Here is a 113,966-nt window from a genome sequence, read left to right as displayed (position 1 = left end):
CCCGCTCTCGATCCGAACGCCTTCGCGTTACACGACATCCAGCGCTTTCCCGTCTGCGTGTTCCGCGCCGAACACGCGACGCCGGGCTACGCGCTCCGCTGGGAACGCGAGATCGACACGCTGATGCGCCACGGCGAACCGTTTGTCGTCGTCTACGTCGAACTCGCTACCGACGAATCGCAGGACGACCGCAAGCACCGCGCGATCTGGCTCAAGCAGAACAAGGCCGAGCTGGGCGCCGTATGCAAGGCGCTCATCAGCGTCGAACCCGATCCCGAACGGCGCGCGGAAGTGGCCGAGCACGGCGAGGTCGCCGTCAAGGCATTCGGGATTCCGCATCATGCGGTGGCGTCGTTCGAGCAGGCCGTGTCGCTTGCCGAGCGGCTCACGCGGCCGCACCCGGGCAGCGACGCAGCGCAGGCCGGCCGGCCGGCATGACCCGGCCCGCGCTGCATCCGCCACCGACACGACGAGGGCCGGCATGCGCTACCCATCCCTGACGATCGCGAGCTCGCACACGCTCGCGTCCTGTCCGTCGCGCCGCCCCGATCCGGGCGAGATCCTGTTGTGGCGGTTGCGCGGCGAATGGCAGCTCCTCTCCAGCGAGCAAGGCCATCTGTGCCTGTCGAAGTCGGAACTGCGGCGCGCCAGGACGCATCCCAATCGCGCGCACGGCCGCCGGTTCGCGATCAGCCGATCGGCCCTGCGCATGATCCTCGGCACGCTGGCCGGCCGCGCGGCCGACGCACTGACGTTGATCGAGCGCGACGCCAGCCATCTCGCGATCGCGGACTGCGATCTGCTGGACGGGCTCGACGTCGTGGTCGGCCACGCCGGCATCTGGATCGTCATCGCGATCGCCGCCGGCCCGCTCGGGCTGGGCATCGCGCAGACCGGCACCCTCGCCGATCCGGCGTTCCGCGACCGGCTTCGGCTGGACAGCCTCTCGAACGCATGCGGAGCCGGGCACGGCGCCACGCCCGCGTCGCTGGCGCCGGCCGCGGGGCCGTTCCGTGCGGTCGAGACGCCGCATGCGGGCAACTGGCATCTGCTGGACATCCCGCTTTCCGGCGCGGCCTGCGCGGCTACCATTGCCGCGCGCCAGATCGACCGGATCCACGCGGTCGGCTGGCGCGGCGAGCGGGATCACTGGCTGGCCGACCGGGACCGGCACCTGCAGGCCACGGCGGCGCGCGGCGCGTCAGCCTGCGTCACGACCGGTTAGGCGTCACCGCCCGCACGTAGCACGTAGCACGCAGCACGCAGCACGCAGCACGCAGCACGCAACACATTGCCCGCCGCGGCGCTTCCCGCCCCCGGAATCGCCGAAGGGAGCCGTTCATGGGAGCACGCAAAGGTTGCCGGCCATGGGAGCGCCCGGACCGGCATCCACCCCGCTCGCGCATCGCTCCCGTCTTTCTCCCTCCATCGAACCTCCATCTTTCCGTACAAAAACCTCCATCGGGCGCACGCACACTGCGTTCCGACAATGCGGGCCGTTGGGAGCCTGCGTCCGATGGAGTCCACATGAAGAATCAGAAACGAGCCTGCACCAGCGCCGTGTGCGCGCTGGTGGCGGCGATGCTGGCGGGCTGCGGGCCCACCGAACAGCAGGCCGCCGCGCCGGCCATCCCGGTTGCGGCGATGACCGTGGCCGCCACGCCGCTCGACGTGAGCGAAGACCTGCCTGGCCGCGTCGCGGCCGTGCGGATCGCCGAAATCCGGCCGCAGGTCAGCGGCATCGTGCAGCGCCGCCTGTTCGAGCAAGGCACCGAAGTCCGCGCCGGCCAGCCGCTGTTCCAGATCAATCCGGCGCCGTTCAAGGCCGACATGGATACGGCAGCGGCGGCTCTGCAACGCGCGGAAGCCGCGCTCGCACGGGCCAAGGTGCAGACCACGCGACTGAAGCCGCTGGTCGAAGCCGACGCGATCAGCCGGCAGGTCTACGACGATTCGGTATCGCAGCGCGACCAGGCCGCCGCCGACGTCGCGCAGGCCCGCGCGACGCTCGCACGACGCCAGCTCGACCTGAAGTTCGCGACCGTCGAAGCGCCGATCGCGGGCCGCATCGACCAGGCCCTCGTGACCGAGGGTGCGCTGGTCGCCAGCAGCGACAGCCAGCCGATGGCTCGCATCCAGCAGATCGACCAGGTCTACGTGGACGTGCGCCAGCCGGCCGCGTCGCTCGAATCGCTGCGCGGCGCGCTCGCGGCAAAGCCCGACACCGCGGGCAACGGCCTGCCGGTCGACGTGCTGCGCGACGACGATACGCGCTACGACGTGAAGGGCCGCATGCTGTTCTCGGGCGTCAACGTCGATCCGGGCACCGGCGACGTGCTGCTGCGCGTGCTGGTCGACAACCCGAAGCGCGAGCTGCTGCCGGGCATGTACGTGCGCGCCCGCGTTCCGCGCGCGCACTACGCGAACGCGCTGATGGTGCCGCAACAGGCCGTCGTGCGTGCCGGCGGCAAGCCGCAGGTCTGGGTGCTCGACGCGAAGGGCGCGGCGCACCTGAAGGCCGTCGAAGTCGGCGAGCTGACGAACCGCAGCTACCGCATCAAGTCGGGCCTGCAGACCGGCCAGAAGGTCGTCGTCGAAGGCATGGAACGCCTGGTCGACGGCGCGCCGGCCGCCGCGACCGACTGGAAGTCGCCTGACGCGGCCGCCACCGCGTCCGCGCACTGAGCCACGAGGAGCATCCAGTCATGGCTGAATTCTTTATCCGCCGCCCGGTGTTTGCCTGGGTGATCGCGCTCTTCATCATCCTGACCGGGTTGATCGCGATCCCCCAACTGCCGGTCGCGCGCTACCCGTCGGTCGCGCCGCCGTCCGTCACGATCACCGCGAACTACCCGGGCGCCACGCCGCAGACGATGAACGACGGCGTGCTGAGCCTCATCGAGCGCGAGCTGTCCGGCGTCAAGAACCTGCTGTACTTCGAATCGTCGGCCGATACGTCCGGCTCGGCGCAGATCACCGTGACCTTCAAGCCCGGCACCGATCCGGCGCTGGCGCAGGTCGACGTGCAGAACAAGATCAAGTCGGTCGAGCCGCGCCTGCCCGCGGCCGTGCGCCAGAACGGGCTGATCGTCGAATCCGCGTCGTCCGGCTTCCTGATGATCGTCAGCCTGCGCTCCGACAACGGCCGCTTCGACGAAGGCGCGCTCGCCGACTACATGGCGCGCAGCGTGTCCGAGGAGCTGCGGCGCGTCGACGGCGTCGGGCGCGTGCTGCAGTTCGGCTCCGAACGCGCGATGCGCATCTGGGTCGATCCGCAGAAGCTGATCAATTTCGGGCTGTCGATGAGCGACCTGACGACCGCGATCGGCCAGCAGAACGTGCAGATCGCGCCGGGCAGCCTCGGTGCGTTGCCCGCGCTGAAGGGCCAGCGCGTGACCGTGCCGCTCACCGCGCAGGGCCAGCTCACGACGCCGGAAGAGTTCGCGAAGGTCGTGCTGCGTGCGAACGCGGACGGCTCGAAGGTCGTGCTCGGCGACGTCGCGCGCGTCGAACTCGGCTCGCAGAACTACACGTTCGTGAGCCGCGAGAACAACAAGCCGGCCACCCTCGTCGGCGTGCAGCTCGCACCGGGCGCCAACGCGGTGAAGACCGCGGACGCGATCCGCACTCGCATGGCCGAACTGAGCAAGTCGATGCCGTCGGGCATGACCTACTCGATCCCGCTCGACACGTCGCCGTTCGTGAAGATCTCGATCGAGAAGGTGCTGCACACGCTGCTCGAAGCGATGGTGCTGGTGTTCCTGGTGATGTACCTGTTCCTGCAGAACGTGCGCTATACGCTGATCCCGGCCATCGTCGCGCCGGTCGCGATGCTCGGCACGTTCACGGTGATGCTGCTGACGGGTTTCTCGATCAACGTGCTGACCATGTTCGGCATGGTGCTCGCGATCGGCATCATCGTCGACGATGCGATCGTGGTCGTCGAGAACGTCGAGCGCCTGATGGCCGAGGAAGGACTGTCGCCGAAGGACGCGACGTCGAAGGCGATGAAGGAAATCACCGGTGCGATCGTCGGCGTCACGCTGGTGCTGACCGCGGTGTTCCTGCCGATGGCGATGGCAAGCGGCTCGGTCGGCGTGATCTACAAGCAGTTCACGATGTCGATGGCCGTGTCGATCCTGTTCTCGGCGCTGCTCGCGCTGACGCTCACGCCGGCCCTGTGCGCGACGATGCTCAAGCCGCTCGAACCGGGCCACCACGAGAAGCGCGGCTTCTTCGGCTGGTTCAACCGCCGCTTCGATCGCCTGACGAAATGGTACGAAACGCGCGTCGGCCGCCTGGTTGGCCGCACGGGTCGCGTGATGCTCGTGTTCGTCGCGATTTCGGGCGCGCTGGTGTTCGGCTTCCGCAGCCTGCCGTCGTCGTTCCTGCCGGACGAGGACCAGGGCTACTTCATCACCAGCTTTCTGCTGCCCGGAGACGCTACCGCCGAGCGTACGCATGACGTGGTCAAAACGCTGGAGAAGCATCTTGCTTCGCGTCCGGCAATCCGGTCGAGCATTTCCGTGATCGGCTACGGCTTCTCGGGCCAGGGCCCGAACGCGGCGATCAACTGGTCCGTGATGAAGGACTGGAAGGACCGCGGCGACTCGTCGACGCTCGAGGAAGGCATGCTGGCCCAGCAGGCGATGGCCGGTGTGACCGAAGGCACGGTGATGAGCCTGCTGCCGCCGGCGATCGACGAACTCGGCAACAGCTCGGGCTTCTCGATGCGCCTGGAAGACCGCGCCAACCAGGGCACGGCGGCGCTCAAGGCGGCTGAAGCGAAGCTGCTCGAACTCGCCGCGCAAAGCAAGGTCGTGACCGGCGTGTACCCGGACAGCCTGCCGGCCGGCACGAGCATCCGGCTCGAGATCGACCGCGCGAAGGCGCAGGCGCTCGGCGTCTCGTTCACGACGATCAGCGACACGTTGTCGACCGCGATGGGTTCGACCTACGTGAACGACTTCCCGAACGCGGGCCGCATGCAGCAGGTGATCATCCAGGCCGATGCGCCGGCGCGCATGCAGATCGACAAGGTGATGAAGCTGTACATGCGCAACGCGGCCGGCGGCATGGTGCCGCTGTCCGAGGTGGTTCGCCCGGTGTGGACCGAGACGCCGCTGCAGATGGTGCGCTTCAAGGGTTATCCGTCCGCACGGATCTCGGGCACGGCCGCCCCCGGCCAGTCGAGCGGCGCCGCGATGGCCGAGATGGAGCGTCTGGCCGCGCAACTGCCCCCGGGCTTCGCGGTCGAGTGGACCGGTCAGTCGCTGCAGGAACGCCAGTCGGCATCGCAGGCGCCGATGCTGATGGCGCTGTCGATGATCGTGGTGTTCCTGGTGCTCGCCGCGCTGTACGAAAGCTGGTCGATCCCGCTGTCGGTGATGCTGGTGGTGCCGCTCGGCCTGATCGGCGCGATCGGTGCGGTCCTGCTGCGCGGCCTGCCCAACGACGTGTTCTTCAAGGTCGGGATGATCACCGTGATCGGCCTGTCCGCCAAGAACGCGATCCTGATCGTCGAGTTCGCGAAGCAGTTGCGCGAGGAAGGCAAGGGGCTCGTCGAAGCAGCCGTGCAGGCTTCGAAACTGCGCCTGCGCCCGATCCTGATGACCTCGCTCGCGTTCGGCCTCGGCGTCGTGCCGCTGATGATCGCGACCGGCGCCAGCGCCGAGACGCAGCACGCGATCGGCACCGGCGTGTTCGGCGGCATGGTGACCGCCACCGTCCTGGCCATCTTCTTCGTGCCGGTTTTCTTCGTGTTCGTGATGAGCATCCAGGAACGCATCGCGGCCTGGCAGGCATCCCGCAAGAAGCCCGCCACCGTGACTCACGAACAACAAGGTTGACGCCATGCGATTGCTCATTCTTACCGCGGCCGTTTCCGCCGCGCTCGCGCTGTCGGCATGCTCGATGGCGCCGAAGCTGGTCAAGCCCGAGATGCCGGTGCCGACCGCCTATACGACCGCTGCCGCGGCCGACCAGCATGCGAACGCGGCCGATCTCGGCTGGCGCACGATGTTCGGCGACCGTCGCCTGCAGCGCCTGATCGAGCTCGCGCTCGAGAACAACCGCGACCTGCGCCTGGCCGCGCTGAACGTGCAGGCCGCCGAAGCGCAGTACGGCATCCAGCGTTCCGCGCGCCTGCCGTCGATCGGCGCCGGCGCGAGCTTCACGCGCCAGCGCACGCCGGCCGATTCGCAGTCGAACCCGCCGGTGTTCGAGACGACGCAGAACCAGTACGGCGTGAACGTCGGCGTGAGCGCGTTCGAGATCGACCTGTTCGGCCGCGTGAAGTCGCTGTCCGACGCGGCGTTCGCGCGTTACCTCGCGACCGATCACGGCCGCCGCGCGGTGCAGATCGCGCTCGTCGGCTCCGTGGCCAACGCGTATTTCGCCGAGCGGCTCGCGCAGGAACAGCGCGCACTGTCCGAGCGCACGCTGAACGACTGGCGCCAGTCGCTCGATCTCGCGCGCCGGCTCAAGCTCGCGGACCAGGCGAGCGGCGTCGACATCGCGCAGGCCGAAGGCCAGGTCGCGAGCGCCAGCGCCGATCTCGAAGCGCGTTCGCGCGCCGTCGAGCAGGCGGGCAATGCGCTGCGGCTGCTTGTCGGCACCGACCTGCCGAAGGACCTGCCCGACCCGCTGTCGCTGGAACGCCAGCCGGTGATGACGCAACTGCCGGCCGGCCTGCCGTCGGAGTTGCTGTACCGCCGGCCCGACCTCCAGCAGGCCGAGCAGAACCTCGTCGCCGCCAACGCGGACATCGGCGCGGCGCGCGCGGCGTTCTTCCCGCGCCTGTCGCTGACTTCGTCGATCGGCTTCCTGAGCCCGGGGCTGGGCAGCCTGTTCGCCGGCGGCCAGAATGTGTGGAGCTTCGCGCCGCAGGTCACGCTGCCGATCTTCCAGGGCGGCCGGCTGCGCTCCGAGCTGGACCTCGCGGAAGTGCGCAAGTCCAGCGCGGTCGTCGAGTACGAACGCGCGATCCAGACCGCGTTCCGCGAAGTGGCCGACGGCCTCGCCGGGCGCGAGACGTTCAGCCGCCAGATCGATGCGCAAAACCGCGTGGTCAGGAGCGCCGAGCGCCGCACCGATCTCGTGAACCTGCGCTATCGCGCCGGCATCGAGGATCGGCTGGAACTGCTCGACTCGCAGCGGCAACTGTACGCCGCGCGCCAGTCGCTGCTGGATCTGCGCAGCGCCGAACTGGGCAACGCGGTCGCGCTCTACAAGGCGCTCGGCGGCGGCCTGGTCGACACCGACGTCCTGCCCGCCAGCAGCGTGGCGGCACCCTGAGCCCCGGCGTCGCCGCCGCTGCGCGCGCGCGACGACCGAAAGCACGGCCGGTGCCGGCGGCGCAGGTGTCGCGCCGCCGACCCGCCGACAGGCCACGTTCACTTCCGGTGAAACCCATGAACCCTTTGATACTGATCGCCGAAGACGATCCCGAAATCGCCGAGATCCTCGACGCCTATCTCGCGCACGACGGTTTCCGCACCTATCGCGTCGACCACGGCCAGGCCGTGCTCGACGTGCAGCCGGTGCTGAAACCCGACCTGATCCTGCTCGACGTCAGGATGCCGAAGAAAGACGGCTGGGAAGTGCTGGTCGAACTGCGTCGCCGGGGCGATACGCCGATCGTCATCATCACGGCGCTCGACCGCGAAATCGATCGCCTGCAGGGGCTGCGCTTCGGCGCGGACGACTACATCACGAAGCCGTTCAATCCGGCCGAGGTGGTCGCACGCATCCGGGCGATCCTGCGCCGCTTCGAAACGGCCACGTCGGGGCGCTTCATCAAGGTCGGCAACCTTGAAATCGATACGCAAAGCTATCTGACCACGGTCCGCACGGACACCGGGGAAACCATCGTCTCGCTGACGCTGACCGAATTCCGGCTGCTCGCGCACCTGGCCGGCTCGCCGACCCGCGTGTTCACGCGCGGCGAACTGATCGATGCGTGCCTCGCCGACGTCGATGCGCTCGAACGCACCGTCGACAGCCATATCAGCCGGCTGCGCAAGAAACTCGAAGGCGCCGGCGCGTCCGGAACGCCGGAAGTGATGCGCGGCATCGGCTACCGGCTGCGCAGCAGCCGATGAATGCGCGTCGCGACGCGCGGCCGCGCGTCGCGCGGGTATTCGGCCTGCTGACGGCCGCCGTCGCGCTGACGATCGCGGCTGGCGGGTTCGTCGTCTACGGGCTGGTCGCGATCGTCTCGTCCGCCGTGAACGACCACACGCTCGCCGCCGTGATCCGCGAGACGCCGGACTACCTGGTGCTCGCGGCGCTGCTGCTCGCGGGACTGGTTCGGGCGCTCGTCGATCTCGCCGGACTGGTGCGCGGCACCCGGACCTCGCGGTAACGGTTCTCGGCCGGTCTGGTCTCGCCGGGCCGTCGATCGCTTGCCGGATGCGTTCATGCGTCCGGCATGAATCGTCTTTCGCGACGTTTCGCGACGGATTGACTCACGTCACTTTCCTCCGGATTCCGGGCTTGCACCCGCTCCGTGCAGCGCATATACATTGGATTGCGCCCGGACGTTTCACCCGATTCGCACCGTCGCATCGATTCGGCATCCGCATCATGCCGCCGCATCGTTTCATGAAGCCAGCCTCACGATTCCCGTATCACGTTGTTCGACGCATTATCCCGCGCGGCGTTTTGATTTACGAAACGATCCGCAGCGGATATCGACGGCGACGCCATACCGCGATCCCCGCGAAGCCGATCCGCACGCAAGCATCGGCTTCGCGGCTGCCTGCGCATCATCACGATTCACGGATTCCGTGTACGACCTCGCCGGTCGACCTGATGTTCCTTTTTAAAACAATCGCGATCAATGCAATAAAAACTGAAAAGGATCGGACCATGTTCCATCGAAACCAGCTCGGATGTGCGTGCTGCAGCCCGCATTTGCTGGCAGGCGCTCTCGGCCAGAGCGAGACCGAATGGCAGGACCTGCTCAAGGAATTGAGCCAGCTCGAAGCGCCCGGCGCGCCCGAGGCCGTCATCTTTCACGGCGGGCTGATCTACCCGGACCCGGAGGATTGCAACACGCGCGTCGAAGCGCTCGGTATCGCCGACCACAAGGTCGTCGCCACGGGTACGCTCGACGAGGTGCGCCAGCGCATTCCCCACGCGCGCGAGCAGGCGCTCGATTCGGGCCATACCTTGCTGCCCGGCCTGATCGAACCGCACGCGCATCTGCTGCCCAGCGCCGTGTTCCTCACCGAGCCGTGGCACGCACTGTCGCCGTTCGTCGAACAGAAACTGGATCCTGCCTACAGTGCCGAGGCCATCGGGGAGAAGCTCAGGAAATTGGCCGACAAAGCGCTGCCCAATGGAAAAAATGGCGAAAAGTGGGTGTGCGGCAGCGGCGTCGACCCGTCGCTGATGGTCAAGTGGGTGGATATCGACCGCGAATGGCTGGACCAGATCAGCACGGACGTATGCCTGTTCCTGATCAATGCCTCCGGGCATCTCGGCTATGCCAACGGCGCCGCGTTGAAGGCCGCCGGCCTCGAGGCCAGTTTCCCCAAGGGCGTGCTGACCGAATCGCAGGTCACGCTGATGACGAACACCGTCCCGCGCCCGACGCCGATCGCGTTGCTGTCCGCCTTGCGGAAGGTGATGTCGAATGCGAACGAGCGCGGCATCACCACCCTGTTCGACGCCGGCGTGGGAATGGGGCTGGGGTTCTATGAAGTGGTCCTGTTGCAGGCGCTGGCGAGCACGCCGTGGATGACGGTGCGCATGGGTGGCGCGTTGTTCGGCAACAACGACCTCGCGCCGCTGTGGCTCAACCAGTTCAAGCCGCAACTGAACAGCCCGCCCGAATCGCTGTTCACCATCCGCGCGATGAAGCTGATCGCCGATGGTTCCAACCAGGGCCTGACCGGCCTGCAAAGCGCGCCGTACAAGTGCTGCGCCGAGCACAGCGTGCCCGGCGTCGGGCCGAACGGCCTGTTCAATTTCACGCCGATCGATTCGCTCGCGCAGATCATGCAGCAGGTGGATGCGGCGGGCTGGCCGATCCTGGTCCATGCGAACGGCGACGAGGGGATCGCCAACGTACTGGCCGCCTACCAGCTGGTGCTGAGCAAGGTTCCCGAGCCCGCTTCGTCCGCGCCCGCGCCGGATGCGCAACCGGAACCGTTGCGCCATCGGCTCGAGCATGCGTCGCTGCTCGACGACGACGATCTGCGCACCATGAAGCGGCTGGGCATCTCGCCCAGTTTCCTGATCGGCCACGTGGGCTACTGGGGGCGCGCGTTCCGGAACACCATTCTCGGCGCAGACCGCGCGCAGAAGCTCGACCGATGCAAGTCGGCGCTGCGCGAGGGCCTGCGCGTGAGCCTGCACAGCGATCACTTCGTCTCGCCGCTGGGGCCGTTGCGTTATATGGACCAGGCCATGTGGCGGGCGATGGAAGCCGACCCGGAACTCGCGACGCTCAACGCGGCCGAGTGCCTGAGCGCGCCCGAGGCGCTGCGCGCGGTGACCATCGACGCGGCGTGGCAATGCCACCTCGACGATCAGGTCGGTTCCCTGAAGGAGGGAAAGCAGGCCGACCTCGTGATCCTGGAGCGCGATCCGCTGCAGGTCGTACCCGGCAATCCTTATCAGTTGCGCGATATCAGCGTGCGGCAGACATGGGTCAGCGGGCGCAAGGTTCACGACGTCACCTGGAAAAAGGAACACCAGTAAGCGGTCGCGCGATGTGCGCGACCCGACGCGAAGCGGCACGGCTATCACTTCCACCAGGACCAGGAGAAACACGATGACCTTCAGGATTCTCAGTTGCGACGGCGGCGGCATTCGCGGGTTGATCACCGCGCTGCTCATCCAGGACCTCGACAAGCGAAGCGGGATCGTCGCGAAAGCGGACGGCTTCGCCGGCACGTCCACGGGCGGCCTGATCGCCCTGGGGCTCGCGCGTGGCGCGCCCATTGCGGAGATCGTCGACATCTACCGCACGCAGGGCGCGACGATCTTCAAGAAAAACGGCGTGTGGCTGGAACAGCAGCAAGCGTTCGAGCAGGGCGCCGTGCAGGCCGGGCCCGGCCTGCGCGCGTGCGAGTATGTCAACACCGGGGTTCAGCAGATCGCTAACAAGTTGCTCGGCACTGCCACGCTGACCGACCTGTCCCGCTTCGTCGCGATCAACTCGGCGCGCCTGTGGGATCCGTCCACGAAAAGCTGGACGCCCTGCACGTTCTCCAACGGCGCCAGGAACCCGTACCGGAACATCCGCCTGTCCGACGCCGCGCTTGCGACGTCGGCCGCGCCGACCTATTTCCCGCCCTACGAAATCGCCGGCCTCGGCTACTTCGCCGACGGCGGCGTGTTCGCGAACAACCCGTCGGTGGCCGCCATTGCCGAAGCACTGGGCAACGGGCTCGCGGGCAGCCTGAACGACGTGCGCCTGCTGTCGCTCGGCACCGGAACGAGCCCGCAGGGCATTCCGCCCGATGCGGTCGGCAATCCGTTGAACTGGGGCGTCTCGACGTGGCTGTGGCCGTTCGCGAGCGGGAACGTGCCGGCCGCGGCGTTGCTCGGGCTGACGATGGACACCACGGCTGCGATCGCCGCGAACCAGGCCGAACAGATACTGGGCGGCGGCTATCAGCGCGGCAATTTCCTGCTCGGACAACCGATCGGCCTGGACGAGTGGGAGAAGGTGCCGGAGATGGAGCAGGAAACCCGCGCGTACATCAATTCCGCCGCGTGGCAGCGCGTGTGCGAATGGGTGGAGACTCACTGGCGCTGATCGCGCGCCGACCGCCGGCCGTCGCTTGCCACCGGCGACGGCCGGCCTCGCCGCTGCCCGGGCGGCCCGACGCACGCGTCGCCGCATGTGTCGCCGCATCCCGGGGCGCCGTCAACGGCGTGCGGCCGGACACGGCCGCCACGTACGCGTGCACGGGTAGCCGGCCATGGGAGCCGGCCGCGCCGAAACCGCGCGCTACGCGCGCCGCCGGTAAGTGCCCGGCGTGCTCCCCGTCCAGTGCCGGAACGCGCGATGGAACGCGCTCGGATCGTCGAAGCCGATGTCCGCGCCGATCGCCGCGATCGTGTCGGGCGTATCGGTGAGCCGCTGGATCGCGATGTCGCGCCGCAACTCGTCCTTCAGCACCTGGAACGTCGTGCCTTCGGCGGCCAGGTGGCGGCTCAGCGTGCGCACCGAGCAATGCAGGTGCTCGGCCGCCTGGTCGATCACGGGCAGGTCGGGCAACGCGGCCGACAGGTATTGCCGCACGCGGTGGCACACGAGCTGTTCGCTGAACGATTCGAAGATCCAGTCGCCGGGTGCGCGCGCGAGGAACTTGCGCAGGTTGCGCTTGCTCTGCCGGATCGGCGCTTCGAGATAATCCGCGCTGAAGCGCATCAGCGTGCGTTCGCAATCGAACTGCACGGCGCCGGTGAAGAAGTACAGGTGGTCGACCGCGTGGCGCGGCCGCGGGCACGCGAACTCGATCTGCAGCAGCGGGATCTTCTGCCCGATCAGCCAGGAGCACACGCCGTGCACGAGCTTGAGCATCAGTTCCTGGCCGAGCGCGCCGATCGGGCCGATGGCGTCGTTCGGGCGCAGCAGCACCTGCGCGACGAGACCGTCGCGCCTCGATTCGACGAAGAAATCGTCGAGCAGGATATGGAAGAACTGCCCGAAACGGTGCAGCGCCGTCTCGAGGTTGCGCGCGTCGAGCAGGCTCAGGCACAGGTACTTCAGCGTGCCGCCGCGCAGCGGGCGCGAGAAGATGCCGGGCATCTCGTCGTCGAGATCGATCGCGAGCGTGCGGTACAGCGTCGAGAACTGCTCCTCCGTCACGCGCGCATGCGGCTCGCCGAGCAGCTCGATCGGAATGCCGGCCCCGCGCAGGTAGCGTTCGACCACGTCGCGCTGCACGCCCGCGCTCGCGAGAAAGCCGTTGACGAGCGAGATCGGCACCGTCGCGCTCGGCGACGGCAGCGCACGCCCGGGCCGGGCGGAAGGTGAATCTGAACCGGTCATCGCGTCCCCGTCGATCGAACCGCTCGCATTGTACTTGAGCGGCCCGCGCGGAGCCTTCGGGGCCGGCCGCGCCGCGCGGGCCGCGCGGCGCGGGGCGGCCATCAGTCGGTGCGGCTGAGTTCGCGGCGCAGGATCTTGCCGACGGTCGACTTCGGCAGCCGGTCGACGAAGCGGATCAGCTTCGGCACCTTGTAGCCCGCGAGGCTCTCGCGGCAGTGCGCGACGAGTTGCGCCTCCGTCACATACGCGTCCTGCGCCAGCACCACGAACAGCTTGACGGCCTCGCCCGTGCGCGCGTCCGGCACGCCGATGCACGCGCATTCGGCCACGCCCGGCACGGCGGTCGCGACGGCTTCCACCTCGTTCGGGTACACGTTGAAGCCCGACACGATGATCATGTCCTTCTTGCGGTCGACGATCCGCAGGAAACCGGCTTCGTCGAACACGCCCACGTCGCCGGTGCGGAAGTAGCCGTCGGCCGTGAACGCGGCCGCGTTCGCGTCCGGCTTCTGCCAGTAGCCGTGCATCACCTGCGGCCCCTTCACGCAGATCTCGCCCGCGCCGCCGATCGCCACCTCGTTGTCCTGCTCGTCGAGCAGCTTCACGTCGGTCGACGGCACCGGCAGGCCCGTGGTGCCGGTGAAAGCGTCGATCGACTGCGGATTGAACGACACGACCGGCGACGTCTCCGACAGCCCGTAGCCTTCGCGGATGAAGCTGCCGGTCACCGCCTTCCAGCGCGCCGAGATCACGTCGATCACCGCCGCGCCGCCGCCGGCCGACAGCTTCAGCCGCGACCAGTCGACTTCCGGCAGGCGCGGATGGCCGGCGAGCCCCGCGTACAGCGTGTTCACGCCGACGAACACCGTCGGCCGCGCGGCCTTCAGCACGTCGATGAAGCCGTCCATGTCGCGCGGGTTCGCGACGAGCCAGTTCTGCGCGCCGATCGCGAAGTAGGACAGGAAGTTCACCGTCAGCGCGAAGATGTGATACAGCGGGATCGCCGTGACGACCACCTCCTCGCCCGGCCGCCGCGCGCCCGGCACGATCGCGGAGAACTGCTCGATGTTCGCGACGAGGTTGCGGTGCGACAGCGCCGCGCCCTTCGACAGGCCGGTCGTGCCGCCCGTGTACTGCAGCAGCAGCAGGTCCGCGCCGTCCAGCGCGACCGGTTCGCACGCGAGCGACGCGCCGGCGGCGAGGGCTTCCGCGAGCGGGATCGACCCGGGCGGCAGCGCGTCGCACGCGCCGGCCGGCGCATCGACCACGCCGAGATCGCCGCGCCCCACGCTCAGCACGGTACGCACGCGGGTGCCGCCGACCACCTCGGCGAACGTGCCCATCGACCCGCCGCACACCACGGCGACTTCGACGCCCGCGTCGTTGAGCTGATGCTCGAGCTCGCGCGCGGTGTAGTGCGGGTTCACGTTGACCTGGATGGCGCCGAGCTTCGCGACGGCGACGAACGCGACCGGAAACGCAAGCACGTTGGGCAGCATCACGGCCACGCGATCGCCCTTGCGCACGCCCACGACCTGCTGCAGGTACGCGGCCAGCGCGCCCGACAGGCGGTCGACGTCGGCATAGGTGAGCGTGCGGCCGTACGCATGAAATGCCGGACGATCGGCGAAGCGGTGCATCGCGTCGTCCAGCAGCGCGGTTACGGAAGGATGGCGATCGGGGTCGATCTCGGCGGGGATCGAGCCGTACGACCCGGTCCAGTGTCTCTGTGTCATGTCTCACTCCTCGGGGGACGGCACGCCAGCCGCGCGCCGTTCGCACGGCGGTCTGCACGCCCGGGGGCGCGGACCGTCGCCTGACCGGTGACTATCGCCCGCGCGGCGCGCGTTGCAAATGATCCCGGTGGCCGAAAAGATGATCGAAACGGACAGGCGCGTACACACTTGTCCAGACAACTTCGCCCGCCGGCGCGGCGCGCGCATATTCCCCGGCGCGAATTGCTAAGCTGAAAGCAGCGTGGCGCGGCCCCGCGCCGTTCTTCATAATCGACGATCGTCATTGATTCGCCATCACGATGCAGCCGCTTGCCCTGGCCCCCGCCGACAGCTTCTCGTCCGTCCGCTTCCTGCTGACCGACATGGACGAGACCCTGACCCATCGCGGCCGTCTGGCCGCGCCAACCTACGCGGCGCTCGAACGCCTGCAGGCGCGCGGCATCCGCGTGATTCCCGTGACCGCCGCGCCGGCGGGCTGGTGCGACCAGATGGCGCGCATGTGGCCGGTCGACGGCGTGATCGCGGAGAACGGCGGGCTGTTTCTCCGGCGCAGCCCCGACGGGCACGGCGTCGAACGCCGCTACTGGCATGCGGACGATGCGCGCGCGGATGCGCACGACGCACTCCGGCGCATCGCGCGGCAGGTCGCGACGGCCGTGCCCGCCGCACGCCACGCGGACGACCAGGACTTCAGGCTGACGTCGCTCGCGTACGCCCGCACCGGCGGCGAGCAGGACGACCGGATCCGCGACGCGCTGCGCGAGGCCGGCGCGGACGCCACCATCAACAACCTGTGGATCATCGGCTGGGTCGGCGGGTACGACAAGCTGTCGATGTCGTTGCGCGTGCTGTCCGACGCGTTCGGCATCGACGCCGACGCCGCGACCGGATGCGTGGCCTATTCCGGCGATTCCACGAACGACGCGCCGATGTTCGGCTACTTCACGCACACGGCCGGCATGAGCACCGTGGTCGACTATCTGCGGCATCTGCCGGTCCCGCCGCGCTGGATCACGCAAGGCCCGGGCGGCAGCGGATTCGTCGAGTTCGCCGACGCGATCCTGCGCGCGCGCGACGACGCTCGCGGCTGACGCACGCGCGGATCGCGTATCGTCCTGCCCGCACGGGCAACGGCCGGAACCGGGCGATTCCGGCCGCCGGCCGCGCCGGACGATGCCCGCTCGCCTATCAGGGTGAACCCCATGGCGCACGGAACCGTTCCCGCGCAGAATTGCGTGCCGTAAACGATATCGATTCGGACGCAGGACTCTCCCATGCCGCGCAGTGCGCTCTTGAACCCGACGGCCGCCCGCGCAGCCCGCCTGCCGGACGCGTGGTCCGCCCACGCATTGCGCGAGGAACGCTTCACGCCGGCCAAGCTCGCCGTGCTGCTCGACGTGGCGACGCAGGCCGGCCTCGATCCGGTCGCGGTGCTCGACGGCACCGGCCTCACGCCGGCCGCCGTCGCGGACCCGTTCACGCTCACGTCACCGCTGCAGTTCCTGACGGCCGCGCGCAACGCGGTCGGCCGGTACGACGGCGCCGATCTCGGCGTGCGCGTCGGCCACCGGCTGCACGCGTCGAGCTACGGGATGTACGGCTACGCGATGCTGTGCTCGGAGTCGCTCGCGCAGGCGTTCGATTCCGCCGTCAAATATCACCGGCTCGCGAACGGCATGCTCGCGATCCGGTGGGTCGAACAGGGCGACACCGCATCGTGGCTGTTTCCGGACCGGCACGAGGTCGGGCTGCCCGATCTCGACGTGCCGCTGTACCGGTTCCTGGTCGACATGCAGTTCGCGCTGCACGTGACGATCATCAAGGACGTGATGGGTGCGTGGTGCGTGCCTGCGCGCGCGCAGTTCGCGCAACCGCAGCCGGCGCACGCGGCCATGCTGGCCGCCGCGCTCGAATGCCCAATCGCGTTCGACCAGCCGCATCACGTGCTCAGCTATCCGGCCGCGTGGCTCGCGCGCGCGCCGCAGCTCGCGAACCCGATCACCGCCGCGCAGGTGTCGTCGCATTGCGCGAGCCTGCTCGACGCATTGCGCAGCCAGAGCGGCGTCACGCGGCGCGTGTATCAGGAGCTCACGCGCACGCCCGGGCAGTTTCCGGATATCGACGCGATCGCGGCGATCCTGTGCATCACGTCGCGCACGCTGCGCCGCAAGCTCGAAGCCGAAGGCACGTCGTACAGCGAACTGCTGACGAGCGTGCGCAAGGCGCTCGCGATCGACTACCTCACCACGACCACGCTCGGCACCGAGGACATCGCGCTGACGCTCGGCTTCAGCGACGCGGTGGGCTTTCGCCACGCGTTCAAGCGCTGGACCGGCATGACGCCGAGCGAGGTGCGGCGCAAGCACGGCGGGTAGCGGTCCGCACTGGCCGCACGGGCCGACCGCAAACGGCCGCACCGCCCCGTGCGCGGCTACGCGAGCAGATACTCGCGCGCCAGCGTGCGCGCGCGATGCAGGCGGCTTTTCGCGGCGGCGGGCGACACGCCGGTGCGCGCCGCGATCTCCGCAATCGTCAGCGCCTCGAAATCGCGCATCAGCAGGATGTCGCGATAGTCCTGCGGCAGCGACTCCAGCGCGTCGACCAGCTCGCGCCGCAACGCGTCCGTATCGCGACTTGCCAGCCACCGGTCGACCGCCTCCTCGTCGTACGGATCGTAGTGCAGCGCCTTGCGGCCGAGCCGGCGGCATTCGCGGCGCACGACGCTGAACAGCCAGCCCGAGAAGGCCGCGAGCGTGCGCACCGAGGCGACCTTGCGCGACACGATCAGCAGCGCTTCCTGCACCGCGTCGTCGACATCGGAAATGAAGCAGTTGCGCTGCGCGTAGCGGCGCGCATCGGGCTGGCACAGGCGCAGCAGCCGTTCGAGCGCGCGCGGGTCGCCCGTGCGGGCGGCCTCGATCGCGCTCAGCCGTTGCTCGTCGGTCGGCATGTCAGCCCTTCGACTTGAGCGACTTGTCGAGACGGCGGCCGACCATCGCGCAGGCCGGACAGAAGCCGACCAGCCCCGACACGACGAGCCCCGCGGCCAGCACGGCCACGACGACGCCGGCAATGCCCTTGATCGACACCAGCGCCAGCACGGCGACGACCATGCCGATCGCGATCCGCACCGCGCGTTCCCGGCCGGGAACATTCTTCACATAAAACATCGGGAGCCTCTTCAGGTTGTCGAGAGAAGTCCTCTCGCCCGCCAAGAGGGCCGCACGCGGCCATCCGGTTCGCGCCCCATTAAATATTTCCCGCGCCGCGCGGTTCAGCGCGCGCCGTCGCCGCCCGCCGGCGCCACGACCGGCAGCGCGAACTCGAACACCGCGCCGCGCCCCGCCCGGTCGACCAGCCGGATACGGCTGCCGTTGAGCGCCAGCATCCGGTGCACGATCAGCAATCCGAGCCCGCCGCTCGTCACCGCGGCGCCGCTCATCGGCCGCTGCGGGCGCTGGAACAGCCCTTCGCGCCGCGCCGCCGGGATGCCCTCCCCGGTATCCGACACCGTCACGACCACGTAGCCGCCGCGCGGCTCCAGCGCGATCTCGACCTCGCCGTGCGCGGGCGTGTGCCGCAGCGCGTTGTCGAGCAGGTTGGTCAGCACGCGCTCGATCATCCCGAGATCGGCCGACACGACCGGCACGCGCGGCGGGATCCGCGCATGCAGCACGACCTCCCGCGCCTGCGCGGTCAGCTCGAATTTCTGGAACACGTCCTGCACGAGATCGACCAGCGAGAACGGCTCGCGCTCGGCCTGCACGCCGCCCGATTCGAGCCGTGCAAGCTCGAACAGCGCCTGCGCGAGCCGGCCGACCTTCGCGCTCTGCGCGAGCGCGATCGACAGGTAGCGCCGCCGTTCGTCCTCGGCGAGCGTGTCGGACTTCAGCGACAGCGTTTCCAGATAGCCGTGCAGCGACGTGAGCGGCGTGCGCAGGTCGTGCGAGATGTTCGTGATCAGCTCGCGCCGCTGCTGGTCCTGGCGCGTCAGCGCGCGCCACTGGTCGCCGATCCGGTCGGCCATCTGCGCGAACGCGGATTCGAGCACCACGATATCGTCGCCGCGCCGGCCGGGCGGCGAGCGCGGCACCGGCGGCTGCGTGTCGGGCGCGCCGTTCGCGTCGAAGCGGCGCATCGCGTCCGTCAGACGGCGCAGCGGGCGCGTGATGAAGCTGAACGCGGTGAGGCCCGCGAGCAGGCCGAGCAATGCGACGAGCGCCATCGACCACAGCGTCGTGCGCAACACGTTGCCGGCGTCGACGCGCGCGGCCAGCCGGTCGTGCGCCTCGCCGAGCAGCACCACGTAGATGTAGCCCGAGGGCGGCTGCCCCGCGCGTTGCAGCGGCGCCGCGCTGAACACCTTGCGCGCGTCGGGGCTGCGCGGATCGTCGCCGAGGATCGGCAGCGGCTCGCCCGCGATGAATCGCTGCACCGGCGCGAGATCGACGCGCTCGCGCTTCACGTGGCCGGGCGGCGCATCGTCGCCCCGGATGCGCCCCGCGTTGTCGAGCAGGTACACCTCGACGCTCGGGTTGACGCCCATCAACTGGCCGAACAGCGTGCGCACGGCATCCGGGCGCAGCCCGTTCGCGTCGGTCAGCGGCGTGCCGTGCGTGACGCTGTTGACGATGTTCGCCGCCAGGTCGCGCGACAGCCCCTGCACGACCTCCTGCTCGCGCATGCCGTTCGCGCGGATCTGCAGCCACGCGGACGCGCCGGAGCACGCGAGCAGCAGGATCGAGAACACCAGCGACAGCCGCTGGGTGAGGGTGAGCTTCATCATGCGTCCCGCTGGCCCGGCGCGGCGAGCTTGTAGCCGCGCCCCCACACGGTGAGGATCCGCACGGGCTCGGCCGGATCGGCCTCGATCTTGGCGCGCAGCCGGTTGATGTGGGTGTTGACCGTGTGTTCGTAGCCTTCGTGCCGGTAGCCCCACACCGCGTTGAGCAGGTCCATCCGCGAGAACACCTTGCCCGGATGGCGCGCGAAGAAATACAGCAGGTCGAATTCGCGCGGCGTGAGGTCGATGCGCGCGCCGTCCACGCTCGCCTCGCGCGCGATCGGGTCGATCGCCAGCCCCGCGACGTCGAGCGTGCCCGCGTCGATCCGCGAATCACGGGCGAGCGCGTCGACGCGCCGCAGCAGCGCCTTCACGCGCGCGACGAGTTCGAGCACCGAGAACGGCTTCGCCAGGTAGTCGTCGGCGCCGAGTTCGAGACCGAGGATCCGGTGCACCTCGCTCGAGCGCGCGCTCGTGATGATGATCGGCGTGTAGCGCGTCATCGCGCGCGCGCGCCGGCAGATCTCGAGGCCGTCGACGCCCGGCAGCATCAGGTCGAGGATCAGCGCATCCCAGCCGCCCTGTTCGAGCAGGCGCAGCCCTTCCGCGCCATCCGCGCTGTGCACGACCTCGTAGCGCTCGTCGCGCAGGTGCAGGCTCAGCACGTCGGCGATGTCGGCGTCGTCCTCGACGATCAGGATGCGTTTCGGTTGGTCCATGGCGGTGGGCGGCGGCACGGCGGTGCCGATGCGCAATGACGGTTCGGGCCGGCCCCGGGCCGGCTGGCCGGGTTCGCCGGGGCGAATCGCGGCAACGGGCCGCGTTGCTGCCATTGTGCAGAATTTTGCGGCGGCAAGGGGTCACGATTCATTTAACTTTGACTCGCGGCCGTGCCGTGGGCCAATGCAGGCAAGGCCGCGCGATCCGGCCCGGGAGGCAGAACCGGCGTCACCCCGCCCGGACACCGGACCGACGCCAAAAGAGTGCTCGACGACGGACACTCGCTCCCCGATACGGCGCTACGATTACGCCGCGCCCGGTTCGCGGTCCGGGAAGGGAATGCAACGCACCCCGGTTCAAGACCGGACCGCTGAATCGGCCCATATCGATCCCCCACCGGAATCTGCATGCAAGACTGTTACATCCTGTTCAGGCCGCGAAACCCGGCGTCCCTGCCGAACACGCGCGATTGCGTCGCACGCCTCGCCGACATGCAACGACGCGGCGCGCTCGACGAGGCCGACGTCGAGTCGTGCTTCACCCCGGCGCAACGCGCGTATTTCCGCAAGCTGACCGCGGAGGAGATGAAGCGGTACAACGCACTCTGGTTCGCCACGCCGCTGCCGCAACGCCACTCGGCGGACATGCCGCAGCCTCCGTGGGACTTCGGTTCGTTCGTGGACGCGCTGGCAAACGGAGAATACGAGATCGGGGGCGTCACCGGCGATGACGCACATCCCGCCCTCTCGTTCCATCCATTCGCGTATCCGTATGGCGGAACGGGAAGTCTGGTCGCGCTGATCGAATGCCTTGGAAACGAAATCGTCGGCATGGACGACGGCACCGGGTTGTCCCCCTACCGGCCGGTTCCCCGCTGGAACCCCGATACCGGCAACACGTAACCGCGCGACGCGGACCTCACACGCTCACGCCGCCAACGACTCGCGCCGCAATGCGGGCAGTTCCAGGTTCGCGCGGAAATCGTCGCCCGGATAATCCGTGTCGAGCAGATTGCGCCGGCGCAACTCCGGCAGCAACCCGTTGAGCAGCAGATCCTCCTGGTCCGGCTGGCCGAGCCCGTGCAGCGACAGCACGTCGACGAGCCCCGCGCGATAGCGCGTTTCGATCGCATCGGCGAGCTGTTCGGGCGTGCCCGCAACGAACCAGTGGCCGGTCTCCTGCGCGCGGACGATCAGCTCGCGCAGCGTCAGCCGCTGCCGCGCATAGCCGACGAAGATCGCGACACGGCCGCGCCGGCGATGCACGCTGTCGATCGCCGGCAGCAGCGATCCCGGCAACGGCTGGTCGAGCGGCAGGTCGCGCAGGTCGACGCCGCCGCCGAGCATGTCGGCCAGCTTCAGCCGGCCCTGCTCGTAGTCGATGTGTTCGTGCTTGTCGCGCAGCCGCCGAGCGACGTCGGCGTCGGATTCGCCGATCACCGAATGGAACGAGTTCATCACGAACGGCAGCCGCCCGGCGCGGCCGAACGCCGCCGCCTGCCGGTGCAGTTCGGCGACGAACGCGCGCGCGTCGTCGAGCGTCGGCTGCGACGTGTAGACCACTTCCGCGAACCGCGCGCCGAGCGTCACGCCGCTCGCCGACTGTCCCGCCTGGAACTGCACGGGGCGCCGTTGCGGCGAAGGCGGCACGTTCAGCGGCCCCTGCACCTGGAAGTGCGCGCCGTGGTAGCCGATCGCCCCGAGCTTGAGCGGATCGACCGACACGCCGCCGCTCGCCGTGCGCCGTGCGGCGCCGGGATCGTTCGCGTCGAACAGCGCGTTGACGACCTCGACGAATTCGGCGGCCCGCGCATAGCGCTGCTCCGGGTCGGGCAGCGCGGCGTCGCCGAAGTTTTCCTCGCCGACCGACGACGTCACCGCGTTCCATGCGGCGCGACCGCCGCTCACGTGATCGAGCGTGCCGATCAGCCGCGCGAGGTTGTACGGGTGGTGATAGGTCGTCGACACCGTCGCGACGAGCCCGATCGCCGAAGTCGCCTGACTCAGCGCGGCCAGCGCGACGATCGGCTCCTGGCTGCCGGTGCTGCCGGCGAGCCCGGCCGGATCGGCCTGCAGCAGGTCGGCCGTGAACAGGCCGGTGATCTTCTCGGCTTCCGCCTTGCGCGCGAGCGCCGCCGCGCGACGGACGCCTTGCGCGGCATCCGCGTCGCCCGGCGCATACAGCACGCTCGCCGCGCCGACGAGCGTCTTCAGCCGCCTGCGGGCGCCGCTCATGATGCGGCTCCCGCAAGGGCCGCGTGTCGGTCGATTGAAGCGTTTCGCTGATTCATCCGTGCTCCTGATGTTTCCGGTCGGTCGCCGCGCGCCGGCAGACGGTCGCGCGCCGGGCGTCCGGCAAGGTCCATGCGCACGCCGCGGTGCGCGCAGCCACCCACGATAACGCGGGGCCCCCTATGGGCCGGAACGAATATTTTCGGCTTTCGATATTCTTCTTGATTGTTTGACCGTGCGAACGGCGACGCAAAATAATCCGGCATGCCTAACCTGTTGATCGTGCCGCGGCGACCTGCGCCGATCGCCTCCTCATGACGTCCGACGCCCCTCATTCCGCTGCCGCACTGTCCGCCCTCCCGTTCCGTCTGAGCGTGCTCGACAAGAGCCCCGTCGCACCGGGCGAAACCGCCGCCGACGCACTCGCGCGCAGCGTGTCGCTCGCGCGCTTCGCCGACGACGCGGGCTATCACCGCTACTGGCTCGCCGAGCATCACAACACGGCCGCGCTCGCCTGCCCGTCGCCGGAAATCCTGATCGCGCACGTGCTCGCTCGGACGCGGCGGATCCGCGTCGGATCGGGCGGCGTGATGCTGCAGCACTACAGCCCGTACAAGATCGCCGAGAACTTCAACCTGCTCGCGACGCTCGCGCCCGATCGCGTCGATCTCGGCATCGGCAAGGCGCCGGGCGGGCTGCCGCTGTCGACGCAGGCGCTGCAGGCCGGCTACGATCCGGCGCGGCGCGCGTCGTTCGCCGCACTCGCGGCCGAATTGAAGCGCCATCTGCAGGGCGACGGCGCGCCGCCGGACGATGCGGGACACGACGCCGCCACGCTGCACGCGACACCGCTGCCGCCCGCTGCCGCGCAACCGTTCCTGCTCGGCGCGAGCGCCGACAGCGCCGCGCTGGCCGCGCAGCTCGGCTGGGCATTCGTCTACGCCGCCCACCTCAACGCCGCCACCGCGGATCTGGAACGGGCGCTCGACGCGTATCGCCGTGCGTCCGGCGGCCGCGCACCGCTGCTCGCCGTCTCCGTGATCGTCGCCGCCACGCGCGACGCGGCCGCGCGGCTCGCGAGCGGCCATCAGGGCTTTCGCGTGCAGGTGGGCGATGCGTCGGCGGTCAACGTCGGCAGCCTCGAACAGGCGCACGCCTACATCCGCCAGGCGGGCAACGGCCCGCACCGCATCGATGCGCGCGAGACGCGGATCGTGCACGGCACGCGCGACGACGTGCTGCGCGAACTCGACGCGCTGCATCGCCGCTACGACATCGCGGAATTCGTCGTCGACACGCCGCTCGCCGACGCCGCGCCGCGGATTGCGTCGTTGCGGCTGCTGGCCGGCTCACCGGCCGGCGACGTCAGCCGCGCGGCCGGCGAAGCGGAACCGACGCCACGCGCGAGCGACGTCGCGCGTCAACCCGACCTCGAAGGCGCCGCGCGATGACCGATGCGATCCGCGTTGCCGGCGCCGACGACGTGCCGGCCCTTTATGCGTTGCTGCAGGACGCGTATGCGCCGCTCGAGCAGCAGGGCGTGCTCTTCACGATCACGCGCTCGCCGATCGAGCGCGTCGCGCAGACCGTCGCGCGCGAGACGACCTTCGTGCTGGAACGCACGGACGCCGACGGCCGCGCGGCGCTCGCGGCGACGCTCACCGTGCGGTTCCCGTGGGTGTCCGGCGAACGTCATCGCACGCCGTATCCGTTCCTGCACTGGTTCGCTGTCGCGCCCGCGTTCAAGCGGCTGGGGCTCGGCCAGGCGCTGATCGACCACGTCGAATCGCGGTTCCTGACGGAGCAGGTCAAGGCGCCCGCGACCTATCTCGCGACCGCGACCCGCCATCCGTGGCTGCAGCCGTATTACGAGAAGCGCGGCTACGTCGCGTTCGACCGCTCGACGAACGCGCTCGGCACGCCGCTCGTGTGGCTGCGGAAAATCCTGATCCCCGCGCTCTACCCCGATCCGCCGGCGGCCGATGCCGCCCCGGACGGCGAACGCGTCGCCGCCGGCGCGTGACGCGCGCCGCCTCCCGGCCCGTTCCCGAACCCGGTCGCCATACCGTATTCCACCCGCTACGCCTCTCGTGAAGGACTGCCCCGCATGACATTCGCTTCTCCGGATTTCGCTCGCCGCGCGTCGCGCCGCACGGCTTCGGCCACGCTGCTGATCGCGCTCGCGCTGCCGCCCGCGGCATTCGCGCAGACCACGCCCGTCGCGGGCGGCACGCTGACGTGGGGCGTCGAATCCGAGCCGCGCACGCTGAATCCGCAATTGAACGGCCAGGACAAGGTCGAACTGCTGCTGCGCAACGTCTACGAGAGCCTGCTCGCGCGGCGGCCCGACGGCAGCTTCGTGCCGTGGCTCGCGACCGGCTACAAGGTGTCCGCCGACGGCAGGACCTACACGTTCACGCTGCGCGACGGCGTGAAGTTCAGCGACGGCGCGCCGCTCGACGCGCAGGCCGTCGCGCGCAATTTCCTGAACGCGCGCAACCCGGCGTACTCGGGCGGCAGCCAGCTCGCCGCGCAGATCCTGCACGTCGCGGACGTGAGGACGCCGGACGCGCGCACCGTCGTGATCACGCTCGACGCGCCGTACACGCCGTTCCTGACGTTCGCCGGGCGCTTCGCGCTGCTGTCGCCGAACGCGTTCGACCGGCCCGGCGTGAAAGCCGGCGGCCCCGACATCGCCGGCACCGGCCCGTTCATCCTGCGCCGCTACGTGAAGGGTCAGGAAATCGAGTTCGCGAAGAACCCCGACTATCGCTGGGCGCCGCCGACGGCCGGCCATCAGGGCCCCGCGTATCTCGACCGGATCGTCTACCGGTTCCTGCCGGAATCGTCGGTGCGCACCGGCGCGCTGCTGTCCGGCCAGGTCGACGTGATCGAGGGCGTATCCGGCAACGACGCCGCGCTGATTCGAGGAAACCCCGACTTCACGTACCAGCACGCGCTGAACACCGGCACACCGTACTCGCTGTTCCTGAACGTCGCCTACGGCCCGACCCAGGACGTGAAGGTGCGCCGCGCGCTGCTCGAAGGGCTCGACGCCACCGGCATCGTGCAGTCGATCTATCGCGGCGAGCGCACGCGCGCGTGGGGGATCACGTCGCCGATCGATCCGCTCTACGACGCGCGCATCGAGAAGACCTACGGCAACAACCCGAAGCTCGCCAACCAGCTGCTCGACGAAGCCGGCTGGAGCGCGCGCGACGGCGGCGGCTACCGCACGAAAAACGGCGAACGCCTGACGATCGCGGTGATCCAGGCGCAGGCGACGGTGCGCGACCAGCGCGACGTGCTGCTGCAGGCGCTGCAGGCCCAGGCGCGGCAGCGGCTCGGCGTCGACCTGAAGATCCAGTACGTCGACGACGGCACGTATGCCGAGGCGCGCAAGAGCGGCAAGTTCGGCTCGATCGCGAATTCGAACACGCCGCCGGACGGCATCGACATCGAAGGCCACTACCTGCCGGTCGATCGCGGCGGCGCGCTGAACTACAGCCGCGCGGCGGCGCCGGAACTGACGCGCTGGCTGCAGGCGGCCGCGCGCACGCAGAGCGCGGCCGAGCGCAAGAAGCTGTACGGCGAGCTGCAGCACTTCGCGATCAACGAGCAGGCGTACGCGGTGCCGCTGTACGAGCCGGAGGACCAGATCGCCGCCGCGAAGGCGGTCCAGGGCCTGCGCTTCCGCCCGTTCGCGCAGATGCCCGAGAACCCGTACGACGTGTGGGTGAAGAAGTAAGCAACGCCGGGGTCGCCGCGCGCGACACCGGCAGGAGAAACCGATCATGAACCATCCGGGCGCCGTTCCCGTTCCCGCTTCCGTCCAGGACGCCGCGCAGCCGGCGCCGGCATCGCCCGCGGCGTGGCGCCGCGTGCTGCGCTCGCCGGTCGCGACGCGGCTTGCGACCGGCGCGCTCGTGCTGTGGGCCGCGGTCACGCTGTCGTTCGCGGCCGTGCATCTCGCGCCCGGCGACATCGTGAGCATCCTGATCGGCGAGCAGTTGAGCACGCCGCAGATCGAGGCCGCGATCCGTCGGGAATGGGGGCTCGACGAGCCGCTTCCGCTGCAGTACCTGCATTACCTGTGGCGGGTGCTGCACGGCGACTTCGGCCGCTCGTACATCCTCAACACCGACGTCGCGCCGCTCGTGCTCGGCCAGCTGTGGCCGACGCTGAAACTGACCGGCGCGGCGCTGGTCGTGACGCTCGTGTTCGCGGTCGGCCTCGCGGTGCTGACGGCCGGGCGCCGCTGGGCCGGGCGCGCGGCATCCGGCGTCGAGCTGCTGCTCGCGTCGACGCCGTCGTTCTGGCTCGGGATCATGCTGCTGTTCGTGTTCAGCTTCACGCTGAAGCTGTTCCCGGTGGCCGGCGATCGCGGCTTCGCGTCGCTCGTGCTGCCGGCGCTGTCGCTCGGGCTCGCGCAGGGCGCGGTGATCGGCCGCGTGCTGCGCCAGGGCATCGAGCGCGCGCTCGACGAGCCGTATGCGCTGACGGTGCGCTCGTGGGGCATCGGCGGGCTCGCGCTGCGCGTGCGTCACGCGCTGCGCCATGCGGCCCTGCCGGCCGTCACGCTCGCCGGCTGGCTCGTCGGCGGCCTGCTGAGCGGCGCGGTGATCACCGAGCAGGTGTTCGGCCGGCCCGGCCTCGGCAAGATCACCGTCGACGCGGTGCTGTCGAAGGACATGCCGGTGATCCTCGCGATCGCGATCCTGTCGGCCGCGATCTACGTCGCGCTCAGCACCGCCGTCGACCTGCTCTACCTGCTCATCGATCCGCGCCTGCGCGAACGCCGCGCGCGGCATTGAACCGGAGAAACCGATGTCCACGCCCCTCGACCTGTCGTGGCGCCCGCGCGCGCCGCTCGACGCGGCCGCCTGGCTGCGCCGCCATCCCGGCCTCGCGCTCGCGGCCCTATACCTGCTGCTCAACGCAATCGCGATCGTCGCGCCCGGCTGGCTCACGCACCACGACCCGCTGGCCGCCGATCCGCTGGCCGCGCAGCTCGGCAGCAGCGCCGAGCACTGGCTCGGCACCGACGCGCTCGGCCGCGACATCTTCGCGCGGGTCGTCTACGGCGCCCGCTATTCGCTGTCGATCAGCGCGGCGTCGATCGCGATCGCGACGCTGTTCGGCACCGCGCTCGGGCTGTGCGCGGGCCTCGCGCGCGGCTGGCTCGACGAACTGGTGACGCGCTTTCTCGACGTGGTGTCCGCGTTCCCCGACCTGCTGCTCGCGCTGATGCTGATCGCGTTTACCGGCCCGGGCGCGGTGAATCTCGTGTTCGCGCTCGGCATCGCGTCGGTGCCGCGCTTCGCCCGCGTGGTGCGCGCGCAGACCTTCGTCGTGGCCGGCTCCGGCTACGTCGAGCAGGCGCGCACGCTCGGCCTCGCGCCCGCGGTGCTGGTGTGGCGCCACGTGCTGCCGCACGCGATCGCGCAGGTGCCGGTGCTCGCGACCGTCGGGCTCGGCACCGCGATCATCGGCACCTCGGGCCTGAGCTTCCTCGGGATGGGGCCGCAGCCACCGGCCGCCGAATGGGGGTTGATGCTCGCCGAAGGCCGCAACTACCTGTACCACGCATGGTGGATCGCGGTCTGGCCCGGCCTCGCGATCACCGCGGCCGTCGTCGCCGTGAATGCGCTCGGCGGCTACTGGCAGGCCCGCTTCGAACGCCGGGAGACGACATGACCGCCCGCGCACCGGCGTCGCACGCCGCCCCCATCGCCCCCATCGTCCACGTCAAACGCCTGACGATCGGCTTCCGCGGCCCGCACGGCACGCGGCCCGTCGTCGGGCCGCTCGACCTCGCCGTCCATGCCGGCGAATGCGTCGCGCTCGTCGGCGAGTCGGGCTCCGGCAAGTCGGTCACCGCGCGCAGCCTCGTCGGGCTGAACGGTCCGCACGCCGTCGTCGACGCCGACCGCCTCGACATCGCCGGCGCCGATGCGCGCCGCCATCGCGAACGCGACTGGCGCGCCGTTCGCGGCCGCCGGATCGGCTACGTGCTGCAGGACGCGCTCGTGTCGCTCGATCCGCTGTGGCGCGTGCGCGACCTCGTCGCCGAAGCGCTGCACGATACGCGGCGGCGCGACCTGCACGCGCGCAGCGCCGACCTGCTGCGCGCGGTCGGCATCGACGAGCCCGAGCGGCGCCTGCCGCAGTATCCGCACCAGTTGTCGGGCGGCCTGCGGCAACGCGTGCTGATCGGCACCGCGCTCGCCGGCGGCGCGTCGCTGCTGATCGCCGACGAGCCCACCACCGCGCTCGACATGACCGTGCAGCGGCAGATCCTGTCGCTGCTGCGCGCGCGCCGCGAGGCCGGCGACGCGCTGCTGCTGATCAGCCACGATCTCGCGGTCGTCGCCGAACTCGCCGATCGCGTGCTCGTCATGCGGGCCGGCCAGGTCGTCGAGCAAGGGCCGGCGCGCGACGTGCTGACCGCGCCCGCGCATCCGTACACGCGCCAGTTGCTCGCCGCGATTCCGACCCCCGCGTCGCGCGGGTTCCGGCTCGCGGCGGACCCGCCGGCCGACGCCGCGGCCGCCCGCATCCCGCTGCCGCCCAAGCGGATCGCGTCCGGCGCGCCGGTGCTCGCCGTCGATGGCGTGACGAAACGCTACGGCGGCCACGATGCGCCGGCCGCGGTCGACGGCGTGTCGTTCGCGCTGGCGCGCGGCGAGACGCTCGGCATCGTCGGCGAATCCGGTTCCGGGAAATCGACGGTTGCGCGGATCGTGCTCGGCCTGATCGAGCCGGACAGCGGCACGGTCGCGCTCGACGGTGCGCCGTGGAGCGGCGTGCCCGAAGCCGTGCGGCGCGCCCGTCGCGCACGGCTGCAACTGATCGCGCAGGATCCCTACAGTTCGTTCGATCCGCGCTATTCGGTCGGCCAGATCATCGGCGAGAGCCTCGATGCGGTCGGCGTTCACGGCGACGCGCGCCGCCGCCGCGTGCTGCAATTGCTCGACGAGGTGCGGCTCGGCGCGGGCTGCATCGACCGCTATCCGCGCGAACTGTCCGGCGGCCAGCGGCAGCGCGTCGCGATTGCGCGCGCGTTCGCGCCGAATCCGGCGCTGCTCGTCGCCGACGAGCCCGTCAGCGCGCTCGACGTGTCGATCCAGGCGCAGGTGCTCGACCTGCTCGCCGACCTGCAGGCCGAGCACGGCACCGCGATGCTGTTCATTTCGCACGATCTCGGCGTCGTGCATCACGTCGCCGACCGGATTCTCGTGATGCGCCGCGGGCGCGTGGTCGAGAGCGGCCCGGTCGGCGCAGTGTTCGACGCGCCGTCGCATCCGTACACCGCGTCGCTGCTCGACGCATTGCCCACGCTGCCCGCCGCGCGCCCGCCGTCCGCGCGCGCCGCGCTCGCGTGATTCCTCTTCGCCCCCGTTCCCGCCCGCCATGCCCTCATCGACTTCCGCAACGCCCCGTCAGATCCATCTCGGCGCCATCATCCAGGGCGCGTCCGGCAACATGTCCGCGTGGCGGCACCCGGACGCGGTCGCCGACGCCAGCATCAACGTGAACTTCGTGCGCGCGCTCGCGCGGCAGGCCGAGGCCGCGAAATTCGACCTGCTGTTCGTCGCCGACGGCCTGCACATCAACGCCAAATCGATCCCGCATTTCCTGAACCGCTTCGAGCCGCTGACGCTGCTGTCGGCGCTCGCGCTCGTCACCGAACGGATCGGGCTGGTCGGCACGCTGTCGACGTCGTACAGCGATCCGTTCACCGTCGCGCGGCAGTTCTCGAGTCTCGATCACCTGAGCGACGGGCGCGCCGGCTGGAACGTCGTCACGTCGCCGCTCGAAGGCTCCGCGAGGAATTTCTCGCGCGAGTGCCATCCGGAGCACGCGCTGCGCTACCGGATCGCGTCGGAGTTCCTGGGCGTGACGAAGGGGCTGTGGGACTCGTGGGAAGACGACGCGTTCGTGCGCGACAAGGCCAGCGGCGTGTTCTTCGATCCGGACAAGCTGCATGCGCTCGATCACGTCGGCGAGTTCTTCTCGGTCGCCGGGCCGTTGAACATCGGGCGCTCGCGGCAGGGGCGCCCGATCCTGTTCCAGGCCGGCGCGTCCGACGACGGCAAGGCCGTCGCGGCCGAGCATGCCGATGCGATCTACACGCGCCAGGAGACGATCCCGCTCGCGCAGGCGTTCTATGCGGACGTGCAGCAGCGGCTCGCGGCGCACGGCCGCGCACCGGGGAGCCTGAAGATCTTCCAGGGCACGAGCGTGATCGTCGCGGCGTCGGCCGCCGACGCGGAGGCGCAATACCAGGACACCGCGCGGCTCGTGACGATCGACAACGCGCTCGACTATCTCGGCCGCTACTTCGACCATCACGACTTCTCGCAATACGCGCTCGACGCGCCGTTCCCCGATCTCGGCGAACTTGGCGGCAACCAGTTCCGCAGCACCACCGACACGATCAAGCGCGATGCGGCCGAGCGCGGTCTCACGCTGCGCGAGGTCGCGCTCGAGGCGGCCACGCCGCGCCCCGCTTTCGCCGGCACGCCCGAGCAGGTGGCCGACGGGCTGCAGGCATGGGTCGAGGCACGCGCCACCGACGGCTTCATCGTGCGCGGCGGCACGCCCACCGCCTTCACCGAATTCGCGGCGCAGGTCGTGCCGATCCTGCAGGAGCGCGGGGTGTACCGGCGCGATTACGAAGGTGCGACGCTGCGCGAACATCTCGGGATCGCGTACCCGGCCAATCGGTACGCTCAGGCATCCTGAGCGATTGTCGCGTGGTCTGTCGGTCGCGTGGTCTGTCGGTCGCGTGGTCTGTCGGTCGCGTGGTCTGTCGGTCGCGTGGTCTGTCGGTCGCGTGGTCTGTCGGTCGCGTGGTCTGTCGGTCGCGTGGTCTGTCGGTCGCGTGGTCTGTCGGTCGCGTGGTCTGTCGGTCGCGTGGTCGTGCCGCCGTCACGCATGCCAGCCGCGCGGCCGGCCTCTCTCCTGCCGGCCGCGCCGGCCAGCGGCAACGGCCGTCATCGCCGCCGGCGCCCCGCGTCGCGCCCGCCCGGCGCGGGCCGCCCATGCCGTCACCACGCGTCGAACACGTCGCGCGCGATCCCGAAGCCCGTGCTCATCCCGGCCCCGCTCGTGACCACGACGACGCGCGTGCCGTCGTCCGGCGCCTCGATCACGCAATCGGCATCGGCCGCGGACGGATAGCTGCCGGTCCAGCGTTCGACGATGTCCGGGTCCGGCACGTCGAGCGTCTCCTGCAGCAGGCGCAGGATCTGCGCGTCGATCGCCTCGGTCGCGAACGGCGGCGGCGCGGCGCCGTATTCGTGCGAGTCGCCCACCACGAGACTGCCGTCGGCGCTCCGCACCGCGATCAGGTGGATGCCGTAGCCGAGGCAGACAGGCTCCTCCGCCTGCAGGCGCGCGCGCAACGCGGCAGCCTCCGGCAGCGCCGCGAAGCCCTGGTAGCGCACCAGGCTCAGGTCGCTCATCACCGCGGCGCGCAGCGCCAGCGGGCGGCGCGGCCGCACGCGCAGCATCTGCAACTGGCACAGCCGCACCTCGTGCCGCGCGAACCAGTCGCCGTACAGATGACGGCTGTCGGCATTGCCGCAGACGACCACGCGCTCCGCATGCAGCACGCCGCGCGAGGTGCGCACGGACGGCGTGCGCACCTCGTGCACCAGCTCGCCGTAGCGAAACCGCACGCCGTGGCGCTCGGCCAGCCACGACGCCAGCAACCCGATCGCGGTACGCGGCTCGATGCGCAGCTCGTGCGGGCTGTGCAGCACGCCCTGCGCGCCGTCCAGCCGCAGCGCCGGCGCCACGGCGGCGGCCTCGCCGGGCGTCATCACCCGGCAGCCGTCCGCCATGCCGGTCTGCATGAACGCCTCGACCAGCGCCATCGCCTCGGGGCGGCGCGCGACGAGGTGCAGCCCTTCGTGAAGCACGCCGATGCCGGCCTGCGGCGCGACGTCCGCCCAGACCTCGCGGCTCGCCCGCGCGCGCCGCCAGCTGTGCCCGGCCCGCTGCCCGGTAACGGTGACGAAGCCGAAATTGCGGATCGACGCGCCCACGCACGCGGCATCCCGCTCGATCACGCAGACACGCAGCCCGCGGAGCGCCGCCGTATAGGCATGCGCGAGGCCGACGATACCCGCGCCGACGACGATCACGTCGTAGGCGTCCGCCGTTGGGATGGCATTCACGATTGCAGTTTCCTTCTGTCGAATAGGCGCGCGCCGCCTCATGCGGCCGGATGGCCCGGGACGGCGCGAACGAGCCGGCTTCGGGCGCGCCCGTTCCCGCGCCGTTGCGCCACACCGCACTATCGCGACGCGCCGTGACATCCGCGTGAAAAACCACAAAACAGCATGAATTGGCATATTTTGCCATTCCGGTACGCGGCGACAGCGCGCATCGATTCGCAGGCGGGCGCGCCTACGCCGGGAGCGCCGTCACGATACGGACGATCTACCGGACGCCATCGGTCGCACGCAAGAGAACGCCCGCAGCCGGCCCCGCGACGTCGGCCGGCGAACGATCCGGCGCGAGGTCATGCCGCCCCGGCGGCACGGGCCGCAGCGCTCGCATGCGCAACCAGTTCGGCATGAATCCGCTCGACGTCGTCGCGCGTGCACAGCGCGGTGCCGGGATGCTCGACCGACGCGGCCGACGCCGCCAGTGCATAGCGGCACGCATCGTCGAGCGGCACGCCGCGCGCGAGCGCCCAGACCATCCCGCCGACGAAGCTGTCGCCGGCGCCCACCGTGCTGGCGACCGCCGCCGGCCTGCCGGGCAGGCGCAGCGCGCGCTCGCGCGTCACGACCCAGGCGCCGCGCGCGCCGAGCGTCAACGCGACGATGTCCGCGCGCCCTTGCGCGACAAGTTCGGCCGCCTTCCGGCACGCCGATGCTTCGTCGAGCGGCTCGCCGGCCAGCGCGCTCAGTTCGTCGAGGCTGGGCTTCACGAGATGGACGCCGGCGTCGAGCGCGGCGCGCAGCGCCGGGCCCGACGCATCGACGACCACCCGGCTGCCGTTCGCCGCCGCCGCCCGCGCGAGCGTCGCATACAGGTCGTCCGGCGCGCCCGGCGGCAGGCTGCCGCTCAGCACGAGATAGCGCGGCGCGGGTTGCAGGCGCGCGATGCGGGCGGCGCAGTCGCGCCATTCGCGTTCCGTGACCGACGGCCCCGGCATCAGGAAACGGTACTCGCGCCCCGTCGCGGTCTCGGTCACGCAGACGTTCTCGCGCGTCTCGCCGGCGATCCGGATCCGCACGGCGGGCACGCGTTCGGCTTCGAGCAGCAACGCCAGCACGTCGCCGGTCGGCCCGCCCGCGAGGTACAACGCGACGCAGTCGCCTCCGAGCCGGTGGACGGTTCGGGCGACGTTGATCCCGCCGCCGCCGGGATCGCGCCGTGGCCGCGCGCAGCGCAGCTTGTGCGTGTCGACGAGATGCGCGACCGACGTCGCGACGTCAACGGCCGGATTCAATGTGACGGTAACGATATCGGTCATGGTGCGTGGTCGATGGGCAGTGAGATGCGCGGCCGGCGCGGCGAACGCCCGCGTGGCCGTTTCCGGCAACCGGTATGGGCCGGCACTGGCTCCACCTTACGTGCGACGGTTCGTACGGCGTTGACGACCGTCAAGCCATGCCGCGACCGCGCCGGATCGCGCTCGCTCCGTGACGCGGGCAGGCTTGCTCCCGCAGCCGAGCATCCGCCATCGTCGAACGTCGCCATGGGCGAGCAGCCGCCGTGCGCCGCCCTGTTCGCCGAACACCCTGCGTACGCGGGCGAAGCGTCCCGCGCGGCCGTCGTCCGTCGCGCCGACAGTACGCGGCCCGCGCGCGGCCAGCCCGCTGCCGCTCGCCGAGCCGGCAGAGCGGCGCGCCGCGTCCGAGCTTACGTTCCTTCGAAACCTGCAGTGCGGCGCGATCGTCACCGGCCGCCTCCCCTCGCACGCCGGCGCGGCGACGGGCGGCACGACGATCAACGGCTTCCTTCACCCGCTCGCGAGCGCGGCCGACGACACGACACAACCGCGCAACGGCGACGCCCGCATCGGCCGCCGACCGACACGATCGCCGGCACGTTCAAGCCGACGCGTCGCTCGTCGTCTCGGCGGTGTCCCGCACCGGCCCGGAGGGGCCGCCCGCCGCGTCCGGCGCGGCTACGAGCGCCGCCAGCCGGTCGTGATCGATCGACTCGTGCTGCAGCAGGCACTGCGCGATCCGGTCGAGCGCGTCGCGATGCTCGCCGAGCGTCGCCGCCACCCGCCCGTGCGCCGCCTCGAGCAGCGCGCGCACCTCTTCGTCGATCAACCGGGCCGTGTGTTCGCTGCAGCGGCCGTCGCCCGGCGTCCATACGCCGGGCGAACCGCCCCGTGCCGACGGGTCGTCGAGCGTCGCCAGGCCCAGCTTCGCGCTCATCCCGTACTGCATGACCATGTGCCGCGCCAGCGCGGTCGCACGCTCCAGGTCGTTCTGCGCACCGGTCGACACGTCGCCGAACGCGATCTCCTCGGCCACCCGCCCGCCGAGCAGGACGTCGAGCCGGTCGAGCAGCTCGCTTTTGCGCAGCACGTAGCGATCCTCGGTCGGCACCTGCTGCGTATAGCCGAGCGCGGCGATCCCGCGCGGGATGATCGACACCTTCTTCACCGGATCGCAGTGCACGCGGCTTTGCGCGACGAGCGCGTGCCCCGCTTCGTGATACGCGATGGTGCGCTTTTCCTCTTCGTTCATCACGCGGCTCTTGCGCTCCATGCCCGTCATCGCGCGGTCGATCGCCTCGTCGAAGTCGGCCATGCCGATCGCCGCCTTGCCGAGTTCGGCCGCATGCAGCGCCGCTTCGTTGACGACGTTCGCGAGATCCGCGCCGACGAAGCCCGGCGTGCGCTGCGCCAGCTCGCCGAGATCGACGTCGTCCGCGAGCTTCACGCGCTTCACGTGCACGCCGAGGATCTGCCGGCGGCCGTTCACGTCGGGCCGGTCGATCGCGATGTGGCGGTCGAACCGCCCGGGGCGGAGCAGCGCGGGATCGAGGATTTCCGGCCGGTTGGTCGCGGCCACGATGATCACGCCCGAGTTGGCCTGGAAGCCGTCCATCTCGACGAGCAGCTGGTTGAGCGTCTGCTCGCGCTCGTCGTTGCCGGACATCAGGCCGACGCCGCGCGCCTTGCCGAGCGCGTCGAGTTCGTCGATGAACACGATGCACGGCGCCTTCTGCTGCGCCTGCTCGAACAGGTCGCGCACGCGCGCCGCACCGACGCCGACGAACATCTCGACGAACGCCGAGCCGCTGATCGAGAAGAACGGCACGGCGGCCTCGCCGGCCACCGCGCGCGCGAGCAGCGTCTTGCCGGTGCCCGGCGCGCCGACGATCAGCACGCCTTTCGGAATCTTGCCGCCCAGCCGCTGATACCGTTCGGGATTGCGCAGGAACGCGACGATCTGCTGCAACTCGGCCTTCGCCTCGTCGATACCCGCGATGTCGTCGAACGTGATGCCGGTTTCCTGCTGCACGTACACGCGGGCCTGACTCTTCCCCATGCTGCCGGGATCCCGGATGCCGCCCGGCCGGCGCATCATGAAGCTCCAGAACAGCACCATGACGACCAGCGGCAGCCCCCACGCCAGCAGCGCGCCGGGCCAGCCCGAATCCGGCGCACCGCGATAGCGGATGCCGGCGGCCGCGAGCGCCGCGACGAGTCGATCGTCGGCCACCCGGTTGGTCGTGAAGCGCCACGGCGGCCCCGCCTTCTTCACGGCCGCCGCGTCGGCGGCCGGCAGCAGCGCGCCGGCTTCGGGCATGCGCAGCGCGCCCGAGATCGACGCCTGGCCGATGTCCAGATCGTCGACGAGCCGCGCGTCGACCAGCCGGTGAAAATCGCTGTACGAGATCGTGGTCGTCGCCGGCTGGGCCATCAGCCACTGATACGCGACCAGAACGGCGAACGCGAGCGGGATCAGCAGCCCCGCGTAGTCGAACGGTTTCTTCATGGCATCCGGCGCACGACGGGCCGCTCAGGCGACGGTCAGCCGGTCGACGACCTCGCGCACGCCCCTGACCGACGCGGCCGCGCCGCACGCCGCGCGCCGCTCCGCGAGCGACGCGACCGTGCCCGTGAGCGTGACGACGCCGTCGTCGGCGTCGATCGAGATCCCCGCGGATTCGCGCTGCGCGCGCCGCGCGAGCGCTTCGGCAATCCGGGTGCCGACGTCGGGCACCGTCCGGTCGGCCCGCACCTGGATGCGATTCGCGACGCCGACGACGCCGATCATCCGGCTCACCATCGCTTCCGCCGCCCGGCTCTGGAACGCATGCTCCACTTCGCCGTCGAGCGTCACGCAGCCGTGATCGACCTCGACGCGAATCCGGTGGTCGCGCAGCGCCTCCTGCCAGCCGAGCGCGAACGTGATCGCGATCGCCAGCTCCAGATCCGCGCAGGCGCTCTCCGGCGGCGTGACGGTCAGTTCCATCACCAGCGCGCGCGCATCCTCGACATGCAGCGCCGCCTTCTGCGCCTCGAGCTTCTGGGCCCAGCTGTCGACCGTGCCGCGCAACGTCACGATCCGGTCGCGTACGTCGACATCGATCCGGCGCGCATCGATCGCCGGATTCCAGAACAGCGCCTGCTCGACATCCTGCTTGAGTGCCGCATCGGATTTCATGTCTCGGTCTCCCGTCTGCCGCATGCCGGTCGCCGGGCGGGCGATCGGCGTCTGGCCGCACCGGATCCAGCATCGCGCACCGCGACGCCGGCGGCTTGACGAGGATCAACCAACCGCATGCCGGCGGCCGCGGCAGCGGCCGCCGGGCGAGTGGCGAGTGGCGAGTGGCGAGTGGCGAGTGGCGAGTGGCGGGTGGCGGGTGGCGGGTGGCGGATGGCGGATGGCGGATGGCACGTGGCACGTGCCACGTGGCGAACGACGGCCGAATGCCCGGGTGAATGCAAATCGATCGCGCAGCAGGGCTGCGACGCGATCGCGACCCGGGCACCACACGGCCCGCGACGCCCCTCCCGCACCACCTCGTCGCAAGCGCCGCGCCCCGGTAAACCTTCATGAACCGCCGATCTGTCAACCGAAGCACCGCTCGAAACGCAATCCCGCCGAGGTGATTCAGATCAAGGGTCGGCGCTGCAATCGTCGGATATAAGTGAACCCCGAAGCGGCGACGTCACGAGGCGGCGCCACCCTGCGTTCCCGTATTCGCCGAGGCCTTCCATGCGCGCCATCGCGCTTTCCGCAGTCTTCCGCTCCGCAGCCGTCCGGTCCGTGCGCCTCGTTGCGCTCGCAACGAGTCTCGGCGTGCTGTCCGGATGCCTGTCGCTCGCGCCGCGCGACGACCGTCCCGCCGCGCCGATTCCCGCCGTCTTTCCCGATCCGTCGGCCGGCGCGGCGCCCGCCGACGCACAGGTGCCCGCGTGGCAGGACTACTTCGTCGATGCGCGTCTGCGGGCGCTGATCGCGCAGGCGCTGGCCAACAATCGCGACCTGCGCGCCGCCGTCGCGCGCGTCGGGCAGGCCCGCGCGGTCTACGGCATCCGCAGCGCGGATCAGTGGCCGACGATCGGCGCGGGCGCGGCCTATGCGCGATTTCGCGCACCGGGCGGCTTCCTGACGCCGACGCCATTCATCGGCCAGGTCTACGACGTCCAGCTGGCCGAAACGCAATGGGAAATCGATTTCTGGGGCCGCGTGCGCAACCTGAAGGACGCGGCGCTGCAACGCTATCTCGCGAGCGACGCCGCGCGGCGCGCCACGACCTTGAGCGTGATCACCGCGGTCGCGGACGCGTACCTGACCCTGTGCGAGTACGACGAGCGCATCGCGCTGACCCGCGCGACGATCGACACGCGGCGCGAGTCGCTGCGGATCTTCCGGCTTCGCCACGCGGCCGGCGCGATTTCGCGCCTCGACCTGACGCAGGCGGACATCCTGCTGCAGCAGGCGGAAGCGCTCGGCGCCCAGCTGCAACAGGCGCGCGCGGCGGCGGCCGACGCGCTGGCCCTGCTGGTCGGCGCGCCGCCGGATCTGGCCGGCGCGCCGCTCGCGCTCGACGACGGCGCCGTCGCACCGTCGCTCGCCCCCGGCCTGCCGTCGTCGCTGCTCGTCCACCGGCCGGACGTGATCGCGGCCGAGCACGAGCTGCAGGCGACGCGCGCGAACATCGGCGCGGCACGCGCCGCGTTCTTTCCGCGCATCGCGTTGACGAGCTCGATCGGCTCGGGCAGCAGCGCGCTGCACGACCTGCTGACGTCGGGCACCGGCGTCTGGTCGGTCATCCCGAACGTGACGCTGCCGCTGATCGACGGCGGCCGCAACCGCTCGAACCTCGCGCTGGCGCACGCGCAGCGCGACGAAGCGCTCGCGCAATACGAACGGACGGTGCAGCGCGCGTTTCGCGACGTGTCCGACGCGCTCGCGTCGCGCTACTGGCTGGCCGACGAGGTGCGCATCGAGCACGCCACGCTGGTCTCGCAGGCCGAACGGGCGCGCCTCGCAAAGCTGCGCTACGACAGCGGCGCGACCCGCTTCCTCGAGGTGCTCGACGCGCAGCGGGACCTGATGAACGCGGAACAGCAATGGGTGATGACGCGCCGGGCGCTGCTGTCGAGCCGCGTCGCGCTGTACGGCGCGCTCGGCGGCGCCACGCACGAACGCAACGATGCTGTCACGCCACCGACCAACGATTCGACGAATCCGGATTCCACACGATGAACATCCAAAAGCGCCCTCTTCTGATCGGGGCCGGCGTCGCCGTGCTCGCGATCGGCATCATGTTTTACGGGTGGACGCGCTGGCGCGACGGGCAGGCCGATGCCGGCCTGGCGAGCGGCAACGGCCGCATCGAGGCGACCGAGATCGATGTGGCGACCAAGCTGCCGGGGCGCGTCACCGCGATGCTCGTCGACGAAGGCGACTTCGTGAAGGCCGGCCAGCCGCTCGCGCGCATGGACATCGTCGTCCTGCAGGCGCAACTCGACGAGGCCCGCGCCCGGGAGCAACAGGCCGTGAACACGGCGGCGAGCATCGACGCGCAGGTCGCGCAGCGGCGCAGCGACAAGGCGGCGGCCGAGGCCGTCGTCGTCCAGCGGGAAAGCGAACTGGACGCGGCGACGCGGCGGCTCGCGCGCTCCGAGACGCTGTCCCGCGACGGCGCGTCGTCGCTGCAGGAACTCGACGACGATCGCGCGCGGGCCGGCAGCCTGCGGGCCACCGTGAACGCGGCGCGCGCACAGGTGGACGCCGCCCAGGCCGCGATCGACGCGACCCGGGCCCAGCTCGTCGCGGCGCATTCTGCAGTGACAGCCGCGCAGGCGACGGTCGCACGCGTGCAGGCCGACATTTCGGACAGCGATCTGACCTCGCCGCGCGACGGGCGCGTCCAGTATCGCGTGGCCGAATCGGGCGAGGTGCTGCCGGCCGGCGGCAAGGTGCTCAACGTGGTCGACCTGTCGGACGTCTACATGACCTTCTTCCTGCCCGAGACGGTGGTGGGCCGCGTGCCGCTCGGCGCCGACGTGCGGATCGTGCTCGACGCCGCGCCGGAATACGTGATTCCGGCCCGCGTGTCGTATGTATCGAGCACCGCGCAGTTCACGCCGAAGACGGTCGAGACGGCCACCGAACGGCAGAAGCTGATGTTCCGGGTGAAGGCGCGCATCGACCGCGATCTGCTGCAGCGCCATCTGAAGCTCGTCAAGACGGGGCTGCCGGGTGTCGCGTGGCTGAAGGTCGACCCGCAAGCCGCCTGGCCGGATCGCCTCGCGATCAAGGTGCCTCAATGAAATCGGCGCTCCCCGCCGATACCGGCGCAGGCTCGACCGAAGCGCCGCCGGCGCCGCCGGACCCCGCGCCGGTCGCGCGGCTGTCCGGCGTCTCGCTGCGCTACGGCGACACATGTGCGCTCGACGACGTGACGCTCGACATCCCGGCCGGCCGCATGATCGGGCTGATCGGGCCGGACGGCGTCGGCAAGTCGAGCCTGCTCGCGCTGGTGTCCGGCGCCCGCGCGATCCAGCAGGGGCAGGTCCGGACCCTCGGCGGCGACCTGTCGTCGCGCCGCCATCGCGCGCAGGTCTGCCGGCGCATCGCCTACATGCCGCAAGGCCTCGGCCGGAACCTGTACGCCACGCTGTCCGTCGAGGAGAACCTGCAGTTCTTCGCGAGGCTGTTCGGCCACGACGCGGCGGAGCGGCGCCGCCGGATCGACGCGCTCACGCGCAGCACCGGCCTGCGGCCGTTCCTGGACCGCCCCGCCGGCAAGCTGTCCGGCGGCATGAAGCAGAAGCTCGGCCTGTGCTGCGCGCTGATCCACGACCCGGACCTGCTGATCCTCGACGAACCGACGACCGGCGTCGATCCGCTGTCGCGCGCGCAGTTCTGGGAGCTGATCGCGCGCATTCGCGCCGCGCGGCCGGCGATGAGCGTGCTGGTCGCGACCGCCTACATGGACGAGGCGCGGCGCTTCGACCGGCTGATCGCGATGGATGCCGGCCGGGTGCTGGCCACCGGCAGCCCCGACGAGCTGCTGGCCCGCACCGGGTGCGCCACGCTCGAGGACGCGTTCGTCGCGCTGCTCCCGGACGAGCAGCGGCGCGGGCACCAGCCGATCCGGATCGCGCCGTTTCAGCCCGACGACGCCGCCGGCTACGCGATCGAGGCCGACGGGCTGACGATGCGGTTCGGCGATTTCGTCGCGGTCGATCACGTGAGCCTGCGGATCCGGCGCGGCGAGATCTTCGGCTTCCTCGGCTCCAACGGCTGCGGCAAGTCGACCACGATGAAGATGCTCACGGGCCTGCTGCCCGCGTCCGAGGGCACGGCCACGCTGTTCGGGCGGCCGGTCGCCGCGGACGATATCGACACGCGCCGGCGGGTCGGCTACATGTCGCAAGGGTTCTCGCTGTACGGCGAGCTGACCGTGCGGCAGAACCTCGTGCTGCATGCGCGCCTGTTCGGCGTGCCGGAGGCGGACGTGCCGGCGCGGGTCGCCGAGATGGTCGAGCGCTTCGGGCTGGCCGGCGCGCTCGACGCGCTGCCCGAGCGCCTGCCGCTCGGCATGCGGCAGCGGCTGTCGCTCGCGGTGGCGATGGTGCACAAGCCCGAGCTGCTGATCCTCGACGAGCCGACGTCCGGCGTCGATCCGGTCGCACGGGACGATTTCTGGCGGCTGATGATCGAGCTTGCGCGGCACGATCGCGTCACGATCTTCATTTCGACGCACTTCATGAACGAAGCCGAGCGCTGCGACCGCATCTCGCTGATGCACGCGGGCCGCGTGCTCGCCAGCGCCGCACCGGCAGAACTCGTCCGCACGCGCGGCGCCGGCACGCTCGAAGAGGCGTTCATCGCGTACCTGACCGATGCGCAGCGCGCGGACAGCGTCCCGACGGACGCCGACGACGACGCGGGCTGGCTCGCCGCGCCGCCTGCCGACGCAACGAGCGCCGAACCGGGCGCCGAAGCCGGCACGGACGGCGGCGCCGGCCGCGCCGGCCCGTGGTTCAGCGCGGCGCGGGCGGGCAGCTACCTGTGGCGCGAAGTGCTGGAGCTGCGCCGCGACCGGCTGCGCGCGACGCTCGCGCTGTTCGGATCGCTGGTCCTGATGTGCGTCATCAGCATCGGCATCAGTCTCGACGTCGACAACCTGACGTTCGCGGTGCTCGACCGGGACCAGTCGATCCTGAGCCAGGACTATGCGCAGAATCTCGCCGGCTCCCGCTACTTCGTGCCGCGCGCGCCGCTTGCGGACGAGCGCGACATCGACCGGCGCATGCGCAACGGCCAGTTGTCGCTCGCGATCGAGATTCCGCCCGGGTTCGCCCGCGACGTCGCGCACGGCCGGCGCGTCGAGATCGGCGCGTGGGTCGACGGCGCGATGCCGATGCGCGCCGAGACGATCCGCGGCTACGTCGCCGGCATGCACGAGAACTGGCTGCGCGACCAGGCGAAGCGCCGGCTCGGCGCGTCGCTCGCCCCGGCGGTCGAGATCGCCGTGCGCTATCGCTACAACCCCGACGTCAGGAGCCTGCCCGCGATGATTCCGGCCATCATGCCGATGCTGCTGCTGATGCTGCCCGCGATGCTGACGGCGCTCGCCGTGGTCCGCGAACGCGAGCTGGGGTCGATCGTCAACCTGTACGTGACGCCCGTCACGCGGGCCGAATTCCTGCTCGGCAAGCAGGCGCCCTACGTGATGCTGGCCATGTTGAACTTCCTGCTGATGGTCGTGCTGGCGGACGTCGCGTTCGGCGTGCGGATCAAGGGCAGCTTCATGACGCTCGCGGCCGCCGTGCTGATTTTCAACGTGGTGGCCACCGGCATCGGGCTGTTCGCGTCGACCTTCACGCGCAGCCAGATCGCCGCGATCTTCATGACGATCGTCGGCACGCTGATACCCGTCGTGCAGTTCTCGGGGCTGCTCACGCCGCTGTCGTCGCTGGAAGGCGCCGGCAAGTGGGTCGGCACGGTCTATCCGGCCACCTACATGCTCGCGATCAGCCGCGGGGTGTTCAACAAGGCGCTCGGCTTCGGCGACCTGTCGTCGCAGTTCTGGCCGCTGCTCGCGGCGGCGCCGGTCATCCTGGTCATGACCGGCATCCTGCTGCGCAAACAGGAGCGCTGACCATGTCGCGCCTGCTCGTCATTTTCCGGCTCGGGGTCAAGGAACTCTGGAGCCTCGCGCGCGACCCGATCCTGCTCGCGCTCATCGTCTACACGTTCAGCGCGTCGATCTACGTCGCCGCCACCGCGCGCCCGGAGACGCTGCACAAGGTGCCGATCGCGCTCGTCGACGAGGACGCCTCGCCGCTGTCCGCGCGGATCGCCGCGGCGTTCTTCCCGCCGCAGTTCGCGCCGCCCCCGCTGGTCGACGCGCGCGCGGCCGATCGCGGCCTCGACAACGGCGACTACACGTTCTCGCTCGACATTCCGCCGGATTTCCAGCGCGACGTGCTCGCCGGCCGCCCTGCGACGATCCAGCTCAACGTCGACGCGACCCGCATGACCCAGGCGTTTACCGGCGCGGGATACGTCCAGCAGATCGTGTCGGGCGAGATCGACGCGTTCGTGCGGCGCTATCGCGGCGCGTCGTTGCCTCCGGTCGATCTGGCGCTGCGGATGCGCTTCAACCCGAATCTCGACGAAGTGTGGTTCGGCGCGCTGATGGAGCTGATCAACAACGTGACGATGCTGTCGATGATCCTCACCGGGGCCGCGCTGATCCGCGAGCGCGAGCACGGCACGATCGAGCATCTGCTGGTGATGCCGGTGACCGCCGCGGAAATCATGCTCGCGAAGGTGTGGTCGATGGGGCTGGTCGTCACGGTGGCGGCCGTCGCGTCGCTGACGCTGGTCGTGAACGGCGCGCTGCACGTTCCGATTCCGGGGTCGATCCCGCTGTTCGTCGCCGGGATGGCGCTGCACCTGTTCGCGACGACGTCGATGGGCATCTTTCTCGCGACGCTCGTGCGCAGCATGCCGCAGTTCGGCATGCTGCTGGTGCTCGTGCTGCTGCCGCTGCAGTTGCTGTCGGGCGGGCTCACGCCGCGCGAAAGCATGCCGCTGGCCGTCCAGGACATCATGCTGGCCGCGCCGACCACGCATTTCGTCGAGCTGGCGCAACGCATCCTGTATCGGGGCGCGGGCCTCGACGCGGTCTGGATGCAGTTCGCGGTGCTGTTCGCGATCGGATGCGCGCTGTTCGCGCTGTCGCTGATGCGGTTCCGGAAGACGATCGGCCAGATGGCGTAATCGTCCGATCGCCCGCGCGGCGCGCGGGTTCGTCCGTCGATGCGGAGTCCGTCGACGCGGATCGAGCGCGCCGGGGATCGGCACGCGACGCACTGGCGCTCGCGCAGGCCGGCTGCGACGCGGGAAGCGAAGGCTACGGGCCGCTTCCGGTCGCCGACAGTCAATACGGCCAGGCCGGCCCTGGCGTGGCTGCCGGCGGTCGCGCGGCGGCTGCGGCTGCGGCTGCGGCTGCGGGAAGCGTCGCGTTCTACGTCGTGTTCGTCGCACCCGGCGGCGGCTGGAGCGACGCCGGCTGAAACGCCTGCGCGGGCGCTCAGCCCGTTCCGGCAGGCGTCACGATGCCGGGCTGCTGCCACGGCGGCAGCTCAGCCCAGCCGAGCGGGCCGTAGACGGTGCCGCCGGCGGCCTCGATCGTCTCGACGAATTCGGTGAGCGTCGCGCCGGCCGGCACGGCCAGCTTCATCGCGTCGACGAATTCCTCGCTGCGCAGCCACGGCACCGCGCCGCCGTTGATCTGCTCGACGCTCCACGCGTGCCCGTGGCGCCCGGCTTCGGGCGTCAGCAGGCGCGGCGCGTCGAACGCCACGCGCAGCAGCTGCGCGCGCGAATCGCTGTAAGGGGGTTGCGCGGCGTCCTGGTAAGGCGCGTCGGCCCAGCGTTCGCCGCATTGCAGGTCGAGCGGCAGACAGGTGAACCACGCCCAGGGCCGGCGGACGAAGCACAGCCGGTAGCCGGTCCGCGCGCCGTCCAGGTTGGCGATCAACGTCATGATGAGTCCGCTCCGAAAGCGTCGTGATCCCGCCGCGCGTTGCGTACGCGGCATGCGCGGACAGCGGGGTCACGACATCGCATTCGCGCATGCAATCACTATCATGCCACCGCCCGGCCCGGACGTTGACCGGCGTCAAGCCGGCGCGGCGACGCGCCACGACGCGAACCGCGCCCTTCCTGCCGCCGAATCCGGCAATTCCTGATTTCCATCAACCGTTCCGGGTTCGTCCGCGCTGTAATCGATTCACTGCTCCCCTTGCCGGCGAGGCGATCCATGAAACTGACCTTTCTCGGCGCGACCGAAACCGTGACCGGCTCGAAGTACCTGATCGAGCACGGCAACCGGCGCGTGCTGGTCGACTGCGGCCTGTTCCAGGGCACGAAGAACCTGCGGCTGCGCAACTGGCGCCCGCTGCCGCTCGCGCCCGGCACGCTCGACGCGGTCGTGCTCACGCACGCGCACATCGACCACACCGGCTATCTTCCGGTGCTGGCGCGCGACGGGTTTCGCGGGCCGGTGTACTGCACGACGGCCACGGCCGAACTCTGCGACATCATGCTGCGCGACAGCGCGCGGCTGCAGGAGGAGGAAGCCGAGTTCGCGAACCGCCACGGCTATTCGAAGCATCATCCGGCGCAACCGCTCTACACGCTGGACGACGCGCAGCGCGCGCTGCACCTGCTGACGCCCGTCGCCTTCGACGAGTGCACCGCGCTGGGCGGCGACCTGGCGTTCCGCCTGCTGCCGGCCGGGCACATCCTCGGCGCGGCGAGCGTCGTGGTGCACTGGGATCACAAGGTGCTCGCGTTCTCGGGCGATCTCGGCCGCTATCGCGACCCGATCATGCAGCCGCCGCTGCCGCCCGCGCATGCGGACTACCTGGTCGTCGAATCGACGTACGGCGACCGGCTGCATCCGGATTCGGACCCCGAAAGCGAACTGGCCGCGCTGTTCGACAAGACCTTCGCGCGCGGCGGTGTCGTCGTGATGCCGTGCTTCACCGTCGGCCGCGCGCAGGAAATCCTGCACTACATCGCACGCCTGAAGGCGTCCGGCCGGATGGCGCGCGTCCCGGTGTTCGTCGACAGCCCGATGGCGACCGACGTGACCGAGATCTATCGCCACCATCTCCTCGAACACCGGCTGACCCTGTCCGAAGCGAACGCGCTCGGCCAGGCGGCGACGATGATCCGGTCGGTCGAGCAGTCGAAGGCGATCGCCGACCATCGCGGCCCGATGGTCATCATCGCCGGCAGCGGGATGGCGACGGGCGGCCGCGTGCTGCACCACCTGAGCCGCTACGCGCCCGACGCACGCAACACGATCGCGCTGGTCGGCTACCAGGCGGCCGGCACGCGCGGCGCGGCACTGGCCGCGCACGAGCCGACGCTGAAGATTCACGGCGAGTACGTGCGCGTGCGCGCGCAGGTCGAATCGATCGCGGCACTCTCCGCGCATGCCGACTACGAGGAGATTCTCCGCTGGCTCGGCACGATGCAGCGCGCGCCCGTGCGGACCTTCGTCACGCACGGCGAACCGGCGGCGGCCGATGCGTTGCGGCGGCGCATCGCGGAGCGGCTGCACTGGCCGTGCGAGGTGCCGGAGTACGCGCAGTGCGTCGATCTCGACGCGATCGACTCCGGCGGCACGCAGGCCCCTGCCGTGCTTTCATCCTGACGACAACGCACACCCGGCGCGGCGGGAACCGGACATCGCACGCGGTTCCCGCCATACGCCATACGCCATACGCCATACGCCATACGCCGTCAGCCGACTTCGATGATGACCTTCAGCGCATGGGTCTGCGCCGCGCGGCTGAACGTGTCGTACGCACGCTCGACGTCGCCGAGCGAGAACCGGTGCGTGATCAGGTGGTTCGGATCGAGACGCCCGGCGCTCACGGTCTTCAGCAGCATCGGCGTGCTGACCGTGTCGACCAGCCGCGTCGTGATCGAGATGTTGCGATCCCACAGCTTCTCGAGGTGCAGGTCGGCCTTGACGCCGTGCACGCCGACGTTCGCGACCACGCCGCCCGGCGCCACGAGCGACGTGCACATCTCGAACGTCGCCGGAATGCCGACCGCCTCGATCGCGCAATCCACGCCGACGCCGTCGGTCAGCTTCATCACTTCCGCCACCGGCTCGCCGCTGCGCCCGTCGAGGCAGTCGGTCGCGCCGAAGCGCCGCGCCACGTCCAGCCGGTTGCTGTCCGGATCGATCATGATGATCCGCGCGGGCGAGTAGAACTGCGCGGTCAGCAACGCCGCCAGCCCGATCGGGCCCGCGCCGACGATCGCGACCGAGCAGCCCGGCTGCACCTTGCCGTTCAGCACGCCGCATTCGAACCCGGTCGGCAGGATGTCGGACAGCATCACGAGCGCGTCCTCGTCCGCGCCCGGCGGAATCCGGTAGAGGCTCGTCTGCGCATGCGGGATGCGGACATACTCGGCCTGCGTGCCGTCGATCTTGTTCCCGAGGATCCAGCCGCCCGTCGTGCAGTGCGAGTACAGGCCGCGGCGGCAATATTCGCAGCGGCCGCACGACGAGATGCAGGAAATCAGCACGTGATCGCCCGGCTTCAGCGCGTCGACCGCCGCGCCGACCTGGTCGACGACCCCGACGCCCTCGTGGCCGAGAATGCGGCCGGGTTCGCAGGTCGGCACATCCCCCTTGAGGATGTGCAGGTCGGTGCCGCAGATCGTCGTGCGCGTCACGCGGACGATCGCGTCGGTGGGCGACTGCAGTTCGGGCCGGGGCCGTTCCTCGAGCGCCTTGTGCCCGGGGCCGTGGTAGACGAGTGCTTTCATCGTGATTGCTCCATCGAAAAGGTGATGCGTTCGTTCATCGGGACCGGCGCATGCCGGCCGGCGTCGCCGCGCATTCGCGGGCGGGCGGCAGTGCCGCGTTGAGCGCCCGCGCGCGGCAACCGGCGGGGCCGGCGCGTGCAGCCGGATGCTCCGGCGGCACGCGCCCGTTTAGGTTTCGAGCACATACGTGCCGGGCGCGGCGGCGAGTCCGGCGGCCGGCGTGCGGGCCGGCACGTCGCCCGACGAGCGGGCGTGCAGCCAGTCGCGCCAGCACGTCCACCACGATCCGTCGACCACCGGCGTGTCGCGCACGAAATCGTGCGGACTGCGATACGGCGCGCCGGCTTCGCGGGTCGCGCAGCGGTAGTGGCGTCCCGCATGACCGGGCTCCGACACGATGCCCGCGTTGTGGCCGCCCGCCGTCAGCACGAAGGTCAATGCGTGATGCGTCAGCAGGTGCAGCTTGTAGACGGAGCGCCACGGCGACACGTGGTCGCGCTCGGTGCCGACCGCGAAGGTCGGCACGTCGAGATCCGACAACGCGACCGGCCGCCCGTCGACGCAGTAGCGGCCGGCGGCGAGATCGTTGTCGAGGAACAGCTGCGTCAGGTATTCGGTATGCATGCGATACGGCATGCGCGTGGTGTCCGCATTCCACGACATCAGGTCGTTCGGCTTGGTGCGCTTGCCGAGCAGGTATTCGCTCATCATCCGCGACCAGATCAGGTCGCGCGCGTTCAGCAGCTCGAACGCGGCCGACATCTGCGCGCCATCCAGGTAGCCCTGCCGCCACATCAGCGCATCGAGCGCGGACAGTTCGCTCGCGTCGATGAACAGGCCCAGCTCGCCGGGTTCGCTGAAATCGGTCTCGGCCGCCAGCAACGTGACGGATCGCAGTGCTTCGTGTTGCCGCCCGTCGCGCGCGAGCGCCGCCGCGCCGATCGCCAGCAGCGTGCCGCCGAGGCAGTAGCCGGTCGCGTGGACGGGCTCGCCGCAGATCGACCGGACGGCGTCGAGCGCGGCCAGGCAGCCGTCGCGCAGATAGTCGTCGAGCCCGAGATCGCGCGCCTCCCCGCCGGGGTTGCGCCACGACACGGCAAACACGGTATGGCCGGACTCGACCAGGAAGCGGATCAGCGAATGATGCGGCTGCAGATCGAGGATGTAGTACTTCATGATCCACGACGGCACGATCAGGATCGGCTCGCGCGCCACGCGGGGCGTCGCCGGGTCGTACTGCAGCAGCTCGCACAGCGCGTTGCGCCACACGACCCGGCCCGGCGTGATCGCCACGTCGCGCCCCGGCAGATACGCCCGGGCGTCGCGCTTACGCGTGCCGCACGCGCGATCGATCAGCGCGTTCGCGTCGTCGAGCCAGTGCCGGGCGCCGGCCGCGAGATTCGCGCCGCCGCTGCGCAGCGTCGCGTCGAGCGCGACCGGATTGGTCGCCAGGAAATTGCCGGGCGAGCAGGCGTCGAGCCATTGACGCGCGGCGAAGCCGACCAGCGCCTCATGGTGCCGCTCGACGCCCGGCACGCCGCGCGTCGCATCGCGCCACCAGCGCTGGATCGACAGGAAGCCGTCGCGATACGCGCGAAACGGCCAGCCGGCCCACTCGGGCGCGGCGAAACGCGGATCGGCGTCGCCGGCATGCACGGCCAGCCCGTCGGCGTCCGCATCGATCGCCGCGCCGGCGTCCGCCGTCGCCGTCGCCGTCGCCGTCGCTGTCGCTGTCGTCACCATCGTCGGCGCTGCTGTCAGCCAGGCCTGCATCGCCAGCTCGAAGCACTTGCCCGGCGCCACGGCCAGATGCGCGCCCCAGTCGAGCACGGCCAGCGCCAGCGACGCGGGCGACAGCCCGAAGGTCAGCGCCGCGACGTTCGCATGCGTCGCGCGGTTCCACTGCTCGGCCGGCGACAGCGCGCCCGCCGGGCCTTCGGCCCGACCCGGCGCCTGCCCGTCCCGATTCGGCGGCGGCCCCGATTCGCGCGGGAGCGGCGTGCGGATGACGGCGGCTTTCATCGCATGTACATGCCGCCGTTGACGTCGAATTCCGCGCCGGTCGCGAACGCGCCCGCATCGGAACACAGGAACGCGACGAGCGCGGCGATTTCGTCCGGTTCGCCGAGACGCCCGGCCGGAATCTGCGGCAGGATCTTCGTGTCGAGCACGTCCTGCGGCACCGATTCGAGCATCGCGGTGGCCAGGTAGCCCGGCGCCACCGTGTTGACGGTGATGCGGTGCCGCGCGAGTTCGAGCGCCAGCGCCTTCGTGAAGCCGTGGATGCCGGCCTTCGCGGCCGCGTAGTTCGCCTGCCCGTACGCGCCCCGCTCACCGTTCACGGAGCCGACGTTCACGATCCGCCCGAAGCCGGCGTCGATCATGCCGGGCACGAACGGCTTCGTCATGTTGAACATGCTGTCGAGATTGGTGCGCAGCACCGCATCCCACATGCCCTTGGTCATCTTCACGAAGGTGGCGTCGCGCGTGATGCCGGCATTGTTGACGAGCACGTCGACGCGGCCGAACTCGGCCAGCACGCGCGCCGCGCAGTGCTGGCACGAATCGTAGTCGGCGACGTCGACCTCGTACGCATGAAACGTGCGGCCCGCCTCGCGTTCGCGCGTGAGCCAGGTTGCGACGTGGTCGTTGCGTTCGGTGTGCGACACCGCCACCTTCATGCCGGCCTCGTGCAGGCGGCGGCTGATCGCGGCGCCGAGGCCGCCCATCCCGCCCGTGACGAACGCGACGCGCTCAGCGGACATGATCGTGCTCCTGCGCGGCTCCGCCGCCGCCGAGACGCCGCACGGCGGCAGCCCCGTCGCGCGCGTCGGCGGCTTCGGCGATGCCGAGCTCGAACGCGGCCATCCAGTCCCGCCACGGCATGCTCGCCTCGTTGACCACGGCCAGCCGCCCGAGATCGGGCAGCCAGTCGGTCTGGCCGCGCGACAGCGCGGCGGCGCCGTAGTCGCGCAGCCATGTGCGCCATGCGCCGGCCCGCTCGAACTGCCCGCGCATGCACAGCTCGACGGCGTCCTGCCAGATCGCGACGCTGGCGATCGCGTAGTCGCGCCACACCTGGCTCGCCGCATCGCCGAAGGCCGTCCACTCCTGCGTGTCCGCGAGCGCCTGCTGCAGCCGGTGCACCGCGTCGCGATCCCGTTCGATGCGCCGCCCGGCCAGGGCATGCCATTCATGCCGCCAGTCGCGCTCCAGCGCGGCCATGCGCAACGCGAGATCGCAGCCTGCGCGGCAGGCGTCGTTCGGCGTCGTCAACGCGTGGGGGCTCATCGTCTTCCCTCCTTCGATCCGGTCCATGGGTTCGCATCCGACTTGCGCCGCCTGCCCGGCATCGGCATCGCGACCGCTTCACTGTGCGGCCGCGGCGCGCGGCGCCCGTTGATCTGAGTCAAGCGCGCGGACAGCCCGCTTCGTAGACTGGATTGCACCGGCGGATCTCCCGTCGATGGAGCGATTCCGATGAGCTACAAGAGCATGGTCGTCCACCTCGATACGAGTACCCGTGCGCATGCGCGCCTCGAGTTCGCACTGCGTCTCGCCCGTCACTTCGGCGCACACCTGACCGGGCTGTTCGCGGTCTACACGCCCGAACCCCATTCGTTCTACGTGATGGCCGGTTCCGCCGATTATTTCCGCGCGCATCGGGAGCAGCGCGACGAACGGCTCGCCGCGCTGGAGCGCCTGTTCCATGCGGAAGCGGCCCGCGCGAAGGTGCCGGCCGCGTGGGTCCGCGCGGACGAGCGCGCCAATCTGGCCGTGCCGCGCGCCGCGCGCCTGGCCGACCTCGTGATCGCCGGCCAGAGCGACCCGAACGATCCCGAGACCTTCATCGACGACCAGTTTCCGGAGAACCTCGTGCTGACCGCGGGGCGCCCGGTGCTGTTCGTCCCGTACACCGGCACCTTCCCGTCGGTCGGCGAACGGGTGATGGTCGCGTGGGACGGCAGCCGCGAAGCCGCCCGCGCCGCGCACGACGCGATCCCCTTTCTCGCGCATGCGAAGCGCACGACGGTCGTCGCCGTGGTCGACGGCGCGTCGGAAGCGGCGGCCACGCGCATTCCGGCCGCCGACGCCGCGTTGATGCTGGCGCGCCACGCGCCCGACGTGAACGTGCTCGACATCGACGCCGGCGCGGGCGCGCCGGTCGGCGACACGCTGCTGTCGCGCGCCTACGAAACGGGGTCGGACCTGCTCGTGATGGGCGCCTACGGCCACTCGCGCTGGCGCGAGCTGGCGATGGGCGGCGCCACGCGCACGGTGCTCGCGTCGATGACGCTGCCGGTGCTGATGTCGCACTGAACGCGCCGCCTGCGCCCGCGCATTGCGCCGCGCGGGGCGGTGCACGTTTCGCGGCGCCGGCGGTCGACGGCGATGTCGCGATGTCGCGATGTCGCGATGTCGCGATGTCGCGATGTCGCGATGTCGCGATGTCGCGATGCCGCGATGCCGCGATGCCGCGATGCCGCGATGCGGCGCGCGTGCCGCGCGGCCGCCGCGGCGCTTGATCCAGGCTTGATCCAGATCAGCGCGATCGACCCGCGCGCGCCGATGATGGGTGCATCGACATCCGTACAGGGGAAACGCCATGTACTCGAACATTCTGGTGGCGCTCGACGGCAGCGACACGTCGTCCCGCGCCCTCGATGCCGCGCTGACGCTCGCGTCCGAGACGGGTGCGCGGCTGACGCCCGTCTACGTCGTCGACTTCCTCGTGCCGGCCTACGACACGTACGGCTACGACCCGTCGATCCTGATCGACGCGTTTCGCGAGGAAGGGCTGCGCGTGACCGACGACGCCGCGCGACGCATGAAGGCGCGCGACGTGGCCGGCACGCCGCAGATTGTCGACGTCGCGCCGGCGGGCGAGGACGTCCCGCACCGGATCGTCGGCCTGGCCGACGAGCTCAAGGCCGACCTGATCGTGATGGGCACGCACGGCCGGCGCGGTTTTCAGCGCCTGTTCCTCGGCAGCGTGGCCGAGCGCGTGCTGCGCCTGTCCCCGCGCCCGGTGCTGATGATTCCGGCGAACTGCCCGGCGGCGCACCCTGCCGAAACGGCCGCCGCCTCGACCGAAAAGGAGCCGTCATGAGCTACAAGACCCTGCTCGTCCACCTCGACGACAGCGAACGCTGCGCGACGCGCGTCGACCTCGCCCTCGAACTCGCGGCGCGCTGGAACGCGCACCTGATCGGTCTCTACGTGGTCTGCCAGGACCTCTTCGAGCCGTTGCGGCGGCCCGACGAGCCGCTGAAGCTGGCCGTCTACGAGCGCCTGTGCGACCAGCGCTGCAAGGACGCGGAAACGCGCTTCCTGACGGCCGCCGAACGCGCGGGGCGCAGCGTCGAGTGGCAGGCGCCGGCGGGCAACGCGACCGACGCCGCGATCCTGCATGCGCGACATGCGGACCTGCTGATCCTGGGCCAGGAAGATCCCGACGACCGGATGACCTATGTGGCGCGCCATTTCATCGAGGACGTCGTGATGGCCAGCGGCCGCCCGGCGATCGTCGTGCCGTATGCCGGCGACGTGCGCACGTTCGGCGAGAACGTGCTGATCGGCTGGGACGGCGGACGCGAAGCCGCGCGCGTGGTGGCCGATGCGCTGCCGCTGCTCGCGCGGGCGCGCTTCGTCAACGTCGAGACGGTCGTGCGCGGGCAGCCCGATCCGGACAGGACGCCGGCGGGCGTCGACGTGGCCGCGTATCTCGAACGGCACGGCGTGCGCGCGTCGTTCTCGGCGACGCCACGCGAGCGGGCGGTCGGCGTGGGCGCGACGCTGCTGAACCGGGCGACCGACCTGCATGCGGACCTGCTCGTGATGGGCCTGTACAGTCACACCCGCGCGCACGAACGCGTGCTGGGCGGCGCGACGCGCACGATCCTCGAGACGATGACGGTGCCGGTCCTGCTGTCTCACTGACACCCGGCGAACGCAACCGGGGCGGCCGCCCACAGCCGCCTCGTGCATCACCGCGCCGCTGCGCCGGCGCCGGTCCCCTCCCGCACGACCGGCGCCGGCCGATCCGCGGTGCGCTGTCCGCCAGCAATTCGGCCACGCTGCCTGACAGCGCGCAGCGCATGCCGCGGCGGCCATGCGCCTCCATCGCGATCAGGTCCACCCCGCACGCGGCGGCGTGCGCGCGCCGGTCGATACAGCCGCTGCCGACGTCCGACGGCGCGCCGCCCCTCCGCATCGGTCCCGATTGGCGAGCGCCGGCAACGGGCGCACCATCTCCTTCCCGTTGGGGCGCCGGATACCGTGCCGATCCCGCCCCGACGACGACGGACATCGTCCGGTCATCGGCGGCGGCCATCATGACGGCCGCCGATCGCCGGACAATGGCGGGCGCCCGTCCGCGAACAGGTTCGACGAAGGCCGCCGCGTGGGCCGCGCCACGCGATCCGGCGAAGGACGCATTGCCATGATCCGGGTACTCATCGCCGACGACCACACCCTCGTCAGGGACGGCCTGCGGCACATCCTGCAGAACGCCAGCGGCTTCGAGGTCGCCGGCGAAGCGTGCGACAGCGCTTCCACGCTCGCGCTCGCGCGCGACGCCGCGGCGAACGTGCTGGTGCTCGACCTGTCGATGCCGGGCCGCAACGGTATCGAACTCATCAGACAGATCAAGGACGAGAAACCGGCCTTGCAGATCCTCGTGCTGACGATGCACGCCGAGCAGCAATACGCGGTGCGCGCGTTCCGCGCCGGCGCGTCCGGCTACATGACCAAGGAAAGCGCCAGCGCCGAGCTGGTCGCGGCGCTGACCAGGATCGCGGCCGGCGGCGTCTACGTCAGCCTGACGATGGCCGAGCAGTTCGCGCAGAGTCTCAACGAGCCGACCGATCTGCTGCCGCACCAGCGCCTGTCCGACCGCGAGTTCGACGTGTTCCGGCGCGTCACCGCCGGCGAGTCGATTTCCGGAATCGCCCAGGCGCTCGGCGTCAGCGTCAAGACCGTCAGCACGTACAAGACGCGGATACTCGAGAAGATGCAGTTGCCGAACGACACGGCGCTCGTGCGCTATGCGATGCGTCACACGCTGTTCGACGACCCCGACGCGGGTTGAGCGCGTCAAACCGCCGCACCCTTGTAGGAATTGCCCTACACGCCTTCCCGATCACTTACCGCATCTTCAAGCTCCGCTGATTTCAATCGCGCGGCCGCCCGTCCATACTCACCATCAAGCAAAACGAACGCGCGCCTCCCGGAGCAGCCCGGCGATGCCGTCCAGTCACGACGGCATCGCCGTTGCGCCGCCCCCATGCGGCGCCGACCAGACGAGGGCGGCGACCTCCCTCCCGCCTGTACGGCGGCCAGCGCAACCGTGCCCATGCCATGCGCGGCCACCACCCAACGGAGCAGATCATGCCGAGCCATGCCGATGTCCCGACGAACGTGCCGTTACGCCCCTTCATTCCGCTGCATCCGGTCCAGCGAACCGACCAGCCGAAGCGCACGTCGTCGCGCTGCTCGTCCTGCACGCTGCGCACCGTCTGCATGCCCCAGGAACTGACGCCCGCCGATTTCGCGCGGGTCGACGCGATGATCTGCACGACGCGCCACGTCAGGCGCGGCGAAACGCTGTTTCGCGCGGGCGACGCCTTCAGCAGCATCTATGCGGTGCGCACCGGATCGTTCAAGACCGTCGTGATGCATCGCGACGGCGACGAGCAGATCACCGGCTTCCAGATCGTCGGCGAATCGCTCGGCCTCGACGGCGTGCACGACGGCCGCCACAACGGCGACGCGATCGCGCTCGAGGACAGCACGGTGTGCATCATTCCGTTCGGCCAGCTCGAGCAGCTGTGCCGCGAGGTGCGGTCGATGCAGCATCACGTGTACCAGATGATGGGCGGCGAGATCGTCCGCGAATCGGCGCTGATGCTGCTGCTCGGCACGATGAGCGCCGAGCAGCGCGTGGCCGCGTTCCTGCTGAACCTGTCCGCCCGCTTCAAGGCGCGCGGCTACTCCGCCGCCGAATTCGTGCTGCGGATGACGCGCGACGAGATCGGCGAGTATCTCGGGATGAAGCTCGAGACGGTCAGCCGCATGCTGTCGAAGTTCCAGCACAACGGCCTCGTCGCCGCGCAAGGCAAGCAGATCCGCATCGTCGATCCGGAAGGCCTCGCACGGATCTGATCCGGCGGCGAGCGGGCGCACGGCTCAGCCGCGCATGCCCAGCACCGCCGCCCCCGACACCCGCCCCGCGCGCAGATCGTCGAGCGCGCGGTTCGCGTCGGCCAGCGCGTAGCGCACGGCCTCGACCCGCAACGGCATCGCATCGGCGATCCGCATGAATCCGGCGGCATCCGCGCGCGTCAGGTTGGCCACCGACGCGATGCGGCGTTCGCCCCACAGCCACGCATACGGGAAGCCGGGGATGTCGCTCATGTGGATGCCGCCGCATACGACGATCCCGCCCTTGTCGAGCGCGCGCAGCGCGGCCGGCACGAGCGCGCCCACCGGCGCGAAGATCAGCGCGGCGTCGAGCGGCTCCGGCGGCGCCTCGTCGCTGCCGCCGGCCCAGGCCGCGCCCAGCGACCGCGCGAGCTGCTGCGCGACGGTATCGCCGGGCTTCGTCAGCGCGAACACCTTGCGCCCCTCGCGATGCGCGACCTGCGCGACGAGATGAGCCGCCGCGCCGAAGCCGTAGATGCCGACGCGGCGCGCATCGCCGGCCATGCGCAGGGTCCGGTAGCCGATCAGGCCGGCGCACAGCAGCGGCGCGGCCTCGAGGTCGCCGTAGCGCCGCGGCAGGTGCACGCAATACCGGTGGTCGGCGACGGTGCATTCGGCATAGCCGCCGTCGATCGTATAACCGGTGAATCCCGGGCGGTCGCAGAGATTTTCGCGGCCGGACGCGCAATACGCGCACTCGCCGCACGTCGAGCCGAGCCACGGCACGCCCACCCGGTCGCCGACGGAAAAACCCGTCACGCCCGCGCCGAGCGCGCGCACGGTGCCGACGATTTCGTGCCCCGGGATCAGCGGCAGCTTCGGATGCGCAAGCTCGCCGTCGACGACGTGGAGATCGGTCCGGCAGACGCCGCATGCGTGCACGTCGATCAGCAACTGTCCCGCCGCCGGCAACGGGTCCGGCACATGCGCCTCGCGCAAATGCGGCGTCGTGCCGTCAAACGTCATCGCAAGCATGCCCGCCTCCCCGCGCGATCGCGCGCTTCGCATTCAAGGCTAGTCGCCCGCAGCAGCGCATGCACGGCCCGATGACGCGCGCTTGACGTGGGTCAACGGCCGCCGGCCGGTTGCTGACACGATGAAATGGCGCAATGCCGCCGCCGCGGCGACCTGGAGATGCCCGCATGATATCCGTTCCCCCTCTTGCCGCAAGCACCCGCCCCGACGCCCACCTGAGGTCGCTGCTGGCCTGCGCGATACTGGCCCCGTCCAGCCACAATTCGCAGCCGTGGCGATTCATCGTCGACGGGCCGACGATCGCGGTCTGCGCGGACCGCGCGCGCGCGTTGCCGGTGGTCGATCCGTTCGACCGCGAGCTGATCATCAGCTGCGGCGCGGCGCTGCTCAACCTGCGCGTCGCACTCGCGCACGCCGGGCTCGCGCACACGATCAACACCTATCCTTCCGACGTCGATCCCGATCTCCTCGCGCTGGTGCGGGTATGCGACGACGGCTATGCCGACCCGGCCCTCGGTGCGCTGTTCGAGGCCATTACGGAGCGCGTCACGACCCGCGCGCCGTTCGAATCGACCGCCGTGCCGGACGAGATCCAGCGCGAACTGATCGCGGCCGGCGTCGCGGAAGGCGCCGAAGTCGCGTGCATCGACTCGGTCGCGCATCGCGCGCGGGTCGCCGAGCTGGTTGCGCAAGCCGATCAGCAGCAATTCGCGGACCCGCGCTTCCGGCGCGAGCTGGCGAGCTGGATCGATCCGCGCCGGCACGTCGACGGCATGCCGGCGTTCGCGGCCGGCGTGCCGGCGTTGCTGGACTTCGCGGCCCCCGTCGTGACGATGGCGGTACGGACATTCGATCTCGGCAACGGGCTGGCCGCGCTGCATCACCAGCTCGTCGGCGCCTCCCCGCTGATCGTCTGCATCTCGACCGCGCGCGACGATCGCGACGCATGGCTCGCCGCCGGGCAGGCGCTGGAGCGCATCCTGCTCGTCGCGGCGCGCGCGGGCCATACGGCGTCGTACCTGAACCAGCCGATCGAGACGGCCGAACTGCGCGCCCACCTGCGCCGCACGCTCGGGCTGCACGGCGAGCCGCAATTGCTGCTGCGGGTCGGACGCGGCCCGCATACGCCGCATTCGCCGCGCCGCCCGCTCGACGAGGTCGTCTCCTGATTGCACCCGGCGACCCGATGCCCCACCCGATCCGGACAAGGAAACACATGAAACGCCTGCGTTGCCTCGCCTTCTGCCTGATCGCCGCGACGGCCGGCCCGGCCGCCGCGCAGACCGCCGCGCCCGAGCCGACCGACCTCGTCAACGCGCAGCACTGCATGTTCTGCCATACGTCCGACCAGGCATTCCTCGGGCCGTCGTTCCACGAGATCGCACAGCGGTATCGCGGCGATCCGGCGGCCGCCGCGGAACTGGAACGCAAGCTGCGCGTGGGCGGCCGCGCGCACTGGGGCGACACGCCCATGCCGTCGGCCGAGGATCGCGGCGGCCCGCTGTCCGCCGACGATGCGCACCAACTCGTGCAATGGGTGTTGAGCCAGTAGCCGGCTCGCGGCCCCGCGGCTCCACGGCTCTCATGTCGACCGTCGTCAAACGCGCCCCCGCCGCGACGCCTGCGAACGCACGCGGCAAGCGCACGCGTTCGCGGCCCGATGCGATCGTCGGCGACGACGTCGCCCGACGCCGCTCACGCCGGACGCTCGCCGGCAGCGCAAACCGCACGCACGACGACGACGATGCCATGCTGCTGCAGCGCGCGGGCATGCGCGGCATCCGGCTGCAACTCGACTACTGGAAAGCCGAGGAGCGCCTGCAGAGCGAGCGCATCGGCCATGCCGTCGTGATCTACGGCAGTACGCGCATCGTCGCCCCCACGGTCGCGCACGCGCGGCTGGACGAAGCGAACCGGCTGCTCGCGGCGCACCCGCACGACGCCGGCCGGCGGCGCGCCGTCGCAGAGGCGAGCCGGCTCGTCGAACTCAGCGCGTATTACCGCGTCGCACGCGCATTCGGCCGCATCGTCGCCCACGCCGACCGGTGCACGCGCGCCGCGCGGCTCGCCATCGTCACCGGCGGCGGCCCCGGCATCATGGAGGCCGCCAACCGCGGCGCCTACGAGCGCGGTGCGCCGAGCATCGGCTTCAACATCGAGTTGCCGCGCGAACAGGCGCCGAATCCGTATCTCACGCCCGGCCTGCGCTTCCGGTTTCACTATTTCGCGATCCGCAAGCTGCACCTGCTCGAGCGTGCGAAGGCGGCTGTATTCTTCCCCGGCGGCTACGGCACGTTCGACGAGCTGTTCGAAGTCCTGACGCTGCTGCAGACGCGCAAGATCGCGCCGCTGCCGGTCATCCTCGTCGGCGAGGCGTACTGGCGCCGCGCGATCGACCTGGCTTTCCTCGCGGACGAAGGGATGATCGACCGTCGCGACCTCGACCTGTTCACGTACTGCGAATCCGCGCCCGACATCTGGCGCGCGATCGGCTGCTGGTATGCGCAGCGGCGGCGGCGCGCGACGCGACCGGTGCGACGCCGCGCCGCGCCGGCGACGCGTGCCGTGTAGGAATCCGCCGACGCCCAGCGCACGATTCCTACCGCAGCTTCGGGGCTTGCCGATTGAATCGCGCCGGCGCGGCCACGATACTGGAGACACGGATCACGGCTGCGCGGTATCCGGATTCAGGACCCACAGGAGAGTCGCCATGTCCCACGCTACCCATCTTTCCGATTCGCTCGATCAGGCCAACCAGCCCGACGCCCCCGCGCTCGACACGCTGGCGCTCGTCGCCCTCGCGCGCGATGCCGGCATGCTCGTGATCCTCGACGGACAGATCGGCCGCGAGCGGTACGAAAGCGTGACGGGATCGATCGCCACGCTGGCCCGCTTCGCGCAGGCGCTGCAGCAGTCGGCGCTCAAGGCCGCGTGAAGGCGTGAACGGTCGCGCCGCCGTGAGTGACGAGCGGCACCGTGCCGCCGCCGCGACGCGACAACGACCGCGCCCCGGCATCAGGCCATGAACGTGTTCGATTGCCTCATCCCGATCCGGGTCGTCCCGGCGCGCGGCCCGTCGAGCGCGGCTGCGCGCCCGGTATCGGGCGTACGGCCTGGCGCAAACGCGCGCTCGCCCGTACCGTCCGGCGATACGCGCGTCATGCGGCTCCTGCCACGGTAGCCGCCCGTTTCGATGGCGGCCTTCCCGATCGCCATCGCCCCATCCGTCCGCATCGCGTACCTCGCCTGATCGCCGCGTCGTTTGACGCCTGCGTAGACGCCCGCGTTTCCACGCGGACGCCTCATCCGGCCGCGCCCCGCCGGCGTTACTCGACCACCAGGTCGTCGACGACGGCGCGCACGCCGCGCGCCGACCACGCGGCCCCGCGCACGGCCTTGCGCTCGGCGAACGAGCCGACCTTGCCGGTCAGCCGCACGGTGCCGTCGCGCACCTCCACGCCGATGTGTTTCGCCTCGCGCTCGGCATGGCGCAGGATCGCGCGCCTGATGCTGCCGCCGATGTCGGCCGAGTCGACCGCTCCCCGCACGGCGATATGGTCGGTCACGCCGGTCACGCTGCGCATCTGCGAGATCGTCCGCACGGCCAGATGGCTCTGGTAGGCCCACTCGACCCTGCCGGACAACGTGATCCAGCCGTGCTCGACCTGCACCTTGACGGCCTCGTCGTGCAGTCCGACCGTCCAGTGCAGCACCGAGCGCACCGCGTTCGCGATGTCCTCGTCGGTGCGGACATCGTCGTTCGGCAGATGCACGGTCAGGTCGACGACGAGCGCCCTGACGCCGCCCACGCGGTTCGCCGCGCGCTCGATCGCCAGTTTCTCCGCATAGCTCGGCGGGTGCCCCGACAGCGTCACGATCCGGTCGGCCACCTCGACACCGATTCGTGTCGCGTCGATCGCCGGGTCGGACGCCAGTTCGTCCTGCACGTCCTGCTTCAACTGCCTGTCGGTTTTCATCGCCTGCACTCCCGTGAGCCGCGGCGTGCCTGTCAGCCGCACCCTTCCAGATTTGCACACGCGCGGCCGGGAATCGCTGACGCAGGTCAACGGACGCGTCACGTCGCGCGTCGCGGCCTGCCGGTGCGTCGCCTGACGAAGGCCGGGCCGCCTTGTCGTGAAATCGCCAATGCGCGACGCGCCACACATGCCATGCGCCGCGCCGCGCCGCGCCGCAAAGACTCGCACGACGGAACGCCAACGGCGCGCGGATCGCGCCGCGCGCCGGATGCTTCGTCAGGGCGACCCGCGCCGCCCGATCAGCCGATCGTCAGCTTCTTCTGCCCGACCGGCGCCTTCTTCGGCAGCGTCAGCGTCAGCACGCCGTCCTGATATTTTGCCGTTGCCTTGGCGTCGTCGATCTCGCCCGCCAGCGAAAACGAGCGGCTGATCGCGCCGCTGTAGCGCTCGCGCCGGATCACGCGCTCGCCTTCCTTCTGTTCGCTGTCACGCTCGATCCTCGCGTTGATCGATACGGTTCCGCCCGTCACCTGGACGTCGATGTCGTCCCGGGCAACGCCGGGCAGTTCCGCGTCGACCTTGTAGGCGTCGTCGCTTTCCGTCACGTCGATCTTCATCGACGCGAGATCCGGCTGGTCCGTCGTCGCCATCCCGCGCAGCGGCCTGAACAGCCCCTGAAACAGGTCGGAAACGGGATCTATCGAAAACGGATCGTAACGCGTGAGATGGCTCATGGTTCGCACTCCTCGTACGGTTGACCTGCGGCCGGCGCTTTCGTCCCGCCAGCGCGGCGCCGCGACGAAGACCGGGTCGGCGCGACACCGCATGCCGCGCAACGGACGAACGATCATCAGGATTCCAGCGTAATGGCCCGCGCTCGCAGGTGCTTGACGCGCGTCAACACAACGGACGCTCACGCGCAGAACCGGAAATAGCCGCTGTGCAGCATGATCGGCCGTCCGTCCATCTCCTCGAGCAGGCAGCGTGCCGCGCGCTCGATCGCGGGGCGATGGCGCGCGAAGGCATTCACCAGATCCTGTTCGCGCGGCGACGCCGCCCGGAAGTGATCCTCGAGCGCCGCCGCGGTGATCGCGCAGCGCACGAGACGGCCTTCGACCAGCGCCGGAAAACTCAGCGCCGGATCGAGGCTGCAATACGTCGGATGTTCGGCCGGGAAAGAGATCTGCATGATGATCACCAGAACAGGTCGTACAAGGGCTGGCGCCGGCTTGAGGGCGTTGCGCGCCGTGTGCGATGCGTACGCTCGCCGCGCCGCCGCCCGCCGGCGCGTGCAACACGCTAGGCGACGGCCGCCGCCGGTGCGGCTTCGCTGCCGCGCACGAGCAGGACCGGGCGGCTCGACGCGCGCAGGAATCGTTCGGCGACGCTGCCGAGGAACAGCCGCCGGACCCCGCGGCGCCCGTGCGTACCGATCACGGCCAGATCGATCGACCGGTCGTCGACGTAGCGCTGCAGTCTCTCGGCGACATTCTGGCCGATCTCGGTCTCGACGAGTTCCGTCTCGCCGTTGACGCCCGCGTGCGCGATGGTCCGTTCCACGTCTCGCAGCACCGACGCACCGTCGCGCCGGATCTCGTCGAGCATCGCGTCCGGGTCCATGCGTCCGCCGTAGGTGATCAGCAGGGACTTGTCGACGACGAACACGGCGAACAGGCGGGCGCCATACGATCGCGCCACCTTCAGGCCTTCGTCGAGCGCCAGTTTCGATGACGGACTCCCATCCACGGCAACCATGATGTTCGTGTACATACCGACCTCGCTGGATGAACCGACGCGCCGGCGGCGTTCGGCCTGGCTTTCATCATCGGCGTTCGCCGCAGGCGGGCGTTGATGGAGGTCAACGGTTCGCCAGCGCGGCAAAACCGGAACACGCGACGCCGATCTACCGGGGAGCGGCCGGCGCGGCCGGCAAGCGCGACGGGTTCACGTACGGCCCAAAGCCCTGCTCGATGTCGAGGATCTTCGTCGCGCATGCATCGTATTGCCAGCCCGGGCCGCCATCGCTGTCGTACATGCCCTTGCACATCGCCTTGAGCCGGATCGTCGAGGCGCCGTCGCCCGACGCCGTGCGGGATGCCCACAGATAGACTTCGCCGGCCAGCAGCGGGGGCGCCGTCTCGATCGTGTCCGCGTCGGCGCGCGTGATCCGGGTCGACGAATGTGCTTCGACATAGCGGCGCGCCAGACGCCACGCACGATCGCATTCGGCGGCGGTCCCGCACGACAGCGTCGCGGCCTGACGCGCCGCGAGCAATTGCGTTTCCGTCGACCGGAAGGCGGCGTCATACGCAGCACCGGCACACGCACCCAACGCAAGCAGCACGCCGACCGCCAACACCCGTCGTTTCATCGCCAATGCCTCGCACCCTTCGCGTACCGCTCGCTAGCGAGCGGCATGATCGCCCGCGACGTCGTTCCGGTCGCGTCGCGGCAAACATGCCGCATGGCGCGCGCCGCAGGTCGCACGCGCTGGAATCGACTGTATTGCCGTCACCGGGAATCCGGTTGACCTGCATCAAGCGTCCGCCGCCACGCGACGGACCGGGCGAAACGGGAGGCTGCGGCGGCCGGGCTGCGACAAGCCGCCCGGTCGCCCGGGATCGACGCGCTTGATGCGCGTCAAGCCCCGATCGGCTCCAGTCGGCTGCAATAGGGTTCGTCGGACAAGTCGCGCGAGGCCCGACGGCCCGATCCCGCGACATCGAGCAGACGGGAACCTGCCGTTCCCGTTCGCCCCCAACCCGCGGGCGCCGCGACAGGTACGCGCGCGCCGCATCGATCCGTTCACCATGCCCCGAGCACCCCGCCAGTCGTTCACGCCGAGTCGCGGCACCGCGCGACGAACCGCCACGCAACTCGATCGCGCATTGCGCCGGCCCGCCACCTATCCGCACCCCGCCGGCCGGATCGAACGGATCGAAACCCACCTGTCCGTCGTGTATCTGGCGGGGCGTTACGCGTACAAGCGCATCAAGCCCGTTCGCTTCGCGTTCGTCGATCTCGTGCGACCCGCGCAGCGACGCCGCTGCGCACTCGCGGAGTACACGCTCAACCGGCCGCTCGCCGGCCCGCTGTATCTCGACGTCTGGCCGCTCGTCGCGCGCGGCCGGCGCAGCGCATTCGGCCCATCCGTGCGGACCGGCGCGCACCGGCATCGCCAGGTGGCGGCGGGCGAGTACGTGGTGCGCATGCGCCGGTTCGATGCGCAGGCGATGTTGTCGGTTCGCAGCGCGTCGCACGATGCGGGGCTCGCGGATGCGGACGCGCTCGCCCGGACGCTGGCCCGCCATCATCTGCACGCGCCGCGCCATGCGCCTCGCGGCCACCCGGGCAGCGCGGCGAGCGTCGCGGCCCAATGCCTGGCGTTGCGCGACACGCTCGACGTCGCGGTGCCCGACGAAGCCGCGTTGCGCCGCTGGTACGAAGCCGAGCTGGCCCGTATCGCGCCGCGGCTCGCCGACCGGCACGCGAACGGCTTCGTGCGCGCATGCCACGGGGACCTGCATCTCGAGAACATCGTCCGCTGGCGGAACCGGATCCTGATGTTCGACTGCATCGAGTTCGACGATGCGCTGCGCTGGATCGACGTGGCCAGCGATCTCGCATTCGCCTGGATGGATTTCGCCGCGCGCGGGCGGGCCGATTGCGCGCACCGCCTGCTGTCCGGCTGGCTCGCCCGCACCGGCGACCATGCGGCACTGGGCGTGCTGCCGTGCTACTTCGTCTATCGCGCGCTGGTGCGTGCGCTGACCGCGCGGCTGCGCGGCGACGAGGCGGCGCGCAGCCGCTATCTGCGGATGGCGTCCGACATGGCCGCGCAGCGGCGCCATGCGCAGCCGATGCTGCTGCTGTGCCACGGGATGTCCGGCTCGGGCAAATCGGCCGCCAGCCGTGCGCTGGCGGAACGGCTCGGCGCCATCCGGCTGTCCAGCGACGACGAACGCAAGCGCTTCGCCGGCGCGCCGGCGGAGGCCCGGCTGTCCCCGGCCGCCTATTCGGACACGGCGATCGACGCCGTCTACGCAAGACTGCTTTCGCAGGCCGGCACGGTACTCGCCGGCGGCTACACCGCGATCGTCGATGCGACGTTCCTGCTCCGGCGCAACCGGACCGCCTTCCTCTCGCTCGCCGCGCGGCTCGGCGTGCGCGTCGCGATTCTCGATTTCACCGCGAGCCGGGCGACGCTCGTCTCGCGTGTCGCGGCCCGGGCCGCGCGCGGGCGCGACGCCTCCGATGCCGACACGGCCGTGCTGGCACGACAGCTCGACCATGCCGAACCGCTGACCGGGCCCGAGGCCGCCCTCGCGATCCGCTTCGAAACCGAGTGCGAGGTCGCGGCTTACGACAGCCGCGCGTTCTGGGCGCCGTTGCTTGACGCGCCGCGCATCTTGACGCCGCGCTGACGCGCGTCGCGCGGCAGGCAGCGCATGCGCGCCGCAACGGAAACCGGAGCGTCCCGGCTCATCCGCGCTGCTTCTCCTCGAAATACGACTGGCGCGCCGTCGCCAGGCGCAGCTCGTCGAGCAGCGTCGCGACGGCGTGAAGCAGATCGTCGAGCGAGACGATCCCGACCAGTTCGCCGCCGTCGCCGACGACGGGCAGCCGACGGACGCCGTACTGGCGCATCCGCTTCGCGAGCAGCCAGATATCGTCGTCGACGTTCGCGACCGCGACGGGTTCCGACATGATGTCGCCGACGAACAGCGCGCCGGCCGGTGCGTCGGGGCTGACCACGGCCAGCACGATGTCCCGGTCGGTCAGCATGCCAACCGGCTCGCATCGTCCTTCCCGGTCACGGACGACCACCAGGTCGCCGACGTGCGCGTCGCGCATCATGGCGGCCGCCTCGACGACGGTCGTCCGTGCGGAACACATCGCGACATCGCGGGTACAGAGCAGCGCGGCATTCATGTTCATTCTCCCGGCCGGAGCGACACGGCGCGTCGACGCGCGACGCGGTCCGTCCGCGTCGTCGCGAGTGCCTGTTCGCTTCCGGTGCAGATCACGGAAAATCCGGCGCGCCGCCGGAGATCGGGCCGATCAGCGCGCGGCGCCATACGACGTCACGCGCGACGCCGCGGCCGTGGCGACCCGGCGTGCGGTCGTGACGCGGTGCCGCCGTCGCGACCGGGGCGATCGCACTCGGCGAGGCGCAACACGATCTGGCACCCGTCGTCCGACAGGCGGGCGCGGGCCTCTGCAAGCGGCGCGGCATCCAGCCGAACGAGGCCGCGATCGATGAGACAGCGAAGGTCGGCGGGGTCGCCCTGCTGGCGTCGCGGCTCGCTCGCGAGCACCATCAGCATCGCGATCTCGTGGGGACTCAGCAACCGATCGCCGCCGGCGTCGACCGGCGGCTTCGGGCGGGGTGCGGCGGACGGCAGGTTCGACGCCCGCTCTTCGGAACGGGCAACGTTCCGGTAATACGGCGTGTCCGTGAACAGGGAAAGCATGATGGCATCCGTATCATGAACGTGAAGACGCAAACGGCACGGAACATGCCGGCTCCGATCGCAACCGGCATGCATGAACAGCCATCTTCGCGCTTGCGGGACAATCCACCTTGACGCAGGTCATCAAGCGCGTGCAGGCGCTCGAAAGTGCCGCCGGTTCGTCTAATGAAAATCCGCGGCGTGTGTCGGTATGTGCACTTGTCTGTGACACGCCCTGTCGATCCGGCCGCATTTGCGCCGGCCGGATCGATGCATCGCCGCCCGGTTCCCGTGGTCATGTCGGGCGAGCCTTGCATGTGCGGCATTTTGTCCATTCAATGCCGGACTCCGAACCATTTTCAGGTCATACGCATGACCGCGCGCCGCCAGCGCGACATGCCGAACGAAACGAGAAACATGCCCCCTTGCCGCTCACTCGAACCGGCAGGCCGCGCGCGGCAGCGCCGAGAGCGTGTCGCTCGACAGTTTCAGAATCCCGTCGAAATTGGCCTGATTGTCCGCCGGACAGAAATCGGCGAGCGTCATGCCGTCCGGACGCGCGTACTCGACGTTGAACACGGGCTTGTTCAGCGCGATGAAGCTCGCGTATCCGCCGCACTCGTGGAACCTGTTGCATTGCTCGTTGAGCGCCCAGTCGGCCACGGCCGCCATCGCGGCCGCGATGCCCGAGCCATTCTTGAGGCCCATCGACATCCCGCGATCGTGCGCGGCGGCAATCAGCGCCGTGTTGTACCGCAGCTGATCGTCGCGCGTCAGCGGAAAACCCGTCTCCTGACGATAGCTGTCGTCGAGATCCGGCTCGATCCCCTCGCAGCCTTTTTTCTTCGCCTGGTCGAGGCGCGCCAGCATCAGGGGCATCAGGATCGTCGTCTGCCGAATATCCAGCCAGCGCTCATAATCCTCGTATCCTTCGACCGGATTGCCGAGCACGCTGTCCGGAAACTTGCCGGCATCGCCGCGGGTGTCCTCGCGTCCGCCGACCTCCATGTAGCACACGACGTAGATGCCCTTCGTCTTCAGACGCTTGATCGTGTCGGCATCGGTCAGCTCCATGTCGACGTCGTACATCTTGCGGGGATTGTTCACGCCGTCCAGCACTTTCTCGTTGATCGTGTTGCCGTCGATCTGCCATTGCCAGCTCGTGCCGGGCACGAGCGGCTTCCACGCCGCGGCCTGCGACGCGCTCTCCGCGGCCTCCGCGACGGAAGTGCCGGACAAGGACGAGCCGGAGTCACCCCCGCATGCCGCAAGCAGCAGCATCAGCACGAATGAACCGAACGATCTTGCAGACATGGCGGGTCCTTTGCCTCTTGGCGGCTTGTCAGGATGCGGGGATGCGAGGGAGCCTCGTGCGGCGGACGGCAGGCAACGCATCCGCCGGCACCGCGGCGATGCGCGAAGCACGTCCGGATGGTAGGCGGGCGCGTCGGATTCGACTGTTCCGTTTTGTCGATTTTTGTTAGCGCGGCGGGCCGCGCTTACCGTTCGCGGATCGAGAAATCGGGCGCCCCTTCATGCGGCAAAAAACCGGACATTCAGTGCATGAAGGGGCGCAACGGCCGAAGCGTCAGACGCCCGTGGCCGCGCTCGATGGAACGGCGGCCACGGGGCGCGCAAGACGCTGACGGATGTGTGCCGATCCGCGGCGATCAGGCCGCGTCGCCCGAGGGCGGGAGAACCTGGCCGATATCGATGCGATTCCCGTCGGGGTCCGCCAGCACGAAACACCTGAGCCCGAAGTCGGCATCGCGCAGCGTCTTGATGATCCGGACATTGCAGGCCACGCAGTGCTCGTAGAGGACGGTTGCATCGTCAACCATCAGGTGCGCGACGTTATTGACCGACGCCTTGTGGTTCTTGTTCTGCGACAGATGCAGTTCGGCGTGGTCCTTCTTCAGGATCACGAACCCGACGGGATTCCCGTTCTCGAACACCGTGTTGAAACCCAGTACATCGCGGTAGAACGCAAGGCTTCGGCTGATGTCCCGCACTCCGATACCGGGTGCGAGTCGTCCGAAGCTGACGCCATGCGGCGAAGACAAAGCGGTTTCCATATCGACACTCCATCGAATGAGCCAGAGGCAGCCCGCAAGGCGGTGCTTATCGACAGCGTGCGTGGTCTCTCGTCAAGCGGAGCGGTGTCCGCATGGTAGGCGGCGCGCAGCATGGCTGCGGCGCGCTCGAAACGATATCAGAAAGTCGCGGCGAGCCCAAGCATGCCCCGCCGCGATGCCGCGACATCCGGATCCCGACCGGATCGGCAACCGCCGCGAAACTGGCTGCGCCGGTCTTTCACTTCCGTCCGGATGCGCGACGGATACCTTGCGCCCGCCTTCCCGTGTTCAAAGCGGTTGCCGAACGGATGCGAAGCCGGCAACCCGGCCCGTCAGCCGCGTGCCGCGAACGCATCGACGCCCGTCGATGCCGCCGACCACGCCCACAACCGCGCCGCTTCACCGGGATCGATCGCGTACGGCCGCACGCCGGCTTCCTCGTCGCCGTGCGCGATCGCCGCGACATCGCAATCCTCGCAGTAGACGCCGCCGAGACCCGCGAGGCGAGCCGACGTTGCCGCCCACACCTGGGTTGCCGCGCCCTGCGCAGGTGTCTTGAACGTCGGATCGATCGGCACGCCGTGCTCGTCCACCCAGCCCTGCGCCATCATCTCCGCGCGTGTCAGGTGCCGCTGCAGCGGCGTCGCGATCTTGCCCGGATGCAGCGAAAAGGCGCGCACGCCGAACGGCGCGCCAAGCGCATCGAGCTGCACCGCGAACAACGCGTTGGCCGTCTTCGACTGGCCGTATGCGAGCCACTTGTCGTAGCCGCGCGCGAACTGGACATCGTCCCAGCGGATCGGCGATAGCCGGTGCCCGAGCGACGACACCGCGACCACGCGCGCGCCGTGGCCATGCGCGAGTACCGGCCACAACCGGTTCACCAGCGCGTAGTGGCCGAGATGGTTGACGGCCATCTGCATTTCGAGGCCGTCGCCGACGCGCGTCTCGGGGCATGCCATGACGCCCGCGCTGTTGATCACGACATGCACGTCGCGCCGCGCGTCGACGATCTGCGCGGCGAACGCGGCCACGCTGGCGAGGTCGGCGAGGTCGAGCGCCGCGCACGTCACGCCGGCGATGCCGCGCGTCGCTTCGCGCGCGGCATCGGGGCTGCGCGCGCCGACGACGACGTGCGCACCGGCCTGCGCCAGCGCCCGTGTCGTTTCCAGGCCGAGGCCCGAATGTCCGCCCGTCACGATCGCGATCTTGCCGCCAAGGTCCAGGCCGGCCAGTACGTCGCCGGCCGTCGATGCGGCGCCGAATCCGGCATGAAGGGGTTGCTGCCTGCTCGTCATGGAACACTCCTCGAACGATGCGCGAAGCGCGCGGCCGCCCGTCGGCCGCGTCGCTGCACGAGATCATTCTCCGGCCGCACCTCCGGACTGTGAATGCAATAGAATCCGCTTTTCTGTCGAGATCGTCCGGGGGTGACGGATGGACCCGCTATCGGAAGTGCTGTCGCTGCTGGAAACGCGCGACTCGTATTTCACCGGCCTGCGTGCCGGCGGCGAGTGGGCCGTGGCCCTTCCCCCGCCGGAAGGGATCAAGTTCAACGCGGTCGTGGAAGGGCATTGCTGGCTGACCGTCGACGGCGCGGGGCCGCCCGTCCGCCTGAGCACGGGCGACTGCTTTCTGCTCGCGTCGCCGCGGGCATTCTCGCTGGCGAGCGACCCGTCGGTCGCGCCGGTGCCCGCCGCCGATGTTTACCGGCATCTCGAACGCGGGATCGCGCACCATGGCGAGCCGACGAATTGCTTCCTGATCGGCGGCCGCTTCTCGTACGAGGAAGGCATGCCGCTGCTGCTCGGCAGCTTGCCGCCGGTGGTGATCGTGAGCGGCGACTCCGGCCAGGCGGCGGTGCTGCGCTGGGCGCTGCAGCAGCTCGCGCATGAGTTCGGCGCGTCGCCGCCGGGCGGGTCGTTGATGGTTCGGTATCTCGGACACATGATGCTGGTGCAGATCCTGCGCCGCTACGTGGACGAAGGCGCGAGCGGCGACGCCGGATGGCTGGCCGGCTTCGCCGATTCGCGGGTGAGCGCGGCGCTCGCCGCGATTCACGCGGCCCCCGCACGGCGCTGGACCGTCGATGAGCTCGCAACCTGCTGTCACGTATCGCGCTCGACGTTCGCGCTGCATTTCAAGCGGCGGCTGGGATTCGGCCCGCTCGAATACGTGCTGCGCTGGCGGATGCAGCTCGCGATGCGCGAACTGCGACGCTCGCATGCCGCGATTTCGACGATCGCGCAGACGCTCGGCTACGACTCGGATAGCGCGTTCGGACACGCGTTCAAGCGAATCGTGGGGTGCTCGCCGCGCGCCTACCGTCTCGACATGACGACGCTGCAGGAAGAATAAAGTCGCGGCCCCGGTTGCCGCCGCTTTCGTCGGCGCACCGAGCCTGCTTCGATTGCGCGACGTGGCTGCCGACCGGACGCGGCATTCTCGCTTCTCGCTGCTGCGCAAAGGCCGGCACCGGCCACCCGAACGCCGACCGAGGCGCGACAAGGCCATTTGAAAAATGGCTAGCTCCCGACAGCCCGGGAATTCCGCCGCGCCCTCTTCCGGCGCGGCAAAAACTTCTTGCACGATCAAACTACGACTCATAGAATCGCAGTTACCGGGCGTGATGACGCGCCGCTTCCAACGCGTGATCCGCCACTGGAACCCGCATCGATACGGGGTTAGTGCCAGGCGGAACTCATGCCGCAACCCAGGAGCAAATCGATGTCGAAACGTATTTTGATTGTGGGAGCCGGGTTTGCCGGCATGTGGAGTGCACTGAGCGCCGCTCGTCTACTCGATGAGCAACGCAACACCGACGTGGAAATCGCGTTGATCGCGCCCGACCCGCATCTGCACGTGCGTCCCCGTCTTTATGAAGTCGGTCCGGCCAACATGCGCGCGCCGCTTGCCGAGATCTTCGGCGCGGTTGGCGTCAGGTTCATTCAGGGCACCGTCGAGCGCATTCACGTCGAGCGCGACACAGTCGATGTGCTCGGCGCCGATGGCAGCCAGTCGACGCTCGCTTACGACCGGCTGGTCCTGGCCGCCGGCAGCAAGCTGTTTCGTCCCGAGATTCCGGGCCTGGCCGAATATGCGTTCAGCGTCGATCAGGTTGACGAAGCAACAGCCCTTGAACGGCATATCGAGCGCCTCGCAGCCCTTCCCGACACGCCGGCGCGCAATACCGTCGTCGTCGTGGGCGGCGGCTTCACGGGCATCGAAACCGCCGCCGAGATGCCGGCGCGACTGCGCGCCGTGCTGGGCGACGCCGCCGACGTGAACGTCATCGTCGTCGAGCGAAACGTGGAACTCGGCCCCGATCTCGGGCCGCGACCCCGGCCCGTCATCGAGGATGCGCTCGGCGAACTCGGCGTGACGTGGCGGCTTGGCACGGGAGTAACGTCGATCGACGCCGACGGCTTGATGACTTCCGACGGGAATCGCATCGACGCGAAGACCGTGATCTGGACCGCCGGCGTTCGCGCAAGCGCGCTGACCGGGCAGATTCCGGCCGAGCGCGACGCGTTCGGCCGCCTGCACGTGGATCGCGACTTGCGCGTCAAGGGCGTGCACAACGTATTCGCGACGGGTGACGTCGCCTATGCCGCCACGGACGACGAAGGCAACTACGCGATGATGTCGTGCCAGCACGCGATGAACCTCGGCCGCGCGGCGGGACACAACGTCGCGGCAGACCTGACGGGCGCCGATCTCGTCGCGTACAGTCAGCCGAAATACGTCACGTGCCTGGACCTCGGCCCGTGGGGCGCGGTCTACACGGAAGGCTGGGAGCGCGAAGTCAAGATGACGGGTGCCGAGGCGAAGGCGCTCAAGCACCGCATCAACACCGAGTGGATTTATCCGCCGGCCGCTAACCGAGACGAAGCGCTTGCCGCGGCCGATCCTCGTCGCATCGTCGTGGCCTGAGGCAGGCACCGGGCAGTGAGCGCCCACGCGCGTTATCCGGCGCGTGGACGCTGAAGCATTCAGCCTTCGTGTCGCCGCGAGGCCGCGCGGTCGTTGAGCCAATTCACGACATGATCGCCAAAGCTGGCGGGCGCTTTCGCCATCGTGCGGTCCGCGAGGCCGGCCAGCGTGTGTTTCTCGAGTTCCTCGCGCATACTCTTCTCTGCCGCCTGCATCACCGCGTGAATCGAGCAGACGCCGCGCGTCGCCCATGCCGGCGCCGTTTCGCCGAACACCGCACAACGGGAGCGAATCTCCCGGCAGTCGAAGAGCGGCTTGTCGCCATCGATCGCCTCGACGACGTCGAGGACCGTGATGCGATCGGCCGCGCGCGCCAGCGTGAAGCCGCCTCGCACGCCCTCGGTGGCGGTGACGATGCCCGCCTTGGCGAGCTTGGTGAACAGCTTGGCCAAGTACTCGCCGGAGACGCCCTGAAGTTCCGCCAGATCGCGTACGCTCGCCCCCCTCACCCCGGCGGACGGATCCGCGAGGTATATGAGGCAATGCAATCCGTACTCCACGCCTGTGCTGATGAAAGACATCGCTTTAACTAAGACCTGAAATGTCGGAGTATAAAGCGTATAAGGATCGGTGGATCGTTGCAAGACGTCGCGTTTCGAGCCTGACGCCCCCGCGCTGATGAGGGCCGGCCGGGAGTCGCAACATTTTCGCCAAGGCCGGTCGGGCGGCGGCACCTTCCGCTGAAGGGCCAGATTGCTCAAACGCGAAGGCCGCCATGCGACCGGGGGCGCCTCGCCTGCCGGCAAGTCGCCCGTCCCGACGTCACTGCCTGGCGGCGAACAACTCGCATGCGTCGCGGTAAAGCAGCAGATCCAGCGCATGTATGGTCCGCCTCGCGCTGAGGAGAGACGCAGTGGATTACGTGGTGAGCCACTACGGATTGACGATGAGGCGGGCCTGTCGTCTCGTGCAGCAACCGCGCAGCGTTCAGTACTACGGAAGCGTCAAGGACGCTCGCCCAGAGCTGCGCTCACGCATGCGCGAGATCGCCTCCTCCCGCGCCGAAGACAACGGCCTCGACCATTTGCTTGCTCCACAGCCACTCGAGCAGCTGTTGCGCCCTGGCCGCTTCCATCGATCTGCCGAGAACCGCGATCAATTCGAGCGGATGCGTTGCCCGCGTCAGCATGTCGAGGAGCGGAAGCAGCGCCACGCCGTTCCAGAACGCGACGGGTCGATCAAGACTCGGATGCTGCAAGGCGGGATGCGCGGTGACGCGGTCGCCGGTCGCGCAAGGCACCACGACAATGCCGGTGTTGCGGGCGAAGCGGATCGGACTGTCCAAGGGAAACGGAGGCGCGGGTTCGCTGGACTGGGGCTGGTCCGACGGCACGCGCGCCCATTCGTCCTGCAGCGCCCGCGTCATGAGTTCCAGGCGCGCCGCGGTTTCGTCGCCGAGCGAGGACGTCGCAACCGTATCGGACGTCAACGCGGGCGTCGAGCGCAGGCGCCAGAAAGGCGATTCGGCGCACCACGCCTGACGGTAGTACCCGGCGGTCCATGCGAGGTGACGCCCCGCGCTTTCGATCAGGCGCGATTCGTAAAAGCGCTGCGCCAGTTCGCGCTCCGAGGCATCGCTTGCCCGGCACCACGTGTTGATCGCGATGGCGGCCTGGAGCGAGAAGCGCATCGCCTTCTCGACACCCGAGGACGAGATCGGGTCGAGCGCGAAGGCCGCGTCGCCGAGCCTGATGCGTCCGTCCTGCCAGGAGAGCGCATCGACGTAGGGCGTCGATGCGCACATGCGCGGCGGATCGCACCAGGGCAAACCTGCCATGTCCTTGAACAACGCGCTTTGCGTGCAGGCGTTGCGCAACACGGACTCCGGCTCGCGTTCGAGCGCGTCGTCCCGCGCGGCGGGATCGAACGTGAACATGACGCGGTAACGGCCGCCCGGCAGCGCAGCGCCCCACATCCATCCGTCATCGAGCGCATCCACGCGCGTGGCGGCATCGGCATGCGCAGCCGGTGTTTCCATCGCGGCTTCGGCCCATACCGTGGACAGCCGACGCGCGTGCAAGCGCTGCGGCTCGCGCCGGCTCTGCCGGCCCCGGGCATCGAGCAGCACGTGCGCGTCGACGTTCCGCAGCCCGTCGGGCGTAGCGATTTGCACGCGCCAGGCGCCGGGCGCTCCGTCGACTTGCACGAGGTTCGCCGGCCGCAGCACTTCCACGCCGCGCGCCACGGCCAGGCGCAGCAGCGCCGCGTCGAATGCGGCGCGCTCCACGACGGCGCCGTCGTGCGCCACCGTCTCGATCGATTCGCTCGTCCAGCGTACGCGCGTGGGCTTGCCTGCGAGGATGGGAACGGATTCGAGCGCCTCGTCCGCGTCGAGGTAGCCGATGATGTTTCTGACACCCGGCGTCAGCGCTTCCCCGATCTGCGGACGAGGCCATAGCGGGCTTCGCTCGACGAGCAGCACGCGATGCCCGAGATGGTTCAGGCGAAGCGCCGCGCACAGGCCGGCGGGACCGGCGCCGGTCACGAGCATGTCGAACGCGCGATTCACGCCGTTCCCGCACCGCTGGACGACGCGCCGGGCGAACCGGCATACCAGGCCGGCGCATGGCGCGCGAGCCTGCCGTGCGCGCCGATTGCATAGTGCAGCCAGCCGCGGATGTAATCGCAGGCGCTGCGTCCGCGCTCGAGGACCTCGTGATGGCATCCGCCGCCGCAAAGATAGCGCGCCCAACATCCATTGCAGGGCTGTTGCTGGTGCACGTGACGCTCGGCGAGCCAGATCGTCTGGCGCGCCTGATCGACGCCCGTGGAGAGATGCCCCATGACGCCGGCCTCGTCGCCGACGAAGCGGTGACACGCCGCCAGCTCGCCATCGGCGGAGACGCCGAAGTACCCCGCCCCGGCGCCGCACGGATACGGCCGATGCGTGCCGCGCTGGATTTCGCGCAGCGCGTTCTGCATGTTCGAGAACGGGTAGCGCTCCCCGCGCATGACCTTTTGCTCGAACGCGAGCCCGCAGGCGATCATCCCTTGCAGCATGTCTGCCATATCGGCCGGGCCCATTTCCGCGCGGCCGTTCGACGCGCGCAGCAGCGGCGAGAAGCCGACGCTGTGGAACCCCATGTCGACGAAAGTATCGAGCGTACTCGGCAAATCGAGATTGAACGGCGTGACGGTCACGCGCGCCGAGACCTGCATGCGCCGCTGGCGCGCAAGCAACGGCGTGACGCGCTCGACGATGTGATCGAACGAACCCATGCCGCCCTTGAACGGACGCAAGCGGTCATGCACGGGCGCGGGGCCGTCGAGGCTGACGGTGACCGCGAAGCCGTGCTCTTCGAAGAACGCCCCGTCGTCTTCCTGCAGCAGGCTACCGTTCGTCGTCACGGAAAACTGGCATCGGATTCCGCGGGCATCGGCGCGCTCCCGCGCGTGGACGGTCGCCGCGCGCAGCACCGCGCGATTGGCGAGCGGCTCACCGCCCATGAACGCAAGATTGATCTTGCCGCCCTCGCTCGCCTGCTCGATCAGCAGGTCGACTGCCGCCAGCGCGGTTTCGAGCGGCATGTTCTTCGCCTTGCCGCCAAACTCCCCTTGCTGGGCGTAGCAATAGGTGCAGCCGAGGTTGCATTTCTGCGCGACGGCAAGCGACAGCGCGTGCACCGGCATCTCGGTCAAAGGCTCGTCGCCGATCGCCGGGCGCATGTCGAGCCCGCGGCTCGCGACCAGCGAGTCGACGGCCTGCGCATCCCCGTCCTCGAGCGCCGCCTGAAACGCGTCATGCAGATCGTGCGGCACATGAAACAGGCGGCTTCCGTTCACGAGCAACAGTTGCGCGCCCTCCGCATCCTCGACCATGTGGATTCCGGGATGCCGCGGGCGCGACGCCTCGACGATGTGCGCCGCCATCGCCGAGGCCAGCGGCGCGAGCGGCTCGACAGCGCGGTCAGGTTTCATCGGCATCCTTGCCGCGGATCACGAACTGCAGATCCTCCTGCCAGGACCGGAACAGATCGTCGTAGGACCACAACCGTGTGTCGACGCGATTGTCCGGCACGTAGGTGCCCGTGCGGCGCTTGGAGAACCACATGTCGCCGCGCGCCAGCCCGTCGTCGCCCGGCTCGACATTGACGAAATCGGGTCGCGACGCGGCCCAGTAGTAGCACGCGCATTCGCGATAGTCGTTCTGCCAGGGCGCGCAGAGGCCTTGCGTCAGCTCGCCCGGCTTCAGCATCTCGAGGTTGAAGCTGGCGGTGTCGCCCTCGAAAAAGCGCCGCAGCGTGAGCGTCACCTTCAGCGTCTCGGTTTTGCCGTGGTCGTAGTACACCTCTTCCAGCGCGTTCTCGTGAGCCGTGAATTCGCATTCGACCGGCTTGCCCTGCAAATGCACGATGCGGGCGATGGAGTTCGACCACTCCATGAACGACACCGCATTGGGGTTGGGCACGCTCGCCAGCGTGACAGGATCCCCGCCTGGCAGCACCGGCCCTTTCGTGAGGACCATCGTGCCGACCTTGTGGCCGTCGAAGCTCAGCAGGCGGCGCGACTTGAGATGCTCGTAGCCCGGCTCCGCATCGATGACGTAGTTGTTGTTCTCGACGAGGGTGATGCCGACGAATGCGCGCCGCCAGAAATTGCGGAAATCGAACTCAAGGCCCGGGAAGCAATTCGAAATCGCCGTGCGCGGCAGCACCGAGACCGGGTTGCCCACGCCGCGATGGTGAATCTGCGCGGTCAGGTTGGACGCGCGGATCTCGCCGTTGCCGGGTTGCTCGCGGTCTTTCGGAACGTTCGGATCGTTAGCCGACATGCTTGTCTCCCTTCGGATCAGGTTGTCCGAACATCGCGTCTCGCGCCGCCTTGATCACCAGGTTGATGTGGCGGCGCGTGAGCGTCAGGCTGCGGCCATCCGCCCCGCGCATCAGGGCCGGCATCTTGCGCAAGCCCTCGGCGGTCAGGTCGCCGATGTCCTCGGGCTGGCGCATCAGCTTGGCGAACCACGGCGCGCCACCCGCCGCCAGCGTGCTGAACACGCGCTCGTGCAGCGCACGCAGCGCGAGATTGTCGACGATCGATTCGGCGGCGATCGGCTCGTAATAGCGCTCGAAGTCGGCCGTGTTCTGCCGCACCATCGTGCTCGCGACGTTGAGCCTGCCGTTGACCGGGTTGCCGTTCATGACGGCGGTGTTCATGAGGCGGATCGTTTCGAGCGCACGCAGGACGATCTCCGTGGCTTCGTCGATCGATACGCCCTCTTCCGGGACGCGGATGCCGTGGAGGATCTGCTCCATCTCGTCGGACACCACGCGCACCGGCATGGTGTCGGGCGCATAGGCCGGCGGCCCGGCGCCGATATAGCCGTGCGCGCGCAGCGTGGAGCCGTCCTTCCTCGTCAGCACGACCTGCACGTGGCCGTCGCATTCGTCGTCGAGATAGCCCCAGCTGACCTGATTGCCGTCCTTGTCGGCGTATCCGGCAAAAATCTGCGCGGGGTTGGTCGGCGCGGGATGCTCCTTCGTGGGGCCGTCCGCCTCCCTGAAGCCGAGCCACTTGCCGGGCTTCTCCGCGTAGAGCAGCAGATCGTCGCGATCGATGACGGGATCGGGCTTCAGTTCGTCTTCGCGTTCCTTGTCCGAAGTGCGGCGCACCAGCCGCGTGCCGTACACGATGCCGGCGGCAGGGGTGTAGCGCAGGCGGATCTCGGGGAACTGCGCCGTCGGCTTGACGAACTGGACCTGGCCGAGCGGAAGATGCCGCCCCTCGCGAAAGTGCTCGCAATGGCCTTGCATCGCGTGCCGCTTGTGATCCTTGAGGCCGGTCAGGTTCGCGTAGATCTTGTCGTTCGCATCGTTGGTGCGGCGGTAGATCTTGATGTTGCCCAGATGGATATCCCAGTGCAGGGCGTCGAGATCGAGTTGTTCCTTCGCGAGCAATTGCAGCGTGAGCGGCTGCAGCGTATGGGGCGCCTCGCTCGTGCGCGCAAACACTTCGAGAAACGGCGCGACAGGCCGCACTTTCCTGTTCTCGTCCTTGAAGCGAATCGTGTCGGGCACATAGGCCTTCACGATCTCGCCGCTTTCGGGATCCACCTCCAGCGTGGTCTGCGGCACGATGCGTCGAAAGTCGAGCGGTTTGTCGGGATCGACGACGAGGTCGAACGCTTCCAGCGGCGTGGCCGCGGCGCCCAGCCTGCCGACCGCGACGGGCGGCAGAATCCGGAGTTCCAGTATCGGCATGTGCGGCTCCTAGAGTAACGCCGGGTCGACGCCGCCGGACAGGATGCGCCGGGCGACAGCCGCCAGGCTCTTGTCGGCTTCGCGCAGACTGAGCAAATACGGATGGCGCGCGGCATCGGTCCTGGCCAGCAAGTCCACCACGAGGTTCTCCGAGGCCGCGAGCAGATCGAGGTGCCCGCGCCAGCGGTTTGCCTCGCCGAACGGACTGTCGAGCGTATAGGGCATCTGGAACGGCGGCCCCGCGAGCGGCGCATCCGCCGCAGTCGACACGCGCGACTGCATCAGGATCTCCGAGAGCGCACGCAGGTTGTACATCTCGCCGAACGCCGCATTGACGATCGTGCCGCGCGGCGTGAACTGCCCGGCCGCATTGAGCCCGCCGTAGAGCGTAAAGCTGTGGATCAGGTACTGCAGCAGCATGCGGTAGCGCAGGTTGAACAGCGACGCCCACCGCTTTGTCACCGTCTCGGTGATGGGCGTCGCGGGTGCGCCGTTCAGTGCCCGCACGAGCTCGGGATCGAGCGCCACGTAGGGATTGACCGCAACGGGCCGCGAGGGCCGCCAGGTGTCGTCCACCTTCGCCGCGTGCAGCTCGGCCGCCGCTGCCGGATAGGCTTCCGTCCAGACTTCTTCGAGAAAACCGTCGGGGCGTGCGGCAAGCCAGATGTCGGCGCCGCACAGCTCGCCTTCGAGGACGGCAAGCATCTCGACGTAGATCCGCAAAAAGCGCGCGAAATGCGAGGGCTCCTTGCCGTGGGGCGCCTCCCCTTGCTCGGAGATTTTTTCCAGCGCGTTCACCGCGTCGTCGCGCGAGGTGGCGGGCATCACGAGCACGTCCGGCGTGCCGCCTAGCGAGCGACCGCCGCCGCTGCCCCGGTGGCCGCCCTTGTACCCGCGTCCCCATTCGGCGAAATCCGCCTGGCAGCGGTAGGTGTCGGCCTGGAAGACATCGTCCGGCAGATGGTCCCTGACGAGCGGAATCAGCGTATGAAACAGCTCGGCGACCTTATGAGGCCTGGACACCTGATTTCCGACGCGTCGGCGGATATCCTCGCCCAGCTCGCCGCCGTCCCAATCGAGCGGCGCCTCCGTATAGACGTATTTCGCGAGCGAATCCAGCGTCAGCGGTTCGAGCATGAAAGGGAACGGATAGAACGGCGTATCCCACGGGTAATCGTCACGCTCGAAATGCAGGGGCGAGCCGATCAGACGCAGCACGTTCTGCACCGTGATCAGGTGGCCCATCTCCTCCTTGGCAATGCCGAGGATGGTTTCCTGCCAGTTGCGGACCGTGTCGCGAAACGCCTCCGGCACCTGCGGCCCGCCCAGCGAATAGCCCGCGTACAGGTACTGCACCATCAGGCAATGCTCGATTTCCGCGTCGATGGACAGCAGATAGGTGACGTAGTCACGCGTCGAGAGCTCATGCTTGATGAAGTCTTCGTCGACCGGCTCGCCAAGCGCAAGCCGCTCCTGGGATGAACCGCCGGGCGCGAGATGCCGCCACAATCTGAGAGATTGCATTGCCGCTCCTTATTATTACCTGCGTCTGAAAAAGAGGGTCGTGCAGCACTACAGGGAATGGCCGGTACTCCGGTATCGATGCGCGCCCAACGTCTTTCGACTGGCCGCGCGGTCGTTCGAGCGGGCGCGTCACCGCCCCTCCCGCTCGTCCTTCCCGGCTCCGGCACTCCGCAGCGATCCGCGGCGCGTTCGACTGCGACCGCATGCGCCGAACCATCAGGTTGGCTGGCAGATGAACGGGTATTCCGAATCGTCGATCAACGGCTCGATGTCGAAGAAATCGTTGAGCACCGATTCCGCCGTGCAATAGGCGCCTTCCACCCAGGCCTGATCGTTCGAGTAGCATTCCCCGACGATAAAGACGGGGGCATCCTTGCCGTCGATCAGCTGCGACGGCTTGCGTATTTTTTGCTGGACGTCGGCAATGTCGTAGTGCGCAGCCCACGCATGGTAGCCAGCACGGAACGGCGGCAGCGACCAGTCGACATAGGCCGCCTCGAGCGGCTCGGGCACGTCCGCAAAGTCCGAGTTCGGCCCGAAGTGCAATTCCGCCAGCTGCTTGCGCAGCATCTTGACCATTCTGCCGGGCACCTTGCGCGGCCCGATCAGGGGCTGGATATCGTCGGCGATCGGCACATGCCGCTCTTCCTTCGGCCCGAGCTCCAGCTCGCGCCAGAACGTAGTGAAGGCTTCGTCGTCGTAGGAAGCCAGCAGGCCGTACACCGGCTTTGCATTCTTGTCGGCGGCGTTGTTGCCGAAGTAGACCACCATGCGGATCGGCGTGTCGGTCACGCTCGGTCCCATGGTGTTGCGCTTGGCGACGGCGAGCAGCAGCGTTTCCTGTTTGACGGTCATCCGCTCGTCGGCAGCTTGTTCCACAGCCTTGACCAGCGCGTCGGCGCTCGCGAACTGGACATTCAGGATCGCGTCCGAACCGGACATCGCCTGCACGAACACCGGCGGGAAATCCTGCTCCTTGAGCGACGCGATCACGGCATCCGTTACTTCATAGCCATCGATCTTCGGCGGATAGGGCGTAGCCGGGTCCGACCACCATTCATTCTCGAAGAACATGCCGACCTTGTAGGACGGTTGCATGATGGACGACTCGAGATAGAGCCTGACCTTCCGGTCGTTCAGGACGTCCAGTCCGCCCCGGTCGTCATAGCGGGAGCCCTGCGCGACCTGTTCGAGTGCCGCGCGCGGCATGGCCAGCCAGGCGGCCGCCGTGGTCCGACGGGCCGCCTCTCGGTAAGGATCGTCCCGCGTCGCGATCGTGTAATGGACGACGCCGTTCTCGACGTGGATCGAGCGCAGCCGCTGGTTCGGGTAATACTGAAGCGTGACGCCGCGCTGCTTCGCCAACTGCTCGATGGCTGCGAACAATGCGTGGAACATGCCCGAGTAGCCGGTCGTCAGCGTCATGTACTGATTGCCCGGCGTGAATTCGTTGTTCGACTCGAAGGCGACCGCGGCATTCCAGTTGATCACGTTGGACGAGTATCCGTTGCCGTCCGCGGCGTACTGATAGCCTTCCGAGCCGAGCTGGTCGTACATCAGGTTCCAGTAGCCGATGTCCTTGAGCAAATCGCCTTTCTGGAAGATGGAGCTCGACGGCAGTTCGGCCGTGATGCGGCCATGCTGATAGAACTCGTCCCACTGCTTGCGCGTGCTCGGACCAGTGGTGCTCGTCACCGACAACGCTTCGACGACGGCGAAGCCCTGATCGGGCGTGGTCGCGGCGCCAAAGTTGTTGGCCGCGTACGGCGCCGGCGTGCGCGACGAAATATCGCTTTGATAGAGATTCCTGGCGCGCAGGTAGTAGAGGGGATCGCTCGATTCGTTGAAAGGCACCGCATAGCGGTCGAGCCCGAGCTTGGCGATCACCGTCGTGACCAGCCGGTGGCCCGGCGCTTTACCGTCGTTCTTGCCGTTCCATTGCGAATAGCGCATGCCGCCCAGCTCGAGGTACGAATGGTCGGGATTGTTCTGGTAGTGCCAGGTGCAGACCCGGGCGCCGGGCGCACGGGTGCCCTGAAATTCCTTCGAGAAATCGTACTTGCCCCAGTCGAAGAGTTCCAGGACGTCGCCCTGCTGCAACTGCCGATGCGGATCGCCCCCCGCTCGCGTCTGGCCGTTCAACAGTCGCCAGGCCGTGTACAGACCGGCGGCACCGCATCCGAAGATCGAATAGGTCTTGCTTGCCATGGTGTCCTGCTCCCGTAGATGCCCGGCCCGTGCTCAGGCCAGCTTGTTGAAATAGCGGCTACCGGTGGAGAAGTGCGAGATGTCGAATGGGGTATGACCGTCGAGGGTCAACTGGCAAAGAATTTCGCCGAGCAGCGGAACGAACTTTCCGGCCCAGCCGGTTGCATAGATGACGATGTCGCGATGGTTCGGCACATAGTCGGGCGCGAAGTCGATCAGCAATTCCTTGTTCGCGATCTTGCTGAGGGCAACGAGGCAGGTGGACGTGAAGCGCGGAACCGGTTCGAGACCCTCCATATGCTCGCCGACCCACTCGGCCGTGAACGCGAGCTCCTGGGGATTCGGAATGGGCGTGCGCTGATCGGGCGACGTCAGCGGCGCGAGGACGAAATCGGACGCGACACGGATATAGCCCGGGTAATTCCAGGTCACCTCCGGGAAGCCGTAGAACTGATTGCCGTTGTCGCCCTCCGGGTTCTGGAAAACGAACCAGGTGGGGTACTGGATATCCGGCCGGGTCTTGCGGTAATACGCCGAGGCCATGTTCCAGTAGGTCGCCGCGATACGGAACCCCAGCAGCTTGAACACGTCGTCGGCATAGGGGCCCGGCGTCAACACCAGCTTTTCGGCACTGAAGGTCCCAAGCGGAGTCCTCACCTCGAAGACGCCCTGCCGACGCTCGATGCCGATGACCGGTGCTTCCTGCAACAGCTGCACGAAGGGGGAGCGCCGATTCCAGTCGAGCAGCGTCCGCTGCGTGGCCGCGAGATCGATGCTGGCGCCCTGGGCCTGAAATAGGCCCGTATACGTCGACGGCAGATTGCGAAAGTGAAAACGCCGCTCCAATTCGCGCGCGTCCAGCGTTTCATAGGCAACCCCTTCGGCCTTCAGCGCTTGCTCGGCGGCGGGGATATTGCCCTCTGTCGACTTGACCGACGGATCGCCGAACCACAAGGTGCCGACCGTGTCCATGAGCGGCTGCGGCGTCAAGCCTTGCAACTCGTCCCAATAGGGGATCGACTGCTTGACCAGCTTGACCATGTAGGCGTCGGGATAGGGAATGCGGAACTGGCGCGACACGCCGGCCGAGCTGCCAAGCTGGTTCACGAAGGTAAACTGCTCGAGCACCAGCGTCCTGGCCTTGCGCTTGCCGAGATGGTAGGCGGTCGACAGGCCCATGGGCCCTCCACCGACAACGACGACGTCATAGCGATGCGTTGTATCGTGCATGTGGGGCTCCACGGAATCCGGAAGCACATCTATTTTTCAGCGATCCGCGAAATCACGGTCCTGATTAATGCAGCAATGGTCGAGTCGCCAATCCCGGCTTTAAAAATGCTTTCAAAAGCGGGATTGATTACGCCAATTTCAAGCCTGGCGATGCATCGTCATCCGTATCACGCTTGGCCAGTTGCCGTGGCCAGATTACATGCCGAGCGACCATATATGAGCAAGCTGGCAATCCTGACAGGAGGTTGGGATTTCAATCCAGGTTCGTCGCGATGAATCAGGGTTTACTCAAATGTTCTTGTTGCCGAGGTAGAGGCGGTACATGACCTCGCGGAGCGGATCGATAAGGGTGGCCGCAATCGCCCGGGCCGTAGACATCGAGCCCGGATTCGATCAGGCCGGTCGCGCAGCTTCCAAAGCGATTTCATCCCGGGTAGCCTCGATCAATTCGCTCTTGCGCACAATCTGCACTGCAGTAGCCGACGCGCCACGATCCTTGACTCGCATGCAGAGCGCTAGCACTTCACCAGTGCAGAATTCGCAAAGCAGCCCTCCCTTGCAAACGCAAAAATCTCGCATCAGCCGACTCGGTTACGGGAGAAGGTGATACGGCGATTCAAATCGGCGCGCCAGCTGCAACGATTTGCCTCGGTCCACGGACAGGTTTCGAATCTGTTCATGGGGTGCCGCTACAATCACGGCGCGCAATGCAAACGCGAGGCGCGCGCCCAAGCCTTCGCGTCCTGGGAAAGGGCTTCATGCACCCGGATGCCGGCGTGAGCTGATCGGCACCCGCTTCAGTCGTCCTTGCTTGTCCGGCCACCGAACAACCTGACAGTACCGTCAATGCCAATAGATCCAGTTGCACAATCAGAAACGCCTCCCTGGCGAAAGATTTTCGATCTCTTTGAAAACGATGATGGATTTTTGCCAGATTTTTTCGTCGATGATCTGACCTCTGATCAAGTGGTCACGGTTTACGACTGGGTAATGTCGCAGTGCAAGGCATCTGAAAATGCGACCGCCTGGCATATCACCGCGCAAAAGGATCTCCCGATCGGCGCCATTCATGAACCTGCGCGGGCGTATGTTGCGGGTGAAATCGAGTCGTTCCGACATGGCCTTGTTGGCCTTTCAATCGACGGTATCGAATTGCCTTACCTGACCATCTGCGTGGAAGGTCGTGAGTGTATGTCGTTCGACTACCGAAAAGGACCCGAATGGAACGCGCACGCCATCACCGCTCTTCTCGAAATGTTCGCTCGCATCCATGAACTGGCTCCTAACGCCCGTATATGGCACACCGAAGTAGGTTGTGGCCATCGCCCTACCTCTCACTTCGCCGAAGCGCTTCTCCAGTTTGAGGTCGAGCGCCGTTGATCAGGTCACAAAGTCTGCTAGTGGCGTAGCGGTAGTTGATATCGAACGACCACTTTGCGGCCGGATCAATGATTCGCCAGGCGCTCGCACAGCAGCGCCGCGGCCGCTTCGGTGGTTTTGTCGCGACAAGGACGAAAGGATGAGTGTTTCTCGATATGTCCAGGAGTGCTTATATAGTGACCTTGCCCTCGAAAACGTATCCGTTACTGAGAGTGTGTAAAACTCCAGCAATGGAGGATTTTGCAATGGGTAACGCCGGTGTACGCCGATCGGCACCCGCCTCAGTCGTCCATGCTTGTCCGGCCACCGAACAACCTGACAGTGCCCTCGCGATCGTGTCCAGCGGCAAGAAATCGACGGCCGGGCTCATCGTGCCATCGGCGGCGTTGCGCCGATGGCCTGAGTTGCCGCGTCGAGAAACAAGCTCATGACGCTTCACATCTTCGACGAGCGTGGCGCGCCGTCCCGGGGCGGACGCCGACCCTCCGCCCCGACGAACGCATCCGGCGCGTGCCGGCGGCCCGGCCCCCGACCACGGCAATTCCTCCGGTTGCCGGTCGTGGAAACCGGAGACCATGGGAAACGTCGTCGCCATGATACGGACGGCCCGCATGGTCCCCTCCCGGGCCCCTCTTCGTTCAATTGCCGGGCGCCAGATCGTTGGCAAACCGGTTCGTATAACCGAGCGTACCGACCCCGCCGATGGAGTTGCACGTCGACGATGCGGCGCCGGGCGGACAATCGACGTCACGGTCGAACGACCAGAAGTGGACACCCACGAGACCATTCTGTTTCACGAACTGCGCAACGGTGTCCGCATCCGCCGGCGTAAAGGTCTCGCCGCTCACATCGTTGCCGCCGATCATCGGCGTCAGCTCGATCTGGCTGTACGGTACGCCCCAGTGATCGTGCAGGTTCATCGCCGCCTGGATCGCCGACTGTCCCATCTGGCAGGTGCCGTTCGCGACCACGCAGTTCCCCGCCCCCGCCGACCCGTAGTCCATCGTCATCAGGTCGATCGTGTAGTTCTTCAGGCCGTAGGCCTGGATCGCCTGCATGACCCAGTCGCCATACACGTTGAAGCTGTCGGGGGCGCTGGCGCCCCAGGAACTGGCCGTGGTCGCGCCCTGCTGGGAAGGGGCCAGTGTCGCGAGCGTGAAGCTGAAGCGCAGGCCGGGATAATTCTGCTGGGCAACCGCCACGCGCTGGACGAGATCGTTGATCACCTGTTGTGTCTGCCCGCCCTCGATGTCGAAATCGATCCCGATGAGGTTGTTCGATGCATAACGATTGATGAAAGCCGCCATGCCCGCATCCGACCCGCACGTGAACATGCCGGCCGCGCCGCCGGTGGAAATCACGTAATTCACATTGGCCGCGGTGAAAAGCGGCACGTTGGCGGCCGCCATCGCGCCGCCGTCCACGCCCGCCCAGTTCTCGCTGCCGCATTCGCCGGTCGCGAACGCGAGCGTCATCGTACGGACACCGGCCGGCAGCACCGACAGCACCGGGCTCAATTGACCGGTGACGTTCGTCGAGATGACGTTCGTGTTCCAGTTCATCGAAATCGTCGCATCCTTGTACGGGCTATAAACGAATGCCGGCGCCGTGCCGGTAGCCGTCCCGGCTGCCGCGGCAGCGCCAGTGCCGCAAGACGACCATGCCAACAGAAGCGCCAGCGCGCCCTTCAAGGTCGATCGCTTCATGATTCCAGATTGGTTGCTCTTCATTTTCATGCCCTCATCGCGTTTTACGCATGACCGGCACCGGTGTTTCACACCATGCATGCCGGGAAATATTTCAGGAAGACGCGCTCCGCCCGCACGGGCGCAACGGAAACCCGCCACGTCACACGGACGGCAAGCGGCCGCATCATTGATATGGACTACAAAACAAAAATCGTGATCGGATCCGCCTTGGGGCGCCCCCACCCGCTAACACGGTCATGGCCTTTCACTGCCGGGTAGCCGCCTGCGGTACCACTCGCCATATCGAGGAAGGTGGCCGCACCGGCGGGTATCAGCGCACCGTTGACCTGGCGCTGCGCGTCAATCGACGGATTGCCGCCGTCTCTCCGTCATTCAGATCTGGTTCATGGTTTCTCCTTTCGATTGACAAAGCTCCGCCCAGGTCGAATTCAAAAGAACCCAACCTTACAAATCGTCACTTGACGACAAATTTCGATATTGATTCTGCTTTTATATCTACGACGGACAACACGACGACTTCGCTCAATGCCGGTGAAGCATGTCGCGCCCCACTTTCGCGCAAGACCGGATGCTCGTCACGACGCGCCACAGCGCGCTATCATGAAGTCGTCACGCAGGCCCGGGATAGCGGGCCTGCCATGCGGCGGCGGATACCGATATTTCGACAGCCGATGTAGTGATCCTTCAGTCCGACGCCCGCACTTCGATTTGTTATACTACATAATCATCAGGCATCAACCCTGGAATCGGTTATTTCAATAAATATCGAAATCCGAAAATATTCACGGGATCACATTGGCATATTGCAATTGTCGCCATTCGACAATTCAACCGGATATCTCGCAGCCATTGGCGTGATTGTTCAAATCAACGAAATTCAGGCAATGCGATCGGGCTTCATCGTATTGGCGACCGACCCGCGATGACGTCACGTTGCCGTCCTTGATGCATCCACCGAACCCGGAGGCCGAACATGACTGTCGATCTCGCCACCCAGGCGTCGACCCGCACCGCCCAACTGGTCACCCGGGTGTACGCGAGGCTCCTGCTGGTTGGCTTCGCACTGGTGCCTGCCTATCTGATCGCCTACCTGTACTTCTTCCAGGACCCGTCGCTGAAATTCGAGAATCACGCCTTTCACGAACTGGCGATCGCGGCCGCCACGCTCGAAGGCGTGTTCGTCACGTATGTCTGCTGGCGCTGCTATCGCCTGTCGGGTGAGCCGTTGCTTCGCTGGCTTACGCTGGGCTTTCTGGGCTTTTCCCTCGTCTATGCGTTGCATGGCTTGTTCACCGGCATGGCGCATCACAATATCTGGCTGTTCCTGCTGTACGGGCCGGCATCGCGCCTGACCATGTCGATCCTGATCCTGGTCGGGCAGCTCGCCTATAGTCACAAGGCCGACAGCGCAACCGCCCGCGCCGATCCCCGCACCTGGTTACCCTGGCTCGCCGTGTTCGGACTCGTCGACGTCGCGGTCGCCGTGATCGCCTTCTCGCCGGTGGCCGGCAACCTGTGGGTACGCCTGTCGATGGAAGGCGGCGCACTGCTGCTCTCGGTCGTCAACGTCGTTGCGCTGCTCATCCGCCGCATCCGCTCGCCGCTGATGACGATCTACGGCATTTCGGTCACGTCGTTCGCGCTCTCCTCGCTCGCCTTCATCCTCGGGCGGCCGTGGAATCACATGTGGTGGCTCGCGCATGCAATTTTCGCGGCCGGCTTCTTCCTGCTCAGTTTCGGCGTGGTGCAGGCCTTTCAAACGACCCGTTCGTTTTCGAAGATCTACAGCCAGGCAGAACTGTTCGCCCGGTTGAGGGACGCGATGGCCAGGACGGAGCGCGCGCTGCAGGCGCTTCAACAGACCAACGAAAAACTCGAGCACCTGGCGGCCACCGACCCGCTCACGGGCGCGGCCAACCGGCGGCAATTCATCGAAAGCGTGGAAGCGGAAATCAACCGGGCAAAGCGCAATGGCGCGCCGTTCTCGTTGCTCGCGCTCGATCTCGACCACTTCAAGGCGATCAACGACAGTTACGGGCATCAGGCGGGCGATCAGGTGTTGCAACGCTTCGTCGACAAATGCGCCGATGCGATCCGGCCGTACGATGGCGTCGCGCGGGTGGGCGGCGAGGAATTCATGGTGCTGCTGCCGCAAGCCGCACTGGACACCGCCCGGTCGATCGGCGAGCGCATCCGCGCGGCAATCGCCGGCGCGCCGTTCGAAGCAGGCATCGGCGAACCTATCCAGGTCACCGTGAGTGTCGGCGCGTCCGAATTCGGCCGGGACGGCGAGACGATCGACGCGATCCTGCGCAAGGCGGACGAACGCCTGTACCGCGCGAAGCATCAAGGCCGCAACCAGGTGGTCGCCTGGTAAGCCGCTTGCCGTGTCGGTGCCGTCCATCGCGTCCCTGGCAGGCGTTCTTCAATGCATGACGCCCCGGGCATCGCCGGGCGCGTCATGTCGCGGCAGGATCAGAACGGGCTGCGTGTCGTATCGCCGTTGGTGAACACCGTGTCGACGACCTGATAGAACGCCATCGCCGTATCCGCGACTTCCCAGACCGCCAGGATGACGTGGTAGCCGCTACGCATCGGCAGCCGGCATGAGTGAATGGTCGGCTGCTGCGGCACCAGGTTCGCGTTCGGATCCCAGTACGGCTGGCCGGGATTCTGGATCGTACAGAACGGCGTGGGCTCGAACTGCGCGCGCGTCAGCTTTTCCGACGGGTTCCAGTCGGCACGGGTAATGAAGTAGTTCCAGCGACGCGTCTTGTGCACGGCGCTGAATTCCCATTTGAAATTCTGGACCGCGCCCGGCCGCAGCGGGATCTTCCGCCAGCGGCCCGGCGACTGCTCGTTCAACACGGGCAGCGGGCCATTCGTGCTGGCACCGGCGATTTCGCCGTCCTTCGGCGGTGCGGCATTCTTCGCGTCGGCCGGCGCGAACGGATCCGACAGGCCGCTTTGCGTCGCGGGGAAGAACTTGCCGTTCTCCATCGCGTTCGCGTGCCAGGCGTCGACAGGACAGTCCGGATTCTGGCCTTGCGTGCACAGCACGATGCGCGAAGGCGGTTCGGTCAGACGGCCGTGCGCGTGAGCACCGGCCGCCGCAACCAGCAGCGCCACGCCGGCCAGCGAGCATGGCATGACGGAAGCAACGTACCTGCGGATGATCTTGTTCATGAGCCCTCATGGCATTGATGTCGAAACGGATATGCGCAGATCGGGCCTGTCGCCAGATCCCGGGCAGGGATTCCTGTCAACGCGTCGTCGCGCACGCGGATCGGCAAAAGCAGCGGTCAAATGAAACCGTGGCAGGCGATGATCAATCGCCACGCTTCCTGACAAATCACTTTCACCGAATTGAACCTTATCCGCAAAAATCGGAAAAATAAATTCCCGTTATTAATAATTATTTGATTATTGACATCAAAACATTCATTTCCCGAATGCTTCGATCGTCAGCCGCGATGCAACACGGATTGGGTTGTTTGACGATCGCGAATGATCGGTCTCGACATTTCGTGTTTGGAGGGGTATCGCATGGGCCCGTTCGTTATTCAATCATTTGGTTGCCGACGGCTGTATCAGCCGATGCAGCAGTTCGTCAAATCCGCAGCCCAGATGGAAATGCATCTGCCATTGGACTTTGACGTACGCATTGAAGAGTCGAACTTCCAGGAGCAATTCTTTTCCCGCATCAATCGGCAGGTGTGGCGCACGCAAAGGCCTGGCCTATGCGACGTCTCCCCGCCCTTGAGTAGCACAACGCTTTAGAGTCCAATCACGTAGTCAGGAAATTGGGCATGAAGAAACGATTCGCGGAAGAGCAGATCATCGGTTTCCTGCGCGAGGCGGAGGCCTGCTTGCCGGTCAAGGAGCTCTGCCGTCAGCATGGCTTTTCCGAAGCGAGCTACTACCTATGGCGTAGCAAGTTTGGCGGAATGAGCATGTACGACGCGAAACGGCTGAAGGAACTGGCAGCCGAAAACAACCGGCTGAAGAAACTGCTCGCGGAATCGAGGTGACCTTACCCCGCTGAGTACACCATTCGTAACTTAGTGGACTCGGCGATTTTCGATTGATGCAGTTGCCGGAATTGGTCCGGCGCCAGTTGCCCCAAGGCGCTATGCGGGCGCACCGAGTTGTAGTCCGTGCGCCACGCGTCGATTCGCTTGCGTGCATCGTCGAGGCTGACGAACGCATGCTGGTTCAAACACTCTTCGCGCAGTCGGCCGTTGAAGCTCTCGATGTGCGCGTTTTCCACCGGCTTACCCGGACCGATGAACTGCAGCTTGACGCCATGTTTGTGCGCCCATGCGTCGAGCGCCTTGCTGACGAACTCCGGTCCGTGATCGCGCCAGTGCGCGCGCAACGCCTCGATGCGCTCGTCGCTGACCGGCACGAACCGTCGCTTCCGCCTCTTGCCGAATAAAGCGCTTTTGTCTTCTTCGTGTCGTCACCTTACCGCCAGCTCCCCGCAAACCTGACAGAGCACAAACCGCGACCAGGATCGACTTTGGACACCTCGCCCAAGCTCATCCGCCACTCGACAGCGCTAACTGTGAAGATTAGTCATTTTTTCTGACCAATCTGCTAGGAAAAGCATCAACTGTGCATATTTGTCATTTGCGTTGATCAATCATTTTTGATGCCATTTCATTAATTACCGACGTTACCAATCATTACAGTGTCGGCAATTAGATTCTTTTCATTGTTTATTTACAATCACTAAACGATAAATTAACGATACTTATGAAAAGCAACGAAATGACGAAGAAAGGTGGGGGTACGCCGATACACTTTCGGCGCTACTTCGGGCTACCGCTGGCGATTTCGCTTTGCGCGACGCTGATGACGGGTTGTGGCGGAGACGATGGATCGCCCGCAGCCACAGCTGCGACGACGCAAACGCCGCCCGCTACGACCACTCTGGCGACCGACAAGCCATACAACGATCCGGTTGCGTACGGCAATCGCGCCGACGATTCGATCACGGACGCGAACGAAGACGGCGCGATCACCCACCACGTCGTCACGGTCAACGGCCAATCGATTCAGTATACGGCGACGGCAGGCCATCTGGTGACCACCAACCCCGGTAGCTCGCAGCCGAACGCGAAAGTGTTTTACGTCGCCTATACCGCGGACGGCAAGAATGCCAGCTCGCGTCCCGTCACGTTCCTCTACAACGGCGGCCCGGGCTCCGCCTCTGTGTGGCTACTGCTCGGCTCGTACGCGCCGAAACGGATCAAGACGTCGATGCCTGACTACACGCCTCCGGCACCATATACGATTGAGACGAATCCCGATAGCCTGCTTGACAAGACCGATCTCGTCTTCATCAATCCGGTCGGAACTGGCTATTCGACCGCGATTGCCCCGGCGAAGAACAAAGACTTCTGGGGCGTCGACAAGGATGCGACATTGCTCACGCAGTTCATCAAGCGCTACCTCACCGCGAACCAACGCTGGAACTCACCGAAATTCCTGTATGGCGAATCGTACGGCACTCCCCGCACGGCTGTGCTCGCTAATGCGTTGCATGGCGACGGGGTGGATCTGAACGGTGTCGTGCTGCAGTCGTCGATTCTTGATTTTCGTCAGAGCGACAACCCAATCGGCCTCCTGCCGACTTACGCAGCCGACGCGTGGTATCACAAAAAATTCAGCGCACCGACGAGCGCCACGACGCTCGCGGGCGTGATGGACGAAGTGACCAAGTTCGCGTCGGGCGACTATGCGGCGATCGTGAAGGACGCAATGTCAGCGCAGGCCGCGAAAACTGCCGCACGCAACGACCCGGTCTTCTCGGACGCGATCGATCAGGCTTTCGCCGCGGCGGGCAGCCCGTCGAAGATGAGTTGGTCTGACATCAGCGACTTCTTCCAGAAGCAGCCGAACGCGGACGTGCTGTCGCAGAAGAAGCAGGTCTACTTTGATGCCTTCGTCAAGGTCGCCCAGTTGCCGGCGCCGAGCGACGCCTCCGCGCAGCGCGTCGCGCAATACATCGGCATCGACAAGACTCTTGTCACACATGCGAAGCTGATGGTTGATTCGGACGTGTTCCAACGCAACCTGGTTCCGAACCGCAGCGTCGGCGCGTACGACGGTCGCGTAACAGCGACGAATCTCGGCGTGGCAGCAGACATCGACCTCACCAACAACGATGCGTTCGACCGTGCGACCAACGGCGTTTATATCGCCGCGTGGAACGTGTATCTGAATGAGGAGCTGAAGTACACGTCGAATTCGACGTTCACGGGCATTACTAATGTGACGTGGGACTGGACGCATAAGGATCCGACCGGCAAGACCTCGGTCGGCCGCGGCAATCTGAATACCGTGAACGATCTTGCTGCGATCATGAGCATCAACCCGGATCTGAAAGTGTTCCAAGCCAGCGGCTACTACGATGACGTCACGCCGTGGTATCAGACGCGCCTCGACCTGCAGAACATGAAGCTCGATCCGGCGCTGAGGAAGAACCTGCAGATCAAGGAATATCCGTCCGGACACATGATTTATCTAGACTCTGAATCGCGGACGGCGCTGCGCAACGACCTGCTGCAGTTTTTCCAGAACGTCAGTTCCGATAAGGCTGCGATGGGTCGCATCATGAAGCTGCGGCGTCAGGGTAGCTCGCAGTAGTTCGAGAAGCCCCGGCGTGCGCAACGCAGGCGGATTGCCGGAAAAGGAAAGAGACGACCGTCAAGGGCCGGTATGTCACCGGTCCTTGGCTTGGCATCGTGGGTCACATTCTCGTTCGCTTATTACGACCGAACACTCTTTGCAGCCAAGTCCTGCCCTTCAGGGTGTCCACCCGGCCGGTTTGCCGTTCACGTCATCCAAATGGGAGGAATTGCCGCGGCCAAAGCATCGCGATCCGCTTGGGTTTCCCGGACCAGATCTAGAGCGAGTTTTCCGGCGTTTCGGGTCTGGTTGAACCCGGCAAAGGCACCAGCTGACGGGCGAATTCAGCTGGTGCCAACTCTTTGAGAACAGAGTGAGGACGGCTCTCGTTGTAGTCCCGGCGCCAGGCCTCGACGATCGCTTTGGCTTCGCCCAGCGTTTCGAACCAATGTAGGTTCAAGCACTCGTCGCGGAATGATCCGTTAAACGTCTCAATGTGGCAATTGTCCGTCGGCTTGCCGGGCCTGCTGAAGTCGATTTTTGCTCGGTAGTGGTACGCCCACATATCGAGCAGCCGCCCGGAAAATTCGCTGCCATTGTCGACAAACAGATGCCGCGGGGCGCCGCGCCGAGCGGCGATCCGGTTCAATGCTGACACCACGTGTTCGCCTATCAAGCGTTGCCCGACTTCGATCGCCAACGCCTCCTTCGTGAACACATCCACGATCGTCAAAGTGCGAAATTTCGAGCCATCAGCAAGCTGGTCAGCCACAAAATCCATACTCCAAGCGTCGTTTGGCCTGACCGGCACGATCTTCGCCACGCGCGTCACCACCATCTTTCGTCGCTTCGGCAATTTCGAGCGCAACTGCAACCGCTCTTCGCAATACAACCGGTACGCCTGGTTTCGACCCAACTGCCAGCCTTCCCGGCGCAGCAGTACGTCGACACGTCGATACCCGTAACGCACACGCGTATATGCGATCTCGCGCATACGTTAGCGCAGCTCTGGGCGAGGGTCCTTGACGCTTCTGTAGTACTGAACGCTGCGCGGTTGCTTCACGAGCCGACAGGCCCGCCTCATCGTCAATCCGTAGTGGCTTACCGCGTAATCCACCACGTCTCGTCTCAGCGCGGGCGGGGCCACTTTTTTGAAGCAACGTCCTGCAAGATGGCCTTGTCCAAGCTCAGTTCGGCAACCAGCTTCTTCAGCCGCGCATTCTCATCCTGCAACTGCTTGAGCTCGCGCACCTGATCAGACTGCATTCCCGCGTATTGCTTCTTCCACCGATAGAACGTCTGCTCGGAAATCCCGACCTGACGGATCAGATCCGCTACCGGCATCCCCAGCTCTGCTTGCTTCAGTACGGCCACAATCTGTTCGATCGAAAAGCGCTTCCGTTTCATGGCAAACCACCTCCTGGTTCAGGGTCAAGTTTGCCGTAAAACTCGCTCTCAGATTGGTCCAGAATTCCTAAAGCGGATCAGGACAACTGGATGGACGAACGCAGACTTTCCCAGCGAGAGAGACCGTCAAGCGGAAGCGCGGCCGGACTAGGCAGCGTGGGGACGTTCTTTACGGGCATTTGTGCTCCCTTAAGCATGTCTGTGCCACCATTGGCATCGACAGCCTGCAATTTAAGGGAGCACATCGAAACGAAACACGGATTGTTTTTTCCGTTTCGATTTAAAAATCTTCCGGCCTATAACTCATCGCTCTCGAAACTCAGCCGATGCTTCCGCATACGCTCAACAAACCCTTCCAAGTCACTCTCACCCAAAGCTACTTTGCACTGAATTGCGAGGAGCGAGTCAGGAAGCCGCCAACATTCCGCCTGATTTTCGTCGGTGTATTCGAATCGCAGCTCCCACATAGCCCGATCAACGCTGCGAACGTAGGCTCGATACTTGTTGCTTTTCTGCGATGTAAATTGGTCAGCTGCAAATTGCCCGCGCCAAGGGATCGTCGCACGATCATCTAGCTGCGCCTGCAGACCAAATGCGCTCGCCGACAACCCGGTTATAAGTTGAGCAACGGATGGAATAAAGCAAGCAGCGCTACCATTAAAGCGAAATATCTCATCGAGGCGTGGACGCGCATTCGCCTCATATCTCGACCTATCGCAGCCGTCCACAATTCCTGGATGCTGAGCGGTTGCATCAAGGAGATGCAGAACATCGGTGAACTCTATTGGTATTGAAATAGGCGCAGCCGTCTCGTCCTGCTCGATTTCGTTAAGAAGATCGCGAGCCGCATCGAGTACTCGCACAAGCTCCGACACATTAGCCCGTTGCCGCTTGATGGCTTCGCGCGACGCATCTTCATCAGCGTTCGCGGCATCCAGTGCCGCGTCGAACCAAAGCCGCCATGCGATATCGGCATTCGGCCCACGGGCCCACCCAAGTGACTCGGACCGGTAAAACGTCTCCATCCGACGATCGGTGACGAGCCGTTTCGCCGCCACAACACTCAATTCCCGATAGGGAGTATCGGCGGTACACACGCCCGTGCATGCCTGTCGCACCGGATCAGGCACGCCGCAGCAAAAATCCAGATTCATCGCGCATCCTTCATATGCGCCCTTCACAAAGAACACCGAGCCAGCCGGTGAAGGCATCCGGTTTTCGGGTGGCCGCCCTAGGCTCGACGGCAGACATTGTCCCACGACTCAGAAACCAGGCCGAAGGCTGCTATGTACGTCCGCCACCGAACCGCACCATGCGATCAGAAACGTTGCCGCCCTTCATGGCTTGAGGTGCCATCACCTCGGCTCCGACGCATTCTCAAGGCAGCAAATGTCGGTTAGTTGCATTGGTAAATTTTGTGGTACAAGGACCGTTGATAATGTACCATTCTCACAAAACATCGGAACATCAGGCATAAAAATGGTACAAATTGAAGAACACGATCTTCTTAGCCTTATGCAACAGGGGCTACGAGGGAACGCGCAAGGGTTCGCCCTGATATCGCGAAAGATTGTTAGCAGCTTGCGACGAAGGCAACCTGACGAGGCCGCACGGCTGGCGGAAGTTCTGTCCTCAGACACTGCAACGCGCGGCAGCGTCATTCAACCGCCGCCCGTCGATAGCGACAGCCGTCGTCAATTGCTCCGGGAGGTGCAGTCTGTTGTTCTCGCCGAAGAACCAATTTGGCCGCAACAGATTGAGGCGTCGCTAAACATGGTTATTCGGGAGAGGAAGGAAGCCTCAAAGTTGATTGCAGCAGGACTAGAACCGATACACGCACTGCTCTTTAAAGGACCACCCGGCGCTGGCAAGACACTGGCCGCCCATTGGTTAGGCCGCGAATTGAAGCTGCCGGTCTTGACCCTGGATCTCGCCACAGTCATGTCCAGCCTACTCGGCAAGACCGGTGCAAACATCAAGTCGGTCATTGACTACGCTCGAAGCTTTCCTTGCATTTTGTTGCTAGACGAGTTCGACGCCGTCGCGAAGAAACGTGACGACGACAAAGATGTCGGAGAACTCAAGCGTCTCGTAACCGTGCTTCTTCAGGCGATAGACGATTGGCCGTCGACCTCGGTCTTAGTTGCTGCAACAAATCATCCGGAAATCCTGGACCCTGCCGTCTGGAGACGATTCGACTTGGTCATGGACTTCGGCACACCGGACGCTGACACAATTAGGCAGTTCATTCGATCAGAGGGAATCGGGGAAGTTATCGCAGATGAACTAGCCCCAATCATTTTGGGGTACTCCTTCGCTGATGTCAGACGGCTGGTGGATGCCTCGCGAAAGCAAGCCATTCTCGACAACATTTCGGCAAACGAGGCGATTGTGAATATCGCATTACAATCGCTCTTAGCTGCGGGGCGACTGGACGGCGAAGCCAGAAAGCTGCAAATTCTTCAGCTTGCGATCCAAGGTTACTCCCAACGAAAGATTGCCGAAGCTGTCGGCGTTTCCCACCCGACAGTTGGTCGCATCTTGAAAGCGTTGAAACAGGAAAAGAGCAATGACCACTAAGAAGAATATTTTGCTGGGAGGCGGCGAAGCACTTGAATCGAACAGTGCTATCGACCGAGGGCCGAATAATAAGACTTGGCCATACGAAATCGGCGAAATACGCAATGCAGTTCAAGCTCCGCTGGAGTTCATCCGAAAGTCGCTGGAGACGCTTAGAAGCGATGCGAAGCCGCGCCAGGAAGGGGTGTTTGAATTGATTCTCCATCCGGCGTTTCTTGGAAGGTCTTACTATCCAACCAAGGCACTGAGAAGAAGCGGGCTTCGCGACGTGGGAAGCAAAGAGGTAGAGATCGTCCCCCGCAAATCGACGCGAACGGCACGCGAGGGCAACAAGCAAGCAACGGCATCGCTTTTCGTAGCCGGAGACGTGCGCGGCATTGATCGCTTCAAGGATCTCTTGTTCGCAGAGAAACCTCCAAAGGGAGTCGCCACCGACCTGCTTAAGATCGAGACTGTTCGGTGGATAACCCCGGAAGAGAAGTTGCGCGGCGCGATCCCGCAAGATGCGAATTCGCACGCATTCGAGGTTGCGCTTCACGCTGGCGCGGACGAGGAGGATATCGTTGTAGCCTTTGCCGATTTTGCGAAGGAGCTATCTGCGAGCGTTGATCTTGCCCGCCGAATTCGCGTCGGCGGTCTTACGTTCTTACCGGTAAATGCGACTCGCGATGCGCTCAGAGCGATTGCTGAATTTTCGTTCCTTCGAGTCGCGCGGCCGATGTCAAAAATTCGCGAGGCACTACCGAACATACCGCGACAGACTGTTCTGATGCCGCCTCCGGCCTTTCCCGAAGCACCTGCACTTGACCCATCAAGGCGGGCCGCCATCTTTGATGGCGGGCTCGGCACGTCCGACCTCGCGACATGGGCAAACGAGATCGTCTACGACGAAACACAAAGTACGCACGGCTCGCTGCTACTGCATGGCAGCGAAGTGACGTCAACGTTTCTGTTTGGACGTTCCGTCACCGGGAAAGGACTGCCACGGCCATACATGAATGTCGATCACTTTCGAGTGCTATCCCCTACGTCCGGCAGGGACCCCGATCTATTCGACGTCCTTCACAGAATCAAAGCAGCCCTCGAAACTGGAAAATATAAGTTTGCGAATTTCAGCATCGGACCGCGTATGCCAATCGCAGATGACGAGGTCCACGCTTGGACGGCAACAATCGATCAGCTATGCGCACGACACGGAATTTTTGCGACTGTCGCCGTCGGCAATGACGGGGATATCGAAGGCGCAAACCGCATCCAACCACCAAGCGACATGGTGAACGCGATTGCGGTTGGGGCAGCAGACTCTCCAGGTCCGAAATGGGGGCGGGCACCCTATAGTTGTGTTGGGCCCGGTCGAAGCCCGGGATTCGTAAAGCCTGACGGCATAGCGTTCGGAGGCACCGGCAAACAGCCGTTCCTCGTCTACAGTCCGATTCTGAGTTCAGTCGTGGGCGTACAAGGCACGAGCTATGCGTCCCCTTTGACACTGCGGACGGCGGCGGGAACGGCCGTGTCTACCGCATATGAAATGACAGCGACGGCGCTCAAAGCACTAATGATTCACTGGGCAGAACGTCGCCCGCGCGCTGCACGCGAAGAAGTGGGTTGGGGCCGCTTTGTAGAAGACCCTATGCGTCTTTTGGAATGCGACGACGAGTCGGCCACGATCATTTTCCAAGGCACCCTAGCGAAAAACCAATATCGCCGCTGCCCGGTCCCCTTTCCGAATGTGGTACTTCCCGACTCCGTCACGATCTCGGCGACGCTTTGCATTCAATCGCATACCGATCCCGAGCATGCACTTAACTACACTCGTTCCGGCATGAGCGTTAAGTTTCGGAAGCAACAGGGAATCGGAGACAAGACCGCTTCAGATTTCTTCGGCTTTCGCTCCCAGTATTACCTATCTGAACGCGAGCAACGAGATAGCGCTCATAAGTGGGAAACGACATTGCACCGGAAGAAGACGTTTGAAGAACCAACAGGTCTTGCCGACCCGGTATTCGACATCGAGTATCACGCTCGCAACGCCAGCCGCAGTGTCCCGGCCTCGTCGGCACCGGATGTGAAATATGCATTGGTCGTTACCGTGACTGCGAAAGGCGTCCCGAACGTGTATGACTTGATCCGCCAGCGTTATCCAGTCCTTGTCCCCGTTCAGCTTCAGGTGGATCTCGACGTGGACACGAGCCTTGGAACATAGATGTCCGAAACCGTTCCCTTTCGAACACATCCGAGACCCAGCATGTCCCGAACATTTGCATACGCACGCGTGAGTACAACCGACCAAACGGCGGCCAATCAATTGCGCGAGATCGAGGCAGCTGGCTTTTCTGTCGACAAGCGCCGCGTCGTTACCGAGACTATTTCTGGCAGCGTCTCTGCTCGACAGCGGCCCGGCTTTGCCGAACTCCTTCTCAAACTCGAAGAAGGCGACGTGCTGATTATGACGAAGCTCGACCGTCTAGGCAGAAATTCGATGGATGTACGCGCGACCGTTGAAGCGCTTGCAGATCGAGGCATTCGGATTCACTGCCTGGCGCTTGGCGGAGTTGACTTAACCAGTGCCGCCGGCCGCATGACAATGCAGGTGTTGAATGCGGTTGCCGAGTTTGAGCGCGACTTACTAATCGAACGAACACAAGCGGGTATTGCGCGAGCTAGGACGGAAGGTAAGGCTATGGGGCGCCCGTCCGTGTTGACCATTCAGCAACAGAACGAGGTCCGCCAGCAGTTGAGCGACGGGGCGAGCGTGGCAAGCCTCGCGAAGCGGTACGCTACAAGTCGTCAAACGATTATGCGAGTTCGCGCCGCGACGTAACGCCTAACGGAACAAGCCATTGCGTCAGGCCGGGAAGGCGCCTTTTTCCCTCCCATGCGGGCCGCGGCATCAGGGTCGCTACATTGTCGAACGCCCCGCCCCGTACTACAGAAATATGTGCAGGTAGAATCGCATCGTGCTCAATACTGACAAAACAAGCGCTCCAGCGACCACCGCATGAGACCTCCCAACAACTCTCGACACCAACCCAACGGCGGCAAGAAACACTCATCGAGTTCCGTCCCTATGAACAGCGCGTCTACACCAATACCTGCACCGCAAGCGGCAACCCAGTCGGCGAACTCGGGAAGGTCCGGAGCCACAGTGCGCAGAAAGCGTCGCGAAAGTTACTGGGATCCCTTGTTTAACCCCAGCTTTAAGGGAACGAACAATCGATTTGACTGGGACACAAAGAACGTTACGGGCGTCCAGTACTCTCTTTGCGATGCGGAATCTCTGATAGACATAATGAGTTCCAAACTCACATCGCGATGGTCCATGAAGAATTTCAAGTTCTCAAATTGCGATTTTCAGGGAAATTTCACAACGATGGACTTATCGTTCACCGGTTGCGAATTCATCAACACCGACTTAGGATATTCAAACTGGAAAAATATTAAATTTTCCAGATGCAAATTTACACGCACATCGTTTACATTAGCCACCTTTGAACAGTGTCAATTCATCGACTGCTCCTGGGAAGAGATCGGGATATCCGGAACAGAAACAAAGTTATTTGACACCACAATTTCCAATCCTTGGGATTTCGTACTCTCTGCCTACACGAACACCGACAAGGACGTACTTAAGCAACACGGGAACACCAACCCCGCGCATCAGATAATGCGACTTGAAGAAACAAAGGTCAAACTATCGAGAGCAATTCTATCAAGCAGCGAACGCAATAGTGACGATCTCGTTTATTACGAAGCAGTAAAGACATATCTAACGCACTCACTCCACTCAAGGAGAGTTCGTGCGGCCTACGATAGAGACACCACAAAGAGCGCCGCAACGAAATTGAAATCCATATGGATAATCGCTCTTCTCGACACCGAAAGCACGATCTTAAAACTATCAGGCTCCATCAACGCGTGGGGTTATAGTTTAGCTAGACCTGCAATCGTAGGCTTTGCATTAATTTGCATCTTCGCGCTGATCTATTTCCTCACAGGCATATCATCTACTGCCAAGCTTGCAGCCATGACATCGTTCGATGTGACTCTGCTCGTTGGATACACAAAACACGCCAGCGAGCAATCGACTTGGCCGGCACAGATCGTTTATGGCGTTAACGCTCTCTTAGGCCTCTGGTGGTACGCAATCTTTGTGCCGACCGTTATAAACAGAATTAGCCGAGTCCGATAATGTCGATTTTGACTCTTGCCCTATACGGAAGTCGCGCACGCGCAGATCAAAACCCCGACTCAGATGTAGACCTTTTCGCGATAACAAGCGAAACCGACTACAGAATGATCGTACGGAATAATATTAATATTGCATGTTACCCCCGTGATTTGGCACATACCCGCGCCGAGAACGGAGATCTATACATGCTGCACATCGTACGCGAATCCAAGGATTTATTCGATTACACGGGAGAATTACCCAAGCTGCGCGACAAATTTACATTCAAGCCAAGTTATGAATCAGAAATCCAGCTTGCATCCGATCTCGCTTGGTTCATCCTAGATGCGGAGAGAATTTTTAGAAACTACACACTGTTTAATCGACGCATTGCTTGGTGTGTGCGAACTATTCTGATCGCCCTATCTGCGGAAGCACGCACACCCGTTTTCTCTGCGCGACAATTGAGCAAATTAACCGGATCCCTAGAGACTGTTATATTGATTGAAAACAAGGACAGTGACCAATACGATCCGATCACGACGAAATATCTGAACAATTTCTTGAATACTTTTGGTCGACCACGCCCGATTTTTACGGAGCCATCGACACTCGACGGTTACGCTGCGCATTTCGTGCGAAGCAATAATGTCATGGGAATAAAAACCATTTCTGCGCTACGCGTAAATTCCGTCGGAAACGGATACAGCTAATCCCCCCATGACTGCACTCATACATGCCAGTCCCTGTGAAGACTGCGAATACTAGATTTCTCTGAGGCCCAGCTCACCGTGTGGAGGCGGCGGCACGGGAGGCTCTTTGCGCGAAATGTTCCAGTGGCCGAGCAAACGCCGGCAGCCCGGCCGTGTGTCTCCAAAGTCATCTCCAGAAAAGTGTGTGTCTTGGAGATAGACTTGGAGATAGTCGAATCCTTACCAGACAAGGCTGACAAGCGAAAAAACGTGCTTGTCTCCAACTCTCCAAAGTTTTTTGCTTCCAGCGGCAAACGATGCCTACGCAGCGCCCCTACCGCCTATGCGGAGGCGTTTGTTGGTATTTCTGTTGGTATATGCGCCTAGATATAGGCCACGACTCCCTGCCAGCTTAGAGATATGAATTCTGTCGGGGACCAGTCAAACTCTCAGCCATCCCCCAATCGCCCCGTCTGGTGCCGCTCTAGCTCCCAGCCTTACCCGAGGCTGTAGTAACGGTCGGAAAAGGCGTTGAGATTTTCGTTGGTATCAGCAGATACCCACAATGCCGCTCACTGACGCGCAGATATCGCATCCGCTCGACAACGCATCCGCCGCCCGCACCAACTAACCCTTTCCGCCCCACCACCGGCGACGGCCGGGGCGCGACGATGTTGGACTGCCACCAGCTTACTCGTCGAACGGCCCTGCTTCGAACGTGGCCACTCCGTCGGCATACTCTCGCACCCATACATCGCGGTGATCCTCGCCAGAGCCCTTTACTGCGAACGACGCATTCGGTAGGCATGAAGCCAACTTGTCGAACAGCATGACGATCGCCATGCTATTCAGAAAGAAGAGCGTTGACGTTGGTAGCGCCGAACCACATGCTTCGGTGAGGTTGGTCAATACGTCGTGGCTTAGCGAATATTCGTCAAGAAACCTCAAGAGTTCCTCACGGACGCTGGCAACATTCAACGGCTCACCATCGAACGGATGAACCGAAACCTGAGTGTGAAAGCTCATTCGAACCTACTCCGTTATTTTTCTCATTCAAACGCGGGCTCTTCACGGTGTGCGGAGCGAATCGTGATTTTTGACGATCTACCGACCGTTGTCGATCGGCCAGGTTTGACCTTTCATGGGCAGTTCACCCTTCTGCGCGGCCTTCACGAAGCGTGCCGAGCCCGCCGGTAAACCGCGGCTTCCATTCGACGCAAATCAAAGATCGTTTGACTCCCCGCACCTACCCCAGTACACTACGCGCCGCGGGGTGGAGCAGTCTGGCAGCTCGTCGGGCTCATAACCCGAAGGTCGTAGGTTCAAATCCTACCCCCGCAACCAATACCGAAGCCCGCTCTGCGAAAGCAAGCGGGCTTTTTGCTGTCCGGGCGTCCAGCTCGCACACGGCGTTATGCTCGAACAGTGGCGCACTCCAGCCGCAGGTACGACCTGCGACACACGACCGCATTGAGTCCACCGGCCACATCCCCCCGCCCGCAATTGCGTAGAATTCCGAACTTTCTCCAGCATCCGGATTTCGCCAATGGTTCGAACGATCGCGGCACTCGTCGCGTTTTCATCCCTGCCTGCCACGGCCAGCGCCACCGACACCCCCACCTCGCCCGCCACGCAGCGCTACGTCAGCCCTGGCGTCGCCAACATCACGAGTGCCGCAACACCGCACCAGGAAAACGCGCCATCCCACTCGCGCTGCCGCGAACTGGCCACCGGCATCGACGCCGTCACACACACGCCCGATCGCGGCCAGAAGATCGTGCGCGGCATCAGCCCGGACGGCAAGCCACGCAACGAACTGCGCGCTTACGACAGGCGGGCCAACCTCGAAGCCGAGCATCGACGGCTCGGCTGCCGATAACGAATGCCGTGCCGCCCGGCCCAATCACGCCGGGTGTGCGCATTCAAGCATTCGCGCCGCCGTCGATCGTCAACCCGGTCCCATTGATCGACCGGCCTTCCGGACCGACGACGAACGCCACGAGCGCCGCTACGTCGTCGGCCTTGCCGTACTGCGGAATCGCCATCCGCGAACGCTGCGCGTTCGCATGTTCGCTGTCGGCCGGATTCATGTCGGTGTCCGTCGAACCCGGATGCACGACATTGGCGGTTATGCCGCGCGGGCCCAGATCGCGTGCGAGCCCCTGCGTCCAGCCGATCAGCGCGGCCTTGCTCGCCGCATAGAGGCCCATTCCCGCGTCGGGCACGCGCGTCGCGAGGCCACTGCCGATCGACACGATGCGCCCACCCTCTCCAAGATGCCGCGCCGCGGCCTGCGACGCGACGATCACCGCGCGCACGTTCACATTCAGCGTCGCGTCGATATCGTCGAACGTCAAGTCGCTCAGCGCGCGCCCCTGGAAAATCCCCGCGTTGTTGACGAGGATGTCGAGACCGCCGAGCGTCTCGGCCGCGCGATCGACCGCATCCCGCACGGCAGCCGGATCGGCGCTGTCCGCCTGGATCGCGACGGACCGGCGGCCCATCGCCTCGATGCCGGCGACGATGGCCTGCGCCCGCTCAGCCGATTTCTCATAAGTAATCGCAACGTCCGCGCCATCAGCCGCCAGCCGTTGCGCGATCGCCGCCCCGATGCCGCGGCTGCCGCCCGTGACGAGCGCGCGCTTGCCCTGAAGTCGAGTCATGTCGGTTCCTTTCCTGATTTATGTATCGACCGACACAGAATGTGGCGAGTTGTGCGCCACAGTCAAATGATTTATTTTATCGATCGATACAGATATCGACGAAGGAGCGGACGCAATGGCTGAACGGGGCCGACCAAGAGGCTTCGACAAGGAAGCGGCGCTGGATCGCGCGATGGAGGTGTTCTGGCGCCTCGGCTACGAGGGCGCGTCGATGACCGACCTGACGGCCGCGATGGGCATCGCGTCGCCGAGCCTGTACGCGGCGTTCGGCAGCAAGGAAGCGTTGTTCCGGCAGGCGCTCGAGCGCTACGGCGCAACGGAGGCGCGGGAAATCTGGGATGACGTCGAGAAGGCCGAGAGCGCGCACGACGCCGTGCGCCACTACCTGATCAATACCGCACGCGTGTTCACGCGGCGGTCGAAACCGGCCGGCTGCCTGGTCGTGCTGTCGGCACTGCATCCGGCCGAGCGCTCCGATACGGTCCGGCAGACACTGATCGCCATGCGCGAAGGCACGGTCGGCTATCTGCACAAGCGCCTCCGGCAAGGCGTCGAGACCGGCGAGATTTCGGCGCACGCGAACCTCGACGCGATCGCGCGGTACTACGTGACGGTCCAGCAGGGCATGTCGATCCAGGCACGTGACGGCGCGAGCCGTCGCGACCTGGAGGCCATCGCGCTGGCCGCACTGGCTGCGTGGCCAGCGCTCGTCGGCACGGGCAGCGCGTAGCGGCACACCACGCGCAGCCGCACCAACGCGTTACTGCTTCGCCGCGTGCTGCACGTCCTGCGACGCATGCCACACGCGATAGCGCACCTCGAAACCGTCCGGCACATAGACGACGAGCGGCAGGCGGCTGTTGTAGCGCAGCAGCTGGCCGTCGTTGCGCACCTGCACGAACCGTTGCTGCGGCGCCTGGCCCGGGCAAGCCATCAGCGTCGATGCCGGCCCCTTCACGTCGGTCAGCTGGTAGTACGTGTAGCCCCAGCCCTTCACGTCCTCGGCGGTCAGCTCGCCGCCGAACCACTGCTGGTTGCAGTCGGTCTGCAGCGTCTTGCCGATCATCAGTTCGACACGCGCATCGCCCTCGTTCTCGAGCGCGGGCAGCGCGATCACGACACGCTGCTGGCCGGCCGCGGCCTGCGGAAACATCTTGATCGACTCGGCCGTCACGGCGGGCGCCGAGGCAGGCCCTGCCATGCAGACAGCGGCAGTCGTCACGCAGAAGGCGGCCAGTGCGGCCCGGATCGCGAATTTCATCGATGTACTCCCGAAAAACAGAACAAATGAGCCCAGGATGCTAACACTTTCACCGCACAACCTTACGGCGCCGTAATTTGACGACACAATTGCAAACAGCCTGCAATCTCCTTGCGCGGTACTTATAAGGCGACCAACGGAGAACATCATGCTGAAGCTCATTGCTGCCGCCGGCGTCGCAACCCTGCTGGCCGGTTGCGTCGTCGCCCCGGATGCCGGATATGGCTACGGACAGCCCTACTACGCGTCGCCCGGCTACGCGTACGGCCCGTCACCGGTGTACGGCACGGTCAATATCTGGGGCGGTGGCGGCGGACGCAACTGGGATCGCGGCCGACGCGACTACCCTCGCTGGGACGGCAACCGCGGCAACGGCTGGGGACACGGCGGTGGACGCCGCGGCGACTGGAACGGCGGCGGCGGAGGTGGTGGTGGCCATCGCCACTGACGTGCATTTGCAACCGTTTGTATCCGCATACGGGCCGCCGGCCGCTAACGATCGGCGCGTCACGCGAGCAAACGAACGGCCGCACAAAAACCAAGGCCCTCGCATGCAGCGAGGGCCTTTTGTCATCGGGTGCAGCAAGGCAGACGTCGGTGTGCGCCGGCCGGCACCGACGATTCGCGCGGCGCGCGCCGGCCCGCTTACCAGCCCGCCGGTTGTGCGTAGCCGCCCGACACGGGCGCGCCGCACACGTACGCGCGCTGGTAGCGGTCGTAGCAATAGTTCGGGCCGTCGTCCTGGTATTGCGCCTGCTGGTAGGTCGGATACGCAGGCTGCTGGTACGCGGGCGCCTGGTAGTAGGTCGGCGGCTGATAAGCGGGTGCCTGGTACGCAGGCGCCTGATACGCGACGGGCGGATTCATCGCGGACGTGACGATCGCGCCCAATACCGCGCCGCCGATCAATGCGCCAACGATGGCGCCGCCGTCGCTGCCGTGCGCGGACGCCGGCCCCGCCACGGCAAGCGAACCGGCAAGGACACACACTGCGGCAATTTTTTTCATGATGGGCTCCCACGCGAAGCGGTACTGGATGCGATGCATTGTGGCCGCACGCGACGGTAATAGATGCAGCAAGTGGTAACGCGCCATTACGCGTGTCACGCACACCGAAATGTGCCGCCGCCGTGCTACGATTTTCGGCATACAGGAGACGCCGTCATGCAGCCCGAAACCGCCCGCCGTTTCGATACCGAATTCGCACCGCGCATCGCCCAGGCGATCGCCGCCGTTTTCGCCGATCACGTACTGACCGATGTCGTCCCCTACGGCGGTCACGGACACCCGACGTGCGTGCAGATCCGCAGCGCGCCGCACGAGCACGTGAGCGGCTTCGTGCATCCGCTGAACCTCGAGCTGACCTGGGATACCGACGAAATCGAACGGCTGATGGAGCCGGACGGTCCGCAACGCTTCGAACACTACCTGGCCGCGCTGCCGAAGAAGCTCGGCGCGTGGCAGGGCGCGCGCGACATCGATCTCGCGTCGCGCACGCAGGCCGATCCGCTCGTGCGGCTCGGCGGCCTCGATTTCGAAGGCTGAGCGCCGGCGTCGCGCAATGCGGCCCGGTGATACACTCGACCGGCCCCGGACCGGCGCAGCCGCGCCGGCCGGGCCGCTCATCGCCGCCTCCACCCGTCTGCATGGTTGCGCACGCAACCGGCAACCCGGCGCGCACACAACCCTGCTTTCGGTCCCGTCATGAACGCCGATACCGGCCTGCCGCTTCCGCAACGCTACTGGGCGATCCTCTGCGTCGCCCTGGGCATCACGCTCGCCGTGCTCGACGGCGCCATCGCGAACGTCGCCCTGCCGACGATCGCACGCGACCTGCATGCGTCCGACGCCGCGTCGATCTGGATCGTCAACGCCTACCAGCTCGCGGTCACGATCACGCTGCTGCCGCTCGCGTCGCTCGGCGAGCGCATCGGCTATCGACGCATCTACATCGCCGGGCTCGCGCTGTTTACCGCGGCATCGCTCGGCTGCGCGCTATCCGGCTCGCTGCCGATGCTGGCCGTGATGCGCGTGATCCAGGGGTTCGGCGCGGCCGGCATCATGAGCGTCAACGCGGCGCTCGTGCGGATGATCTACCCGTCGTCGATGCTCGGGCGCGGGTTGTCGATCAATGCGATGGTGGTGGCGCTGTCGTCGGCGATCGGGCCGACGGTCGCATCCGCGATCCTGTCGTTCGCGTCGTGGCCGTGGCTCTTCGCGGTCAACGTGCCGATCGGCATCGCCGCGGTATTCGGCAGCCTGCGCGCGCTGCCGGCCAACCCGCTGCATGACGCGCCGTACGATATCCCGGGCGCGCTGATGAACGCGTGCGTGTTCGGGCTGCTGATCACCGCCGTCGACGGGCTCGGCCACGGCGAAAGCCATGCATACGTCGCGGCCGAGCTGGCCGTCGCGTCCGTCATCGGCTACTTCTTCGTGAAGCGCCAGTTGTCGCAGCCGGCGCCGCTGCTGCCGGTCGACCTGATGCGCATCCCGATGTTCGCGCTGTCCGTCTGTACGTCGATGGCGTCGTTCACGTCGCAGATGCTCGCGTTCGTCGCGCTGCCGTTCTGGCTGCAGAACTCGCTCGGCTTCTCGCAGGTCGAGACGGGGCTGTACATGACGCCGTGGCCGCTCGTGATCGTGTTCGCCGCCCCGCTCGCGGGCGTGCTGTCGGACCGCTATTCGGCCGGCATCCTCGGCGGGATCGGGCTCGCGCTGTTCGCGGCCGGGCTGCTGTCGCTCGCGACGATCGGCGCGCACCCGGGCACCGTCGACATCGTATGGCGGATGGCGCTGTGCGGCGCGGGCTTCGGGCTGTTCCAGTCACCGAACAACCGCGCGATGCTGTCATCGGCGCCGCGCGAACGCAGCGGCGGCGCGGGCGGCATGCTGAGCACCGCCCGTCTGACCGGGCAGACGCTCGGCGCCGCGCTCGTCGCACTGATTTTCGGGCTCGTGCCCGATCGCGGGCCGACGATTGCACTCTATGCCGCCGCGGCCTTCGCGGCCGTCGCGGCGCTCGTCAGCATGCTGCGCATCGCGTCGCCGCGTCCGGACGCGGCGACCTGATACCGCCGCGCGCCGCCTTCGCCACCGCACATCGTCACGCGGCGTCGAGCGCCTCCATCACGAAGCGCACGCGCGCCTGCACGCTCGCGCGCGGCAGTTCGACCAGCCGGTAGCCATATGACGTATAGCACTCGACCATTGCGTCGTAAGTGCGCACGGCCTCCGCGAAATCCTGCCGGCGCTCGGCGTCCTGCGCGTAGATGTCGGGCCACGGCGGCGCGATGAACACGCGCCGGTGATAGCGGAACCGCCGGGCCGCGGCGTCCGCATGCGCGGGCACGGCCAGCCCCGTCAACCGCAGGTAGCCGACCACGTCCGGCACGCCACGATCGAAGAACACCGGCCCGCGCGCGTGCCGCGCGAGATGGTACGAGCGCATCTCCCAGCCCAGCATCAGTTCGGCGAACGCGGCCGGGTCGCGCCACGGCAGTGCCTGGCCGTCGATGGCCATCTGGTCGCGAATCACGCCCCGCCCGGCCTCCTGCGAGCGTGCAAACCCCGCGTGCTCCAGCGCGTCGAGCAGCGTGCTCTTGCCCGAACCCGGGCCGCCCGTCACGACGAAGAAGCGGCCGGCGGCCCCGTCTGCCGCATCGTCCGCGGCACTCATGCCCTGCCCGCGCTCATGCATGTGCGACCCGCCGGCCCACGCGCCGCGTCACCGATGCGGCGGCCGCGACGCTGCGCAAGTCGGCGACGAACGTATCGCGCCAGACCGACAAGTCGCGTTCGCGCAGCCGCGCGAGGTTCTCCGCGTGCCGCGCCTGCCGCTCCGCGAGCGGCATCGACAGCGCGCGCTCGAGCGCCTCGGCCATCTGCGACAGGTCGTACGGATTGACGAGGAGCGCGCCGGTCAGCTCGGCCGCCGCGCCCGCGAACTCCGACAGCACCAGCACGCCCGGATCGGCGGGATCCTGCGATGCGACGTACTCCTTGGCAACCAGATTCATCCCGTCGCGCAGCGGCGTCACGTAGCCAACCTGAGACATTCGGAAGAATGCCATCAGCAGGTTGCGTTCGTACTTGCGGTTCAGGTACTGGATCGGCGTCCAGTCGAGTTGCGAAAAGCGCCCGTTGATGCGGCCGGCCTCGCCTTCGAGCGTTTCGCGAATGTGCTGATAGGTCTGCACGTCGGAGCGCGTCGGCGGCGCGATCTGCAGAAGCGACACGCGCCCCTGCCAGCCCGGCGCGTTCTCGAGCATCCGTTCGAACGCCTGAAAGCGCTCGACGAGCCCCTTCGAATAATCGAGGCGGTCGACGCTCATCACCAGCCGGCGTCCGTCGAGCGCCTCGCGCAGCATTTTCACCGGCTTGCGCGCGCCGTACTGGACGGCCGCCTGCGCGATCGCGTCAGGATGCACGCCGATCGGATAGGCGGCAACCTTCACGACGCGACCGTGCGCATGCAGCATTCCGTCGTCGCTCGCCGCACCGATCCCGCGTCGCTCGATGTAGTCGGTAAATGCCTGCTTGTCGGCCTCGGTCTGGAAGCCCGCGACGTCGTACGCGCACATGAACTTCACGAGTTCCTCGTGCGGCGGCACGAGACGCAGCATGTCGGGCGACGGGAACGGGATGTGCAGGAAGAAGCCGATCGGGTTCTTCACGCCGAGTGCGCGCAGGTAGTGCGCGAACGGCAACAAGTGGTAGTCGTGCACCCAGATCAGGTCGTCGGGACGCAGCAACGCGGCGAGCTGCTTCGCGAGCATCGCATTCACGCGCAGATAGCCCGCATACTCGCGCCGGTCGAAGCGCGCCAGATCGCCGCGATAGTGAAACACCGGCCACAGCGTCGCGTTCGAGAAACCCCGGTAGTACTGGTCGTAGTCGCGCCGGGTCAGCCCGACCGTCGCATAGGTGACGTTGCCGTCCCGCTGCATCGCGGGCTCGGTGTCGGGCACACCGACGATCTCGCCGTTCCAGCCGAACCAGACGCCGCCCGTTTCCTTCAGCGCGTCCATCACGCCGACCGCGAGGCCGCCCGCGCTCGGGCGCGTGTCCTCGCCGGCGGCGACACGGTTCGATACCACGATCAATCTGCTCATGCGGCTTCCCCTCCTCGATGCGATGCGATGGGCTGGCGCGCGGCGCGCGCCAAGGCGGACGCGGCGGCCCGACGGCGGCCGCGCGGAGATTCAGATCCGGGACGTGCAATGAAATACGGCGGTGAAATGCGACGACCACGACATCAGGCGTCCTGCTCCTGGCCGAGGTCGCGTTGATAGTCGAGCCCTTCCGGGCGAGCACCGCCCTGGTTGTGATCGCCGTCGGACGGCGTCACCGCGGGCGCTCCGGCAGGCGGGGCCGACGGCGCATCGGTTCGCTGATGCGGCCGATCCGCTCCCGGTTGGCCGGCCCCCGTGTCGAGCGGCCGGGGCGAATGCCGTTTCGAACGGCGCATGGCTGGGTGTCTCATATGCGGCGCGGCTCGGGGCCGTCGTAGAAACATTCCATGAATGAAGAGTCTAGGTCGCTTTCTCGCCCGCCAAGGTAACAATTACCTTCAATTTGTAACGTTTCGACCCCTCGCCATCCATCTATCCGACAATGGCGCCGCGCGCGCACGCGGCTTGCCGTCCGGCGATTTGTCAAAGCTTTGCATTTTTCCTATGACAATTGCGAAACAATGACGCGGCATGAGGGCGCGCATGCGTTGCCGCTCACCCAGACAGGACTTGCACTCAGGGATGAACATTCGCTTCGAATCGACGCGCCGGGGCATGCCGGCGCGCGTCGTGCTGGCCGCAACCGCCGCGGCCGCACTGCTGTCCGGCTGCAACTCGCTGTACAGCGAAGGTGCGACCGCCGGCGCCGGTATCGCGGGCGCCGCGATCGCGTCCAAGGTCACCAGCAACGCCGCCGTCGCGACGGGTATCGGCCTGGGCGCCGTCGCCGGCGCGCGGGCGGGCGTCCAGTACACGCAGCGCGTCGCGCACCGCTACTCGCAGGAACAGATCGCGAAGGCGGCCGGCCCGCTCGACGTGGGCGGCGTCGCGCCGTGGTCGACGCACCACTCGTTTCCGATCGAGGACGACGAGCAGGGTCGCGTGACGGTGAGCCGGATGATCAGCATCGGCCCGCTCGACTGCAAGGAAATCGTGTTCGCGGTCGACACGCCGGCGAAGGCCGACAAGGCCGCGCAATCGGCGTTCTACATCGCGACGATCTGCCGTGACGGCCCCGTGTGGAAATGGGCGTCGGCCGAGCCGGCGACCGAACGCTGGGGCGCGCTGCAATGAGCGTCGCGATGCGTATCGCGGCAGTCGGCGCGCTTTGCGCGGCGGCGGCCACGCTGTCGGGCTGCGGATCGGTCGGCGCGGCGAGCGGCGCGCTTGCCGGCGCGGCGACGGGCCTCGTCACCGCGAATCCCGCGGTGGGCGTCGGTGTCGGGATTGCCGTGCAGGCCGCGACCGACGAAGCCGTCAACCGCACGATGAAGCAACTCCATCAGAACCAGCAGGATGCCATCGCGAAGACGGCCGGCAGCCTCGCCGTCGGCGAAGTGAAGCCGTGGAAGGTGAAGAACATGCTTCCGCTGGAAAACGGCGAAGGCGAAGTGCGCGTCACGCGCGCGTTTTCATCGGCGCTCGCGCTGTGCAAGGAATTCGCGTTCTCGGTGAAGGACGGCGACAAGGCCGACTGGTATTTCGCCAGCGCGTGCCAGCAAGGCACCCGCTGGAAGTGGGCGGCGGCGGAGCCGGCGGTCGACCGGTGGGGGAATCTGCAGTAAGGGGTGTACGCGTCACCCGTTGTTCTCGCTCACGGGCGCCCGCTGGAGCGCCCACACGCCGCGGGCGTCGCATCGGCCGGGCAGCCGCACGGATGCGTTGCACCGGCCTTGCGCCAGCCGGCGTGAAGCCGCGCCGACGCGAAGCGGCCAGCTCGCAGCGCGGAACCGGCATCCGGGCAACAGGCGCCCGAATGCTTCGCCGGCTTCAGGACTCGACGTCCTCGAGACTGAAAATCTCCGTCTGGTCGTTGTACGAGAAGATCTCGCCATAGCGCCCCCAGTCGATCACCGCGTCGAGCGTCTCCTCTGCCGCGCCGTCCGACAGGAAATCCTCCAGCTCCTGCTCGAAGCGCACGCGCGGCGCGCGATGGCCCGGACGCTCGTTCAGCACCTTCTTGATCCGTGCGGCGAGCGGCACGTGCTTCAGCAGGTGATCCGCGAACATCAGCTTGCGCTCCTGCGTGCCGAATTCCGCGAACACGCGCCCCGGCGGCGTGAGGAACACGTCCCCTTCGCGCACGTCCGCGAAGCCGAGGTACTGCAGCACTTCGGCGATCGGGAACAGGTCGTCGACTTCCAGATGCAGCGTGCGCGCGATTTCCGGCATGTCCGCGCGGCCGTGGTACGGCGCCATCGCGAGCGTCTCGATCAGGCCGGCCATCAGGTTGGTCGACACCTGCGGCAGCCAGCTGCCGAGCTCCAGCCCCTTCTTCGTCGCCTCGTTGGTCTGGCGCGCGGTCATCTTCGCGTAGATGTCGTCGACCAGCTTGCGGAACGCCGGGTCGAGCCGGTTGCGCGGATGCTTGAACGGCACCTTGATCTCGGCGATCACGCGGCCCGGATTCGACGACAGCACGAGGATGCGGTCGCACATGAACACCGCTTCCTCGATGTTGTGCGTGACGATCAACACCGACTTGATCGGCATGCGCCCTTGCGTCCACAGATCGAGCAGGTCGGTACGCAGCGTCTCGGCCGTCAGCACGTCGAGCGCCGAGAACGGCTCGTCCATCAGCAGGATCGTCGG

Annotated in this window: 99 protein-coding genes, 1 tRNA gene and 5 pseudogenes (1 of these 105 running past the window's edge); 56 read left to right on the top strand and 49 right to left on the bottom strand. The window is 67.1% G+C overall.

The window, feature by feature from the left end:
- The 9 genes from GQ57_RS16415 to GQ57_RS16375 form a co-directional block, all read left to right on the top strand.
- On the top strand, positions 1-438 hold the 3' portion of the coding sequence (locus tag GQ57_RS16415) for a hypothetical protein (RefSeq protein ID WP_034198420.1). Its footprint begins 3 nt before the window's first position; 438 of the gene's 441 nt are visible here — the last part of the coding sequence; the start codon falls outside the window, past its left edge; its stop codon occupies positions 436-438.
- A 43-nt stretch (positions 439-481) separates the two neighbouring features.
- Positions 482-1,225 (top strand): hypothetical protein, encoded by a 744-nt coding sequence (locus tag GQ57_RS16410; protein WP_052001342.1) that lies wholly within the window; start codon positions 482-484, stop codon positions 1,223-1,225.
- Positions 1,226-1,527: 302 nt separating this feature from the next.
- A complete protein-coding gene (locus GQ57_RS16405; RefSeq protein ID WP_031401570.1) occupies positions 1,528-2,685 on the top strand; it encodes an efflux RND transporter periplasmic adaptor subunit in 1,158 nt (385 codons plus the stop codon).
- A gap of 20 nt (positions 2,686-2,705) precedes the next feature.
- Complete coding sequence (locus tag GQ57_RS16400; RefSeq protein ID WP_034198419.1) at positions 2,706-5,849, top strand: multidrug efflux RND transporter permease subunit; 3,144 nt, start codon at positions 2,706-2,708, stop codon at positions 5,847-5,849.
- A gap of 4 nt (positions 5,850-5,853) precedes the next feature.
- On the top strand, positions 5,854-7,296 hold the full coding sequence (locus GQ57_RS16395; protein ID WP_034198418.1) for an efflux transporter outer membrane subunit: 1,443 nt from the start codon (positions 5,854-5,856) through the stop codon (positions 7,294-7,296).
- A gap of 116 nt (positions 7,297-7,412) precedes the next feature.
- Entirely contained in the window at positions 7,413-8,102 is a 690-nt protein-coding gene (locus GQ57_RS16390; protein ID WP_031401567.1) for a response regulator transcription factor, read from the top strand.
- Complete coding sequence (locus tag GQ57_RS16385) at positions 8,099-8,365, top strand: hypothetical protein (RefSeq protein WP_034198417.1); 267 nt, start codon at positions 8,099-8,101, stop codon at positions 8,363-8,365. The genes GQ57_RS16390 and GQ57_RS16385 overlap by 4 nt, the downstream gene beginning before the upstream one ends.
- 131 nt (positions 8,366-8,496) lie before the next feature.
- Positions 8,497-10,710, top strand: a complete 2,214-nt coding sequence (locus GQ57_RS16380) for an amidohydrolase (protein WP_235215078.1) — start codon at positions 8,497-8,499, stop codon at positions 10,708-10,710.
- A 73-nt stretch (positions 10,711-10,783) separates the two neighbouring features.
- Positions 10,784-11,773, top strand: coding sequence for a patatin-like phospholipase family protein (locus GQ57_RS16375; protein ID WP_034198415.1), 990 nt, complete (start codon positions 10,784-10,786; stop codon positions 11,771-11,773).
- 195 nt (positions 11,774-11,968) lie between these two features.
- Here GQ57_RS16375 and GQ57_RS16370 read toward each other — a convergent pair whose 3' ends face one another.
- Together GQ57_RS16370 and GQ57_RS16365 are read right to left on the bottom strand one after the other, a co-directional pair.
- On the bottom strand, positions 11,969-13,117 hold the full coding sequence (locus GQ57_RS16370) for an AraC family transcriptional regulator (RefSeq protein WP_034198414.1): 1,149 nt from the start codon (positions 13,115-13,117) through the stop codon (positions 11,969-11,971).
- Positions 13,117-14,751, bottom strand: a complete 1,635-nt coding sequence (locus GQ57_RS16365) for an AMP-binding protein (protein WP_034198413.1) — start codon at positions 14,749-14,751, stop codon at positions 13,117-13,119. Before GQ57_RS16365 ends, GQ57_RS16370 begins: the two co-directional genes overlap by 1 nt.
- A 299-nt stretch (positions 14,752-15,050) precedes the next feature.
- On the opposite strand from GQ57_RS16365, the gene GQ57_RS16360 reads away from it, so the two are divergent.
- Positions 15,051-15,842 (top strand): HAD-IIB family hydrolase, encoded by a 792-nt coding sequence (locus tag GQ57_RS16360; protein WP_031401561.1) that lies wholly within the window; start codon positions 15,051-15,053, stop codon positions 15,840-15,842.
- Positions 15,843-16,025: 183 nt separating this feature from the next.
- Positions 16,026-17,126, top strand: a complete 1,101-nt coding sequence (locus GQ57_RS16355) for an AraC family transcriptional regulator (RefSeq protein WP_034198412.1) — start codon at positions 16,026-16,028, stop codon at positions 17,124-17,126.
- 56 nt (positions 17,127-17,182) lie between these two features.
- Here GQ57_RS16355 and GQ57_RS16350 read toward each other — a convergent pair whose 3' ends face one another.
- The 4 genes from GQ57_RS16350 to GQ57_RS16335 form a co-directional block, all read right to left on the bottom strand.
- On the bottom strand, positions 17,183-17,701 hold the full coding sequence (locus GQ57_RS16350; RefSeq protein WP_034198411.1) for an RNA polymerase sigma factor: 519 nt from the start codon (positions 17,699-17,701) through the stop codon (positions 17,183-17,185).
- Between the two features lies 1 nt (position 17,702).
- Complete coding sequence (locus tag GQ57_RS16345; protein ID WP_031401558.1) at positions 17,703-17,921, bottom strand: YgaP family membrane protein; 219 nt, start codon at positions 17,919-17,921, stop codon at positions 17,703-17,705.
- 104 nt (positions 17,922-18,025) lie between these two features.
- The gene (locus GQ57_RS16340; RefSeq protein ID WP_031401557.1) at positions 18,026-19,534 is read right to left on the bottom strand and encodes a sensor histidine kinase; all 1,509 of its coding nucleotides are present in this window, start codon (positions 19,532-19,534) and stop codon (positions 18,026-18,028) included.
- Positions 19,534-20,253 (bottom strand): response regulator transcription factor, encoded by a 720-nt coding sequence (locus GQ57_RS16335; RefSeq protein ID WP_031401556.1) that lies wholly within the window; start codon positions 20,251-20,253, stop codon positions 19,534-19,536. Before GQ57_RS16335 ends, GQ57_RS16340 begins: the two co-directional genes overlap by 1 nt.
- A 492-nt stretch (positions 20,254-20,745) precedes the next feature.
- Here GQ57_RS16335 and GQ57_RS16330 point away from each other — a divergent pair, with 492 nt between their 5' ends.
- On the top strand, positions 20,746-21,156 hold the full coding sequence (locus GQ57_RS16330) for a hypothetical protein (protein ID WP_152601865.1): 411 nt from the start codon (positions 20,746-20,748) through the stop codon (positions 21,154-21,156).
- A gap of 24 nt (positions 21,157-21,180) precedes the next feature.
- Here GQ57_RS16330 and GQ57_RS16325 read toward each other — a convergent pair whose 3' ends face one another.
- Positions 21,181-22,488: an NtaA/DmoA family FMN-dependent monooxygenase gene (locus tag GQ57_RS16325; protein ID WP_034198410.1), complete on the bottom strand. Its 1,308-nt coding sequence runs from the start codon at positions 22,486-22,488 to the stop codon at positions 21,181-21,183.
- Between the two features lie 311 nt (positions 22,489-22,799).
- Here GQ57_RS16325 and GQ57_RS16320 point away from each other — a divergent pair, with 311 nt between their 5' ends.
- The 7 genes from GQ57_RS16320 to GQ57_RS16290 all read left to right on the top strand — a co-directional run bounded on the left by GQ57_RS16320 (position 22,800) and on the right by GQ57_RS16290 (position 31,233).
- Positions 22,800-23,936, top strand: a complete 1,137-nt coding sequence (locus tag GQ57_RS16320; protein ID WP_052001341.1) for an MsnO8 family LLM class oxidoreductase — start codon at positions 22,800-22,802, stop codon at positions 23,934-23,936.
- Positions 23,933-24,508: a GNAT family N-acetyltransferase gene (locus GQ57_RS16315; RefSeq protein ID WP_031401552.1), complete on the top strand. Its 576-nt coding sequence runs from the start codon at positions 23,933-23,935 to the stop codon at positions 24,506-24,508. Before GQ57_RS16320 ends, GQ57_RS16315 begins: the two co-directional genes overlap by 4 nt.
- 84 nt (positions 24,509-24,592) lie before the next feature.
- Entirely contained in the window at positions 24,593-26,233 is a 1,641-nt protein-coding gene (locus GQ57_RS16310) for an ABC transporter substrate-binding protein (RefSeq protein ID WP_034198409.1), read from the top strand.
- Positions 26,234-26,279: 46 nt separating this feature from the next.
- Positions 26,280-27,299, top strand: a complete 1,020-nt coding sequence (locus GQ57_RS16305) for an ABC transporter permease (protein ID WP_034198408.1) — start codon at positions 26,280-26,282, stop codon at positions 27,297-27,299.
- A gap of 13 nt (positions 27,300-27,312) precedes the next feature.
- Positions 27,313-28,182, top strand: a complete 870-nt coding sequence (locus GQ57_RS16300; protein ID WP_031401549.1) for an ABC transporter permease — start codon at positions 27,313-27,315, stop codon at positions 28,180-28,182.
- Positions 28,179-29,870: a dipeptide ABC transporter ATP-binding protein gene (locus GQ57_RS16295; RefSeq protein ID WP_052001340.1), complete on the top strand. Its 1,692-nt coding sequence runs from the start codon at positions 28,179-28,181 to the stop codon at positions 29,868-29,870. Before GQ57_RS16300 ends, GQ57_RS16295 begins: the two co-directional genes overlap by 4 nt.
- A gap of 28 nt (positions 29,871-29,898) precedes the next feature.
- On the top strand, positions 29,899-31,233 hold the full coding sequence (locus tag GQ57_RS16290; RefSeq protein WP_034198407.1) for an LLM class flavin-dependent oxidoreductase: 1,335 nt from the start codon (positions 29,899-29,901) through the stop codon (positions 31,231-31,233).
- A 305-nt stretch (positions 31,234-31,538) separates the two neighbouring features.
- Here the strand turns inward: GQ57_RS16290 and GQ57_RS16285 are convergent, their stop codons facing one another.
- The 4 genes from GQ57_RS16285 to GQ57_RS16270 all read right to left on the bottom strand — a co-directional run bounded on the left by GQ57_RS16285 (position 31,539) and on the right by GQ57_RS16270 (position 37,142).
- Complete coding sequence (locus GQ57_RS16285; protein WP_425322015.1) at positions 31,539-32,675, bottom strand: TIGR03364 family FAD-dependent oxidoreductase; 1,137 nt, start codon at positions 32,673-32,675, stop codon at positions 31,539-31,541.
- A gap of 344 nt (positions 32,676-33,019) precedes the next feature.
- On the bottom strand, positions 33,020-33,982 hold the full coding sequence (locus GQ57_RS16280; RefSeq protein WP_034198406.1) for a 1-phosphofructokinase family hexose kinase: 963 nt from the start codon (positions 33,980-33,982) through the stop codon (positions 33,020-33,022).
- 580 nt (positions 33,983-34,562) lie between these two features.
- Positions 34,563-36,470 (bottom strand): ATP-dependent zinc metalloprotease FtsH, encoded by a 1,908-nt coding sequence (gene ftsH, locus GQ57_RS16275; RefSeq protein WP_034198405.1) that lies wholly within the window; start codon positions 36,468-36,470, stop codon positions 34,563-34,565.
- A gap of 24 nt (positions 36,471-36,494) precedes the next feature.
- Positions 36,495-37,142 (bottom strand): BON domain-containing protein, encoded by a 648-nt coding sequence (locus tag GQ57_RS16270; RefSeq protein ID WP_031401542.1) that lies wholly within the window; start codon positions 37,140-37,142, stop codon positions 36,495-36,497.
- 555 nt (positions 37,143-37,697) lie between these two features.
- Between GQ57_RS16270 and GQ57_RS16265 the strand changes: the two genes are divergently transcribed.
- Genes GQ57_RS16265 through GQ57_RS16250 form a run of 4 tightly spaced genes read left to right on the top strand, consistent with a single transcriptional unit; the run spans position 37,698 to position 44,231 of the window.
- Positions 37,698-39,194, top strand: coding sequence for an efflux transporter outer membrane subunit (locus GQ57_RS16265; protein ID WP_034198404.1), 1,497 nt, complete (start codon positions 37,698-37,700; stop codon positions 39,192-39,194).
- Positions 39,191-40,264: an HlyD family secretion protein gene (locus tag GQ57_RS16260; protein ID WP_031402414.1), complete on the top strand. Its 1,074-nt coding sequence runs from the start codon at positions 39,191-39,193 to the stop codon at positions 40,262-40,264. Before GQ57_RS16265 ends, GQ57_RS16260 begins: the two co-directional genes overlap by 4 nt.
- Positions 40,261-43,104 (top strand): ribosome-associated ATPase/putative transporter RbbA, encoded by a 2,844-nt coding sequence (gene rbbA / locus GQ57_RS16255; protein ID WP_034198403.1) that lies wholly within the window; start codon positions 40,261-40,263, stop codon positions 43,102-43,104. Before GQ57_RS16260 ends, rbbA begins: the two co-directional genes overlap by 4 nt.
- A gap of 2 nt (positions 43,105-43,106) precedes the next feature.
- The gene (locus GQ57_RS16250) at positions 43,107-44,231 is read left to right on the top strand and encodes an ABC transporter permease (protein ID WP_031402416.1); all 1,125 of its coding nucleotides are present in this window, start codon (positions 43,107-43,109) and stop codon (positions 44,229-44,231) included.
- 313 nt (positions 44,232-44,544) lie between these two features.
- Here GQ57_RS16250 and GQ57_RS16245 read toward each other — a convergent pair whose 3' ends face one another.
- On the bottom strand, positions 44,545-45,000 hold the full coding sequence (locus GQ57_RS16245; protein ID WP_031402417.1) for a hypothetical protein: 456 nt from the start codon (positions 44,998-45,000) through the stop codon (positions 44,545-44,547).
- Positions 45,001-45,276: 276 nt separating this feature from the next.
- Here GQ57_RS16245 and GQ57_RS16240 point away from each other — a divergent pair, with 276 nt between their 5' ends.
- Complete coding sequence (locus GQ57_RS16240) at positions 45,277-46,680, top strand: MBL fold metallo-hydrolase RNA specificity domain-containing protein (RefSeq protein WP_034198402.1); 1,404 nt, start codon at positions 45,277-45,279, stop codon at positions 46,678-46,680.
- 89 nt (positions 46,681-46,769) lie between these two features.
- Here GQ57_RS16240 and GQ57_RS16235 read toward each other — a convergent pair whose 3' ends face one another.
- The 4 genes from GQ57_RS16235 to GQ57_RS16220 form a co-directional block, all read right to left on the bottom strand.
- Complete coding sequence (locus GQ57_RS16235) at positions 46,770-47,810, bottom strand: zinc-dependent alcohol dehydrogenase family protein (RefSeq protein ID WP_034198401.1); 1,041 nt, start codon at positions 47,808-47,810, stop codon at positions 46,770-46,772.
- A gap of 168 nt (positions 47,811-47,978) precedes the next feature.
- Entirely contained in the window at positions 47,979-49,832 is a 1,854-nt protein-coding gene (locus GQ57_RS16230) for a PHA/PHB synthase family protein (RefSeq protein WP_034198400.1), read from the bottom strand.
- The gene (locus GQ57_RS16225; protein WP_034198399.1) at positions 49,829-50,575 is read right to left on the bottom strand and encodes a beta-ketoacyl-ACP reductase; all 747 of its coding nucleotides are present in this window, start codon (positions 50,573-50,575) and stop codon (positions 49,829-49,831) included. Before GQ57_RS16225 ends, GQ57_RS16230 begins: the two co-directional genes overlap by 4 nt.
- Positions 50,565-51,101: a hypothetical protein gene (locus GQ57_RS16220; RefSeq protein WP_031402422.1), complete on the bottom strand. Its 537-nt coding sequence runs from the start codon at positions 51,099-51,101 to the stop codon at positions 50,565-50,567. Before GQ57_RS16220 ends, GQ57_RS16225 begins: the two co-directional genes overlap by 11 nt.
- A gap of 189 nt (positions 51,102-51,290) precedes the next feature.
- On the opposite strand from GQ57_RS16220, the gene GQ57_RS16215 reads away from it, so the two are divergent.
- From GQ57_RS16215 to fnr, 5 genes are all read left to right on the top strand, one after another.
- The gene (locus GQ57_RS16215) at positions 51,291-52,130 is read left to right on the top strand and encodes a universal stress protein (RefSeq protein ID WP_031402423.1); all 840 of its coding nucleotides are present in this window, start codon (positions 51,291-51,293) and stop codon (positions 52,128-52,130) included.
- 286 nt (positions 52,131-52,416) lie between these two features.
- Entirely contained in the window at positions 52,417-52,920 is a 504-nt protein-coding gene (locus GQ57_RS16210) for a universal stress protein (RefSeq protein WP_034198398.1), read from the top strand.
- Complete coding sequence (locus GQ57_RS16205; protein ID WP_034198397.1) at positions 52,917-53,750, top strand: universal stress protein; 834 nt, start codon at positions 52,917-52,919, stop codon at positions 53,748-53,750. Before GQ57_RS16210 ends, GQ57_RS16205 begins: the two co-directional genes overlap by 4 nt.
- A gap of 502 nt (positions 53,751-54,252) precedes the next feature.
- The gene (locus GQ57_RS16200) at positions 54,253-54,900 is read left to right on the top strand and encodes a response regulator (RefSeq protein WP_034198396.1); all 648 of its coding nucleotides are present in this window, start codon (positions 54,253-54,255) and stop codon (positions 54,898-54,900) included.
- Between the two features lie 299 nt (positions 54,901-55,199).
- Entirely contained in the window at positions 55,200-55,973 is a 774-nt protein-coding gene (gene fnr / locus GQ57_RS16195; protein ID WP_031402427.1) for a fumarate/nitrate reduction transcriptional regulator Fnr, read from the top strand.
- Positions 55,974-55,997: 24 nt separating this feature from the next.
- On the opposite strand, the gene GQ57_RS16190 is transcribed toward fnr, so the two are convergent.
- A complete protein-coding gene (locus tag GQ57_RS16190) occupies positions 55,998-56,987 on the bottom strand; it encodes a zinc-dependent alcohol dehydrogenase family protein (protein WP_034198395.1) in 990 nt (329 codons plus the stop codon).
- A 167-nt stretch (positions 56,988-57,154) separates the two neighbouring features.
- Between GQ57_RS16190 and GQ57_RS16185 the strand changes: the two genes are divergently transcribed.
- The 4 genes from GQ57_RS16185 (at position 57,155) to GQ57_RS16170 (ending at position 59,922) form a co-directional block, all read left to right on the top strand.
- A complete protein-coding gene (locus tag GQ57_RS16185; RefSeq protein ID WP_034198394.1) occupies positions 57,155-58,156 on the top strand; it encodes an Acg family FMN-binding oxidoreductase in 1,002 nt (333 codons plus the stop codon).
- 47 nt (positions 58,157-58,203) lie between these two features.
- Complete coding sequence (locus GQ57_RS16180; protein WP_034198393.1) at positions 58,204-58,539, top strand: c-type cytochrome; 336 nt, start codon at positions 58,204-58,206, stop codon at positions 58,537-58,539.
- Between the two features lie 32 nt (positions 58,540-58,571).
- The gene (locus GQ57_RS16175) at positions 58,572-59,558 is read left to right on the top strand and encodes an LOG family protein (protein WP_034198392.1); all 987 of its coding nucleotides are present in this window, start codon (positions 58,572-58,574) and stop codon (positions 59,556-59,558) included.
- 139 nt (positions 59,559-59,697) lie between these two features.
- Positions 59,698-59,922, top strand: a complete 225-nt coding sequence (locus tag GQ57_RS16170) for a hypothetical protein (RefSeq protein ID WP_034198391.1) — start codon at positions 59,698-59,700, stop codon at positions 59,920-59,922.
- Between the two features lie 80 nt (positions 59,923-60,002).
- On the opposite strand, the gene GQ57_RS43070 is transcribed toward GQ57_RS16170, so the two are convergent.
- The 6 genes from GQ57_RS43070 to GQ57_RS16140 form a co-directional block, all read right to left on the bottom strand.
- The gene (locus GQ57_RS43070; protein ID WP_160257527.1) at positions 60,003-60,149 is read right to left on the bottom strand and encodes a hypothetical protein; all 147 of its coding nucleotides are present in this window, start codon (positions 60,147-60,149) and stop codon (positions 60,003-60,005) included.
- A 164-nt stretch (positions 60,150-60,313) separates the two neighbouring features.
- Entirely contained in the window at positions 60,314-60,964 is a 651-nt protein-coding gene (locus tag GQ57_RS16160; protein WP_034198440.1) for a BON domain-containing protein, read from the bottom strand.
- Positions 60,965-61,263: 299 nt separating this feature from the next.
- Positions 61,264-61,698 carry an Hsp20/alpha crystallin family protein gene (locus tag GQ57_RS16155; RefSeq protein WP_034198389.1) on the bottom strand — a complete coding sequence of 145 codons (435 nt, stop codon included), beginning with the start codon at positions 61,696-61,698 and terminating at the stop codon, positions 61,264-61,266.
- 179 nt (positions 61,699-61,877) lie between these two features.
- Complete coding sequence (locus GQ57_RS16150; RefSeq protein ID WP_031402435.1) at positions 61,878-62,153, bottom strand: DUF1488 domain-containing protein; 276 nt, start codon at positions 62,151-62,153, stop codon at positions 61,878-61,880.
- Between the two features lie 110 nt (positions 62,154-62,263).
- Complete coding sequence (locus tag GQ57_RS16145; protein ID WP_031402436.1) at positions 62,264-62,734, bottom strand: universal stress protein; 471 nt, start codon at positions 62,732-62,734, stop codon at positions 62,264-62,266.
- A 133-nt stretch (positions 62,735-62,867) separates the two neighbouring features.
- Entirely contained in the window at positions 62,868-63,335 is a 468-nt protein-coding gene (locus GQ57_RS16140; RefSeq protein ID WP_034198388.1) for a hypothetical protein, read from the bottom strand.
- A gap of 439 nt (positions 63,336-63,774) precedes the next feature.
- Here GQ57_RS16140 and GQ57_RS16135 point away from each other — a divergent pair, with 439 nt between their 5' ends.
- A complete protein-coding gene (locus GQ57_RS16135; protein ID WP_034198387.1) occupies positions 63,775-65,388 on the top strand; it encodes a bifunctional aminoglycoside phosphotransferase/ATP-binding protein in 1,614 nt (537 codons plus the stop codon).
- A 58-nt stretch (positions 65,389-65,446) separates the two neighbouring features.
- On the opposite strand, the gene GQ57_RS16130 is transcribed toward GQ57_RS16135, so the two are convergent.
- The 5 genes from GQ57_RS16130 to GQ57_RS16110 form a co-directional block, all read right to left on the bottom strand.
- Complete coding sequence (locus GQ57_RS16130) at positions 65,447-65,896, bottom strand: CBS domain-containing protein (RefSeq protein WP_031402439.1); 450 nt, start codon at positions 65,894-65,896, stop codon at positions 65,447-65,449.
- Positions 65,897-66,048: 152 nt separating this feature from the next.
- On the bottom strand, positions 66,049-66,438 hold the full coding sequence (locus tag GQ57_RS16125; protein WP_152603274.1) for a hypothetical protein: 390 nt from the start codon (positions 66,436-66,438) through the stop codon (positions 66,049-66,051).
- Positions 66,439-66,849: 411 nt separating this feature from the next.
- On the bottom strand, positions 66,850-67,731 hold the full coding sequence (locus tag GQ57_RS16120; RefSeq protein ID WP_160257526.1) for an endo alpha-1,4 polygalactosaminidase: 882 nt from the start codon (positions 67,729-67,731) through the stop codon (positions 66,850-66,852).
- Positions 67,732-68,087: 356 nt separating this feature from the next.
- Positions 68,088-68,492 carry a glyoxalase superfamily protein gene (locus GQ57_RS16115; RefSeq protein WP_034198386.1) on the bottom strand — a complete coding sequence of 135 codons (405 nt, stop codon included), beginning with the start codon at positions 68,490-68,492 and terminating at the stop codon, positions 68,088-68,090.
- 332 nt (positions 68,493-68,824) lie between these two features.
- A complete protein-coding gene (locus tag GQ57_RS16110; protein ID WP_031402442.1) occupies positions 68,825-69,790 on the bottom strand; it encodes an SDR family NAD(P)-dependent oxidoreductase in 966 nt (321 codons plus the stop codon).
- Between the two features lie 139 nt (positions 69,791-69,929).
- On the opposite strand from GQ57_RS16110, the gene GQ57_RS16105 reads away from it, so the two are divergent.
- Positions 69,930-70,850 (top strand): AraC family transcriptional regulator, encoded by a 921-nt coding sequence (locus GQ57_RS16105; protein ID WP_031402443.1) that lies wholly within the window; start codon positions 69,930-69,932, stop codon positions 70,848-70,850.
- A 369-nt stretch (positions 70,851-71,219) separates the two neighbouring features.
- Positions 71,220-72,425 carry an NAD(P)/FAD-dependent oxidoreductase gene (locus GQ57_RS16100; protein ID WP_034198438.1) on the top strand — a complete coding sequence of 402 codons (1,206 nt, stop codon included), beginning with the start codon at positions 71,220-71,222 and terminating at the stop codon, positions 72,423-72,425.
- Positions 72,426-72,484: 59 nt separating this feature from the next.
- On the opposite strand, the gene GQ57_RS16095 is transcribed toward GQ57_RS16100, so the two are convergent.
- From GQ57_RS16095 to GQ57_RS16060, 8 genes are all read right to left on the bottom strand, one after another.
- On the bottom strand, positions 72,485-73,006 hold the full coding sequence (locus tag GQ57_RS16095; protein ID WP_034198385.1) for an RrF2 family transcriptional regulator: 522 nt from the start codon (positions 73,004-73,006) through the stop codon (positions 72,485-72,487).
- Between the two features lie 449 nt (positions 73,007-73,455).
- Positions 73,456-74,976 (bottom strand): flavin-dependent monooxygenase QhpG, encoded by a 1,521-nt coding sequence (gene qhpG, locus GQ57_RS16090; RefSeq protein WP_152603273.1) that lies wholly within the window; start codon positions 74,974-74,976, stop codon positions 73,456-73,458.
- 14 nt (positions 74,977-74,990) lie between these two features.
- The gene (locus GQ57_RS16085; RefSeq protein WP_031402447.1) at positions 74,991-76,403 is read right to left on the bottom strand and encodes a radical SAM/SPASM domain-containing protein; all 1,413 of its coding nucleotides are present in this window, start codon (positions 76,401-76,403) and stop codon (positions 74,991-74,993) included.
- Complete coding sequence (locus tag GQ57_RS16080; RefSeq protein WP_034198383.1) at positions 76,393-77,256, bottom strand: hypothetical protein; 864 nt, start codon at positions 77,254-77,256, stop codon at positions 76,393-76,395. The genes GQ57_RS16085 and GQ57_RS16080 overlap by 11 nt, the downstream gene beginning before the upstream one ends.
- The gene (locus GQ57_RS16075; protein WP_031402449.1) at positions 77,246-78,682 is read right to left on the bottom strand and encodes a hypothetical protein; all 1,437 of its coding nucleotides are present in this window, start codon (positions 78,680-78,682) and stop codon (positions 77,246-77,248) included. Before GQ57_RS16075 ends, GQ57_RS16080 begins: the two co-directional genes overlap by 11 nt.
- 9 nt (positions 78,683-78,691) lie before the next feature.
- Entirely contained in the window at positions 78,692-80,191 is a 1,500-nt protein-coding gene (locus tag GQ57_RS16070; protein ID WP_235215076.1) for a ferritin-like protein, read from the bottom strand.
- Positions 80,192-80,422: 231 nt separating this feature from the next.
- Positions 80,423-82,414, bottom strand: coding sequence for a hypothetical protein (locus GQ57_RS16065; RefSeq protein ID WP_031402451.1), 1,992 nt, complete (start codon positions 82,412-82,414; stop codon positions 80,423-80,425).
- Positions 82,415-82,447: 33 nt separating this feature from the next.
- Positions 82,448-83,644, bottom strand: coding sequence for an FAD-dependent oxidoreductase (locus GQ57_RS16060; RefSeq protein ID WP_031402452.1), 1,197 nt, complete (start codon positions 83,642-83,644; stop codon positions 82,448-82,450).
- On the opposite strand from GQ57_RS16060, the gene GQ57_RS41750 reads away from it, so the two are divergent.
- The 3 genes and pseudogenes from GQ57_RS41750 (at position 83,627) to GQ57_RS16055 (ending at position 85,024) form a co-directional block, all read left to right on the top strand.
- Positions 83,627-83,920 (top strand): hypothetical protein, encoded by a 294-nt coding sequence (locus tag GQ57_RS41750; RefSeq protein WP_152603272.1) that lies wholly within the window; start codon positions 83,627-83,629, stop codon positions 83,918-83,920. The genes GQ57_RS16060 and GQ57_RS41750 overlap by 18 nt on opposite strands.
- Before the next feature lie 279 nt (positions 83,921-84,199).
- Positions 84,200-84,424 (top strand): annotated as a pseudogene (locus tag GQ57_RS43375) (IS6 family transposase); the annotation flags it as partial.
- Positions 84,425-84,490: 66 nt separating this feature from the next.
- Positions 84,491-85,024: a hypothetical protein gene (locus tag GQ57_RS16055; RefSeq protein ID WP_152601917.1), complete on the top strand. Its 534-nt coding sequence runs from the start codon at positions 84,491-84,493 to the stop codon at positions 85,022-85,024.
- Between the two features lie 638 nt (positions 85,025-85,662).
- Here GQ57_RS16055 and GQ57_RS16050 read toward each other — a convergent pair.
- A complete protein-coding gene (locus GQ57_RS16050; protein WP_425322013.1) occupies positions 85,663-86,871 on the bottom strand; it encodes a chitinase in 1,209 nt (402 codons plus the stop codon).
- Positions 86,872-87,706: 835 nt separating this feature from the next.
- Between GQ57_RS16050 and GQ57_RS16045 the strand changes: the two genes are divergently transcribed.
- The gene (locus tag GQ57_RS16045) at positions 87,707-89,110 is read left to right on the top strand and encodes a GGDEF domain-containing protein (protein ID WP_031402455.1); all 1,404 of its coding nucleotides are present in this window, start codon (positions 87,707-87,709) and stop codon (positions 89,108-89,110) included.
- Positions 89,111-89,208: 98 nt separating this feature from the next.
- Here the strand turns inward: GQ57_RS16045 and GQ57_RS16040 are convergent, their stop codons facing one another.
- A complete protein-coding gene (locus tag GQ57_RS16040) occupies positions 89,209-89,919 on the bottom strand; it encodes a lytic polysaccharide monooxygenase auxiliary activity family 9 protein (protein ID WP_425322014.1) in 711 nt (236 codons plus the stop codon).
- A gap of 321 nt (positions 89,920-90,240) precedes the next feature.
- Here GQ57_RS16040 and GQ57_RS16035 point away from each other — a divergent pair, with 321 nt between their 5' ends.
- Both GQ57_RS16035 and GQ57_RS16030 read left to right on the top strand, forming a co-directional pair.
- Positions 90,241-90,513 carry a hypothetical protein gene (locus GQ57_RS16035; RefSeq protein ID WP_034198382.1) on the top strand — a complete coding sequence of 91 codons (273 nt, stop codon included), beginning with the start codon at positions 90,241-90,243 and terminating at the stop codon, positions 90,511-90,513.
- Between the two features lie 29 nt (positions 90,514-90,542).
- Positions 90,543-90,755: pseudogene (locus GQ57_RS16030) on the top strand (transposase); the annotation flags it as partial.
- 11 nt (positions 90,756-90,766) lie between these two features.
- On the opposite strand, the pseudogene GQ57_RS39515 reads toward GQ57_RS16030, so the two are convergent.
- Positions 90,767-91,093, bottom strand: a pseudogene (locus GQ57_RS39515) (transposase); the annotation flags it as partial.
- A 497-nt stretch (positions 91,094-91,590) separates the two neighbouring features.
- Here GQ57_RS39515 and GQ57_RS43740 point away from each other — a divergent pair.
- Positions 91,591-92,407, top strand: a pseudogene (locus GQ57_RS43740) (S10 family serine carboxypeptidase-like protein); the annotation flags it as partial.
- A 1,239-nt stretch (positions 92,408-93,646) separates the two neighbouring features.
- On the opposite strand, the pseudogene GQ57_RS39510 reads toward GQ57_RS43740, so the two are convergent.
- Positions 93,647-94,776, bottom strand: a pseudogene (locus GQ57_RS39510) (IS3 family transposase).
- Positions 94,777-95,072: 296 nt separating this feature from the next.
- Positions 95,073-95,930: a hypothetical protein gene (locus tag GQ57_RS16005; protein ID WP_235215075.1), complete on the bottom strand. Its 858-nt coding sequence runs from the start codon at positions 95,928-95,930 to the stop codon at positions 95,073-95,075.
- Between the two features lie 325 nt (positions 95,931-96,255).
- Here GQ57_RS16005 and GQ57_RS16000 point away from each other — a divergent pair, with 325 nt between their 5' ends.
- The 5 genes from GQ57_RS16000 to halB all read left to right on the top strand — a co-directional run bounded on the left by GQ57_RS16000 (position 96,256) and on the right by halB (position 102,237).
- Entirely contained in the window at positions 96,256-97,356 is a 1,101-nt protein-coding gene (locus tag GQ57_RS16000; RefSeq protein ID WP_034198377.1) for an AAA family ATPase, read from the top strand.
- Positions 97,346-99,559: a S8 family peptidase gene (locus GQ57_RS15995; RefSeq protein ID WP_034198376.1), complete on the top strand. Its 2,214-nt coding sequence runs from the start codon at positions 97,346-97,348 to the stop codon at positions 99,557-99,559. Before GQ57_RS16000 ends, GQ57_RS15995 begins: the two co-directional genes overlap by 11 nt.
- Before the next feature lie 42 nt (positions 99,560-99,601).
- A complete protein-coding gene (locus GQ57_RS15990) occupies positions 99,602-100,177 on the top strand; it encodes a recombinase family protein (RefSeq protein ID WP_034198375.1) in 576 nt (191 codons plus the stop codon).
- A gap of 177 nt (positions 100,178-100,354) precedes the next feature.
- Positions 100,355-101,545 (top strand): anti-phage Hailong system effector protein HalA, encoded by a 1,191-nt coding sequence (gene halA / locus GQ57_RS39505; RefSeq protein WP_442856734.1) that lies wholly within the window; start codon positions 100,355-100,357, stop codon positions 101,543-101,545.
- Complete coding sequence (halB, locus tag GQ57_RS41740) at positions 101,545-102,237, top strand: anti-phage Hailong system nucleotidyltransferase HalB (protein WP_152603271.1); 693 nt, start codon at positions 101,545-101,547, stop codon at positions 102,235-102,237. The genes halA and halB overlap by 1 nt, the downstream gene beginning before the upstream one ends.
- Before the next feature lie 669 nt (positions 102,238-102,906).
- Here the strand turns inward: halB and GQ57_RS15985 are convergent.
- A complete protein-coding gene (locus tag GQ57_RS15985; RefSeq protein WP_052001335.1) occupies positions 102,907-103,242 on the bottom strand; it encodes a hypothetical protein in 336 nt (111 codons plus the stop codon).
- 241 nt (positions 103,243-103,483) lie between these two features.
- On the opposite strand from GQ57_RS15985, the gene GQ57_RS15980 reads away from it, so the two are divergent.
- Both GQ57_RS15980 and GQ57_RS15975 read left to right on the top strand, forming a co-directional pair.
- Positions 103,484-103,560 (top strand) — tRNA-Met (locus GQ57_RS15980).
- A gap of 202 nt (positions 103,561-103,762) precedes the next feature.
- Positions 103,763-104,095: a hypothetical protein gene (locus tag GQ57_RS15975; protein WP_034198374.1), complete on the top strand. Its 333-nt coding sequence runs from the start codon at positions 103,763-103,765 to the stop codon at positions 104,093-104,095.
- Between the two features lie 43 nt (positions 104,096-104,138).
- On the opposite strand, the gene GQ57_RS15970 is transcribed toward GQ57_RS15975, so the two are convergent.
- Positions 104,139-104,879 (bottom strand): SDR family NAD(P)-dependent oxidoreductase, encoded by a 741-nt coding sequence (locus GQ57_RS15970; protein WP_034198373.1) that lies wholly within the window; start codon positions 104,877-104,879, stop codon positions 104,139-104,141.
- 115 nt (positions 104,880-104,994) lie between these two features.
- Here GQ57_RS15970 and GQ57_RS15965 point away from each other — a divergent pair, with 115 nt between their 5' ends.
- Positions 104,995-105,609, top strand: coding sequence for a TetR/AcrR family transcriptional regulator (locus GQ57_RS15965; RefSeq protein ID WP_034198372.1), 615 nt, complete (start codon positions 104,995-104,997; stop codon positions 105,607-105,609).
- Positions 105,610-105,639: 30 nt separating this feature from the next.
- On the opposite strand, the gene eco is transcribed toward GQ57_RS15965, so the two are convergent.
- On the bottom strand, positions 105,640-106,140 hold the full coding sequence (eco, locus tag GQ57_RS15960) for a serine protease inhibitor ecotin (protein ID WP_034198371.1): 501 nt from the start codon (positions 106,138-106,140) through the stop codon (positions 105,640-105,642).
- Between the two features lie 148 nt (positions 106,141-106,288).
- Between eco and GQ57_RS39500 the strand changes: the two genes are divergently transcribed.
- Positions 106,289-106,588 (top strand): hypothetical protein, encoded by a 300-nt coding sequence (locus GQ57_RS39500; protein ID WP_075123117.1) that lies wholly within the window; start codon positions 106,289-106,291, stop codon positions 106,586-106,588.
- A 197-nt stretch (positions 106,589-106,785) separates the two neighbouring features.
- Here the strand turns inward: GQ57_RS39500 and GQ57_RS15955 are convergent, their stop codons facing one another.
- The gene (locus GQ57_RS15955) at positions 106,786-107,187 is read right to left on the bottom strand and encodes a hypothetical protein (RefSeq protein ID WP_034198370.1); all 402 of its coding nucleotides are present in this window, start codon (positions 107,185-107,187) and stop codon (positions 106,786-106,788) included.
- A gap of 117 nt (positions 107,188-107,304) precedes the next feature.
- Between GQ57_RS15955 and GQ57_RS15950 the strand changes: the two genes are divergently transcribed.
- Positions 107,305-107,685 (top strand): DUF5594 family protein, encoded by a 381-nt coding sequence (locus GQ57_RS15950; RefSeq protein ID WP_031403570.1) that lies wholly within the window; start codon positions 107,305-107,307, stop codon positions 107,683-107,685.
- A 159-nt stretch (positions 107,686-107,844) separates the two neighbouring features.
- Positions 107,845-109,212, top strand: coding sequence for an MFS transporter (locus tag GQ57_RS15945; protein ID WP_034198369.1), 1,368 nt, complete (start codon positions 107,845-107,847; stop codon positions 109,210-109,212).
- A 34-nt stretch (positions 109,213-109,246) separates the two neighbouring features.
- Here GQ57_RS15945 and GQ57_RS15940 read toward each other — a convergent pair whose 3' ends face one another.
- The 3 genes from GQ57_RS15940 to GQ57_RS15930 form a co-directional block, all read right to left on the bottom strand.
- On the bottom strand, positions 109,247-109,819 hold the full coding sequence (locus GQ57_RS15940; protein WP_152603270.1) for an AAA family ATPase: 573 nt from the start codon (positions 109,817-109,819) through the stop codon (positions 109,247-109,249).
- A gap of 13 nt (positions 109,820-109,832) precedes the next feature.
- Positions 109,833-111,254, bottom strand: a complete 1,422-nt coding sequence (otsA, locus tag GQ57_RS15935; RefSeq protein ID WP_034198367.1) for an alpha,alpha-trehalose-phosphate synthase (UDP-forming) — start codon at positions 111,252-111,254, stop codon at positions 109,833-109,835.
- A 143-nt stretch (positions 111,255-111,397) separates the two neighbouring features.
- The gene (locus GQ57_RS15930) at positions 111,398-111,610 is read right to left on the bottom strand and encodes a hypothetical protein (RefSeq protein ID WP_031403574.1); all 213 of its coding nucleotides are present in this window, start codon (positions 111,608-111,610) and stop codon (positions 111,398-111,400) included.
- A 286-nt stretch (positions 111,611-111,896) separates the two neighbouring features.
- Here GQ57_RS15930 and GQ57_RS15925 point away from each other — a divergent pair, with 286 nt between their 5' ends.
- On the top strand, positions 111,897-112,448 hold the full coding sequence (locus tag GQ57_RS15925; protein WP_052001334.1) for a hypothetical protein: 552 nt from the start codon (positions 111,897-111,899) through the stop codon (positions 112,446-112,448).
- Positions 112,445-112,939: a hypothetical protein gene (locus tag GQ57_RS15920; RefSeq protein WP_031403576.1), complete on the top strand. Its 495-nt coding sequence runs from the start codon at positions 112,445-112,447 to the stop codon at positions 112,937-112,939. Before GQ57_RS15925 ends, GQ57_RS15920 begins: the two co-directional genes overlap by 4 nt.
- 205 nt (positions 112,940-113,144) lie before the next feature.
- Here GQ57_RS15920 and GQ57_RS15915 read toward each other — a convergent pair.
- Positions 113,145-113,966 (bottom strand): ABC transporter ATP-binding protein (locus tag GQ57_RS15915; protein WP_034198366.1); only part of this gene is annotated, 822 nt, incomplete at its 5' end.

The sequence above is a fragment of the Burkholderia sp. MSh2 genome (genome assembly GCF_000731655.1).
GTDB lineage: Bacteria > Pseudomonadota > Gammaproteobacteria > Burkholderiales > Burkholderiaceae > Burkholderia > Burkholderia paludis.
Note: the sequence above shows the minus strand (reverse complement) of the source record. Positions and strands in the feature narration are given on the sequence as shown.

Excerpts from the sequence above, each read along its gene's own strand:
- GQ57_RS16375 (WP_034198415.1), top strand. The coding sequence starts at position 10,784 with ATGACCTTCAGGATTCTCAGTTGCGACGGCGGCGGCATTCGCGGGTTG.
- GQ57_RS16250 (WP_031402416.1), top strand. The coding sequence starts at position 43,107 with ATGTCGCGCCTGCTCGTCATTTTCCGGCTCGGGGTCAAGGAACTCTGG.
- GQ57_RS15955 (WP_034198370.1), bottom strand. The coding sequence starts at position 107,187 with ATGCATCGCATCCAGTACCGCTTCGCGTGGGAGCCCATCATGAAAAAA.
- GQ57_RS16370 (WP_034198414.1), bottom strand. The coding sequence starts at position 13,117 with ATGGCCGCCCCGCGCCGCGCGGCCCGCGCGGCGCGGCCGGCCCCGAAG.
- GQ57_RS16260 (WP_031402414.1), top strand. The coding sequence starts at position 39,191 with ATGAACATCCAAAAGCGCCCTCTTCTGATCGGGGCCGGCGTCGCCGTG.
- GQ57_RS16290 (WP_034198407.1), top strand. The coding sequence starts at position 29,899 with ATGCCCTCATCGACTTCCGCAACGCCCCGTCAGATCCATCTCGGCGCC.
- GQ57_RS16280 (WP_034198406.1), bottom strand. The coding sequence starts at position 33,982 with ATGACCGATATCGTTACCGTCACATTGAATCCGGCCGTTGACGTCGCG.
- GQ57_RS16330 (WP_152601865.1), top strand. The coding sequence starts at position 20,746 with ATGCAACGACGCGGCGCGCTCGACGAGGCCGACGTCGAGTCGTGCTTC.
- GQ57_RS16360 (WP_031401561.1), top strand. The coding sequence starts at position 15,051 with ATGCAGCCGCTTGCCCTGGCCCCCGCCGACAGCTTCTCGTCCGTCCGC.
- GQ57_RS16055 (WP_152601917.1), top strand. The coding sequence starts at position 84,491 with ATGCCAATAGATCCAGTTGCACAATCAGAAACGCCTCCCTGGCGAAAG.
- GQ57_RS16210 (WP_034198398.1), top strand. The coding sequence starts at position 52,417 with ATGTACTCGAACATTCTGGTGGCGCTCGACGGCAGCGACACGTCGTCC.
- GQ57_RS16080 (WP_034198383.1), bottom strand. The coding sequence starts at position 77,256 with ATGTCGGCTAACGATCCGAACGTTCCGAAAGACCGCGAGCAACCCGGC.
- GQ57_RS15985 (WP_052001335.1), bottom strand. The coding sequence starts at position 103,242 with ATGAGCTTTCACACTCAGGTTTCGGTTCATCCGTTCGATGGTGAGCCG.
- GQ57_RS16145 (WP_031402436.1), bottom strand. The coding sequence starts at position 62,734 with ATGTACACGAACATCATGGTTGCCGTGGATGGGAGTCCGTCATCGAAA.
- GQ57_RS15990 (WP_034198375.1), top strand. The coding sequence starts at position 99,602 with ATGTCCCGAACATTTGCATACGCACGCGTGAGTACAACCGACCAAACG.
- GQ57_RS16170 (WP_034198391.1), top strand. The coding sequence starts at position 59,698 with ATGTCCCACGCTACCCATCTTTCCGATTCGCTCGATCAGGCCAACCAG.
- GQ57_RS15930 (WP_031403574.1), bottom strand. The coding sequence starts at position 111,610 with ATGCGCCGTTCGAAACGGCATTCGCCCCGGCCGCTCGACACGGGGGCC.
- GQ57_RS16215 (WP_031402423.1), top strand. The coding sequence starts at position 51,291 with ATGAGCTACAAGAGCATGGTCGTCCACCTCGATACGAGTACCCGTGCG.
- fnr (WP_031402427.1), top strand. The coding sequence starts at position 55,200 with ATGCCGAGCCATGCCGATGTCCCGACGAACGTGCCGTTACGCCCCTTC.
- GQ57_RS16385 (WP_034198417.1), top strand. The coding sequence starts at position 8,099 with ATGAATGCGCGTCGCGACGCGCGGCCGCGCGTCGCGCGGGTATTCGGC.
- GQ57_RS16240 (WP_034198402.1), top strand. The coding sequence starts at position 45,277 with ATGAAACTGACCTTTCTCGGCGCGACCGAAACCGTGACCGGCTCGAAG.
- GQ57_RS16125 (WP_152603274.1), bottom strand. The coding sequence starts at position 66,438 with ATGCTTTCCCTGTTCACGGACACGCCGTATTACCGGAACGTTGCCCGT.
- GQ57_RS15940 (WP_152603270.1), bottom strand. The coding sequence starts at position 109,819 with ATGAGTGCCGCGGACGATGCGGCAGACGGGGCCGCCGGCCGCTTCTTC.
- GQ57_RS16350 (WP_034198411.1), bottom strand. The coding sequence starts at position 17,701 with ATGCCGACCGACGAGCAACGGCTGAGCGCGATCGAGGCCGCCCGCACG.
- GQ57_RS16410 (WP_052001342.1), top strand. The coding sequence starts at position 482 with ATGCGCTACCCATCCCTGACGATCGCGAGCTCGCACACGCTCGCGTCC.
- GQ57_RS16405 (WP_031401570.1), top strand. The coding sequence starts at position 1,528 with ATGAAGAATCAGAAACGAGCCTGCACCAGCGCCGTGTGCGCGCTGGTG.
- GQ57_RS16205 (WP_034198397.1), top strand. The coding sequence starts at position 52,917 with ATGAGCTACAAGACCCTGCTCGTCCACCTCGACGACAGCGAACGCTGC.
- GQ57_RS16005 (WP_235215075.1), bottom strand. The coding sequence starts at position 95,930 with ATGAATCTGGATTTTTGCTGCGGCGTGCCTGATCCGGTGCGACAGGCA.
- GQ57_RS16340 (WP_031401557.1), bottom strand. The coding sequence starts at position 19,534 with ATGAAGCTCACCCTCACCCAGCGGCTGTCGCTGGTGTTCTCGATCCTG.
- GQ57_RS16185 (WP_034198394.1), top strand. The coding sequence starts at position 57,155 with ATGATATCCGTTCCCCCTCTTGCCGCAAGCACCCGCCCCGACGCCCAC.
- halA (WP_442856734.1), top strand. The coding sequence starts at position 100,355 with ATGAGACCTCCCAACAACTCTCGACACCAACCCAACGGCGGCAAGAAA.
- GQ57_RS16365 (WP_034198413.1), bottom strand. The coding sequence starts at position 14,751 with ATGACACAGAGACACTGGACCGGGTCGTACGGCTCGATCCCCGCCGAG.
- GQ57_RS16305 (WP_034198408.1), top strand. The coding sequence starts at position 26,280 with ATGAACCATCCGGGCGCCGTTCCCGTTCCCGCTTCCGTCCAGGACGCC.
- GQ57_RS16300 (WP_031401549.1), top strand. The coding sequence starts at position 27,313 with ATGTCCACGCCCCTCGACCTGTCGTGGCGCCCGCGCGCGCCGCTCGAC.
- GQ57_RS16150 (WP_031402435.1), bottom strand. The coding sequence starts at position 62,153 with ATGCAGATCTCTTTCCCGGCCGAACATCCGACGTATTGCAGCCTCGAT.
- GQ57_RS16190 (WP_034198395.1), bottom strand. The coding sequence starts at position 56,987 with ATGCTTGCGATGACGTTTGACGGCACGACGCCGCATTTGCGCGAGGCG.
- GQ57_RS16245 (WP_031402417.1), bottom strand. The coding sequence starts at position 45,000 with ATGACGTTGATCGCCAACCTGGACGGCGCGCGGACCGGCTACCGGCTG.
- GQ57_RS16390 (WP_031401567.1), top strand. The coding sequence starts at position 7,413 with ATGAACCCTTTGATACTGATCGCCGAAGACGATCCCGAAATCGCCGAG.
- GQ57_RS16100 (WP_034198438.1), top strand. The coding sequence starts at position 71,220 with ATGTCGAAACGTATTTTGATTGTGGGAGCCGGGTTTGCCGGCATGTGG.
- GQ57_RS16110 (WP_031402442.1), bottom strand. The coding sequence starts at position 69,790 with ATGACGAGCAGGCAGCAACCCCTTCATGCCGGATTCGGCGCCGCATCG.
- GQ57_RS16325 (WP_034198410.1), bottom strand. The coding sequence starts at position 22,488 with ATGAGCGGCGCCCGCAGGCGGCTGAAGACGCTCGTCGGCGCGGCGAGC.
- halB (WP_152603271.1), top strand. The coding sequence starts at position 101,545 with ATGTCGATTTTGACTCTTGCCCTATACGGAAGTCGCGCACGCGCAGAT.
- GQ57_RS16120 (WP_160257526.1), bottom strand. The coding sequence starts at position 67,731 with ATGTCTGCAAGATCGTTCGGTTCATTCGTGCTGATGCTGCTGCTTGCG.
- ftsH (WP_034198405.1), bottom strand. The coding sequence starts at position 36,470 with ATGAAGAAACCGTTCGACTACGCGGGGCTGCTGATCCCGCTCGCGTTC.
- GQ57_RS15950 (WP_031403570.1), top strand. The coding sequence starts at position 107,305 with ATGCAGCCCGAAACCGCCCGCCGTTTCGATACCGAATTCGCACCGCGC.
- qhpG (WP_152603273.1), bottom strand. The coding sequence starts at position 74,976 with ATGCTCGTGACCGGCGCCGGTCCCGCCGGCCTGTGCGCGGCGCTTCGC.
- GQ57_RS16200 (WP_034198396.1), top strand. The coding sequence starts at position 54,253 with ATGATCCGGGTACTCATCGCCGACGACCACACCCTCGTCAGGGACGGC.
- GQ57_RS16295 (WP_052001340.1), top strand. The coding sequence starts at position 28,179 with ATGACCGCCCGCGCACCGGCGTCGCACGCCGCCCCCATCGCCCCCATC.
- rbbA (WP_034198403.1), top strand. The coding sequence starts at position 40,261 with ATGAAATCGGCGCTCCCCGCCGATACCGGCGCAGGCTCGACCGAAGCG.
- GQ57_RS16355 (WP_034198412.1), top strand. The coding sequence starts at position 16,026 with ATGCCGCGCAGTGCGCTCTTGAACCCGACGGCCGCCCGCGCAGCCCGC.
- GQ57_RS16220 (WP_031402422.1), bottom strand. The coding sequence starts at position 51,101 with ATGAGCCCCCACGCGTTGACGACGCCGAACGACGCCTGCCGCGCAGGC.
- GQ57_RS16130 (WP_031402439.1), bottom strand. The coding sequence starts at position 65,896 with ATGAATGCCGCGCTGCTCTGTACCCGCGATGTCGCGATGTGTTCCGCA.
- GQ57_RS16315 (WP_031401552.1), top strand. The coding sequence starts at position 23,933 with ATGACCGATGCGATCCGCGTTGCCGGCGCCGACGACGTGCCGGCCCTT.
- GQ57_RS16060 (WP_031402452.1), bottom strand. The coding sequence starts at position 83,644 with ATGCACGATACAACGCATCGCTATGACGTCGTCGTTGTCGGTGGAGGG.
- GQ57_RS16400 (WP_034198419.1), top strand. The coding sequence starts at position 2,706 with ATGGCTGAATTCTTTATCCGCCGCCCGGTGTTTGCCTGGGTGATCGCG.
- GQ57_RS16045 (WP_031402455.1), top strand. The coding sequence starts at position 87,707 with ATGACTGTCGATCTCGCCACCCAGGCGTCGACCCGCACCGCCCAACTG.
- GQ57_RS15925 (WP_052001334.1), top strand. The coding sequence starts at position 111,897 with ATGAACATTCGCTTCGAATCGACGCGCCGGGGCATGCCGGCGCGCGTC.
- GQ57_RS16335 (WP_031401556.1), bottom strand. The coding sequence starts at position 20,253 with ATGGACCAACCGAAACGCATCCTGATCGTCGAGGACGACGCCGACATC.
- GQ57_RS15965 (WP_034198372.1), top strand. The coding sequence starts at position 104,995 with ATGGCTGAACGGGGCCGACCAAGAGGCTTCGACAAGGAAGCGGCGCTG.
- GQ57_RS15995 (WP_034198376.1), top strand. The coding sequence starts at position 97,346 with ATGACCACTAAGAAGAATATTTTGCTGGGAGGCGGCGAAGCACTTGAA.
- GQ57_RS16035 (WP_034198382.1), top strand. The coding sequence starts at position 90,241 with ATGATCGGTCTCGACATTTCGTGTTTGGAGGGGTATCGCATGGGCCCG.
- GQ57_RS16395 (WP_034198418.1), top strand. The coding sequence starts at position 5,854 with ATGCGATTGCTCATTCTTACCGCGGCCGTTTCCGCCGCGCTCGCGCTG.
- GQ57_RS15975 (WP_034198374.1), top strand. The coding sequence starts at position 103,763 with ATGGTTCGAACGATCGCGGCACTCGTCGCGTTTTCATCCCTGCCTGCC.
- GQ57_RS16265 (WP_034198404.1), top strand. The coding sequence starts at position 37,698 with ATGCGCGCCATCGCGCTTTCCGCAGTCTTCCGCTCCGCAGCCGTCCGG.
- GQ57_RS16175 (WP_034198392.1), top strand. The coding sequence starts at position 58,572 with ATGTCGACCGTCGTCAAACGCGCCCCCGCCGCGACGCCTGCGAACGCA.
- GQ57_RS16225 (WP_034198399.1), bottom strand. The coding sequence starts at position 50,575 with ATGTCCGCTGAGCGCGTCGCGTTCGTCACGGGCGGGATGGGCGGCCTC.
- GQ57_RS16180 (WP_034198393.1), top strand. The coding sequence starts at position 58,204 with ATGAAACGCCTGCGTTGCCTCGCCTTCTGCCTGATCGCCGCGACGGCC.
- GQ57_RS16040 (WP_425322014.1), bottom strand. The coding sequence starts at position 89,919 with ATGAACAAGATCATCCGCAGGTACGTTGCTTCCGTCATGCCATGCTCG.
- GQ57_RS16135 (WP_034198387.1), top strand. The coding sequence starts at position 63,775 with ATGCCCCGAGCACCCCGCCAGTCGTTCACGCCGAGTCGCGGCACCGCG.
- GQ57_RS16085 (WP_031402447.1), bottom strand. The coding sequence starts at position 76,403 with ATGAAACCTGACCGCGCTGTCGAGCCGCTCGCGCCGCTGGCCTCGGCG.
- GQ57_RS16345 (WP_031401558.1), bottom strand. The coding sequence starts at position 17,921 with ATGTTTTATGTGAAGAATGTTCCCGGCCGGGAACGCGCGGTGCGGATC.
- GQ57_RS16075 (WP_031402449.1), bottom strand. The coding sequence starts at position 78,682 with ATGCCGATACTGGAACTCCGGATTCTGCCGCCCGTCGCGGTCGGCAGG.
- GQ57_RS16105 (WP_031402443.1), top strand. The coding sequence starts at position 69,930 with ATGGACCCGCTATCGGAAGTGCTGTCGCTGCTGGAAACGCGCGACTCG.
- GQ57_RS16065 (WP_031402451.1), bottom strand. The coding sequence starts at position 82,414 with ATGGCAAGCAAGACCTATTCGATCTTCGGATGCGGTGCCGCCGGTCTG.
- GQ57_RS15970 (WP_034198373.1), bottom strand. The coding sequence starts at position 104,879 with ATGACTCGACTTCAGGGCAAGCGCGCGCTCGTCACGGGCGGCAGCCGC.
- GQ57_RS16230 (WP_034198400.1), bottom strand. The coding sequence starts at position 49,832 with ATGAAAGCCGCCGTCATCCGCACGCCGCTCCCGCGCGAATCGGGGCCG.
- GQ57_RS43070 (WP_160257527.1), bottom strand. The coding sequence starts at position 60,149 with ATGACGCGCGTATCGCCGGACGGTACGGGCGAGCGCGCGTTTGCGCCA.
- GQ57_RS16235 (WP_034198401.1), bottom strand. The coding sequence starts at position 47,810 with ATGAAAGCACTCGTCTACCACGGCCCCGGGCACAAGGCGCTCGAGGAA.
- GQ57_RS16140 (WP_034198388.1), bottom strand. The coding sequence starts at position 63,335 with ATGAAACGACGGGTGTTGGCGGTCGGCGTGCTGCTTGCGTTGGGTGCG.
- GQ57_RS15945 (WP_034198369.1), top strand. The coding sequence starts at position 107,845 with ATGAACGCCGATACCGGCCTGCCGCTTCCGCAACGCTACTGGGCGATC.
- GQ57_RS39500 (WP_075123117.1), top strand. The coding sequence starts at position 106,289 with ATGCTGAAGCTCATTGCTGCCGCCGGCGTCGCAACCCTGCTGGCCGGT.
- GQ57_RS16115 (WP_034198386.1), bottom strand. The coding sequence starts at position 68,492 with ATGGAAACCGCTTTGTCTTCGCCGCATGGCGTCAGCTTCGGACGACTC.
- GQ57_RS16320 (WP_052001341.1), top strand. The coding sequence starts at position 22,800 with ATGACGTCCGACGCCCCTCATTCCGCTGCCGCACTGTCCGCCCTCCCG.
- GQ57_RS16310 (WP_034198409.1), top strand. The coding sequence starts at position 24,593 with ATGACATTCGCTTCTCCGGATTTCGCTCGCCGCGCGTCGCGCCGCACG.
- GQ57_RS16155 (WP_034198389.1), bottom strand. The coding sequence starts at position 61,698 with ATGAGCCATCTCACGCGTTACGATCCGTTTTCGATAGATCCCGTTTCC.
- GQ57_RS15920 (WP_031403576.1), top strand. The coding sequence starts at position 112,445 with ATGAGCGTCGCGATGCGTATCGCGGCAGTCGGCGCGCTTTGCGCGGCG.
- GQ57_RS16270 (WP_031401542.1), bottom strand. The coding sequence starts at position 37,142 with ATGAAATCCGATGCGGCACTCAAGCAGGATGTCGAGCAGGCGCTGTTC.
- eco (WP_034198371.1), bottom strand. The coding sequence starts at position 106,140 with ATGAAATTCGCGATCCGGGCCGCACTGGCCGCCTTCTGCGTGACGACT.
- GQ57_RS16095 (WP_034198385.1), bottom strand. The coding sequence starts at position 73,006 with ATGTCTTTCATCAGCACAGGCGTGGAGTACGGATTGCATTGCCTCATA.
- GQ57_RS16160 (WP_034198440.1), bottom strand. The coding sequence starts at position 60,964 with ATGAAAACCGACAGGCAGTTGAAGCAGGACGTGCAGGACGAACTGGCG.
- GQ57_RS16000 (WP_034198377.1), top strand. The coding sequence starts at position 96,256 with ATGGTACAAATTGAAGAACACGATCTTCTTAGCCTTATGCAACAGGGG.
- otsA (WP_034198367.1), bottom strand. The coding sequence starts at position 111,254 with ATGAGCAGATTGATCGTGGTATCGAACCGTGTCGCCGCCGGCGAGGAC.
- GQ57_RS41750 (WP_152603272.1), top strand. The coding sequence starts at position 83,627 with ATGCGTTGTATCGTGCATGTGGGGCTCCACGGAATCCGGAAGCACATC.